The organism is Parapusillimonas granuli (genome assembly GCF_013416525.1).
GTDB lineage: Bacteria > Pseudomonadota > Gammaproteobacteria > Burkholderiales > Burkholderiaceae_B > Parapusillimonas > Parapusillimonas granuli.
The window spans coordinates 335655-449144 of record NZ_JACCEM010000004.1 but is presented as its reverse complement, the minus strand read 5'-3'; the positions used below and the strand labels follow the sequence as shown (position 1 = coordinate 449144).

The window sequence follows — 113490 nt, the reverse complement described above, 5'->3', positions numbered from 1 at the left end:
CGCTGAAAGAAGGCCGGCCGTTCATCAATTCGGATTGGAGCGGCGCCAAGGCGGGGCTGCTGGACGGCGTCAGCCGCAAGGATTTCTATTTCGCGCGCTTGTCCCATAGCCAGGCCACCGTGGACGCCGAATCGGCCAAGGCCGACCTGTCGGTCGAGGTGGAAAGCGGGCCCCGAGTGCGCATGGGCCCCTTGAAAGTGATCGGCCTGAAGCGCGTGCCGCGGGATCTCATCGAGCGCTATGTCCGGTACGAGCCGGGCGACCCCTACGACCAGGATCGGCTGGACGACTGGCAGCAGGCGCTGCAGACCACCGAGTTCTTTCGCGGCGCCTTCGTCACCCTGGATCCGGATGCCGCGACGCGCAGGGAACTGCCCGGCGAGGAAGTGGAATTGCCGCTGCGCGTCCAGGTATCGGAAGCGCCGGCGCGCCGCGTCACCACGTCCATCGGCGTGGACAGCGACCACGGCCTGCGGGTGGAAGGCCTGTACCGGCAGAACGTGGTGTTCGGCCGCGCGGTCTCGATAGAGACCGGGGCGGGCATCGACAAGGACCGGCAGCGCGCCTTCTTCGACGTGCACCTGCCGCCCACCTACAAGGGCTACAAAGACAGCGTGGGCGTGCTGTTCGAGCATTCCGACATCGAAGGGCTGGACAACCGGCGCGTGGGACTGGGCTGGAAGCGGCGCCAGGAGCGCAAGGCCGCGGGCGACAGCCGCGTCGAATACGAAACGCAATGGGGCCTCGTCGCGGCCCATGACCGCACCCGCATCAGCGGCGCGCCCGGCTTCGAAGTGCCGACGCTGGTGGGCACCTGGCAGTGGCTGCGGCGCGACGTGGACAAGAAGTATGATCCGCGTGAGGGCAATCTCGTGGACTTCGGATTGGGGGCGGGGCTCACCCTGGACAAGGGCGAGCCCTTCTACCGGACCAGCCTGCGGGCCCAGCAGTGGTGGCCGATCGGGCCGCGCGACGTGCTCACGCTGCGCGGCGAAGTGGGCAAAGTGTGGTCCCGGACCGACAGGCTGCCCCAGGATTTCGGGTATCGGACCGGGGGCGGGCGCTCCATCCGCGGCTATCGCTACCAGAGCATCGGCCTGCCGCGCGGGGACGCGGTGATCGGCGCCCCCGCGCTGGCCGTCGCGAGCGTGGAATACACGCATTACTTTACCGACATGTTTGGCATGAATGTCTTCATCGACGCCGGCGACGCGGCGGAATCGTTCGGGCGAATGAAGATGCACGTCGGCTATGGCGCCGGCCTGGCCGTGCGCACGCCCGCGGGGCCCTTCTTCGTCGACCTGGCCTATGGCCAGCGCGACAAGCGGTTGCGGCTGCATTTTTCCTTGGGCATCGCATTTTGAGCATCACGATGAAGTGGCTGCGCACACTGAGCATCTGGCTGGGACCCGTGATCATCGTGCTGCTGATGGTGGTCGGGGGCTTCCTGTATTGGGTGCTGGCGTCCACGGCGGGGACGCGCTGGGCGCTGGTCACGGCGGCCCAGCAGTTCGACGGCGAAGTGCGCGGCGTCCGCGGCTCCGTCCTGCGCGGGCTGGACGTCGATCATTTTTCCTTGTCGCTGCCCGACCTGAGCGTGTCCCTGGACGGGCTGCGGCTGCGTGCAACCTGGCAGGAACTGCTGGATCGCAGGCTGCATGTGCGGGAATTGGCGGCGGACGCGGTGAAGGTGGAGCTGGCCGGCGGCGAGGAAGAACCGTCCACCGAGCCCTTCCGGATGCCCGCGCTGCCCTTGCGCGTGGCGATAGACCGGCTCGCGCTGGGCAGTCTCGATCTGCGCCGGGACGGCGAGCCATTGCCGGTCGCCGTTGGCGATCTTGCCGTGTCGGCCTATCTGGACGGCGACGATGCGCGCCTGTTCATCGAAAGCCTGAACATCGGCCACCAGCAGCTCGAGGCGGACTTCGAGGGCGAGGTCCATGCGCTGGCGCTGCGTGATCCCTGGCCGCTGGAGGCGCGCATCGTCACGAAGGCGCGCGGCCTGATCGAGGATTCGCCGCTGTGCGCGCGCCGTTTCGTGCCGACCCTGCCGGCCGCGGAGGAGGGCGCGCCGGGGGAGCCGCCTGCGCCGGGCTGCGCGCTCGAAATAGAGACCACGGCCAAAGGCAGCCTGGACGCGCTGCACGTCGTGTTGAAGGGTTCCGGCCAGGACATGGGCCTGGATGCGGACCTGAATCTGGCGCCGCTCGCGCCTTTCCCGCTCAAGGACGCCGTGGCGCAGTTGCGGCTGGCGGACGGATCCTCCTTGCGGGGCCGGGTGGACTGGCGGACCGGTGTGGCGGATGGCGCCATCCAGGACCGGGTGGAAGGCAGCCTGGACGTCGACCGGCTGAACGTGGGCCGGCTGGTCGGGCCGGCGATCCCCGATGCGGTGCTGACCTTGGCCGCGCGTTTCGACGCCGATCTGCGCGATCACGGCGATTTGCGCGCGGCGAGCCTTGCGCTGGACGTCGGCCAGGGTTCCGTCTGGAACAAGCAGCCCTTGTCCGGCCACGTCAAGGCGCGGCTGGCGCACGCCGGTGCCGCAGCGCCGGCCGCCGGCGCTCCGGCCCAGCCTGCAGACGCATCGGCTCGGCGGGCTCCGGATGCCCCGGCCGCGGCCGGCCTGGACTGGCGGGCCTTCCTGCTGCCCGAGCTGGATGTCGACCTGCGGCTGGGCAAGAATCATGTGAAAAGCCAAGGAGCGCTGGGAGCGAACGAGTCGCGCATCGCGCTGGACGTCCAGGCGCCCGCGCTGGCGGCGTTCTGGCCCGGCCTTCCCGGCGGCGCCCAGGTCAAGGGCGAAGTGGGCGGATCGATGGAGGCGCACAAGGCCGATCTGCGCGCGCAATACACGCCCGCCGACAGCAAGCCGCGGGAAGTGGGTTCGGCGCCGGTGGACGCCCACGTCGTCCTCGAAGGCGGCTGGGGCGAGCTGAAAAGCGCGGCGGAAACGGCGGCGGAAGGCGCGGCCGAAAATCCTCCGGTCCAGGGCTGGACCGGCACGCTGCGCAGCTTGCGCATCGACCACGCGGACCTGGGCGTTCAGCTCCGGACGCCGGCGAAGGCGTCCCTGGCGCCCCAGGCGCAGGCGCCCGACTGGCAATGGCAGCTGGGCGAGACCCGGGTCGACTTCCTGCTGTCCGGCTCCACGGTCTTCACGCTGGCGCACGGCGCCTCACGCGGCCGCGGCACACACTGGGAGACGCGCGGCGACATCGGCCGCCTGGCCCTGACGCCCCGGCTCGTCACCCAGATCACCGAAAAATTCGACCTGCAGAAAAAAGAGGAAAACGACCGGGGCGGGGTGTCGCTGCGCCGGGCTCAGGCCCGCAAAGCCTCTGAGATCGTATTGGCCCTGGGCTGGGACCTGAAGTTCGACGGCGCCTTGCAGGGCCGCGCCCAGGTCCGGCGCATCTCCGGCGACGTCATGGTGCCGGCCGAGCCGCCCTTTCCCCTGGGCCTGGACGACTTGACGCTGGACCTCGCCGCCAAGCGGGAGGGCGAGGCCGTCAGCCGCATCACCGCCGACCTGAAGGTCCGGACGGAGAAAATGGGCCGTGTCGCGGCCACGGCAACGACCTTGCTGCATGCGACGCCCGGCGGCGGCATGCGGATGGAGCCGAAGGACGTCAAGCGGGTGCGCATCGATGCGGACATCGACGACCTGGGCTGGACCAGCGTCTTCCTGGGCGACGCCATGGAGCTGGGCGGGGCGGTCCAGGCGCGGGTCGATCTGGAAAGCCGGCCCGACGGCGGCTGGAACAGCAAGGGCGACATAACGGGACAGAAGCTGCGCGTGATCCGGATCGACGACGGCATCCGCCTGCTGGACGGCACCCTGAAGGCCCGCCTGGACGGCGAGCGCGTGGTGCTGGACACGCTCAGTTTCCCGGCGCTGCTGCGCGTGACGCCCAAGGAATGGCGCACCGCCGAATGGGTGAGCAGCAATCCCGGCGCCAAGGGCGGAAGCCTGGACATCAGCGGCGATTGGAACCTGCTGCAGTCGCGCGGGACGATCGAGGTGGACTTGTACCGCTATCCCATCCTGCAGCGTTCCGACCGCTACGCCATGATGAGCGGCAAGCTGGTCCTGAACGCCGAGCTGCCCAAGATCTCGATCACCGGCAAGCTCACCGCCGACGCGGGCTGGTTCGACCTGGACATGCTGGGCGGCATCCCCACCGTGGACGGCGACGTGGTGGTCATCCGGCCCGGCCAGAAGCGGCAGGAGCCCAGCGCGCCCATGGAGGTCTCCATGGACGTCGAGGTAGACCTGGGGCCGCGCTTCTACCTGACCGGATACGGCGTCAACTCCGGCCTGGTAGGCCAGCTGCGGGTCATCATGGCCGAGGGCCGGCTGAGCGGCATCGGCGCTCTGCGCACGCGCGGCGGCGCCATCGAGACCTACGGCCAGCGCCTGCAGCTGCGCCGGGGCACCATCACCTTCCAGGGCGACATCACGAGCCCGGTGCTGGACATCGAGGCCTTGCGCACCGGCCTGGCCGTCGAGGCGGGCGTCCGGGTGGCGGGCACGGCCAAGCGGCCGCGCATCGACCTGGTATCCTACCCCGCGGTCAGCGAGATCGAGAAATTGTCCTGGCTGCTCTTCGGCCACGGGCCCGACAATGGCGGCGGCGACGTGGCCCTGCTGTTCTCGGTGGGCAGTTCCTTCCTGGGCGACGGCGAGCCCTTCTATCGCAAGTTCGGCATCGACGAAGTCAGCATGCGTTCGGGCGAGCTGGGCGCGGCGGGCAGCATCCTGCCCGTCGAGAGCGTGGTCAGCGGGCTGGACAGCGGCACCAGCGACATCGAGCGCAAGTTCGTGCAGGTCAGCAAGCAGCTGTCGCGCGGCTTCACGGTCAGCATCCAGCAGGCCTTGTCCGATACGGGCACGGTGGGGCGCGTCAGCTATCAACTGGCCCGCGGCCTGACGGCCGAGCTGACGGCCGGCACGGTGAACGGCCTGGCCCTGGTGTATCGCTGGTTTTCAAGGAATTGAGCGGTTTTTATGTATCACCCCATGCACGATCACGTGGTGGCGATAAAATACGCGCCAATGTCATAAGGTAAAGGCCATGAGCATAAAGAGTGATCGTTGGATCCGGCGCACCGCCGGGGGTGGCATGATAGAGCCGTTCGAGCCGGGGCAGGTCCGCTCCGTCGACGGCAAGCGCATCGTCAGTTACGGCACCAGCAGCTACGGCTACGACGTGCGCTGCGCCGACGAGTTCAAGATTTTCACCAACATCAATTCCACCATCGTCGACCCCAAGGCCTTCGACGAAAAGTCCTTCGTGGACTTCAAGGGCGACGTCTGCATCATTCCGCCCAACTCCTTCGCGCTGGCCCGCACGGTCGAGTACTTCCGCATTCCACGCAGCATCCTGACCGTCTGCCTGGGCAAGAGCACCTACGCCCGTTGCGGCATCATCGTCAACGTCACGCCGCTCGAACCGGAATGGGAAGGCCACGTCACGCTGGAGTTTTCCAACACCACGCCGCTGCCGGCCAAGATCTATGCCGGCGAAGGCTGCGCGCAAATGCTGTTCTTCGAAAGCGACGAGGTCTGCGAGACCTCGTATCGGGACCGGGGCGGCAAATACCAGGGACAGCAGGGCGTCACCCTGCCCCGCACCTGATCTCTTGTTGACGCCGGCGGGCACCAGGCTTGCCGGCAGTCTCCGTCCGTCCGTTTCGGATGATCACGCTCCAGGGAGCACCACCCAATGAAATTTCGTTTTCCCATCGTCATCATCGATGAAGACTACCGCTCCGAGAATGCGTCGGGATTCGGTATCCGGGCGCTGGCGGCGGCGATCGAGGCCGAAGGCGTCGAAGTGCTGGGCGTCACCAGCTATGGCGACCTGAGCTCGTTCGCGCAGCAGCAAAGCCGCGCCAGCGCATTCATTCTGTCGATCGACGATGAGGAATTCGACGTCGATTCGCCCGAAGACGTGGCCAACGCCATCAAGAACCTGCGTTCCTTCATCGGCGAACTGCGCTTCCGCAACGCGGAAATCCCCATCTACCTGTACGGTGAGACGCGTACCTCGCAGCACATCCCCAACGACATCCTGCGCGAGCTGCACGGCTTCATCCACATGTTCGAGGACACGCCCGAATTCGTGGCGCGGCACATCATCCGCGAGGCGCGCGCCTACCTGGACGGCCTGGCGCCCCCGTTCTTCCGCGAGCTCGTGAAGTACGCCTCGGACGGCTCCTATTCCTGGCACTGCCCGGGGCACTCGGGCGGAGTGGCCTTCCTGAAGAGCCCGGTCGGGCAGATGTTCCACCAGTTCTTCGGCGAGAACATGCTGCGCGCCGACGTCTGCAATGCCGTCGACGAGCTGGGCCAGCTGCTGGACCACACCGGCCCGGTCGCCGAATCCGAGCTCAACGCCGCGCGCATTTTCCATGCGGACCACTGCTTTTTCGTGACCAACGGCACGTCCACGTCGAACAAGATCGTGTGGCACGCCAACGTGGCGTCCGACGACGTCGTGGTCGTGGACCGCAACTGCCACAAGTCGATTCTGCACGCCATCACCATGACGGGCGCGATCCCGGTGTTCCTGCGGCCCACCCGCAACCACCTGGGCATCATCGGCCCCATTCCGCTGGACGAATTCGACCCCGAGAACATCCGCAGGAAAATCGAGGCCAATCCTTTCGCCCGCAATGCGAAAGACAAGCGCCCCCGCATCCTGACGCTCACGCAGAGCACCTATGACGGCGTGATCTACAACGTGGAGATGATCAAGGAAAAGCTCGGTTCCGAAGTCGACACCCTGCATTTCGACGAGGCCTGGCTGCCGCACGCGGCGTTCCATGACTTCTACAAAGACATGCACGCCATCGGCGAGAACCGCCCGCGCAGCCGGGACGCCATGATTTTCGCGACGCACTCCACGCACAAGCTGCTGGCCGGGCTGTCGCAGGCATCGCAGATCACCGTGCAGGACTCCGAAACCCGCCGGCTGGACCGCAATGTGTTCAACGAAGCCTATCTCATGCACACCTCCACCTCGCCCCAGTACGCCATCATCGCGTCCTGTGACGTGGCGGCGGCGATGATGGAGCCCCCGGGCGGCACGGCGCTGGTCGAGGAAAGCATCAGCGAAGCCATGGACTTCCGCCGCGCGATGCGCAAGGTGGAATCCGAGTTCGGCAAGAACGACTGGTGGTTCAAGGTGTGGGGGCCGAACCGGCTGGTCTCCGACGGCATCGGGAACCGCGACGACTGGGTGCTGCAGTCCGGCGACGAATGGCACGGTTTTGGCGACCTGGCCGAAGACTTCAACATGCTGGACCCCATCAAGGCCACCGTGGTGACCCCGGGGCTGGACATCTCCGGCACCTTCGCCGAAACGGGGATACCCGCCGCGCTGGTGTCCAAATACCTGGCCGAGCACGGCGTCGTCATCGAAAAGACCGGCCTGTACTCGTTTTTCATCCTGTTCACCATCGGCATCACCAAGGGCCGCTGGAACACCCTGCTGACGGCCTTGCAGCAGTTCAAGGACGACTACGACCGCAACCAGCCCATGTGGCGCATCCTGCCCGATTTTTGCAAGGAGCACCCCCGCTACGAGAAAATGGGCTTGCGCACGCTGTGCCAGCAGATCCACGAGGCCTACCGCAAGTATGACCTCGCCCGGCTGACCACCGAGGTCTACCTGAGCGACATGGTGCCCGCCATGAAGCCGTCGGACGCCTACGCCAAGATGGCGCACCGCGAGGCCGAGCGCGTCAGCATCGACGAGCTGGAAGGGCGGGTCACCGGGGTGCTGCTCACGCCTTATCCCCCGGGCATCCCCTTGCTGATCCCCGGCGAGCGTTTCAACCAGCGCATCGTCAACTACCTGCAGTTCGCCCGCGAGTTCAACGCCAAGTTCCCGGGTTTCGAGACCTATGTGCACGGCCTGGCGCAGGACATCGGCCCGGACGGCAAGGAACGCTATTACGTGGACTGCATCAAGGAAGACTGAGGCGGCCGGCGCGATGTTCGACGTCGCCGTGATCGGCGCGGGAGCGGCCGGCATGATGGCGGCCGCCGTCGCGGGCCAGCGCGGCCTGCGCGTGGTGCTGGTCGACCATGCGCGCCGGCTGGCCGAAAAGATACGGATCTCGGGCGGCGGGCGCTGCAATTTCACCAATATCGGCGCCACGCCCGCCAACTTCATTTCCCAGAATCCCGACTTCTGCCGCTCGGCATTGTCGGCCTACACGCCGCGCGACTTCCTGGACCTGGTGCGCAGGCACGGCATCGCCTGGCACGAGAAGCATCGCGGCCAGCTGTTCTGCGATGAGTCCAGCGAAGCCATCATCGACATGCTGCGGCGCGAATGCGATGCCGGCCAGGTATCCTGGCGCATGCCTTGCGCTGTGCGCGAGGTCATGCGCGATGCGGACGGGTTTCGCCTGGCCACCGACCAGGGCCCCATCGCGGCGCGGCGGCTGGTCCTGGCCACGGGCGGGATGGCGATCCCGCAACTGGGGGCGACGGATTTCGCGCTGGGCGTTGCGCGCCGGTTCGGCTTGAAAGTGGTGGAGCCTCGCCCCGCGCTGGTTCCCCTGACTTTCGATCCGGCGTCCTGGGCGCCGTTCGCCGAGCTGAGCGGCGTGGCGCTGGAAGTCTCGGTGCGCTGCGCAAGCGAAGGCGGCAAGGCGGCGCCCGGCAAGCGGCGCGGCCCGGCTCCCGCCGTGTTCATCGAGGACTTGCTGTTCACCCATCGGGGCCTGTCGGGTCCGGCGATCCTGCAGATTTCCAGCTACTGGAATCCCGGTGAGGCCATACACATCGATCTGGCCCACGGGCGCGACCTGGAGCGCGGCCTGCTGGACGCCAAGCCGGGCAGCCGGCAGCAGCTGGGCACGGCGCTGGCCGGGCTGTGGCCCAAGCGGCTGGCGGAGCAGCTGCTCGCCACGCTGGACCCGGAGGCGCCCGACCTGGCTGCGCGCCGCCTGGCCGACGTGCCGGACAAGACGCTGCGCCGTCTGGCCTCGCGCATCCACGACTGGGCGCTCGTGCCCAGCGGCACGGCCGGCTACAAAAAGGCCGAGGTCATGCGCGGCGGGGTGGACACGCGCGGCCTGAATCAGAAAACCATGGAGGCGCGCGCCGTGCCGGGCCTGTACTTCATCGGCGAAGCGGTCGACGTCACCGGCTGGCTGGGGGGCTACAACTTCCAGTGGGCCTGGGCCTCGGGCGTGGCTTGCGGGCGGGCGCTAGAGGTATGATGGGCGGCCCGGCCCCGGGGCCGCCGCCGGAAGAAATCGCTTTGAATTCAGCCGCTTTCGAGTTATTCTTACGGGCTGCTGTTGTTACATGGAGCGGGAGAGCGCCTTTCCCGGCCGCCGAAGGCGCAATTCGCCCAGAATCGCTCAGGCACCCCGTACCGCTCGTGTATTGCCCCGGCCCCAGGCCAGGCATGGCAGCATTCTGGAGAGACTCAGGCCACCGCTTACCAGCCCGGCCCGGGCGCCGAAGGTGAACACCCCGTGATCAGGGGGCAACTCTCAGGCAAAAGGACAGAAGGGCGATGCCGGCCAGCGTGTTGTTGGCTTACGTCGTTTTCCCGTCACCCGGAGCCTCCATGTCTTCCACCCTTAAGCAAACCCCCCTGCACGCAGTCCACCTCGAAGCCGGCGCCAAAATGGTCGATTTCGGCGGCTGGGACATGCCCGTGGCCTATGGGTCACAGCTCGAGGAACACCACGCCGTGCGCCGGGATGCCGGCATGTTCGACGTATCCCACATGCTCAACGTCGACGTCAAGGGCGCGGGGGCCAAGGCTTATCTGCAGCGCCTGCTCGCGAACGATGTCGCCAAGCTCACGGTGCCGGGCAAGGCGCTGTATTCCTGCATGCTGAACCCGGAGGGCGGCGTCATCGACGACCTGATCGTCTATTTCTTCGGCCCGGACGACTGGCGCGTGGTGGTCAATGCCGGCACGGCCGACAAGGACGTGGCCTGGATGCAGGGCGTGGCCCAGTCGGGCGGCTTCGACGCGCAGGTGCTGCCGCGCCGCGACCTCGCCATGCTGGCGGTTCAAGGCCCGAATGCGCGTGAACGCGTATGGGCCGCGCGTCCCGCCTGGAAGGCCGCCACGGCCGGACTCCAGCCCTTCACCGGCGCGGCGATGCCGGACGGCGCGCTGGTGGCCCGCACCGGCTACACCGGCGAAGACGGATTCGAGATCGTGCTGCCCGCCGGCCAGGTCGAGGCCCTTTGGCGCGACCTCGCCGCGCTGGGCGTCCGCCCCTGCGGCCTGGGCGCGCGCGACACCTTGCGTCTGGAAGCCGGCATGAATCTGTATGGCCAGGAAATGGACGAACAGGTCGATCCGCTGGTCTCGGGCCTTGCCTGGACGGTCTCTTTCAAGGATCCGAACCGCGCTTTCATCGGGCGCGACGCGCTCGAGGCCGCCAAGGTCGACCGCTGCCTGGTCGGCCTGAAGCTGCTGGAGCGCGGCGTCATGCGCAGCCACATGAAGGTGCGCAGCGACAAGGGAGACGGCGAGCTCACCAGCGGTTCCATGTCGCCGACCATGGGCGTTTCCATAGGCATGGCGCGGGTTCCGGCGGGCGTCCAGCCCGGCGACGCCGTCCAGGTCGAGATCCGGGGCAAATGGCTGCCCGCCGAAGTGGTAAAAATGCCTTTCGTACGCAACGGCAAAGTGATTGCCTGATTCAAATCCTAAACACGCACATCCAATACCAGCGGGGTAAAACATGTCTCTTCCCACCGATCGCAAATACACTTCCTCCCACGAATGGGTCAAGCCCGAAGGCGAGCTGCTGCTCGTGGGCATCACCGACGCCGCGCAAGACCAGCTGGGCGACCTGGTGTTCGTCGGCGACGTCCACACGGGCGCGCATCTCTCGGCCGGCGAAACCGCCGGCGTCGTGGAATCGGTCAAGGCCGCGTCCGACATCTACGCACCGGTGAACGGCGAAGTCGTGGAGTTCAACGAGGCGCTGAACGACCAGCCCAACCTCATCAACGAAGCCGCCTTCGATACCTGGATCTACAAGCTCAAGCCCGAGAACATGGCCGATATCGAAGGCCTGCTCGATGCCGCCGGCTACCAGGCGCTTTCCAACGACTGATGCCGTTTATCCGCCGCGAACCCGTTTTTGCTTAGGTCGACTATGTTGCGTGAACTTGATCCCCATTCCGATTTCATCCCCAGGCATCTGGGCCCATCCCCGGCCGATCAGGCGAAAATGCTGGAGGCCATCGGCGCGCCCGATCTCCATTCCCTGATTTCCGAAGTCGTGCCGGCCAGCATCCTGAAACGGGGCGCGCTGAATCTGCCGGCCGCGCGCGGCGAGGCCGACGCGCTGGCCGAGCTCAAGGAAATCGCGGGGCGCAACCAGATGTTCCGCAACTATATCGGCCAGGGCTACTACGGCACGCACGTGCCCAACGTCGTCCTGCGCAACATCCTGGAAAACCCCGCCTGGTACACGGCGTACACGCCTTACCAGCCCGAGATCTCCCAGGGCCGGCTGGAGGCCTTGCTGAATTACCAGACCATGGTCGCCGACCTGACCGGGCTGGACATCGCCAACGCGTCTTTGCTGGACGAGGGCACGGCCGCGGCCGAAGCCATGACCTTGGCGCGGCGCGGTTCGCGTTCCAAGAGCAAGGTGTTTTTCGTATCCCGGCATTGCCATCCCCAGACCCTGGAAGTCATCCGGACGCGCGCCGGCGGGCTGGACATCGACGTCGTGGTGGGCGACGAAGCGCAAGGCCTGCCCGAGTGCTTCGGCGTGCTGCTGCAGTATCCGCACAGCCTGGGCGGCGTGGCCGACTACCGCGCGCTGGCGCAGGCCGCGCACGGCCAGGGCGCCGTCGTGGCGGTGGCCACCGACCTCCTTGCCTTGGCGCTGCTGGCGCCGCCTGGGGAATGGGGCGCCGACATCGCCGTCGGTTCGGCGCAGCGCTTCGGCGTGCCGCTCGGCTACGGCGGGCCGCACGCCGGCTTCATGGCCTGCAAGGACGCCTTCAAGCGCAACATGCCCGGCCGCCTGGTGGGCGTCTCCAAAGACAGCCAGGGCGCGCCCGCGCTGCGCCTGGCGCTGCAAACCCGCGAACAGCACATCCGCCGCGAAAAGGCCACGTCCAACATCTGCACGGCCCAGGTCCTGCTGGCCGTGATGGCCGGCATGTATGCCGTCTGGCACGGCCCCGCGGGCATCAAGCGCATCGCCGAACGCGTCGCCTACCTGACCGCCTATCTGCGCGACGCGCTGGCGGGCATGGGCGTCGCCGCCGTCAACGAACATTTCTTCGACACCCTGCTGCTGGACACCGGCGCGCATACCGCGGCCATCGTCAAGGCGGCCAGGGCGGCGTGCATCAACCTGCGCGTGGTCGGCGACACCCGGCTTGCGGTCTCGCTGGACGAAACCGTTACGGTCGCCGACCTGGACGCCCTGCTGGGCGTGTTCGCCGCCGGCGTGGGCGGCAGCTGGAACCCGCCCGCCGGTCGCAGCCTGCCGGCGGCGCACGGCATTCCCGCGGGCCTGCTGCGCCAGTCGCCCATACTTTCGCATCCGATCTTCTCGCGCATCCGTTCGGAAACCGACATGCTGCGCTATCTGCGCAGCCTGGCCGACAAGGACCTGGCGCTGGACCGCACGATGATTCCGCTGGGCTCCTGCACCATGAAGCTGAACGCCACGGCCGAAATGATCCCCATCACCTGGCCGGAATTCGGCAACATGCATCCCTACGCGCCGGCCGAGCAGGCCCGGGGCTACAAAGAACTGATCGACCGCCTGTCCGCCGCCCTGTGCGAAATCACCGGCTACGATTCCATCAGCCTGCAGCCCAATTCGGGCGCGCAGGGCGAATACGCCGGCCTGCTGGCCATACGCGGCTATCACCGCGCCAACGGCCAGCACCAGCGCGACGTCTGCCTGATTCCCGCGTCCGCGCACGGCACCAATCCCGCGTCGGCGCAGCTGGCGGGCATGGAGGTCGTCGTCGTGGCTTCCGACGATGACGGCAACGTCGACGTCGAGGACCTGAAGGCCAAGATCGCCAAGGTCGGCGACCGCCTGGCGGCCTTGATGATCACCTATCCTTCCACGCACGGCGTCTTCGAGACGGCCGTGACGGAAATCTGCGCCCTCGTCCATGATGCGGGCGGCCAGGTCTACCTGGACGGCGCCAACATGAACGCGATGGTCGGGCTGGCCCAGCCCGGCAAGTTCGGTTCGGACGTCTCGCACCTGAACCTGCACAAGACTTTCTGCATTCCGCATGGCGGCGGCGGCCCGGGCGTCGGCCCGGTTGCCGTGCGCGCCCATCTGGCGCCCTACCTGCCCGCCGTGCTGGACGAGTCCGGCCAGCTGCCGCCGGGAGCGCAAGTGGGCCCCGTGTCGGCCGCGCCCTACGGTTCGGCCAGCGTGCTGCCGATTTCCTACATGTACATCACGCTGATGGGCGCGGAAGGCCTGCTGGCCGCGACGGAAACGGCCATACTCAATGCCAACTACGTCGCCGCCCGCCTGCGGGACCACTATCCCATTCTGTACGCGGGCCCGAACGGGCGCGTGGCGCACGAGTGCATCCTGGACGTGCGCCCCATCAAGGACGCTTGCGGCATCACGGCGGAGGACATCGCCAAGCGGCTGATGGACTATGGCTTCCACGCGCCCACCATGAGCTTTCCGGTGGCGGGCACGCTGATGGTGGAGCCGACGGAATCCGAAGGCCTGGCCGAGCTGGACCGCTTCATCGATGCGATGATCGCCATCCGCGAGGAAATCGCGCAGGTGGAGCGCGGCGAGAAGGACGCGGAAGACAATGTGCTGAAGAACGCTCCGCACACGGCGCAGATGCTGTTGGTGAGCCAATGGCATCACGACTACACGCGCGAGGCGGCGGCTTATCCCGTGGCGGGCTTGCGCGACAACAAGTATTGGCCGCCGGTTGCCCGGGTGGACAATGCCTACGGGGACAGGAACCTGATGTGCTCTTGCCCGCCGGTTGGGGATTATTCGGAAAGCGAGGCGGCGAGCGAAAGCGTGGCTTGATGCCGGCCGGCGGGCTGTGCGGGGGCGGGCGCTCGGGCCAGTGGCCCGAACACGCGCCCCCGCAAGCCGCCTTTACGCCACGGTTTTCAATACCTTGTCTATCGTTTCGAAGATCTCGGCGATCTGCTGTTCTTCGATGATGAGCGGCGGCGAGACGGCGATGATGTCGCCGGTGTAGCGCACCATCACGCCCGCGTCGAAGCATTTCGCGAAGACCTCGGCCGCGCGCGCGCCCGGCGCGCCTTCGCGTGGCTGGAGCTCGATGCCGGCGACCAGGCCCAGGTTGCGGACGTCGATGACGTGGCGGGCGTTTTCCAGATTGTGGGCGGCGTCTTCGAACTTTTGCGACAGGCCGGCGGCGCGCTTGAACAACTGGTCTTTCTCGTAGATGCCCAGCGTGGCCAGGATGGCGGCCGTGGCCAGCGGGTGCGCCGAATAGGTATAGCCATGGAAGAACTCGATGCCGCTGGCCGCGGCGCCCACGATGGTGTCGTGGATTTCGCGGCGGACGGCGACGGCGCCGGCGGGCACGGCGGCGTTGCTGATGCCCTTCGCCATGGTGATCAGGTCCGGCTTCACGCCGAAGAATTCACTGGCGGTGTTGGCGCCCAGGCGGCCGAAGCCCGTGATGACTTCGTCGAAAATCAGCAGGATGCCGTGCTTTTCGGTGATGGCGCGCAGCTTTTCCAGATAGCCCTTGGGCGGGATCAGCACGCCGGTGGAGCCGGCCAGGGGCTCGACGATGACGGCGGCGATGGTGGAGGCGTCGTGCAGGGCGATGATGCTTTCCAGCTGGTCTGCGAAGTGCTCGCCCCATGCCGGCTGCCCGCGCGTATGCTTGTTCTTGGACAGGTCGTGGGTGTGCGGCAGGTGGTCGACATTGGGCAGCAGGGCGCCCGAGAACGTCTTGCGGTTGGGCGAGATTCCGCCGACGGAGATGCCGCCGAACCCCACGCCGTGGTAACCGCGCTCGCGGCCGATCAGGCGGGTGCGCTGGCCTTCGCCGCGCGCGCGGTGGTAGGCCAGGGCGATCTTCAGCGACGTATCGACGGATTCGGACCCCGAATTGGTGAAGAAAATGCGGTCCATGCCTTCCGGCATCAGGCGGGCGACCGCCGAGGCGGCGCGGAAGGAGTCGGTGTGGCCGAGCTGGAAGCTGGGCGCGTAATCGAGTTCGGCGGTTTGCCGGGCGATGGCGTCGATGATTTCCTGGCGGCCGTGGCCCGCGTTCACGCACCAGAGGCCCGCGGTGCCGTCGAGCACCGGGTGGCCGTCGGCGGCCGTGTAGTACATGCCCTTGGCCTTGGTCAGCAGGCGTGGATGCTCTTTGAACTGGCGGTTTGCGGTGAAAGGCATCCACAGATTCGACAGATCCGGGAGATTCGCGTTACTGGTCATGGTTACCTCGACAGGCGAAAACGAAGGGGGTAGGCTTGGTGTCCGCCTATTCTCGTTCGCCCCGACTTGCAAATAAATATACAGTCGACCAAAATCGATATGACTGTATTGTTTGAATGATGATAACTGTGCTGATTCTGGGGAAGCAATGCGGTTTTTCGAGCCCGTGCGTGATCGCAAGCATGCGCCCTCCTTGGTGGAGCAGGTCGTCGAGGCGCTGGAAAACGCGATCCGGCAACAACTGTTGAGGCCGGGCATGGCCATGCCCTCGGTGCGCAAGTTCGCCAAGGCGCATGGCCTGAGCACCTTCACGGTGTCGGCGGCCTACAGCCGCCTGGTTGCGCAAAACTGGCTGGTGGCGCGGCCGGGCTCCGGCTACCGGGTGGCGGCCGCGGCCCGCAGGGCGCCTGCGGGCGCCGCGCCCGCGCCCGTGTCGGCGTGGGCGCCGCCCAAGATCGGGGCGTCCTGGCTGCTGGCGGACGTCTTCGCTGACCACTCCATACCCATCAAGTCCGGCTGCGGCTGGCTGCCCGGAGAATGGCTGAACGAGGCCGGCTTGTCCCAGGCGCTGCGGCAGGTGTCGCGCACTTCCCCCAAGCAGCTTGCCGGCTATGGTCATCCTTATGGCTATTTTCCCTTGCGCGAGCATATCCGGCATGCGCTCGAACACAATGGCCTGCAGGTGGCCAGCGACCAGGTGCTGCTGACCCAGGGGGCCACCCAGGGGCTGGACATCGTGATCCGCACGCTGTTCCGGCCGGGCGATGTGGTGCTCGCCGAGTTTCCGGGCTATGCGAACCTGCTGGAAACCATGCGCCTGGCGGGCCTGCGGGTGCTCAGCGTGCCGCGCAACCAGGACGGCCTGTGCACCCGCACCCTCGAAGAACTGGCCGCCAGGCACCAGGTGAAAGCGGTGTTCGTCAACACCGTGCTGCAGAATCCCACCGGCACGAGCCTGAGCATGAACAACGCCTTTCGCATCCTGCAGCTGGCGGAGCAATACCGCTACACGGTGATCGAGGACGACGTGTCGCGCGATCTGCTGCCGGGCATCGGCCCCATGCTGGTCGCCATGGGCGGGACGGCGCGGGTCGTGTATGTGTCGGGTTTCTCCAAGAGCATCATGCCCTCGATGCGGGTGGGCTATGTGGTGGCCAACGCCGAGCTGCTGAAGGAGTTCGCCAAGACCAAGATGACGCTGGGCCTGACGACGCCGGAAATGATGGAGCGCACCGTCCACGAAGTGCTGAGGCAGGGCCGGCACCAGGCTCACCTGAGGCGCGTGCAGGAACGGCTGCGCGAGGCGCACGACGAACTGGGCGCCCTGATGGACGAGCACGGTTTCGAGGTGTACAGCAGGCCCCAGGCGGGCCTGTTCCTGTGGGCTCGGCCCGCCGGCCCGTGGCGCGAGCAGGGCTCGGCAAAACTGGCCGAACTGGCCTTGAAAGACGGGATATGGCTGGCGCCGGGATCCTACTTCGACCCCGGGCAGGCGGATACGGGGTGGATACGCTTCAATGTCGCGTACTCGCTGCACCGGGCGCTATGGGCCTTCATGCGCAAGGCGGGGGCGACCGCCTGACGGCCCCCTGCGGCCATGGGCCGCCGCTGGCTATACTGTGGCCTTGAGTCAAGGCGGAAACTACAGCATATGAAGCAATACCTCGACCTGGTCCAGAACATTTTCGACAACGGCACTTGGCAGGAAAATCGCACCGGCGTGCGCACATGCAGCATTCCCGGCGCGATGATGCGATTCGACCTGCAGGAAGGCTTTCCCGCCGTCACGACCAAGAAACTCGCCTTCAAGTCCGCCATCGGCGAACTGGTGGGCTTTCTGCGCGCCTGCCGGAACGCGGCCGACTTCAACGCCCTGGGCTGCAAGGTATGGGACCAGAACGCCAACGAGAACCGCCAGTGGCTGGCGAATCCCTACCGGCTGGAAGAGGGCGACCTGGGGCCCGTATACGGCATCCAGTGGCGGGAATGGCCGGCCTACAAGCTGATCGACACCAGCCTGCCGCACAGCGCGGCGCAGATCGACGACGCCCTGGCCCGCGGCTATGCGCAGATCGGCCTGGTCGGCAACGCGGGCGGCACGGCCAGCGCGCTGCTGTACAAGGCCGTGGACCAGCTGCGCGCCTGCCTGGACACCATCATGCGCGATCCGGGCAGCCGGCGCATACTCTTTCATGGCTGGAACTGGGCCCAGCTCGAGGAAATGGCCCTGCCTCCCTGCCACCTGCTCTACCAGTTCCTGGTCAACGTCGAGAAAAAGGAAATTTCCCTTTGCCTGTATATCCGCAGCAACGACGTCGGCCTGGGCACGCCCTTCAACCTGACCGAAGGCGCGGCGCTGCTGCACCTCGTCGGGCGCCTGACCGGCTACCAGCCGCGCTGGTTCACCTATTTCATCGGCGATGCGCACATCTATGAGAACCATGTGGACATGCTGCGCGAGCAGTTGCGGCGCGAACCCTTCCCGGCGCCGCGCCTGGCGCTGTCGGACCGCATCCCCGACTATGCCGAAACGGGCCGGTACGAACCCGAATGGCTGGAAAGAATCGAGCCCGGCGACTTCTCGCTGGAGGGCTACCGACATCACGCGCCGCTGACCGCGCCCATGGCGGTTTGACCGCCGCCCACCGACATACGGAACATATCGCCATGCCCGACGCCCGCGTCCAACTCGTCGTCGCCTATTCCGCCAACCGCGTGATCGGCCGCGACAATGCGCTGCCCTGGCGCCTGCCCTCCGACCTCAAGCATTTCAAGCGCGTCACCCTGGGCAAACCCATCATCATGGGCCGCAATACCTGGCATTCGCTGGGCCGCCCGCTGCCCGGCCGCCCCAACCTGGTGCTCAGCCGCGACCCGGGCTTCGCCGCCGAAGGCGCCACCGTGCATCCCGACCTGGAATCCGCCCTCGCGGCCTGTCGCGATGCGGAAGTCGTCTGCGTGATCGGCGGCGAACAGGTCTTCAAGGCGGCGCTGGACATCGCCGAGGAAATCATCGCCACCGAAGTGCACGCCGAGGTGGCGGGCGACACTTTCTTTCCACCCTTGCCGGCGGGCTGGACGGAAGTCGAACGCCTTGCGCAGCCGGAAGAGAACGGCCTGGCGTTCGACTTCGTCACGTATCGCAGGGGCGGCGTCAGGCTTCCAGAATCTGGATCGAATGCGTGATGTCGGCCGTCTTGGCCAGCATGGCCGAGGCGGAGCAGTATTTGTCGTGTGACATCTTCACGGCCCGTTCGACGGCGGTTTGGGACAGGCCCTTGCCGCTGACGACGAAGGCGAAATGGATCTTGGTGAATACCTTGGGATCGGTTTCGGCGCGCTCGGCGGTGAGCGTCACCCGGCAGTCGGTGACGGCCTGGCGGCTGCGCTTGAGGATCAATACGACATCGTAGGCCGCGCAGCCGCCCGTTCCGGCCAGCAGCATTTCCATGGGGCGCGGGGCGAGATTGTGCCCGCCGCCGTCGGGGGCGCCGTCCATGGCCGTTACGTGGCCGCTGCCCGTGCGGGCAACGAAGAGCATGCCGTCCGGGCCGCCCCAGTCTATCGTGCATTCCATGCTTGTTCCTGGTGTGTATCGACAATCGTGCAGACTGAATGTTGACGCATCCGCGGCCTTTGCGCAATTCGCCGCATAACTGCATCATGCGTAGGGTAATGGCGTGGCGGGCTTGGCCTCTCCGGTATCATTCCGCATAAATATCGCCTTACGATATAAGCAGCTGGAACGAAGCGTTGCAGCGGGCGGTATCCGCAATCAAGAGACGCATCCGCATGAGCACCATCACCATACTGCTGCTGACTTTCATATTGTCCGTCACCGGCTTGTTCGTTTTCATCTGGTCCCTGCGCCGGCATCTGTTCGACGCCGATCCGGCGGCCGCCAGAGTCATATTTTCCGAAGGGGAGATCGGCAAGGTCGAAGAGCCCGCCGCCACGCCGGCGCAGCATCAAGCCTTGCAGCGCGCCGTCGGCGAAGGGCCGGTTTCCGGAGCGGGCGCGCCGGTGGACAGCGTGACGCAGGCCCGCGAGCTGGCCGAGCGCGTCCGGGCGGACCGCTCGACCGCCTATGTGGCCTTCGTCTTTCTTTCCTGCGCCGTCGCCTGGCTGATACTGGCCTCGGCGGCGGGGCTGATCAGCTCGATCAAGCTGCATCAGCCCGATTTCCTCACCGACTACGCCTGGCTGACCTTCGGCCGCATCCGGACCCTGCACCTGAACATGGTGGCCTATGGCTGGGCGCCCATGGCCGCCTTCGGCATCGCGCACTGGACGCTGCCCCGCCTGCTCAAGACCGAGCTCATGGGCGGCAGGTTCGCGCTGCTGGGGGCGATGCTCTGGAATGCCGCCCTGATCGCCGGCCTGGGCAGCGTGGCGGCGGGCATCAGCGACGGGCTGGAGTGGCTGGAAATACCCTGGCAGATAGACATCTTGTTCGTGATCGGCGGGGCGCTCATCGGCCTGCCCTTGGTCTTTACGCTGCAGAACCGGAAGACCGAGCACCTGTACGTATCCATCTGGTACATGGGCGCGGCCTTGTTCTGGTTTCCGGTCCTGTTCCTGGTGGGCAATTTGCCGGGCGTGCATTTCGGCGTGGAGCAGGCCACCATGAACTGGTGGTTCGGCCACAACGTGCTGGGGCTGTTCTACACGCCTATCGCCCTGGCTTCCGTGTATTACTTCCTGCCCAAGATCATCGGCCGGCCGATACAATCGTACAACCTGTCGCTGCTGGGCTTCTGGGCGCTGGCGTTCTTCTATGGCCAGGTCGGCGGCCATCACCTGGTGGGCGGGCCGGTGCCGGGGTGGCTGATCACGCTGTCCATCGTCCAGAGCATGATGATGATCGTGCCGGTGCTGGCGTTCTCGGTCAACCAGCACTTGACGATGCGCGGTCATTTCAAGACTCTGCTGTATTCGCCCACGCTGCGGTTCATCGTGCTGGGCGGCATGATGTACACGCTCAGCTCGGTGCAGGGTTCCTTCGAGGCCTTGCGCAGCATCAACACGGTCACGCACTTCACCCACTTCACGGTGGCGCACGCCCACCTGGGGCTGTACGGGTTTTTTTCGCTGGTGATGTTCGGCGCCATCTATTTCGTCATGCCGCGCGTGATGGCGTGGGAATGGCCGTATCCGCGTCTCATCTCCCTGCACTTCTGGCTGGTGGTGCTGGGTTTCGGCGTCTATTTCGTGGGCTTGTCCATCGGCGGATGGCTGCAGGGCGTGGCCATGCTGGACGCGAGCCGAAGCTTTATGGAGTCCGTCAAGGTCACGATTCCCTATCTGGAGGCGCGTAGCGTGGGGGGCGGCCTGATGACGCTGGGCCACCTGGTGTTCGCCTTCCATTTCGGCGCCATGGCGCTGCGCTACGGGCGCAAGCGCGTGGGCCCGGCGCTCTTTCGAAACCGTGCGGATTCCCTCCCGCCCGTCGAGGTTCCCGTCGCCGCCGGCGGCGTGGTGGGAGGCTGAGCATGGAAAACGAATACAAACTGCTGGGCGGGGCGATGGTCACCCTGGCGCTGGCGACCGCGACCCTGGTCGTCGTGCCCTATGTGCAGCTGTCGGACGTCCAGCCGTCGCCGGGGCTCAAGGACTATACCTCGGCGGAGCTGCGCGGCCGCCGGCAGTACATCGAGAACGGCTGCGTGTACTGCCACACGCAGCAGCCCCGGGCCCGGGCGCAAGCGCCCGACTTCCAGAGGGGCTGGGGCAGGGCGCCGGTCGCCGGCGACTATTTCTATGACCGGCCGCATCTGCTGGGCACCATGCGCACCGGCCCCGACTTGCTGAACATAGGCGCGCGCCAGCCCAGCGCCGACTGGAACCTGGGCCACCTCTACCAGCCGCGCGCCTACACGCCGGGCAGCATCATGCCGTCCTATCCCTATCTCTTCGAAGTCAAGGACAAGGCCGAGAAGGGCGACCGGGTGGTGAACCTGCCGCCGGCATATGCGCCGCTGGGGCAGGTGGTCGTGGCCCGTCCGGAAGCGCTCGACCTGGTCGCCTACCTCCTTGCCCTGGACCGCAGCTATCCCGTCAAGCCGCCGCCCGGCCCGGACAGATAGCGGCGCGCGCCGCGCATGCCCCGCCGCGCCGCCGGACGCAATGAAGTCATTGGAGAGAACAGGATGCCGCATCGTTTCAAGAGGAAAATCGCCGCCCAGTCGCGCGAGATGCCCGAACCTTATGAGGGCAGCAGGCCCGTGCCCATGATCGTGGTGCTGATCGTGGCCTCGATATTCTTGTGGGCCGTCGGCTATATCGGCTACACCTATCAGGCGCAGCCGTCCTCGTACGGCGACTGGCGCAGCGCGGCCGACTTCCAGCGCGAAGCCGGCACGGCGCAGGTCGACGGCGCGCAGCTGTACGCCACCCACTGCGTGGCATGCCACCAAGCCACCGGCAAGGGCTTGCCGGGCGTGTTTCCGCCGCTTTCGGGATCCGAATGGCTGGAAGGAGCGCCCGATGCGGGCATACAGATCGTGCTGCACGGGGTGATGGGGCCCCTGACGGTGGGCGGAACGAAATACGATGGAAGCATGCCGACGTTCAAGGACAAGCTGAACGATGAAGAGATCGCCGCGGTGCTGACGCATATCCGCGGCAGTTTCGGCAATTCCGCCGGCGCGGTGAAGGCCGCGGAAGTAGCCGCCGCGCGCCAGGCCAGCGCGGATCGCAGCGCTCCCTGGAACGGCGACGCGGACCTTGCCGCCTTGCGGTGATCCGGCATGAGGACCGTGCTCGCCGCGGCGCTGGCCTGTGTCCTGGGGCTGGGCGCCATTTCGGCCAAGACCGACGGATTCACCGTGCTGACCAGCGAAGCGGCGCGGCGGGCGGATATCGCGCGCGAGCCCAAGGCACTGCCGGACGCCATGCTCGTGGACGAACGGGGCCTGGGGGCCGGGCTGCTGGAGCGCTTGCGCCGCGACGGCCGCGTGGCCGTCGTGAATTTCATCTATACGCGCTGCGTGTCGCTGTGCACCGCCATGGGCACGGAATACCAGCGCCTGCAATCGGAAATCCTGCAACGAGGCCTTGCGGACCGCGTGCGCTTGCTGAGCATCAGCTTCGACCCGGCGGACACGCCGGAGCGCCTGGAACGCTATGCGCGCGGCATGGGCGTGGAACCGGCCGTCTGGACGTTCGCCACGGCCGCGGACCCGGCCCAGTTGCGCGCGCTGCTGGACGCCTTCGGCATCGTGGTGATCCCCGCGCCCTTGGGCCAGTATGAGCACAATGCGGCCTACCACGTCGTTTCCGCGCAGGGCCGCCTGGAACGCATCGTCGATCTGGGCGAAACGGAGCGGCTGCTGGATGCGCTGCGGCAGCCGCCCGCGGAGCCCGCGGCATGACCGGGCCGGGCCGCGCGCGCCGCTTCCATCTTGGCGCCGCTTTGCTGCTGCTGGCGGCGGCATGGGTCCTGGATGGGTTCCTGACCCGGTCCATGGCCTGGCACATGCTGGTCCATATTCCCATGCTGATTGCCGCGGGCGCGTGGGCGGCCGCGGGCCTGGCCGGCGCCGGCTCGCCCAAGGGCGCAAGGCCGGGCTCGGCATTTGCCGCGCTCGGCAAATATAATGAGCATGGCCTGCCGGGTTTGCTGCTGTTCAGCTTCATCGGCGCCTATTGGATGATTCCCCGTTCACTGGACGACGCGGTGACGTCGGCGGCGTCCCAGGGGTTCAAGTACGCGACCCTGGTGCTGGCCGGCATGCTGCTGATTCATTCGCTGCGCCGGGCAAATGCCATCATCGTCGTGTTCTTCCTGGGCAATTTTTCCTGGATGACGGCGATCGTGGGCTTGCTGTATCAGGAATACCCCGCGCGCCTGTGCAATGTATATTTGCTGGGCGACCAGGAAATCGCGGGCCGCGGGCTGGTCGCCTGGGCGATCCTGCTGCCCTTGGCCTGGTTTATGATCGAGCGCCGCCGTCCCCGCTCATTGCTGGCCGGGGCGGACGCCCCAACCGTGAAAGGAAATACGAATGTCGACGGTCGAAAATAGTGTGAATTCCGGGGTCGGGCCCCATGCGGTGTCTGACCCCAGGCGCCTCGGCACGGTCGATAAGCTGCTCTCGGAAATCGGCCGGGCGGTGCAGATTCTGGACGGGTCCGTGCACGCGAGCCGGCCGAATCCCGCGGGCCGGCACCGGGCCGACGACCACGCCGCCGCCCTGACGTCCGAAGAGCAGCGCCATGCCGCGGGGCTGATGCGGGTAAACCATGTGGGCGAAATTTGCGCACAGGCCTTGTATCGCGGCCAGGCGATGTTTTGTCGCGACGCAGCAATCCGGGACGTCCTGTATGACGCCGCCGCCGAAGAGGTGGACCACCTGGCCTGGTGCCGGCAGCGCCTGGACGAACTGCACAGCCGTCCCAGCCTCCTGAATCCGCTTTGGTATGCCGGCTCGTTCGCGCTGGGCATGGCGGCAAGCCGGGCGGGCACCGGCAGGAACCTGGGCTTCATGGCCGAAACCGAGAGGCAGGTGGAACAGCACCTGGACGGCCATCTGGTCGATCTGCCCAAGACAGACGAGCGTTCGCGCAGTATCGTGGTGCAGATGCGCGACGACGAAATCCAGCATCGCAACACGGCCGAGACGCATGGGGCCGATGCCTTGCCGGCGCCGGTCAAGCTTGCCATGCGGTTCATGTCCAAGGTCATGACGGTCACGGCGTACCGTATTTAGCGGCCCCGGCCGGTAATTTGTAAAAGAATGGCGGCTGGGGTAAACTCTAAGTTACGGTGACGCTTTTTTATGAACGGTTTTTTGTAAAAAGACCACAAACTTAAAAAGTTACATCTTTGCAGCGGTTTTTTCTTGCAACGCACAAATAATCGCTATATACTTTAGTTATCGGATGTCGAAACGTGATTGCAAGGGTAAACCCCAGTCACGCGGTCTCGAGCAAATGCTCTGGTAGCCCGACATGCCCAGGTTGTCTCCTCCACCCTCCTCCTTTGGTGGATTTAGCCCGAGATCTCACGATCTCGGGCTTTTTTTTATGTTTTTCAGTCCCTTAGGCTCGAAGAGCCATAGCGTGACCCGCTGTTTTGTGCTTACATTTCTTGTTGCACTTTTTACGGTGCCGGAAGGCGCCCTGTTACAAATAGGGCCGATAATGTCATTGCCTCAACGTCTATAGGGATTACGTGATTTCGCTCAAGCTCTGGGAATCATTCACCTGGTTCTACATCTGTATCGTCGCCTTCATGGTCGGGGGCCTGATCGTGGCGTCCGAGCGCTGGCATGGCGTCTTTACGGGCGATTCCGACATGAAGAAGCCGCAGGCCATGCACGCGCGCGCGGCGCCGCGCGTGGGCGGTCTGGCCGTGGTCGCCGGCAGCCTGGCGGGGCTGCTCGTGCTCGGCCCCAGCAACATGACCCTGACCTGGCTGTGGCCCGTGCTGTTCGTGGCGGCCATGCCGGTTTTCGTGGCCGGGCTGCTTGAAGACATCACCAAGGACGTCGGTTCCGGCAAGCGTCTGCTGGCCGCGTTCGCGTCGGCGGCGATTGCGTGGTGGCTGCTGGGGGGCGTTTCCCGGGTGGGCTGGAGCTGGGCGGACTGGCTGCTGTCGTTCTGGCCGGTGTCGCTGGTGTTCACCATGGTGGCGGTGGGCGGCTGTACCCATGCGCTCAATATCATAGACGGCATGAACGGCCTGGCGGGCATGATCGCCACGCTCATGGCGGCGTCGCTGGCGCTCGTCGCGCTGCAGGTTCAGGACATCCCCATTTTCCTGATCGCCGCCGCCCTTGCGTCCGCCACCCTGGGTTTCCTGGTCTGGAATTTCCCCTTTGGCAGGGTTTTCCTGGGCGACGGCGGCGCGTATTTCCTGGGATTCATGCTGGCCGAGCTTGCCGTGCAGCTGGTGGTGCGCAATCCCAGCGTGTCGCCTTTCTATGCGCTGGCCGTGCTGTTCTACCCGGTTTTTGAAACCATGTTCTCGATCTGGCGCCGCCGCTTCAAGCGCGGCACGCCGGTGGACCAGCCCGATGCGCTCCATTTGCACCAGCTCGTTTTCCGGCGCCTGGTCCGGGTCACGTTCAGCCGCGATCGCCGCCACGCCGTGCCCGCCCTGTGCAACGCCATGACCTCTCCGTATCTGTGGTTCCTGGCGCTCATCGGCCTGGTGCCCGCCACCATCTGGTGGGACAACGCCTGGGTGCTGTGCGCCAGCATCGCGGCGTTCTCCCTGGCTTATCTATGGCTGTATGCGCGCCTGGTTTCCTGGCGCCGGCCTTCGTGGCTGCTGTTGCCGTCCATAGGGCGCAACGTCAGGCGCAAATAGCGCCGCAACCCCTCTCATTTCTTCGTTAAAGCGCGCAGCGCGGGAGATACAAAATTGCAGATTCAAGACGTGAAGCTTGCGGTGGTCGGCCTCGGTTACGTGGGCTTGCCCCTGGCGGTGGAATTCGGCAAGAAGCGCCCGGTACTGGGCTTCGACATCAATATGCGCCGAGTGGCCGAGCTCAAGGAAGGTCGGGACCACACGCTCGAGGTCGACCCCGGGGAACTGGCGCGGGCGACGCATCTGGAGTTCACGCACGAGGCCGAGCACCTGGCCCGGGCCAATGTGTTCATCGTGACCGTGCCCACGCCCATCGACCAATACAAGCAGCCCGATCTCACGCCGTTGATCCGCGCCAGCGAAACCATAGGAAAAGTTCTCAAGCGCGGCGACATCGTCATCTATGAGTCCACGGTGTATCCGGGCGCCACCGAGGAGGTCTGCGTGCCGGTGCTCGAGAGCATCTCGGGGCTGCGGTTCAATGAAGACTTTTTTGCCGGCTACAGCCCCGAGCGCATCAACCCCGGCGACAAGGCGCATCGCGTTTCCACCATCAAGAAGGTGACCTCCGGCTCGACGCCCGAAGTGGCCGGCCTGATCGACGAGCTCTACGGCGAGATCATCGTCGCGGGCACCCACAAGGCGCCGTCCATCCGCGTGGCCGAGGCCGCCAAAGTCATCGAGAATACCCAGCGCGATGTCAACATCGCCTTGATCAACGAGCTGGCCCTGATCTTCAACAAGCTGGGCATAGACACCCAGGCGGTGCTGGAGGCGGCGGGCACGAAGTGGAACTTCCTGCCCTTCCGGCCGGGCCTGGTGGGCGGGCATTGCATCGGCGTCGACCCCTACTACCTCACGCACAAGGCGCAGTCCATCGGCTATCACCCCGAGATCATCCTCGCCGGGCGCCGCCTGAACGATTCGATGGGCGGCTATGTGGTGTCGCAGCTGGTCAAGGCGATGACGAAGCGCTCCATACAGGTGCAGGGTTCGCGGGTGCTGGTGATGGGGCTGACTTTCAAGGAGAACTGCCCGGACCTGCGCAATACGCGCGTCGTGGACATCGTGCGCGAGCTGGGCGAATACAACATCGAGGTCGACGTCCACGACCCATGGGTGGACCCCGAGGAAGCCGTGCGCGAATACGGCATCACGCCGGTTGCGAATCCCGCCCAGGGCGCCTACGATGGAATCATCATTGCCGTCGCCCATCACCAGTTCGCCGCCATGGGCGTCGGCGCCATTCGGGCCCTGGGCAAGCCCGAGCACGTCCTGTACGACTTGAAGTATGTGCTTGCGGCCCAGGAGGCCGACATCCGCCTTTGAGGCGGGGCATCAAACGTCAGAAAGGTTTTGCCATGAGTAATCGATATCAGGAAGTCACGACGGCGCTGCGGGCCGAGCCCAAGAACTGGCTGGTCACCGGCTGCGCCGGCTTCATCGGGTCCAATCTGCTCGAAGCGCTGCTCGTCATGGGCCAGAAAGTCCGTGGCCTGGACAACTTCGCCACAGGGTATCGCCACAATCTGGACGAAGTCCAGAAGACCGTGACCCCCGAGCAATGGGCGAATTTTTCCTTCGTCGAAGGCGACATCCGCGATTTCGATACCTGCCGGAAAGCGGTGGACGGCGTGGATTTCGTCCTGCACCAGGCGGCCCTGGGTTCGGTTCCGCGTTCGCTGAAGGATCCCATCACCACCAACGCGGTCAATGTGGGCGGTTTTCTGAACATGCTCGTCGCGGCGCGCGACGCCCAGGTCCAGGCTTTCGTGTATGCGGCATCCAGCTCCACCTACGGCGACCTGGAAGAACTGCCCAAGGTCGAAGAACGCATCGGCAGGCCGCTGTCGCCATATGCCGTCACGAAGTACGTGAACGAGCTGTATGCCGACGTCTTCACCCGCTCCTACGGCTTCGGCAGCGTGGGGCTGCGCTACTTCAACGTATTCGGCAAGCGGCAGGACCCCAACGGCGCCTACGCCGCCGTGATCCCCACCTGGATCGCCGCGATGATACGCGGCGAAGACGTCGTGGTGAACGGCGACGGCGAAACCAGCCGCGATTTCTGCTTCATCGACAATGTCGTGCAGGCCAACATCCTGGCGGCGCTGGCGCAGCCCGAAGGCATCAACCAGGTCTACAACGTGGCGGTCAACGCCCGGACCAGCCTGAACGAGCTTTTCGACTACCTGGCCAAGGCGCTGGGCAACAACGGCATCGTGTACGACAGGCAGCCCGTGTACCGGGACTTCCGCGCCGGCGACGTGCGCCATTCGCAAGCCGACATCAGCAAGGCCAAGGAACTGCTGGGCTACGAGCCCATGCACAATATCGTGCAAGGGATAGAAGTCGCCATGCCCTGGTACACGCAATTCCTGCGTTGACTTGAAAACGCTCAAACAGCGCCTGTCCAGCCTGCATTCCGACCACCGGCGCATTGCCCAGGGGGCGATGCGTGTCGCCTTTTTCCTGCTGCTGGGCAAGGCCGCCGGCGCGTTCAAGGAAATGGCGGTGGCCTACCGCTACGGCATCAGCGACGCCGTGGACGCCTACCAGTTCACCATGACGATGGCCAACTGGCTGCCCATCACGCTGGTGGGCGCGCTGTCCGTGGTGTTGATCCCGGTGCTGGTGCGCGCGCGCGGCGAAGCGCGCCCCGAGCGGGCGCGCTTCCTGGGCGAGCTCCAGGGCTGGACGATCGCGGTGGGCACGGTGCTGGCGGTGGCGCTCTACGTGGCGTGGCCCTGGGTGCTGCGGTGGGCGGGGGCGGGGCTGTCGCCCCAGGCCGCGCGCATGAGCGGCGAGCTCATGCTTGCGTTCGCCCCGGCGGCCCTGCTGACCCTGATGACGGGGATCAGCGCGGCGCGCCTGCGGGCCCACGAGCGCCACATCAATACCCTGCTGGACAGCGTGCCGGCGGTCGTCATACTGATATGGGTCATGCTGGCCGGCGTGGTGACCGACGTCGGGCCCTTGCTGTGGGGCACGCTGGTGGGCTACCTGATCCAGTCGATCTGGCTGTTCCAGCTGGCATCGCGCGCCGACGGCATGCGGGGCCGGCCGGCCCTGGCGCTCCGCTCGCACCATTGGCCCGATCTGGTCAAGGCGGCGGGCGTCATGCTCATCGGCCAGGTGGCCATGAGCTTCGTCGGGCCCATCGACCAATACACGGCCGCCAATCTCGGCTCGAACGCCAACGCGACCCTGGGCTATGCGACCCGCCTGCTGTCCCTGCTGCTGGGAGTCGGCGCGGCGTCGGTCGGGCGCGCGGCCCTGCCGGTGCTGGCGGACATCCAGCAGCGCGGCGATGCCGAAAGAGCCCGCGCGACGGCGCTGAAGTGGTCGGCGCTGATGCTGCTGGCGGGCGGCGCGGTCACCCTGCTGGGCTGGGCGCTGGCGCCCTGGGGCGTGGCGCTGCTGTTCGAGCGCGGCGCCTTCGGCGCGCAGGATACGCAGGCCGTGGCGCAGGTGCTGCGCTGGGGGCTGCTGCAAATGCCGTTCTATTTCGGCGTGCTGATCCTGGTCCAGCTGCTCGCCAGCCAGAATCGCTATCGCATCATGGCCGCCATCGCCGTGGCCAATTTCGCGCTCAAGGCGGTCATGAACCCCCTCCTGGCCCCGTCGATGGGCGCCGCGGGCATCATGCTGGCCACGAGCATCATGTATGCCCTATCGTACGCCTGCTATGTGGCGGTCGCGCTGCGCCGGCCGTAGCCGCACGCCGCAGGCGCCGGGCATTCTCTTTTCATGGATACAGGTATTGTCTTGAGTAATCGATCCGTTCCCGCCCATCTGATGATCTTCATCCATTCCCTGAGCGGCGGCGGGGCTGAACGCGTTGCGGCCGACATCAGCGCATACTGGGTCGAGCTGGGCTGGCAAGTGACGGTGGTCACGCAGGCGGCCGCCGACACCGACGCCTATTCCCTGCACCCCAAGGTCAGGCGCCACGTCCTGGGCACGGCCGGGTATTCCGGCGGCGGCCTGAGCGGCGTGCTGGCCAACCTGAGGCGCGTATGGCGGTTGCGCCGCCTGATCAAGCGCCTGCGCCCCTCGGTGGTTCTGGGCATGATGACGACGGCTTCCGTGCTGGCCGTGGAGGCCGCGCGGGGCTTGAACTGCCGGGTCATCGCCACCGAGCATACGCATCCGCCGTCCCAGGAGCTGCCCGAGATCTGGCTGCGCCTGCGCCGCCGCGCCTATCCGCGGGCGGCCGCCGTGGTGGCGCTGACGGCCGGCACGGCGCAGTGGCTGCAAGAGCACGTGCCGGGCTGCCGGCTCGCGGTCATTCCCAACGCGGTCCGCTGGCCCATAGAAAGCGCGGAGCCGCGCCTGGAGCCGGCGCGGCGCAACGGCCGCTTTCGCCTGCTCGCCGTCGGGCGGCTGCACCCGCACAAGGGCTTCGACCTGCTGATATCGGCATTCCAGGAAATCGCGGACCATTTCCCCTTATGGGACCTGGTCATCCTGGGCGAAGGCGAGAGCCGCGAAGCGCTGCAGGAACAGATCGACGCCGCCGGCCTGTCCGACCGCGTGAGCATGCCGGGCCGGGCCGGCAACGTGGCCGACTGGTATTTGCAGTCCGACCTCTATGTGCTGAGTTCGCGGGTCGAGGGCCTGTCCAACACGCTAATCGAATCCATGGCCAGCGGGCTGGCGCCGGTGGCTTTCGACTGCGAAACCGGCCCGCGCGAAATCATCCGCGACGGCATAGACGGCGTGCTGGTCCGGCCGGCGGGCGATGCGGAGGCCTTGGCGGCGCATTTGTCCGATATGATGGCGCATCCGGAAAAGCGCGAAGCCTACGCACGGCGCGCCGTCGACGTGCGCGATCGTTTTTCGGTCGCCAGGGTGATGGCGCTGTGGGGAAATTTATTATGTGTGGAATCGTAGGAATCTGGGGCGATCTGCCGGGCAAGCGGCCCGTCGTCGAACGCGGCTGCGAGCGCATCAAGCATCGCGGCCCCGACAGCCAGGGGTATTGGGAAGACGCCCAGGCCGGCATCGCGCTGGGCCATGTGCGGCTCGCCATCCTGGATCTCAGCCCGGCCGGGCATCAGCCCATGGTGTCGGCCTGCGGCCGCTACGTCATGGTGCTCAACGGGGAAATCTACAATCACCTGGAACTGCGGGCGCAATTGCAGGCGCGCGGCGAGGCCCCCGCATGGCGCGGCCATTCCGATACGGAAACCGTGCTGGCGGCGTTCGCGGCCTGGGGCGTTGAACGGTCCCTGGCGGCCATGACCGGCATGTTCGCCATCGCGCTGTGGGATCGCCGGACGCGCAGCCTGAGCCTCATGCGGGACCGCATGGGCGAGAAGCCGCTGTACCTGGGTTATGCGGCGGGGAATTTCGTCTTCGGCTCGGAGCTCAAGGCCATCACGGCCATGCCGGGCTTCGACGCAAGCATAGACCGGCGCGCCCTGTCTTTGCTATTGCGCCACAACTATATTCCCGCGCCATACAGCATCTACCGCGGCATCGGCAAGCTCATGCCCGGGCACCGGCTCACGCTGACGGAAGCAGACCTGCGGACGGGCGCGCTGCCCGCCGCCACGGCGTATTGGTCGGCCGCCGGCGTCAGCGCGGCGGCGCGCGGCAACATGCTGTCCTTCGAGTCCGACGGCGCGGCGGCCGATGCGCTGGAAGAAGTCCTGTCGACGGCCGTGGGCAGGCAGATGATTTCGGACGTCGAGCTCGGCGCGTTTCTATCCGGCGGCATCGATTCTTCCACCATCGTCGCGCTGATGCGAAACCGGTCGTCCCGGCCCGTGCGCACTTTCGCCATCGGCTTCGACGATCCCGCCTACGACGAAGCACGGCATGCCAAAGAGGTCGCCCGCCACCTGGGAACGGAGCACACGGAGATGTACGTGAGCGCGGCCGACGCCCTGGCGGTCGTGCCCCGGCTTCCCGAACTGTACGACGAACCGTTTGCCGATTCCTCGCAAATCCCGACCGCGCTCGTCATGCGCATGGCGCGGCGGCACGTCACGGTGGCGCTTTCCGGCGATGGCGGCGATGAATTGTTTTCCGGCTATGCGCGCTATTTCCGGGCGGCGGACTGGTGGCGCAAGCGGCAGCGCTTGCCGCGCTTCGCCCACGGCACGCTGGCCGCCGCCGCCAGGTCGGGCGCGGCCATGATGCCGGCGGGCCGCCGCCGCGACCGCCTGGAGAAACTGTCCGAAGCCTTGGCGGCAAGCAGCCAGGGCCTGTTCTACCGGCAGTTCGTCTCGTACTGGAAGGATCCGGCGCAAGCGGTGGTGGGCGCGGAACTGCCCGAAACCTGCTTCGACGCCCGGATCGAAGGGGGCCTCCACGAAACCATGTCCCTGCTCGATATCCTGAGCTATCTGCCCGACGACATTCTGGTCAAGGTCGACCGCGCGGCCATGGCGGTCGGGCTGGAAACCCGCGTGCCGATGCTGGATCACCAGGTGGTGGAATTCTCGCGCCGCCTGCCGCTGTCCTACAAGATCCGGTCGGGGCAGGGCAAGTGGCTGCTGCGCCAGGTGCTGTACCGCCACGTGCCCCAGGCGCTGGTCGACCGCCCCAAGAAGGGTTTTTCCGTGCCTTTGGCCGCCTGGCTGCGCGGGCCGCTGAACGAGTGGGCCAATGCCTTGCTGGACCCGGCGCGGCTGAATCGCGAGGGCCTGTTCCATTCCGGCCCCATCCTGCGAAAATGGCGTGAACACCAACGGAATGAACAGGACTGGAGCACCCATTTGTGGGGCGTCCTGATGACGCAGGCATGGCTGGACTCCGTCCGGGCCGCCGATGTGAGGCCTACATGAAAATACTGTTCTTCGTCAGCTCCATGCATGCCGGCGGCGCGGAAAGAGTGGCCGCCACCCTGTCCAGCGCATGGGCGCGGCGCGGCGACAGCGTGACGCTGGTGCCCACTTATACCAGGAAAGGCACTTGCTTCTATCACCTGAATCCGGCGGTGCGCCTGGTCTGGCTGGCGGACCGCATGAGCTGGCTGGGCCGCAGGCTGCTGCCCAGCGTCAGCAAGTGGTTCGCGGTCCGGCGGCTGATCCGGGAGGTCGAACCGGACGTCATCGTATCCTTCCTGACCAACGTCAACGTAGTCGTGCTCTCGGCCACGCGCGGCATGAAAATCCCCGTCATCGTTTGCGAGCGGACCAATCCGGCATTCAGCAGCAGCGCGAGCGATACGCTCAAGCGGCTGCGCCGCTCGCTGTATCCCCGCGCGACCACCGTGGTGCTGCAGTCCCGGGACAGCGTGGACGCCTTCCGCGCCATGGTGCCCGGGCTCAAGGACATCGCCGTCGTGCCCAACCCGCTGCCGCCCGGCATCGACGAGGTCGGCCAGGCCGAAGTGGTGTCCTGGCCGCGGCGCTATCGGCTGCTGGGCATGGGCCGGCTGGTGCCCAGCAAGCGCTTCGACGCCCTCATCCAGGCGTTCTCGGCCCTGGCCGAGGCTTATCCCGATTGGGACTTGGTCATATGGGGGGAGGGGCCTGAAAGAAAGAATCTCGAGCAGCTCGTTCAAGCATCGGGCCTCGCGTCCCGGGTTTCCTTGCCGGGGCGCACCGAGCAGCCCTGGGAAGAAGTCGTCAAGGCGGACGTATTCGCCATGACGTCCGAAGTCGAGGGCTTTCCCAACGTGCTGCTCGAAGCCATGGCCCTGGGGCGGGCGTGCGTCAGCGTCGACTGCCCCAGCGGCCCGCGCGAGATCAGCGAGGGCGGCAAGTACGCCTTGCTGGCTCCGCTGGGCGACCAGCCCGCGCTGTGCAACGCCCTGGAGCAATTGATGAGCGACCCCACGCTGCGCGATGTCATGGGCCGCCGCGCGGCGGCCTCCGTGCGCGAGCGCTACGGCTTGCCGGGCATCTTGGCCCAGTGGGACGGCGTGTTCGCGCGCGCGATGCAGCCGGCCGACACGGAGCGGCCGGCATGAGCGCGGCGCAGCGTCCCGCCACGGCCATCCGCGTCGTCCATATCATTTCGGGCCTGGGCCAGGGCGGCGCCGAGACGGTTCTTCACCGCCTGGTCACGGCACCGGAGCAGGCGCAGGAACATATCGTGGTCTCGCTGGGCGACGAGGGCGTGTTCGGCGCGCGCTTGCGTGAGGCGGGCATTGCCGTGCACGCCCTGCACATGAAGCAAGGCGCCGTGAAAGGCCTGTGGCGCTTGTTCCGGCTGCTGCGCGAGCTGCGGCCCGACGTGGTGCAGACGTGGATGTATCACGCGGACCTGCTGGGGGGCGTGGCCGCCCGGCTGGCGGGAATCAAGGCGGTATCCTGGGGCATACGCAATTCCGGGGCGGACCTGAGCAAGGGCAGCCGCTCGGCCCGGGCGCTGCCCCGGGTTTGCGCCTGGCTGTCCGGCCTGGTGCCGCAGGTGATCGTCAGCTGCGCGCGGGATGCCGCGGACCGCCACCGTGGATGGGGCTACCGGTCCGACCGCCTGCTCGTCATTCCCAATGGCTATGACTTGTCGCGCTGGCGTCCGGACGCCGACGCCCGGGCGCGGGTGCGCGCGCAATGGGGCGTGGCGCGTGATGCGCCGGTGATCGGGGCCGTCGCGCGCTGGAATCCCCTGAAAGACCACGCCAATCTGATCGAAGCCTTCTCTCTTTGCCTGAAGACGCAGCCGGATTTGCGCTGCGTGCTGATCGGAGACGGCATGGACGCCGCCAATGCCGAGCTCGCGGGGCTGCTGGACCGCCATGGCGTGCGCGGCCGCACGATACTGATGGGGCGCCGCGACGACGTGCCGGCGCTCATGAACGGCCTGGATGTCCACGTGCTGTCGAGCCGCGCGGAAGGGTTTCCCAACGTGGTGGCCGAAGCCATGGCCAGCGGCGTGGCCTGCGTGGTGACGGACGTGGGCGACGCCGCCGCCATCGTCGGCGATGCCGGCTGGGTCGTGCCGCCGCGCGATCCGCGGTCGCTCGCGCAGGCCGTCGGCGCGGCGGTGCTCGACCTTTCCGCTCCCGGGCACGCCGAGCGGCTCGAACGGGGCCGCAACAGCGTGGCGGCCCGCTACAGCCTGAACGCCATGGTGCAGGCCTACCAGGCCGTCTGGCAGCGACTGGCCATGGATTTCCCACGTGCCGGCCGGCCGGCCGGAATGCCCGACGCGCCCGCGCGGCCGCGGCTGCTGTTCGTGGTGAACAATCCCGCCTTCTTCCTGTCGCATCGTTTGCCGGTGGCGCTGGGTGCGCGGCAGGCCGGGTACGAGGTGCACGTCGCAACCATGGACGGCGCCGCGGTCACCGCCATCACCGCACACGGTTTTCCGCATCACGTGATCCCCATGTCGCGCAGCGGCCGGAATCCCATCGAAGAACTCAGCAGCCTGCATGCGCTCTGGCGCCTGTTTCGCCGCCTGCGCCCGGACCTCGTGCATGCGGTGACCATCAAGCCGGTGCTCTACGGGGGCATCGCCGCCAGGCTTGCCGGGGTGCGCGCCTACGTGGCCGCGGTATCGGGGCTGGGCTTCATCTTCATGCGCAAGCCCGGCGGGTTCGATTTCCTGAGAACGGCGGCCACCTTCCTGTACAAGCTGGCATTGGGCCACGGCAACAGCCGCGTCATCTTTCAGAACGAGAGCGACCGCGGCGTGCTGATGCGGGCCGGCGTGGTCAAGGCGCGCCAGGCGGTGCTGATACGCGGATCCGGCGTGGATCTGGCCGCCTTCCCCATGAAGCCCGAGCCCGACGGCCCGGTGCGCGCCATCATGGTCGCGCGGTTATTGAAAGACAAGGGCGTGGTGGAATTCGTGCAGGCCGCCAGGCTTGCCGCGAGCGAAGCCACGGCGCTGCGCTGGGTGCTGGCCGGTTCGCCTGACCCCGGCAACCCGGCCAGCATCAGCGACGCCGAATTCGACCGCTGGAAGCAGGAAGGCGTGGTGGAATGCCTGGGCGAACGCAAGGACGTCGCCGATCTGTATGCGGGGGCCCACATCGCGGTGCTGCCTTCATATCGGGAGGGCCTGCCGAAATCCTTGGTCGAGGCGGCGGCCTGCGGGCGCGCGGTGGTGACGACGGACGTGCCGGGCTGCCGGGATGCGATCGAGCCCGGAGTCTCGGGCGTGCTGGTGCCGGCCCGGGACGCGCGCGCATTGGCGGACGCGGTATCGCGTTTGGCGGGCGATGCGCCGTTGCGCAGGCAGATGGGGGCGGCGGGGCGTGCCCTGGCGGAGGCCGAGTTCGACATCCGCAAGGTGGTCGAGGCGCATCTGGCCATTTATGCGGAGTTGTTGCCGGGGCGGGGCGCCGATGCCGGCGCCTTGGAAGCGTAGCGGCGGGGCATCGCGCCAGACCCCCGCCCGCCGCTCAAAACGGCAGCGTGATGCCGGGAGCGACGGCGACGAGAGCCGCGCGGAACTCCGCTTTGATGCGCTCCAGGTCTTCGGGGCTGTCGCCCTCGAAGCGCAGGACGACCACCGGCGTGGTGTTGGACGCGCGAGCCAGGCCGAAACCGTCCGCGTACTCGGCGCGCACGCCGTCTATGGTGCTGATGCTGCTGGCCGAAGGAAACTTGCCTTCATTTTGCAGGCGCTCGATCAAGGCATGGGGCTCGCCTTCCGACATCTCCAGCTTGATCTCGGGCGTGGAAATGTCCTGCGGAAGGTCTTCCAGGACAGCCGACGGGTTTTCATGCTCCGAAAGGATTTCCAGCAGGCGCGCGCCGGTGTAGAGGCCGTCGTCGAAACCGAACCAGCGCTCCTTGAAAAAGATGTGGCCGCTCATTTCGCCCGCCAGCGGCGCGCCCGTTTCCGCCAGCTTCGCCTTGATCATCGAATGCCCCGTTTGCCACATGACCGGCCGGCCGGAGGCCTGCTTGATGGCGCGCGCCACATGGCGGCTGCACTTTACGTCGAAGATGATGGTGGCCCCCGGCTCGCGCTTGAGGACGTCGCGCGCGTACAGGATCAACTGGCGGTCGGGCCAGATGATTTCCCCCGATTTGGTCACCACGCCCAGGCGGTCGGCGTCGCCGTCGAACGCCAGCCCGAGCTCGCAATCGCTTTCCTGCACGTGACGGATCAGGTCCTGCAGATTGTGCGGGTCGGCCGGATCGGGATGATGGTTGGGAAAGTTGCCGTCCACCTCACAAAACAGCGGGTCGACCGTGCAGCCCAGCGACTCGTACAGGCGCCGGGCAACGACGCCGCCCACGCCATTGCCGCAATCGATGGCGATCTTCATGGGGCGGGCGAGCTTGATGGTGCTGCTGATGTACTGCACATAAGCATCCAGCAGATTCAACTCCCGGCGTGTGCCCGGCGCTATGCCGTCGATGGGATCGAGGTTTTCCATGATGGCGCGCAGCTGCTGTATGCCGTCCCCGAACAGCGTCTTGCCGCCCAGCATCATTTTGAAGCCGTTGTAGGCGGGCGGATTGTGGCTGCCGGTGATGGCGACCCCGGACCCGGTGTGCTGGGTGTGCGCGGCGAAGTACACGAGGGGAGTGGGAACCATGCCCAGATCGATGGTGTCGATGCCGCCCGCCAGCAAGCCCTTCTGCAGCCCTTCCGCCAGGCCGGGACTGCTATGGCGGCCATCGTAGCCGACGACCATGGCTTCGACGCCTTCGGCCCGCGCCCGCTGGGCCAGGGCGAGCCCGAGCGCATGGGCGAAATCGGGGTTCAGTTGATCGGGCACGATGCCGCGAATGTCGTATGCTTTGAAAACCGCGGTTGGCAGGGGGGGGCTGGTGGTCACGAGCTGTCCTTGAAGAATTCATCCTGTAGATATGATTATCCCGGATTCCGCGCTGAAATGCCCGCGCGGCCGCGCCGTGCACGGCATGGGCGCGGGTCTCTGCTTTAAAATGGCCGTCACATTGAATTTCGGAAGGCGCACGATGAGTCAAATAGACGAACTGGTTCGGATCCTCGGTACGCAGCACGTGCTGGCCGGGGAAGATGCGAAGCCCTACACGGTCGACTGGCGCGGCCGCTACAGCGGCGCCGCGCTGGCCGTCGCCAAGCCCGGCACGACGGACGAAGTCGCGCAGGTGGTGCGCTGGTGCGCGGCCAACAACATTCCCATGGTGCCGCAGGGCGGCAATACGGGCTTGTGCGGCGGCGCCACGCCCGATGACAGCGGCGAGGCGGTGGTGATCTCGCTCGCAAGATTGAACCGCGTGCGCGGCATCGATACCGACAACGACACCATGGTGGCCGAAGCGGGCTGCATTCTCCAAGCCGTGCAGCAGGCGGCCCGCGAGGCGGACCGCCTCTTTCCGCTCAGCCTGGCGGCGGAAGGCAGCTGCACCATAGGCGGCAACCTGGCCACCAACGCCGGCGGCACCCAGGTGCTGCGCTACGGCAATGCCCGCGACCTGGTCCTGGGCCTGGAAGTCGTCACCGCCGAAGGCGAGGTGCTGCACGGCCTGCGGGGGCTGCGCAAGGACAACACCGGGTATGACTTGCGCAATCTGTATGTCGGAAGCGAAGGCACGCTGGGCATCATTACCGCCGCCTCCCTGAAGCTCTATCCCTTGCCGGTCGCATCATGCACGGCCTTGCTCGCGCTGGAATCCGTCAGGGACGCCGTCACGGTGCTGTCGCGGGCCCGCAAAGGCTTCGGCGCCGCACTGACCGGCTTCGAGCTCATCGCCGGCAACTGCCTGCAAGGCGTGGTCAAGTGCTATCCCCAGCAACGCATTCCATTCGAGGGCCCCTCCGCCGCCATGCCTTGGTACGCGCTGCTCGAGCTGTCCGACAGCGAGAGCGCCGACCATGCCCGCGAGCGCTTCGAGGCGGTGGTGGGCGACATGCTGGAAGCCGGCCTGGCCCGGGACGCGGTGATCGCCGAGAACATCACGCAGAGCAAGGCCTTGTGGCATCTGCGCGAAAGCATTCCATTGTCTGAAAAAGAATTCGGCAAAAGCATCAAGCACGATGTATCGATTCCGGTCTCGCTCATGGCGGATTTCGTCGAGACCACCAATGCGGCCCTGCAGAAGAAATTCCCGGGCATCCAGCACGTGATCTTCGGCCATCTGGGCGACGGGAATCTGCATTACAACGTGGCGCCGGGCGGGGTCTATACGGAAGAAGAATTGCTGTCCCGCCAGTACGACGTCTATGAACTGGTGCACGACAGCGTGCATCGTTTCCATGGTTCGATCAGTGCGGAGCATGGGGTGGGGCAACTGAAGCGCGACGTGCTGCCGCGCTACAAGGACCCGGTCGAGATGGCGCTGATGTGGCGTATCAAGCAGGCGCTGGATCCGCGCGGGTTGATGAACCCCGGCAAGGTGCTGTGATGGGCGGGCGGGGCTTGCCGCGCAATGGGCGCGCAGCCCCGCCCATCCGGATCACGCCTTGGCCGGCAGCACCATCCCCGCGCTTTCACCAAGACTGATGGTCGGGTAGCCGTCCTTCCGGCATGCCGCCCGAAGAATCACCTCGTCGTGATCCTCCAGGAAATTGCGCTCTTCGCCCCAGGGCAGCCGTACCGGGTGCTTCCCGCCGCCATTGATCTCCAGCAGCGAGCCCTCCTGCCCCTTCCCGGGCCCCGACAGCGTGCCCGTGCCCAGGAGGTCGCCCGGCTGCAGATTGCAGCCGTTGACCGTGTGGTGCGTGATCAGCTGCGCCACGTTCCAGTACGCATCCTTGAAATTGCTGCTCGACAGCGGCGCCGGCGCCGCCCCCTGCGCACGCGACTGCTCGGTGCTCAGCAAGACCTGGAGCTGGATATCGAAAGCGCCCGACGCCTGGTTTTCCGGCGAGCTGAGATACGGAAGCGGCTGGGGATCGGCCGCGTCGCGCTGGAAGGGCACGCGGAAGGGCGCCAGGGCTTCCAGCGTGACCACCCATGGCGAAATCGTGCTGGCGAAATTCTTGGCCAGGAAGGGGCCCAAGGGCTGATATTCCCAGGCTTGCAGATCGCGCGCCGACCAATCGTTCAGAATGCACAGCCCGAAAACATGGGACTCCGCCTGGCCTATCGTTATCCGGTCGCCTTGGGCGTTGCCCCGGCCCACGAAAATGCCGAGCTCCAGTTCGTAGTCCAGGCGCTGGCAGGGGCCGAAGTTGGGCTGCCCGCCTTCCGTGGACGGGCGCGTCTGGCCTACCGGGCGCGGGAACTTCTGGCCCGAGACCCCGATGCTGGACGCGCGGCCGTGGTAGCCGATGGGCACCCATTTGTAGTTGGGCAGCAGGGGGTTGTCGGGACGGAACTGCTTGCCGACCGCCGTGGCGTGATGCACCGAAATATAGAAGTCGGTGTAGTCGCCGATGCGCGCCGGCAGCGTCAGTTCGACGCCGGACAGCTTGTGCAGCAGGGGCTCCAGCCGAGTCTGCTGCGCGGAACCCGCGCGCAGCGCGCGGGACAGCTCGAGGCGCAGCGCGGACCAGTGCGCGGGATCGAGCGCCATCAGGCCGTTCAGCGTGTCCGACTGGCAGGCGTCCAGGGCCGTGGCCGCCTTGCCCGACCATGGCTGCAACCGGGCCAGCGCGGCCAGGTCCAGCACGGAATCGCCGATGGCGACGCCGGGGCGGAAGCCGTCGTTGGCGCCGGCGGGGCGGAATACGCCGAACGGCAGGTTCTGGATGGGAAAGCCGTTGTCGGCGACGTTGGCGGAAGCGACCCAGCTCTGCAGTGCCGGGTCGTGGGTTTCATTGAGGTGAGACATGTACTGGTCCTGTCGATACGTTAAGGCTTGTTTGGATTGAAGTGCTTCTTCAGACCCGACCAGGCCGCATCATAATTGCTTTGCAGAGTCTTGGACGACAGGGCCGCATCGGTCGGCCGGATGACGCGCCGAGTCTCGAACATGAAGGCCATGGTGTCGCGGATGTACGTGGGCTGGCTGAGATCGGCGGTGGACGCCTTTTCGAAGGTGCCCGCGTCCGGCCCGTGCGGAGACATGCAGTTGTGCAGGCTGGCGCCGCCGGGCGTGAAGCCTTCGGCTTTCGCATCGTATTCGCCATGGATCAGCCCCATGAATTCGCCGGCGATGTTGCGGTGGAACCATGGCGGGCGGAACGTATTTTCCATGGCCAGGATGCGCGGCGGGAAGATGGCGAAATCCATATTGGCCGCGCCCGGGGTGTCGGAAGGCGAGGTCAGGACGGTGAAGATGCAGGGATCGGGGTGGTCGTAGCTGATGGACCCGATGGCGTTGTACTTGCGCAGGTCGTACTTGTAGGGCGCATGCGTGCCATGCCAGGCGACCACGTCCAGCGGCGAATGCTGGAGCACGGTGCGCCAGAAGCCGCCGGTGAACTTGGCGATCAGCTCGTGCTCGCCTTCGACGTCTTCATACCAGGCGACCGGGATCTCGAAATCGCGGGCATTGGCCATGCCGTTCGAGCCGATGGGCCCGAGCTCCGGCAGGCGCATGGGCGCGCCGAAGTTCTCGAGCACGTAGCCGCGGGCGGCGGCGTCCGGGAGTTCGACGCGAAAGCGCACGCCGCGCGGGATGACGGCGATTTCCAGCGGGGAGACGTCCATCAGCCCGAGCTCGGTGGCCAGGCGCAGCCGCCCTTGCTGGGGCACGAACATCATCTCCGCGTCGGCGTTGTAGAAGATGCGGTTCTTCATGGACTGGTTGGCGGCATACAAATTGATGCTGACGCCGACCTGGTCGTCGCAATGCCCGTTGCCGGCCCAGGTGTGCATGCCTTGCAGGAAGTCCGTGGGCTCCGTGGGGATGTCCAGGGGGTTCCAGCGCAGGCGGTTGGGCGTGACCGGGCCGCTGCCGAACGTGTTGGTCCAGCCGGTGACGCCGGCGTAGGGTTCGAACGCGCCTTGCAGCGCCGTGGGCCGGATGCGGTACAGCCAGGAACGGCGGTTTTCGGCGCGCGCTACGGTGAACGCGGTGCCGGACAGCTGTTCCGCGTAAAGGCCGTAAGGGCAGACTTGCGGGGAATTCCGGCCTTGGGGCAGGGCGCCCGGCAATGCCTCCGTGGCGCAATGATTACCGAAACCGGACTGATATTTGAGGTCGCTCATGGCGTGGTTCCTGTAGGTGATTAGGCTTCAGGCTGTGGGCCGGACCGCGGCCCGGGCCTTGTCCAGGGCGTCGGAGATGACGTCGAGGTCGCCGATGTGATTGGAAAGCAGCAGCACCAGCGCCGCATTCATGGCATGGCTTTGTTCCGTGCTCAGATCGCGATGCGCATCGATGAGGCGCTCGTAGAAATCGTCGGGCACAGCGAAATTCGGTTGGGTGTTCAGGCGGTTGTGGATCATGGTGCGTTCCCTGGCGTGGCGTCTATGGCGCGGTTCAGCGCCTCGGCGATGGCCGGCACGGAAATCGAGCGCCAGCGCGCGGCGATGTGCTGGTCGGGGCGTATCAGGTAGCAGGCGCTGTCCAGCGCATCATAGCGGCGCGTGACGACCATTTCGTGGTCCTCGACCCAGGCCAGGCCCTTGGGCGCCCGCTGCGCCAGCGCGGGCGACAGCACCAGGACGACCTTCACGCCGACGGGGTGGTCCTGCAGCGCTTGCAGGTCTTCCAGGACGCGGGCCGTGGGCAGGTGCGTATTGCACATGACGGCCACGACGAAGCGACCGTCGAGCTGGGCCAGCCACCAGCCGCGCTCGCCGTTGGCCGTGACCGGGCCGTCGGGCGCCACTGCGCCCAGCGGCAGGCTCTTGCTGAAGGCATAGACGTCGGGCGTGTTGAGGCGCGACCAGGTATAGAACGTGGGAGTGGACAGCCTGCCGCTGTTGACCAGCGTGCGGGCGAAGGGATGCTCTTTGGCCAGCTGCAGCGTCATGTTCCGGAACAGCAGGCTGATCTCGCTCTTGGGCGTGATGAAATCGGTGGACCGGGACGAGTTCAGGATGTTTTCGTCGGCAGCGGGCTCGCGCTCGTGGCTGTAGGTGTCGATGAGGCTTTCCGGCGCCAGCCCGCGCTGCACGAGCGCCAGCTTCCAGCCGAGATTGTCCGCATCCTGCACGCCGCTGTTCGCGCCGCGCGCGCCGAAAGGCGACACCCGATGGGCCGAATCGCCGGCGAAGATCACGCGTCCATGGCGGAAGGCGTCCATGCGCTCGCAGGCGAAGGTGTAGATGCTGACCCATTCCAGCTCGAACTTGGCGTCTTTGCCCAGCAGGGCCTGGATGCGCGGCGTGACGTTCTCGGGCTTGACCTCTTCGACCGGGTCCGCGTCCCAGCCGAGCTGGAAATCGATGCGCCAGACATTGTCGGGCTGGCTGTGCAGCAGCACGGATTGGTTGGGATGGAAAGGCGGGTCGAACCAGAACCAGCGCTCGGTCGGGAAATCGGCCTCCATCTTGATGTCGGCGATCAGGAAGCGGTCGCGGAAGATCCGGCCGTGGCTTTCCTGGCCCAGCATCTTGCGCACGGGGGACCGCGCCCCATCGCAGGCGATCAGCCAGTCCGCCGTCAGCGCGTAGGAGCCGTCGGGCGTTTCGACCGTGACCGCCACGCCCGCTTCCAGCGGTTCGACCTTGGCGACCTTGTGCTTCCAGCGCAATTCGATGTTGGGATGGGCGGCAGCCGCTTCGTACAGATAGCCTTCGCAATAATATTGCTGCAGATTGATGAAGGCGGGGCGGCGATGGCCTTGCTCGGGCAGGAGATCGAACCGCCAGACCTCTTCGTCCTTGAAGAATACGCGGCCGACATTCCAGGACACGCCTTTTTGCAGCATGCGCTCGCCGACGTCCAGCCTGTCCCAGATGTCCAGCGTGCGCTTGGCGAAGCAGATCGCGCGCGAGCCCACGGACAGCTTGTTGTCGTCATCCAGCACCAGCACGGGCAGGCCGCGCCGCGCAAGGTCCAGCGCCATCGTCATGCCGACCGGGCCGGCGCCGACGACCACGACTGGCCGCCGCGCCTCCGGCTGGGCTGGAGGCGGCGCATAGGCGAGCTCCAGCGTCTGGTAGTTCGTCTCTTCCACCATTTTGTTCCTCTGTCTGTATCTTGTCGTACTTGGGCGGAGGGATCAGCCTTCGAGCTGCTTCCACATTTCGATGTCGCGCTCGGCCGTCCAGATGCGGGGATCGTCGTAGCCGGTGGCTTCGTCGTAGGCGCGCGAGACGTCGAAGGGCATGCAGTGATCGAAGATGACCCAGTCCGAATAGCGAGGCTTCATGAAGTCGTAGGTCTCGCGGTAGATGGTCTTCAGATCCTTGCCTGCGGCGACGCCGGAATTCACGCTGGAATACAGGTCGGTCAGGAAGGCGCGCGTACCCGCCAGCCCCTTGCGGACTTCTTCGGCGGATTTCAGCGCCGGCCCGCGGCCCGGCACCATTTTCTCGGCCTTGAATTCGGCCAGGGTATCGAGAGTCAGCGGCCATTCGCGGAAATAGCAGTCGCCGGCGTAGGGCGTGGACTGGTATTCGACCAGGTCGCCCGCGAAGAGGATGCGCTGCTCGGGCAGCCATGCGATGGTGTCGCCCTTGGTGTGGCCGCGGCCCACCTGCATGATGTGGACTTCCAGGTTGCCCAGGTCGACCGTCATTTCGCCGTCGAAGGTGATGGTGGGCCAGGTCAGGCCCGGCGGCACGGATTCGACGTTGCGGAACAGCCTTGGGAAACGGCCGATTTCGCTGGCCTTGTCCTGTTCGCCGCGTTCGACGATCAAGTCGTAGGTGTCGCGGCTGGCGATGATTTCCTGCGCGTTGTAGGCCGACGCCCCCAGCACGCGCACGGCGTGGTAGTGGGACAGCAGGATGTACTTGATGGGTTTGTCGGTGACTTCGCGCACGCGCTTGATGACGTCCTGGGCCATGACGGGGGTGGCCTGGGTGTCGATCACCATGACGGCGTCGTCGCCGATGATGACCCCGGTATTGGGATCGCCTTCCGCCGTGTAGGCGTAGGCGTTGTCCGACAGTTTTTCAAACGAGACGACCTTGTCTTCGAGGTCGGCGTGAGATGCGAATTGCTTGGTCATGAGAAATATAGCCTCCAGTTGGTGGACGAAATATACCGCAGCATTCGTTTATGTTCAACGTGTTTGTTATAGACGAATACAAAATCAACGGCGCTGGCAGCGCGGACAGAAGTAGGTGGCGCGCTGGCCCTGGACGATGCGGCGGATGGGCGTCGCGCATGCCGGGCACGGCTTGCCTTGCTTTTCATACACGGCGGCATGCAGCTCGAAATAGGCGCCGGGCGCGCCGGTGGCGTTCACGTAGTCGCGCAAGGTGCTGCCGCCTGACTCCAGGGCGTCGCCCAGGGTGTCGCGGATCGCTTGCGCCAGGCGGCCGCAGCGCGGCCGCGACAGCGTTCCGGCCCGGGTGCGCGGGTCTATCCCCGAACGGAACAGGGCTTCGGATGCGTAGATGTTGCCCGCCCCGACGACGATGTTTCCGGCGAGCAGGGCTTGTTTGATGGCGACGGTTTTCCCTTGCAGATGGCTGTGCAGGTAGTCGCCCGTGAAAGCGGGGTCGAAGGGTTCGATGCCGAGCCTGGCGAGCAGCGGGTGGGCGCTCACGGGGCCGTCGGCGGCCGGGTGCCATAATATGGCGCCGAAGCGGCGCGGATCGTGCAGCAGGAAGCGCGCGTCGTCGAACAGCCATTCGGCATGGTCGTGCTTGCGCCGGTCGCCGTCCAGCGGCGTGCTGCGCAAGGACCCGGACATGCCCAGGTGGACGATCTGGGTGCCATGCCGGAAATTGATCAGCAGGTACTTGCCGCGGCGTTCGCAGCTTTGCACCACGTGCCCGCTTATGGTCTGGGCGAGATGCTCCGGAACGGGCCAGCGCATGCGCGCTTCATGGACATTGAAGCGCCGGAGCACCCGTCCGGGCATAATCGTCGCAATTCCGCGACGCGTGGTTTCGACTTCTGGCAGTTCAGGCATAAGTGGGTGATAACATCTTTCAAACCGACTCTGTAATTTTGCCACCCGGCGCCCGTTCCAGGCGTAACGGCGGTGGTCCGATTGAATGAAATTTCCGATACTTCTGTTGTCTTCAGCGCTCGCGCCTATCCTGGTGTCTTGGTCCGCTCCCGCTTTTTCCGCCACGGTCCGCGAGGCAGACGACGCTATCGAACGGGCCGAGTACATACGCCTGCGGGCGGGCGACCTGCCGGCCGTCACCCTGACGGGCGACATCCTGTATAGGATACTGGCATCGGAAATCGCCGCAACCCAGGGGGAATACGAACTCGCCGGCCAGACCATGCTGGACCTTGCACGCGAAACCTCCGACCCGCGCCTGGCCAAGCGGGCATTCCAGTTTTCCATGAGCGGCCGCGACATGGCCCGGGCGTTGCGCGCCGCGCGCGAATGGGCGCTGCTCGCCCCGCGCGACCCCGAGGCCGTCGCGTCGTCCCTGGCCCTGGCCGCTTCCAGCGGGCAGACCGCCGGGCTCGCCTCGGCCTTGTCAGCGCGCATAGAAAAAGCGCAGAACAAGGAACAGGCCATCGCCCAGGCTTCCATCATCGTCGGCAAGATGGCCGACAAGCGCCTGGCGCTGGAAGTCCTGGAAAACGCCATCCCCGAATCGCTGCGCAATCTGCCCATTGCCCACCTGGCCCTGGCCGACGCGGCCTGGGCCGCCGCCGATCCGGCGCGCGCCGTGCAGGAAGCCGAGAAAGCGCTGGCCTTGCAGCCCAATTCCGACGTCGCGGCCCAGCGGGTCCTGGAATACGGCCTGAAGGTGGACCCGGACGAGGCCATCGAGCAGGCCCGGGAGTACCTGCAGAAGAATCCCGGCGACCGCAAGCTTCAGCTGCTGCTCGTCAAGCGCTTGTCGGACCGGGGCCAGTACGATCAGGCGCTGGCGCAACTGAAGGCCATGCGCGAACGCTCGCCGGAAGATTTCGACCTGCTCTACACCGAGGCCGAGGTCAACGTCCACGCCGAGCGCTACGACCGCGCCAAGGCGCTGCTGCAGGAATACATCAACGTGCAGACCCAGCGCCGCCGCTCGGTCAGCGACAAGGCCAGCAGCGCGGCCGCGGACGCATCGGACGCGCGCCTGATGCTGGTGCGCATCGCCGAAAAACAGAAGCGCTACGACGAAGCCATCGCCCAGCTCGACCTGATCGAAGACGGCGCGCTGCGCTTCCAGGCGCAAGTGCACAAGGCCGTGCTGCAGGGCCGGCAGGGCCGGCTTGCGCAGGCCACGGCGACCATCAAGGCGCTCAAGCCCCAGGATACCCACGAGCGTTCGGTGGCGGCGCTCACCCTGGCTTCCATCTTGCGTGAATCCGGGCGCACCGACGACGCGGTCGACATTCTCGTGAAAGCGGACCGTGACATCCCCGATTCCGCCGAAATCAAATACGACCTGGCCATGCTGTACGAGCGCCAAGGCAAAATCGAGGCGTTCGAGCAATTGATGCGCAAAGTCATCGAGCTCGATCCCGACAACGCCAACGCCTACAACTCGCTCGGCTATACATTCGCGGACCAGAACCGCAACCTGGACGAGGCCGAGGAATTGCTCGAACGCGCGTTGGAGCTCGAGCCGGACAATCCCTTCATCCTGGACAGCGTGGGCTGGTACCTGTACCGCACGGGCGACTTCCAGGCCGCCATCGAATACCTCGAGCGCTCCTACAGGCAGTTGCCCGCCGCCGATGTGGCGGCCCACCTGGGCGAAGTCTTCTGGGTCATCGGCCGCAAGGATGAAGCGCGCCGCGTCTGGAAGCAAGCTTACGGCGAGGATCCGCACAACGAGACCCTGATCAAGACCCTGCAACGATTCGGGGTCAAGTTCCCATGAGCATGCGATTCCTCGCGACGGGGTCCCGGGCGCTGCTCGGGGCCGGCTTGCTGGCGCTGCTGGGCGCCTGCGCCACGCCGCAGAAGATCGGCGGGTCGGAGCAGGGCACGTTCGAGCGCACGGGCCGTTTCGCGCTGACCGTCAACCATGCCGGCGGGGGACAAGAGGCGGTGCAAGGCGGCTTTGCCTGGCACGATACGGGCCGCGTCCTGACGCTCGATCTCGCCAACCCTTTGGGCAGCACGCTGGCGCGGGTGACCGTGGAGCCCGGCCGCGCCACCTTGCTGCGCAGCAACGGCGAACGCGAACAGGCGCCGGACCCGGACGCGCTGGTGGAGAAAGTCCTGGGCAGCCCCATGCCCGTCAGCGGCTTGCGCCACTGGCTGCAAGGGCGCGCCGCCCCGGGCGGCGTGGCTTCCGCCCAGAAAGACGGCGCGGGCCGGCTCGCCTCGTTCGCGCAGGACGGCTGGCGGGCGCAGCTGTCGCGCTACGACGCGCTGGGCCCGCAACTGCTGCAGCTGAACCGCAACGACGCCCAGCGCCGCATCAGCGTGCGCCTGGTGATCGACGATGGGCAGGCAAAATAGCGTGGCTTTGCACGACGTACCCGCTCCGGCCAAGATCAATCTCTTCCTGCACGTCACCGGTCGCCGTCCCGACGGCTACCATTTGCTGGAAACCGCATTCCGCTTCATCGATTTATGCGATGTGCTCAGCTTCGATTTGCGGCGCGATGGCGTCATCGAACGCGAGGGCGCGCCGCTGCCGGGGCTGGCGCAGGAAGACGACCTGGTCGTGCGCGCGGCGCGCGCGCTGCAGCGCGCGACCGGCACCTCTTTGGGCGCGCAGATCCGGTACGAGAAAGTCATTCCTTCCGGCGGCGGGCTGGGCGGGGGTTCCAGCGACGCCGCCACGACGCTCATCGCGCTCAATCGCTTGTGGAATACCGGCCTGGACAGACAGCAGTTGATGCGGCTGGCCCTGCCGCTGGGCGCCGACGTGCCGGTATTCATCTACGGCCAGGCGGCGTTCGCGACGGGCATAGGCGATGCCTTTCAGCCGCTGTCCTTGCCCGAGCGCGCCTACCTGATCGTGCAGCCGCCGCAGTCGGTGCCGACGGGGGAAATATTTTCGTCACCTGATTTGACAAGGGATTCAAAATCCATCAAAATTACGGTCTTTACTGATTGGCAACAAGAAAACGCGGCAGATGGTGGGGCGCATGGCCATTTAGGTGTGGTCCCAAGCTATTTTGGTCGCAATGATCTTGAGCCGGTGGTGTTTGCAAGCTACCCTCGTGTGGCGGCCGCGCACAAGTGGCTGAGCGGGCTGGGGTTGAATGCAAGAATGAGCGGGTCGGGTTCTTGTCTGTTCGTTGAGTTTGTAACGTTTGACCAGGCCGCCATGCAGCATCGCAAAATTATCGGTAAAATAGCAAGTCGTGAAAACGACGACGCAGCGGTAGCCAAGAATGCGTGGGTATGCCACGGATTGTCGGATCATCCGCTACGGTACTGGATAAGCAGTTGAATTGGGGAATCGCCAAGCTGGTTAAGGCACTGGATTTTGATTCCAGCATGCGAAGGTTCGAATCCTTCTTCCCCAGCCACTTTCAAGCCCTCGGGCTTGTCGTTAAATAAAGCTGTTGAGTCGGCCCCTTGCAGGTGCTGGTCAACAGTTTTTTTGTTTAACGCACAGAAAACCTACCATTCGCCATGGCAAACGACAGATTCATGATTTTTACCGGCACGGCTAACACGCGTTTAGCGGTCGATGTTGCAAATCACCTAGACATGTCGTTGGGCAAAATGACGGTAGGCCGTTTTTCAGACGGCGAAGTCATGGTGGAAATCAATGAAAACGTGCGCGGCAAAGACGTCTTCGTCCTGCAGCCGACCTGCGCGCCGACCAACGACAACCTGATGGAAATCATGGTCATGGTCGACGCCCTGCGCAGGGCGTCCGCGGGCAAGATCACCGCCGCCATCCCTTATTTCGGCTACGCCCGCCAGGATCGCCGCCCGCGTTCCGCGCGCGTCGCCATTTCGGCCAAGGTCGTGGCCAACATGCTGCAGGTGGTGGGCGTGGACCGCGTCATGACCATGGACCTGCACGCCGACCAGATCCAGGGCTTCTTCGACATCCCGGTCGACAACATCTATGCCGGCCCCATCCTGCTGGGCGACATCTGGCGCCGCAACTACAGCAATCTCGTCGTCGTTTCGCCCGACATCGGCGGCGTGGTGCGCGCCCGGGCGCTGGCCAAGCAGCTGGAAGCCGACCTGGCCATCATCGACAAGCGCCGCCCGCGCGCCAATGTGTCCGAAGTCATGAACATCATCGGCGAGGTCGACGGCCGCAACTGCATCATCATGGACGACATGGTCGACACCGCCGGCACGCTGTGCAAGGCCGCCCAGGCGCTCAAAGAGCGCGGCGCCGGCTCGGTCTACGCATACTGTACCCATCCCGTCCTGTCCGGCGGCGCGGTCGAGCGCATCGCCGACTCCGAGCTCGACGAGCTCGTCGTCACCGATACGATCCCGCTGTCCGAAAGCGCGCGCGCCTGCAAGAAAATCCGCCAGCTTTCCTGCGCGTCGCTGCTGGGCGAAACCATACTGCGGATTTCCAACGCCGAATCGGTCAGTTCGCTGTTCGCCGATTGAGCCTCTTTCATTGCCGGCCGCTGGTCGCGGCTGCCGGCGCAACGCGCGGCCCATCCGGGCCGTGTTCAACAACAAGGCAATACGCCTTTTAGCTTTTTGGAGTCTTCCATGAAATTCAACGCCACTACGCGCAGCGACAAGGGTACGAGTGCGAGCCGCCGCCTTCGCCGTGCCGGCCGTGTTCCCGCCATCGTCTATGGCGGCAATGCGGATCCGCTCAGCATCGAGCTGGATCACAACGAAATCTTCCACGCCCTGCGCAAAGAAGAATTCCACGCGTCCATCCTGGACATGCAACTGGACGGCAAGGGCCAGCAGGTATTGCTGCGCGCCGTGCAATGGCATCCCTACAAGCCGCAAGTGCTGCACGTCGACTTCCAGCGCGTGGACGCCAAGCAGGCCATCACCACCAAGGTGCCCCTGCACTTCCTGAACGGCGACATTTCCCCCGCCGTCAAGACGCACGGCCAGCTGATCAGCCACGTGATGACCGAACTCGAAGTCACCTGCCTGCCCGCCGACCTGCCCCAGGCCATTGAAGTCGACCTCAGCCAGCTGGGCGCCGGCGGCAACGTCTACCTGTCCGATATCACCCTGCCCCAGGGCGTCACGCACATCGTCCATGGCGCTGAAGGCGACCTGGTCCTGGCCGCCGCCTTGTCCAAGCCGGGCGCCGGCGCGGAAGACGCCGCCGAGGGCGCCGCGGAAGGCTCCGAGTAAGGCGTCCGGGCACGGCGTGGCGGCGCCGGCACAGCGCCGCCCGCGGTACCACGCAGCATACCCCCGCCAGGCCGAGAGGCCGGCGGGGGTTTTTATTGTGTAGACTCTCGCCATGATCCTACCCATACGCCTCATCATCGGGCTGGGCAACCCTGGGCCCGAATACGAAACCACCCGCCACAATGCCGGCTTCTGGCTGGCCGACCACATCGCCGACGACCTCAAGGCAGGCTTCAGCCTGGAAAAGGGTTTTTCCGCGATGGTGGCGAAAGCGCGCTTCGAGGGCGAGGCGGTGATCCTGGCCAAACCCATGACCTACATGAACCGCTCGGGGCAGGCGGCGGGCGCGATCATGCGCTTCTACAAACTGGTTCCCGAACAAGTCCTGGTCCTGCACGACGAGCTCGACCTCCTGCCGGGGCAGGTCAAGATCAAGCAGGGCGGCGGGCATGCCGGCCATAACGGCCTGCGCGACATCCAGGCGGCGTTCTCCAGCCCCGCATTCTGGCGCCTGCGCCTGGGCATCGGGCACCCGCGCAGCCTGGGGCTCGCGCAGCAGGTGGCCGCTTTCGTGCTGAACCCGCCGCGCCGTGAAGAGCTCGAGAAGATCGAAGGCGTGATCGATCGCTGCCGAGCCGTCGTGCCGGCGCTGCTGCGCGGCGATTTCCGCCAGGCGACCAACCAATTGCACGAGGGCAATCGTGACTGAGCGCCGCAGCGGACGCGCCGGCAAGCCGATGCGCTTTCGCGACGAGCTGCGTGATTTCTTCCGCTTCCTGCGGCGGCCCGGCTTCACGCCGCGGCTGCCGGGCCGCAAGGCCGGCGATGGATGGGTGGAAGACTGGTTTCCCGCCCTGTCGGTGGGGCGCCTGTTGAAATGGGCGCTGTTCCTGTGGCTGGTGAATCTCATCTTCCTGGGGCCCATCGCCGTGGCGGCCGCCGGGGTCGGCGGCGCGACGCACCGCCTGAGCCTGGATCATCTTCCCTGGCTGCAGGCGTTGCTGTGGGCGCCCATCGTCGAAGAGCTCGTCTTCCGTTACGGCTTGCGCCGGCTGGGGCAAGCCTGGTGGCTGGTGCCCGCCGCCGTCGCCGCCATGTTCATGGGCCCCAAATGGCCCGGCGTGCTCATGCTCGCGGGCATTGTCGCCGTGTGCTGGCTGCCGTATCTCGCCGCCCCGCCGGGCACATGCCGGCCCTTGCCCTGGCGGTATCGCCAGGCCTATCGCGGCGTGTTCCCCTGGGTGTTCCATCTTGGCTCCATGCTGTTTGCCGCGGTGCACTTGTACAACTTCAATCTGCATCAAACACCCCCCTGGCTCCTGCCCCTGCTGGTCCTGCCGCAATGGCTGACCGGCCTGGTGCTGGGCTGGCTGCGCGTCAGGCGCGGCATCGGCGCCTCCATGCTGCTGCACGCCTTGTTCAACGGCGGCCCCCTGCTCGTCGTATGGCTCGTCATCCAGGCGGCGCCGGACTTGGTCAAGTGAGCGTTTTTCAGGGGCCGCGGGTTTGCGCCTACAATAGCGTTCTTTGATTTTCATCTTTATTTTTCAGGATTCCCATGGCTCTGCAATGTGGCATCGTCGGTTTACCCAACGTCGGTAAATCCACTCTTTTCAACGCGTTGACCAAGGCTGGCATTGCGGCCGAAAACTACCCCTTCTGCACCATAGAACCCAACGTGGGCGTGGTCGAAGTGCCCGATTCGCGCCTGCAGGCGCTGGCCGAAATCGTCAAGCCCGAGCGCGTGCTTCCCGCCGTGGTGGAATTCGTCGACATCGCCGGCCTGGTGGCGGGGGCGTCCAAGGGCGAAGGGCTGGGCAACCAGTTCCTGGCCAACATCCGCGAAACCGATGCCATCGTGCACGTGGTGCGCTGCTTCGAAGACGAGAACGTCATCCACGTGGCCGGCCGCGTGGACCCGATCTCCGACATCGAAGTCATCAACACCGAACTCGCCCTGGCCGACCTGGCGTCGGCCGAAAAAGCCCTGCAGCGCCATCAAAAGACCGCGCGTTCCGGCGACAAGGAAGGCATCAAGATGGTGGCCGTCCTGGACAAAATCATCCCCGTGCTCAACGAAGCGCGGCCCATACGCTCCATCGCCCTGGACGAAGAAGAACTGGCCCTGATCAAGCAGTTCTGCTTCATCACCGCCAAGCGCTCCATGTACGTCGCCAACGTGCGCGAAGACGGGTTCCAGAACAACCCCCACCTGGACGCGGTGCGCGAATACGCCAAGGCCGAGAACGCCCCCGTCGTGGCCGTCTGCGCCGCCGTCGAGGCCGAGATCGCCGAGCTCGACGACGCAGACAAGTCGGTCTTCCTGGCCGACATGGGCATGGACGAACCCGGCCTGAACCGCGTCATCCGCGCCGCCTACAGCCTGCTCGGCCTGCAGACGTATTTCACCGCCGGCGTCAAGGAAGTCCGCGCCTGGACCATCCATATCGGCGACACCGCTCCGAAAGCGGCCGGCGTCATCCACACCGACTTCGAGCGCGGCTTCATCCGCGCACAAACCATCGCCTACGACGACTTCATCGCCTGCAAGGGCGAGCAGGGTGCCAAGGAAGCCGGCAAGATGCGGGCCGAAGGCAAGGAGTATGTGGTGAAGGATGGGGATGTGTTGAATTTTTTGTTTAACGTTTAAACGTGTGATCAACGTCTAAACCCCCAGTCTTGTCCGGCCAGTTCCGATAAGTACCGAAAAGCTCGGTTCGTCGGCCATAACATCGCCACGCACATGCTGGGTAAACGGCTCGAAGAGATTGTCCGGCATGTCTTCGACTCGGCGCGTTCGCCGGCGGTCACCCGGGAGATGATTGAGGAGTTAGTCCATGCCGTGTCGCATGGCGCCCTAGATGAGCGGGGTAGTCAGGGCAAGCTAACGGACGAGTGGATCGTGTTCGTTCAGCATCAAGGCCAAAATTACTATCTGACCCTGGCGGTCCACACGACCGAAGACCACCAGCAAACCTTCGACGAGATCGTGAGCATGGCCTACGCTGAGTTCCCATTTCTAGTCTCGCCATCCGCAACTTGCGTATCATCTACGTGATGCAAGCCGTCTTCGTCGAACTGCCCGCCTTCACTCGTTACCGCGCAGATGGGAGCAAGGCCGCGCCAAGCCCAACGCCCAGGCCGCCCTGCCCAGGCCGCCCTGCTGATTCGCTTGGTCGAGAAATTCCCCGACACGGTGGAACGGCTGGCGGAGGTATGACGGATTTTCAGAAGCGGGTATGAAAGCGGGTGCGAGGGGTGAAGAAGCACGGCGGCCCGGCCCTGCGCTTGCTGTCCATAGTGGCAAAGAACGGCATTCAGGCGATTGCCTGACCGGGTGGATGAAATTTCAGACATGGGAGACATGATGCGTCGCAGAGCCGTCCCATTTTATTTCCGGCGACGACGGTTGGCCGGCAGCCAGGAAGCCTCGCTATCTCATACCGCTGCGCGCCTAGCCTCAAAGCTAATGATCGTATCGCCTTCCTGTGGTGCGCGCCCCTGTTCATAGTTGCCCGAGACCTCCACCTCCTCAAATCCCGCCGCTCGCAGTGCCATAGCGAACTCCTCGACACCCCACCAGCGCAGCTTGAACAGGTCGAGTTCACTATGTACCAGACTACCCTCGCGCCAGTGCTCGTAACGCAGGTGGGAAAGCGTGGTCTGGGCGATGTAACGGGTTTCAACGCGCTGATCGTTCAGGGTCAGAAGGTCGCCTTCATCGGTCACCCAGCTACGCACCGATGTACAGCTCTCGAAGAAACTGCCGATTGGATCGAGATCGACGATCAAACGCCCATTGGGCGCGAGGTGATCGTGGAATCTGCGCAGCACCGCAGCGGCCGCAGCGCCATCAGTGATCAACTGAAAAGACCCCGCAGGCACAATGATGGCGGAGAATCGCTTTTCGTAGCTGAAATCCCCGAAGGCCTGTCGGCTCAGTACCGCCTCCAAGCCGCGATGCCGGCACTCAGCTTCGCAATACGCCAACATCTCGTCGGAGGCATCGAACCCCTCTATGAGCAACCCCGCTTCGAGCAGCGGAACCAGAATGCGTCCATTACCGACCGCGGGCTCCAGGATCGGGCCATCGCAGTGTTCCAGGCGGCGACGATAAAATTCAACATCCCCGAAAGAGCGGCCGACGGGCTTGTCCAGGTTGTAAACCCAGGCAGCGAGTTTTCCGTAGCGGTTGTGCATGTCATACCTTGAAAATCGAGCATCCAATGAAGAGAGTGTCTTCGCGTTCTGCACAGCCCGTGAGGCGTTCGTAGCGGGACGGAGGCCAGGACATCAACCTCATGGTGTTGCTGTGTATCCTTGAGTAATCATACAACGGCAGACCGAAGCGTCTCACCATCAAGAGGCAAGGACGATATGCACATTCATCTCATCGAGCCGATTCCCGCGCTGCGACGGTATCAGCGCCTGACAATCGCGCAAATCCACGAACGAGCGGCGCTTGCTTTTGCCGAGCTACATGCCGAAGCCAAGGCACGCGACCTCACGATCAACGGCCCGTCTGTTTTCCAGGCGCACCATCTTCCCAGCGACGCACATAGCGAGTTCGAGATGACCTTCTGCCTGCCGGTAGCCAGCGACGCAATACAGCGTTTGCCGCGCCTGCGGTGCGCCAGTCTGACATATGAAGGCCCGCTCGCCGACTTGTTCGCCAAAGGTTACCAAACGCTCCTATCAGCCATCAGCGCAGCCGGCTTGCAAACCAATGGCGAGAGCCGCGAGGTCTACCATGCCTGGCACGGCCCTCGGTCTCCGGACAACCGCATCGAGATCCAGATCGGCATAAGCGAGTGAATGTCCGGCAGTGGCTGCAGTCACGACAAAAGGAGCAAGGCGAGCCATGAACACGCCCTTGGCATATGGGGCCTGCTGCAAGACAGCCATGGTGTGGCAGCATGAACAGTATGCAGTATGCCAGTTGTGCGTTTCTCCGGCTTGTGGCATCGCTTCAATGAAGAGGCATGGCTCTGCCAACGCATTCAAGGTTTATGAACAACATGCACGAACTGTATTTTGCACATTCCACCGATGATGTTTCCAAGAAGGACTGGCAGCCCCTTCGTGATCATCTTGTCGCGGTATCGGAGCTGGCCGGCGCATTTGCCGAAGTATTCGGCGCCGGTCCATTGGGGCGGGTTGCTGGGCTATTGCATGACATTGGTAAATATACCGATGACTTTCAAGACCGTATTGCCGGCCAGGCCGTACGTGTCGATCACGCTACGCGCGGCGCGATGGTCGCTGTGGAGCGCTACGGCGGGCTCGGGTATGTGCTGGCCTATGGCATTGCCGGACATCACGCGGGGCTCGCCAATGGCGCGGAGAGCATCGAGCGCACCGCGCTGCAAGACCGTTTGAAAGGCGTAAACCTGCCTCCGTTGCGTGAGGCATGGCGCCGGGAAGTGGCGCTGCCGGAAAAACTCGCCGCCCCCAAGCTTAATGTGCACAGTAAAGACCGAAGCGGATTTCAGATGGCGTTCTTCACGCGGATGCTGTTTTCTTGCTTGGTTGACGCCGACTTTCTTGATACTGAAGCCTTTTATGATCAGGTGGAAGGCCGCGGCTCGCAGCGTGCTGCGCTCGCGCCTTCGTTGATTGAGTTGCGTGCCGAGCTCAATCGGCATCTATCCAGCCTCAAGGCGGATCGTCCGGTGGATCAGGTACGAGCGGACATTTTGGCACATGTCCGCCGGCAAGCCGGGCATTCGCCCGGCCTGTTTTCGCTTACCGTGCCCACCGGCGGCGGCAAGACGCTGACCTCGTTGGCTTTTGCGCTCGACCATGCGATTCATCATGGCCTGCGCCGCGTGATTTTCGTCATTCCCTTTACCAGCATCGTCGAACAGAACGCCGCGGTATTTCGTAACGCACTGGGTAAGTTCGGCCAGAGCGCAGTGCTGGAACACCATAGCGCCTTCGTTGCCGCCGTGCCGCCCAAGTCGGATGCTGAACGCTATCAGGCACAAGAGAAACTGCGTCTGGCCATGGAAAACTGGGACGCTCCCATCGTCGTCACCACCGCCGTGCAGTTTTTCGAAAGCCTGTTCGCCGCACGCCCGTCCCAGTGCCGAAAGCTGCATAACATCGCCGGCAGCGTGGTGATTCTCGACGAAGCCCAGACCATGCCGCTCAAATTGTTGCGTCCTGCGGTGGCTGCTATCGAAGAGCTCGCCTGCAATTATCGTAGCAGCATGGTGTTGTGCACTGCGACCCAGCCGGCGCTCGATGAGGCGCATTTGAATGGGGGGTTCAAAGCGGGGGCCGTGCGCGAGCTCGCTCCCGATCCGGCCAGCTTGTTCCGTCGGCTGGACCGGGTGCGTGTTCGCCATGTCGGCGAACTGAACGATGAAGCGCTGAGCGAGGCACTGCGCGCATGCGACCAGGTACTTTGCATCGTCAACAACCGCAGGCATGCGCGCGCTTTGTACCAATCCCTGGCCGATATGCCCGGTGCTCGCCATCTGACCACATGGATGTGCGCCAAGCATCGCAGCAAAGTGCTGGATGAGGTACGCACCCGTTTGAAGAACGGAGAGCCTTGCCGATTGATTTCCACATCGCTGATCGAAGCGGGTGTCGATATTTCATTGCCCATTGTCTATCGCGCCGAAGCCGGGCTGGATTCCATCGCCCAGGCGGCGGGGCGTTGCAACCGTCACGGCGAACGGGATGCCGCGGACAGTGAAGTCCGCGTGTTCACCAACCAGGATTGGGCCCCGCCGCCTGAATTACTCCAGTTTTCTCAGGCCGCGCGTGAAATATTACGGCAGCCGCAATATCGCGACGACCCGCTCTCGCCGCCCGCCATCGAGGCTTATTTCCGGAAACTTTACTGGCAGAAGGGTGGCGAGGAACTGGACGTTCCCGGGCTGCTGGCTCTGTGCGCAAAAAGCCATATCGACCGCTTGCCGCTCGAAACCCTGGCAAGCAAGTTCCGCATGATAGACAGCGCGCAGATGCCGGTCATTGTGCTGTTCGATGATGAGGCACGGGCGCATGTCGAGGGGCTGCGCCATGCGGAAAAGAGCGGCGGCCTTGCTCGGAAGTTGCAACCCTATCTGGTGCAACTGCCGAAACAGGCCTTCGAAGCCTTGCGCCAGACCGGCGCAATCCAGCCGGTCGAGCCGGAAAAATGGGGGGAGCAGTTCATGGTGCTGGTGAATGAGGATCTTTACGACGAAAACCACGGAGTAAGTTGGGATGATCCGACATTTGTCAATTCGGAAAAGCTGTGTTGGTGATCTGTCATTGGATGGCTAAGATGTAATCAAATGCTAAACCCAACAAAAGTTTGGGAGGGGAGCCATGAGCTACGGAATCCGCCTGCACATCTGGGGCGAAAGGGCCTGCTTTACGCGGCCTGAGATGAAAGTGGAACGCGTGAGCTACGATGTGATCACGCCTTCCGCAGCGCGCGGCATCTTGGAAGCCATTCACTGGAAGCCCGCCATTCGCTGGGTGATAGACCGAATCCACGTGCTGCGGCCAATCCGCTTCGAGTCCATTCGCCGCAACGAAGTAGGCAGCAAATTATCGCCGGCCAACGTGGTCAAGGCAATGAAGGCTGGCTCCACCGCAGGCCTGGCAAGCTATGTGGACGAAGAGCGCCAGCAGCGGGCCGCCACGATTCTGCGCGACGTGGCTTATGTCATAGAAGCGCATTTCGAACTCACCGATAAGGCCGGGCCTGACGATACGGTCGGCAAGCATCTCGACATCTTCAATCGCCGCGCCCGCAAGGGGCAGTGCTTTCATGCGCCTTGCATGGGCGTGCGCGAGTTTCCCGCTCATTTTGCCTTGATCGAAACTGACGCGGACTGGCCCGAGCCGCAACCCTTGCGGGAAGAAGACAAGGACCTCGGCTGGATGCTGCATGACATCGATTTCGCGCAGGGCATGACGCCCCGATTCTTTCGGGCGCGGCTGGTGAATGGCATGGTCGAGGTGCCTCCTTGGCGGACGGAAGAGGTCAAGGCATGATTCTGCAAGCGCTCATGCGCTACTACCAGCGGCTGATTGCGCAGAAAGCCGAAGGCGTGGCGCCATATGGGTACAGCCCCGAGAAGATCAGCTATGAAATCCTGCTGGCGCCAGACGGCTCCGCCGTGCAGGTCAATGACATTCGCGATACTTCGGGTAAAAAGCCGCAGCCCAAATTGCTGAACGTGCCCCAGGCCGAGAAGCGTACGATGGGAATCAAGCCGAACGCCTTGTGGGACAAGACCAGCTACGTCCTCGGTGTGAGCAACACCAGCAATCGCGCGGACAAGGAGCATGAAGCCTTCCGTCTGCTGCATGAGTCAATGCTGGCCGATGAGGAAGACCCGGGCCTGCAAGCTTTGTTGGCGTTCCTGCGAAGCTGGACACCCGATCAATTCGAGATGCGCGGCTTTCCCGCGGACATGGTCGATGCCAATGTGGTGTTTCGCTTGGATGGCGAACTTGCTTTCCTGCATGAGCGGCCGGCGGCGCAAGCCCTGCGGGCGCGGCTGTCGGACGGCGATGATGAGTCGCGCTCCGCAGCTACCATGTGCTTGGTGAGCGGTGAAACCCTGCCACCCGCACGCCTGCATCCTTCGATCAAAGGAGTATGGGGCGCACAGACGGCGGGGGCGGCCATTGTTTCCTTCAATTTGGACGCCTTTACCTCCTACGGCAAGAATCAAGGTGCCAATGCGCCGGTTTCCGAAGCGGCGGCCTTCGCCTATACGACCGCATTGAATTATCTGTTGCGGAAAAGCGAGCACAATCGCCAGCGTCTGCAGATTGGCGATACGTCGGTTGTATTCTGGGCCGAGGCCGATAACGACGACAAGGCTGCGGAAGCCGAAGATCTGTTTGGCAATTTCCTGAATCGCCCGCCTGACGATGCGTCTGAAGCGGAAAAAGTCCGCCTGGTGCTCGACCACGTGGCAAAAGGGCGCCCGCTTGAAGAGCTCGATCCCAGGCTGGACCCCGCTACACGCATTTATGTGCTGGGGCTGGCGCCCAATGCCTCGCGCCTGTCGGTGCGTTTCTGGCAGGCCGATACGTTGCTGGAGTTTGCTCGCCGTATCGCTGCTCATGCCGCCGACTTGCGTTTGGAACCGCGCCCGTGGCGCAGCGAACCGTCTGTGTACCGTCTTGTGCTTGCCACCGTACCGCACCGCGGCGGTACCAAACCCAAGGCGGATGATGCGATCAACAACATCATCGGCGAAATGACGCGCGCGATTCTCAGTGGTGCGCCTTATCCGCGCAGCCTGCTCACCAACACCATCATGCGGCTGCGCGCCGACGGAGACATCTCCGGGCTGCGTGTAGCCTTGTGCAAAGGCGTCCTGGCACGCGAGCGCCGCCTGGGCATCCGTACTTCCAATGAGGAGATCCCCGTGAGTCTCGACAAGCAATCCACTCAACCCGGTTACCTGCTTGGCCGGCTGTTCGCTGCGCAAGAGTATGTGCAGCGCTGTGCGCTGGGCGGGCAAGTCAATGCCACGATTCGTGATCGCTATTACGGGGCGGCCTCGGCTACGCCCGCATCGATCTTTCCGGTGCTGTTGCGCAACACGCAGAACCACATGAGCAAGTTGCGCAAGGAAAAGAAAGGTCTGGCCGTGATGCTGGAAAAGGACATCCAGGAGATTGTTGGCGAATTGCCCACGCAGTTTCCACGCGCATTGAAGATCGAAGATCAGGGTCGATTCGCTATCGGCTATTACCACCAGGCGCAGACTTATTTCACCAGCCGTGATGATGGAGTGGATGAAACTCCGGACGAGTCCGTCGATAACTGATATGCAAGGAGATCTTTGATGACCGCCATCGCCCGCCGCTACGAATTCGTTTATCTGTTCGACGTCACCAACGGCAATCCCAATGGGGATCCCGATGCAGGCAATCTGCCGCGCCTGGATCCGGAAACCAACCATGGGTTGGTGACCGACGTTGCGCTCAAACGCAAGATCCGCAACTTCGTTACCTTGGACAAGGAAGGGGAAGCCGGCTACGCCATCTACATGCAGGAGAAGGCCGTTCTCAATCTGCAGCATGAAAAGGCCTGGAAGGCTCTCGATATTTCGCCCGACGCGAAGGATGGCTATAAAAAGCTGCCCAAGGACGAAGCCAAGGCGCGCGAAATTACAGCCTGGATGTGCGGCAACTTTTTTGACGTGCGAACCTTTGGCGCGGTAATGACCACGGGTGTCAATGCAGGCCAAGTGCGCGGCCCGGTGCAACTGGGTTTTGCCTCTTCCGTGGAACCCGTGCTGCCGCTGGAAGTGTCCATCACGCGCATGGCGGTCACGACCGAGAAAGAAGCTGAAGCGCAGAGCGGCGACAACCGTACCATGGGCCGCAAGCACATCCTGCCTTACGGCTTGTATCGCGCCCATGGTTTTGTATCCGCCAAGCTGGCGGAGCGCACCGGTTTTTCGGATGTTGATCTGGATCTGCTGTGGCGCGCGCTTATCAACATGTTTGAACACGACCGTTCCGCGGCGCGTGGTGAAATGGCGGCGCGCAAATTGATCGTGTTCGAGCATGCGAGCGCAATGGGTGATGCGCCTGCGCATGTGTTGTTCGATACTGTCGCCGTCGAACGCATCAATGCGCAGGACGACGGCCCGGCGCGCAGCTTTGCGGACTACCGTGTCAGCGTGAACGTCGAAGCCTTGCCAAAGGGCGTGACTGCGCACCAAATGCTTTGATGCCGGCAAGGGGATGCCATGGATGTCGACCTCATCCCCATTTCCGCTCTGCAGCACATGCTGTATTGCCCACGCCAGTGCGCACTCATCCATCTGGAGCAGCAATGGGCGGAAAACCGTCATACCGCGGAAGGGCGCCTGTTGCATGATCGGGCGGATATCCCTGCAATAGAGCGCCGTCATGGTGTGCGTACGGTTACCGCCATGCCAATTTCCTGCATGGATTTAGGCATAGGCGGCGTGGCTGACGTAGTGGAGTTCCACGCAGGAGGGCATGGTGAACGCCCATATCCGGTAGAGTACAAACGGGGACGATCCAAAGCGCATCGGGCGGATGAGGTGCAGCTATGTGCTCAGGCGTTGTGCCTGGAAGACATGTTCAAGGTGCCGGTGGAAGAAGGGGCATTGTTTTACGGCATGCCACGTCGGCGGCAGGTGGTGATGTTCGATGAAGCATTGCGTTCACTGACGCGGCAAATCATTGAGCAAACACGCGACATGTTCATCTCGGCCCACACGCCTTTAGCGACATATGATGCCAAGCGCTGCGACAGTTGCTCGCTGCTTGATCTTTGCCAGCCTCGTCTGCTGACGCGTGCCGGCGCCGTGACGGCCTGGCTGGTACGACAGCTGCGGGATGAAAAGGAAACCTGAAAAAATGCGGCGACAACTCAACACCTTGTACGTGACGACGGACGGCGCTTGGCTAAAGAAGGACGGCGCCAATGTGGTAATGGAAGTGGAGGGAGCGGAGAAAGCCCGTTTGCCGGTGCACATGCTGGAAAGCCTGGTCTGCATGGGTCGGGTGATGGTATCGCCGCCTTTGATGGGGTTTTGCACGGAGCAAGGCATCTGCGTGAGCTTTCTGTCTTCCAACGGTAAGTTCCTGGCGCGCGTGGAAGGGCCCGTATCAGGCAATGTCTTGTTGCGGCGCGAACAGTATCGCCGTACCGACGACCCGGAACGGTGTGCTCTGATCGTGCGCAACCTGCTGCTGGGCAAAGTTCATAACCAGAGGGCAGTGCTGGGGCGTGCCTTGAGGGATCATGGTGAGGCCATGGCGGCCACCGCTCATGGCGAGCTGACGCAAGCGCATGAGCGCTTGCGCAGGATCTCGGTCCGGCTGCTGCAGGAGCGAACTCTGGACGTATTGCGCGGGTTGGAAGGTGATGCCGCGCAAACATACTTCGGTGTCTTCGATCACCTCGTCAGGGTCAAGGATGCGGCGTTGCGCTTCAAAGGACGCAGCCGACGTCCGCCGCTGGACGCTGTGAACGCCTTGTTGTCTTTCCTTTATACCTTGCTGACCCATGATTGCCGTGCCGCACTGGAAACGGTCGGGCTTGATCCCGCCGTTGGCTTTTTGCATCGGGATCGACCCGGGCGGCCCAGCTTAGCGCTGGACTTGCTGGAGGAGTTTCGACCATTTCTAGCAGACCGTCTTGCGCTGTCGCTGATCAATCGCCGGCAGTTGGGGCCACGTGATTTTATTCAGCTCGACAATGGTGCCGTGCTGTTGAAAGAAGAGTTGCGCAAAACCGTGCTGGTGGCTTATCAAGAGCGTAAGCGCGAGGAAATGCGCCATGCGTTCCTGGACGAAAAGCTTGCCGTAGGCCTATTTCCGTTGGTTCAGGCACAACTGATGGCACGTCATTTACGAGGCGATCTTGAAGCTTATCCGCCTTTCTTGTGGAAGTGAGCGGCGACTATGATGGTATTGGTCAGCTATGATGTCAGCACGCGTGATGCAGGCGGCGATCGGCGCTTGCGCAGGGTGGCCAAAGCCTGCCGCGATTATGGGCAGCGTGCGCAATATTCAGTTTTTGAGATCGAAGTTGAACCCGCGCAATGGGTGATACTCAAGCAGCGTCTGTTGGACTTGATTGATCCGGAGCTGGACAGCCTGCGGTTCTACTATCTGGGCAAGAACTGGAAGAGCCGTGTCGAGCATGTAGGCGCCAAGGCTGTGCTGGACTTAGCCGGCCCATTGGTGTTCTGAGCACGGCTCCGCGAACCGGAAGCATCCCGCCAATTCCCCATAGATTCGCGATACCTATAAGCTATTGATTTATTTGGTTTCTTATCGAGCAGTGCGTGCTTGGTAGTGATCAAGGCTCGTCTCATAGGGCGGGTTCGCGGATTTGTGAGTAATTTCTTCAAGGAATCATTGTGTTACCGTGGCACAGTCACGCCCTTCGCGGGCGTGTGGATTGAAACGTCCGACTTGAACGCAAGGCCCACGACGCGCCCGGTCACGCCCTTCGCGGGCGTGTGGATTGAAACGGATTCGGTGGGCCGTTACCCAGAACGACCAAAGAGTCACGCCCTTCGCGGGCGTGTGGATTGAAACCTGCTGTACTGCTGCATCGCCTCCGCCCTACTAGGTGTCACGCCCTTCGCGGGCGTGTGGATTGAAACACGTCGCCCGAGTGGGGTATCCGTGCAATTGCCCGAGTCACGCCCTTCGCGGGCGTGTGGATTGAAACAGTCTCTATTTCCACCTGCCGTATATCCAGACCGGGCGTCACGCCCTTCGCGGGCGTGTGGATTGAAACTTTGCGCATGTCAACCTCCTTATGCCGCCGCAACGGGTCACGCCCTTCGCGGGCGTGTGGATTGAAACGGTCGAAGATCGCCTGCACACGCTGCGCCCGCTCGTCACGCCCTTCGCGGGCGTGTGGATTGAAACCGTTACATGCCGGCAGAACCTACGTCTCAAAAATGTCACGCCCTTCGCGGGCGTGTGGATTGAAACAGGCTCACTTCCCCCATTGGGGCCACGCGGCCGGGTCACGCCCTTCGCGGGCGTGTGGATTGAAACCAGATCGCCGATGCGGCCGAGCAAGCGGTTGATGGTCACGCCCTTCGCGGGCGTGTGGATTGAAACTTCACTTATGCGCATTGCATACATCATCAACCGAGTCACGCCCTTCGCGGGCGTGTGGATTGAAACCGCCGAAGCGGAAATTAGGCCCTTGCGCAAGGGCGAGTCACGCCCTTCGCGGGCGTGTGGATTGAAACACGATTTTGGCTGCGTATGTATCAGTACCGGACATGTCACGCCCTTCGCGGGCGTGTGGATTGAAACCTCTAGACACACGATCTCTCGATATGGCTACAGAGTCACGCCCTTCGCGGGCGTGTGGATTGAAACCGCCCTGGCGAAGAGAAAGGCCAGGATCATCACGTGTCACGCCCTTCGCGGGCGTGTGGATTGAAACTTGTATTGCCCGGGAAGGCAGGTTTACTGTATAAAGTCACGCCCTTCGCGGGCGTGTGGATTGAAACATCCCATGCAGATTGCTGCCGATCTGAGGGACGTGTTACGCCCTTCGCGGGCGTGTGGATTGAAACGTCTGATCTGCCGTGTAAACACGCCCGGGCTGACGTCACGCCCTTCGCGGGCGTGTGGATTGAAACGCCCGTGCGGTTCATCTCTGCCTGGAGCCGGTTAGTCACGCCCTTCGCGGGCGTGTGGATTGAAACGTCCGTACGCGCCCCGGCAGAGGCGGTAAAACGGTAGTCACGCCCTTCGCGGGCGTGTGGATTGAAACTCTATGTGGGCCTGCCTCTGTACGTCAATCTGGTGGTCACGCCCTTCGCGGGCGTGTGGATTGAAACCTTGGTGTCGAAAACAAGCTCGACCCGCTCGAAAGTCACGCCCTTCGCAGACGTGTAGATTGAAACTTCGCTCCGCGTGCTGTGACTCTATTACCTGCTCGGCATACCCTCGGGCCATACGGACGGAAACACCTCGCGCAAACCCGTAACTGGCAACTTCCATCACGTTTCTCCCGCACGCCAGCCGGCCGAGAGAATTATTAACTCACCCTGGCGGCCCATCCACCGGCACGTCCATCCCGTACTTGACACGGTCCATTGCCACCAGGGTCTTGAACGCCTTGACGTTGTCATTGTCGTGGAACAGGGTGTGCGTCAGCGCTACGTACTGTTCCATGTCGCGCACCAGGAAGACCAGCACGAAGTCGCACTCGCCGGCTACGTAATAGCACTGCTGGACTTGCGGGCAGGCTTTGAAGCTGCGTTGCATTTCCTGCAGGAGATCCGCGCGTTCATTCTCTACTGCGACTTCGACGATGATGGTCAGGGGATAGCCCAGCGCCTTGGGGTTGAGGCGTGCGGTGTAGCGTTCTATGACGCCGGCGCCGGCAAGCAGTTTCAGGCGGCGGTTCACCGCCGCGGTGGACAGGTTGGCGCGTTCCCCGAGTTCGCTCTGCGCGGTACGGGCGTCTTGCTGTATGGCGGCGAGCAGTATGCGGTCGTAGGCATCGAGTTTTATCGTCATTCGTATTCCATGCCATGCACGGCCAGAAACTCATAAAAAATACAGCTCTATGGCGATATTTTAAGAAAACTTGCCGGTTGGTGGCGAATATTATTCCATCATTGGCTCGTTTCCGAACCGGGCGGGCCTGCGGCGGTTTCGCTCGAATGCCTGCCTGCCGCACCTGAACAGCCGCCATGTGTGCCGCAGGCAGGCGGCCGCGGGCGCCGGCGGCGCCTACGGCGGCCGCTCAGGGCGGTTCGATCCCTTCTTTCTGTCATGCAACTCTTCTCCAGAGGCTCTTATGTTGATTACCAATAAGCACGCGTTGCGTGGGACTTACCCTGCGGAGCTGCAATCTCTCATGAATGTCGAACGTGCCGAGGAAAGCCGCCGGTGGCTTTATCAATGGAAGGAAATCGCACCGGCGCCGACGCCTTTGTATGAGCTGCCCGATGTCGCCGCCGGCCTGGGGGTGGCCCGGTTCAGCGTGAAGGACGAGTCGCAGCGCTCGCCTCTGGGCAGCTTCAAGGCGCTGGGCGCGCCGGTCGCGCTGTTGCGCTGGATTTTGCGGCAGCTGCCCGGGCTGGACCCCGCTGCCGTGTTCGCGGGGCGTTATGCGGACCAGCTTCAAGGCTATACGGTGATCAGCGCCACGGACGGCAATCATGGCCGCGCTTTGGCCGCCGCGGCGCGCGATGCGGGTTGCCGCTGCGTGATCGTGCTGCATGCCAAGGTGAGCCTGGAGCGGGAAGAGGCGATATCCAGGTACGGCGCGCAAATCGTGCGCATCGAGGGCAATTATGACGAGTCGGTTGCGGAAGCGGCCCGCCTGGCCGCGGCCAATGGCTGGCAGGTCATATCCGATACGTCTTATGAGGACTATGAAGAGATTCCGCTGGACGTGATGCAGGGCTATGCAACCATCGCGGCGGAAATCGTGGCCCAGGCCGGCGTGTCTCCCGGGCAGGCGGGCCCCTACACGCATGTCTTCTTGCAGGGCGGGGTGGGCGGCATCGCGGCCGGGGTTGCCAGTTATCTGTGGGAATACCAGGGCCGGCATCGGCCGCGTTTCATCGTGGTCGAGCCGGTGCAGGCGGACTGCCTGCTGCAAAGCGCGATCCATGGGCGGCCCGCCAAAGCCACCGGCACGGTCGATTCGGTGATGGCGGGCCTGGCTTGCGGCGAGGCTTCGCCGCTGGCCTGGAAGTTCCTGGCGCCTGCCGTCGACCATTTCATGACGGTCGAAGACGGCGAGGCCATCGAGGCCATGCGCGTGCTGGCCCAAGGCAGCGAGCGCGACATGCCCATCGTCGCCGGGGAGTCGGGGGTGGTCGGGCTTGCCGCCATGCGGGCATTGCGCCGGGACGCGGCGCTGGCCGGGCAGCTCGGACTGGAAGAGCGGTCCAGCGTATTGATGATCAACACCGAAGGCGCGACCGCAGCCTCCGTCTACCAGGACTTGATCGGCGAAAGCGCGGCGTCGGTGCTGCATCGGCAGGCTCGCCGGCGTGCCGCCCGGGACGCGGCCGACATGCCATACGGTACCTGAATTGCCCTAAACGGCATTTGATAGTAGTTTAGATGCTTTGAACCCCGCCGTATTTTTTGTCATGAAAGAATTCAACTGGTCCAACCCCTATCCCACCCCGCGCGTGCCGCTGTTCGCCCGCAACGTGGTGTCCACTTCCCATCCCCTGGCCGCGCAGGCGGGGCTGCGCATGCTGCTGCGCGGCGGCAATGCGGTCGATGCCGTCATCGCGGCGGCGGCCACGATCACGCTGGTCGAGCCGGTGTCCTGCGGCATAGGCGGCGATTGTTTCGCCATATTGTGGGACGGCAAGAAGCTGCACGGCCTCAATTCCTCGGGCGTCGCGCCCGCGGCCTGGAACGTGGAATATTTCAAGCGCAAGTACGGTGTCGGTCCTGACGGCCTGGCGCAGCGGCCCATGCGCGGCTGGGACACGGTCACCGTGCCGGGGGTCGTCGCCGGCTGGGCGGCGCTGCATGGCAAGTTCGGCACCCTGCCTTTCGAGGACCTGTTCGAGCCGGCCATCGAGATCGCGGAACGCGGTTACGTCGTCCCGCCCATCGTGGCCGGGAAATGGAGCCGCGCCGCGGAAGAACTGAAAGACCAGCCGGGCTACGCGCAGGCCTTCATGCCGCAGGGGCGCGCCCCGCGCATCGGCGAACAGTTCCGCTTCAAGGATGCGGCCGACACCCTGCGCCGCATCGCGCAGTCGCATGGCCGCGATTTCTACGAAGGCGTGCTGGCCGATAAAATCGCCGCGTTCAGCAAGGAGTGCGGCGCCGCCATGACGCTCGAAGACTTGCGTGGCTACAAGCCGGAATGGGTCGAGCCCATTTCCCGCGACTATCACGGCTATACCCTGCATGAAATCCCGCCCAACGGGCAGGGCATCGCGGCCTTGATCGCGCTCGGCATCGCCGAGCGCTTCGACCTGCGCAATCTGCCCGTGGACTCGGTCGAATCGCAGCACATCCAGATCGAAGCCATGAAGCTGGCTTTCGCCGACCTGTATCGCTACGTGTCGGATCCGCGCAGCATGGGCGTGACCCCTGCGCAAATGCTGGACGACAACTACCTGGACAGCCGCGCCAAGCTGATCCGCCTGGACCGGGCCACGCACTTCCAGGCGGGCCGGCCCCATGCGGGCGGCACCATATACCTGACCGCCGCCGACGAAAAAGGCATGATGGTGTCCTTCATCCAGTCCAATTACATGGGCTTCGGGTCGGGGGTGGTGGTGCCCGGCACGGGCATCAGCCTGCAGAACAGGGGCTATGGCTTCTCGATGGATCCGGATTCGCCCAATGCCGTCGAAGGCGGGAAACGGCCTTTCCACACCATCATTCCCGGCTTCCTCACGCGCCAGGGCAGCCCGGTCATGAGCTTCGGCGTCATGGGCGGCGACATGCAGCCGCAAGGCCATCTGCAGACGGTGATCCGCATGATCGACTACGACCAGCAGCCGCAAGCGGCATGCTGCGCGCCGCGCTGGAAGGTCAACCGCGATTTCACCCTGGACCTGGAATCCACCACCCCGGCGCCGGTCGCCGAAGGCCTGCGCGCGCTGGGCCACCAGTTGCATTCGGTGGACGATCCCTACATGGATTTCGGCGCGGGCCAGTTCATCTGGCGCATGTCGGAAACCGACAACGAGCAGGGCTATGTGGCGGCCAGCGACAGCCGCCGCGATGGGCAGGCCGTGGGCTTCTGACCTCGTTTTGCGCGGGCGCCGATGGGCGCCGATTGATGTTGCGTTGCACTAATCCCTGCTTGTACGATGGGTTCAAGGGCATTTCGTCCTAAAATGGTCCACAATGAAACCTTTTTTCGTCAGCCGGGATATTCAATGACGCGCATCGTTTTGTTCGAAAATATTCACCCTAGCGCAAGGGAAGTCTTCAACGCGGCAGGCTTCGAAGACATCGTCACCCACGCCTCCTCACTGCCTCCGGATGCGCTGCGCGAAGCCTTGCGCGGCGCGCATCTCGTGGGCATCCGTTCCCGCACCCACATCGACGCCGCCTTGCTGGCCGGCGCCCCCGACCTGCGGGCCATCGGCTGCTTCTGCATAGGCACCAACCAGGTGGACCTGGAAGCCGCCATGATGCACGGCGTGCCGGTGTTCAACGCGCCGTTTTCCAACACCCGTTCGGTGGCGGAACTGGTGCTGGGCGAGGCCATTTTGTTGTTGCGCCGCATTCCCGAAAAGAACGACCGGGTGCACCACGGCCACTGGGACAAGACGGCGGAGGGCGCCTACGAGGCCCGCGGCAAGACCCTGGGCATCATCGGCTACGGCAATATCGGCTCCCAGGTCGGCACGCTGGCCGAGGCCGCCGGCATGCGGGTGATTTTCCACGACATCGAAGCCAAGCTGCCGCTGGGCAATGCGCGCGCCATGACCTCGCTGAAGAAGCTGCTGGCGCAGGCCGACGTGGTCACCCTGCACGTGCCGGGCGGCAAAGGCACGCACAACATCATCGACGCCGCCGCGCTCGCCTCGATGAAGCGCGGCTCCATCCTCATCAATGCATCGCGCGGCACGGTGGTCGACATCGACGCGCTGTGCGCGGCGCTCGACTCCGGCCATCTGTCGGGCGCGGCGCTCGACGTATTCCCCGTCGAGCCCAAGAGCGTGGACGAGCCCCTTGCCAGCCCGCTTATCGGCAAGCGCAACGTGATCCTGACGCCCCATATCGGCGGCAGCACCCAGGAATCGCAAGAGAACATCGGGCGCGAAGTGGCCGAAAAGCTCGCCCGCTTCGTGCTCAGCGGCACCACCAAGGGCGCGGTGAATTTCCCCGAAATCCCCTACCAGCCGGTGGCGGGCGCAGCGCGCATCCTGCACGTGCATCGCAACCTGCCCGGGGCGATGGGCACCCTGAGCAACATGATGGCCGAGCATGGGCTCAACATCGCCAGCCAGCAACTCCAGACGCGCGGCCAGATCGGCTACGTGATCACCGACGTCGAAGGCACGGTGGACGACACCGTCATGTCGGTGCTGCGCGCACACCCCATTACGGTGCGCTGCGATCTCGTCTAAATGACTTCGTACAACAACCCCTCCAAGAGCCCGGACGGCAACCCGACACCGGCCGATTACCGGGCCCTGGCTACTTTCCGGCTCGCGCTGCGCCGGTTCTCGGCCTTCAGTGAAGACGCGGCGATGAAGGCGGGCCTGATGCCACAGCAGCATCAGGCCCTGCTTGCCATCAAGGCGATGAGCGTGGACGGCCAGGCGCCCAGCGTGGGGGACGTCGCGGCGCAATTGCTGATCCGGCATCACAGCGCGGTGGAGCTGATCAACCGGCTGGTGCGCATGGAACTGGTGCAGCGCTACCGGGACCCGGCCGATCGGCGGCGGGTGCGCATCGCGCTGACCGCGTTGGCCGAACGCAAGCTGGCGACGCTGTCCACGGCGCACTTGAACGAGCTTCGGGCGGTGCGCCCGGAGCTCGCCAAGCTGCTGCGCTATTTCGAGCCCTGATCCACGGGGCTGAACACGTCGTTTTCAAGTTTCACGTATTGTGTCAGGGGCGCGGCGGCCGCCGGGTCCTGCGGCATGATGTCGGCCAGCGTGTATTGCTCGAAGTGGCGCATGAACTGCTGCAGCGCGCCTTGCACCACGCCGGTCAGCCCGCAGCGGTCCGCCAGTATGCAGTGGCTGCCTCCGTCCAGGCATTCCACCAGCGCGAAGTCGTTTTCCATGTCGCGCAGGATGGCGCCCAGGTTGATTTCCCGGGGCGGGCGGGCGAGCCGCATGCCGCCGTGCTTGCCGCGCACCGTCTCCAGCCAGCCGTGCTGGGCGAGCTTGTGCGTGATCTTCATGAGGTGGGGTTCGGACACGCCGTAGTACTTCGCGATCTCCGCGATGGTGCATAGGCGGTCGGGGTGCTGCGCCACGTACATCAGCATGCGCATGGCGTAGTCGGTCATGGTGGTCAGGCGCATCGGGCCGGGCCTCGTTCAACCGGCGCGGGGCTTGAGCGGCGCGGCGGGCGGCGTTGCCGCCGGCCGGGGCGGCGCCGTGTAGCGCGGCCGTATCAGCATGGGCACGAAGCGCCAGAGATACAAGGCCATGCAGGCCATCCAGCTCAGCGCGGCCGCATGCAGGAAATGCAGGGTGGCGCTCGACGGCCATAGCGCGGCCAGGCGCAGCACCACGGCCGCGATCATCAGGTAATAGCTCAGCAGCATGCTGCCGTCCAGCGCAAGAGGCCTGCCCAGGTGCCCCAACGCCGTCCGGGTCACCATGCCGATGATGAGGACGGCGAACCCGCCCATGCCGATCAGGTGTACGTGCGTGGCGCTGCGCGCCAGGACGCCGGAGCTCACGCCGCTGAACTGCGCAGCGGCGACCATCAGCCCCACGCCTATGGCCCCATAGCCCAGGTATAGAATCCACAGCATGGGCTTGCGCAGCACCGCCAGCGGCTTCCAGCGGCCCAATTGCCAGAGGCTGACGAGCCCCACCAGGAAAAGCGCGACGCCCATGGCCGCGCCTTGCCCCGCAAGACCCAGCAGGATCGCCAGGGCGCTCAGGCCCAGCTGCACGTGGCCGCTGCGCACCAGCATGGGGATCTCCAGCCCGGGAACCATGCGCATGGAGAAAAACGGGATGACGCGCCGGGCGATCAGCAGGGCGATCATGGCCATGCAGATCAGGCCGAGGTCGAAGTGGTGCAAGAGGGCCATGTAGTCGCCGCGCAGCGCCGCGCGCAGGAACAGGCCGTCGGCGACGCCCAGCGCCAGCAGCATGAAGGGCACACCGTAGTTGCGCCGGCTCTTGCCTTTGATCATGACCCGCAGCAGGCAGGCGGAGCTGATGACGAAGAAGGCGAGTTCGCTGGCGCAGGCAATATGGAAGGCGGTTTCTCCGCCGACGAGAAAGCCGGCGCGGGCAATGAGCCACAGCACGGCCAGGCCGGCCAGTGGCCAGCCTTTCAAGGGGTTGAAGCCGGTCCAGGTGGCGCTGGCGGTCAGCAGGAATGCCACGGCGATGGTGCCGATGAAGGCCCAGAGCATTTCATGGGCATGCCAGGCGACGCCGCCCAGGGGCGTGGATAGCCATCCTGGCGCGTAGATCCAGATGCCGATGGAGATCAGCGCCCACGCGCAGCCTGCGATGTACAGCGGCCGGAATCCCAGGCTGAGGAAGGCGGTGAGGTCGGGCTTGTCTTGGGGGGGCTTGCCGGGTTCGGAAATGGAAAGAAGCTCAGCCATGATGGAGTTCCGTGGGAAGGCGATTCGGGTGATTGTTGATCTGGTATCCGTACCAAAGGCTGCGGGCGATGCGCTGCGCGAATTTTTCCGCTTCCGCGGCGAAGGCGCGGTTGGGAAGTTCGCTGGTCGTTTCGTGAAAGAGCGCGAGCCAATGGCGGAACATGCCGGCGTCCAGGCTGGGCAGCGCGACATGCTTGGGCATGGGCGCGCCGCTGTAGGTGCCGGAGCCCAGGAGCAGCGAAGACCAGAAGCGCACCATGATCGCCAGGTGGTGGTCCCAGTCGTCGATGTGGGCATCGAAGACGGGGCCGAGCAGGGAGTCCGCGCGCACCTTGTCGTAGAATCTGTGAACCAGTGTGGTGATTTCTTCTTCGTTGGTCAGTTCGGAACGGTTCATGGGCGGTGGAATCCTGGCGGGCGGGTTATGCTTGCGGCGCAGCGCGCCATAAGATGAATTTAATAGTAATCTTATAAAAATTGTGTCTTCACGTCAACGGAAGCGCGCCGCACGGGCCGAAACGGAACAGCCGGGCGGGGATCTACGTTATGATCATGTGTTGTCACGTTTTGAAAATACCACACACTTGCGTGGATTTTCCGTCTGGTGCTTACGCCCATGTCCGTATCCCGTTCCCAGCCCGCCACACTGAGTTGCGTCATTCCGTGCCTCAATGAAAGCGCGAACCTCAATGTGCTGCTGCCGGCGTTGATGGCGGTCCTGCGGCCGCTGGCCGCCGACTACGAGATCATCGTCGTGGACGACGGCAGCACCGACGCCACGCCGGCGGCCATGCGGGACTGGACGCAGCGCCATCCGCAAATCGTCTACGTGCAATTGTCGCGCAATTTCGGCAAGGAAGCCGCGCTCACGGCCGGGCTCGAAGCCGCCGCGGGGCAGGTGGTGGTGTGCATGGACGCCGACCTGCAGCATCCGCCGGCCCTCATCCCCCGCATGCTGGAACGCTGGCGCGACGGCATTGAAATGGTCTATGCGGTGCGCGCTTCCCGGGCCGGCGAATCTTTCTTCAAGCGCGCAGGCACGCGCATTTTCTACAAGCTCATGCGCACGCCGGGCGGCATGCAGGTGCCCGAGAACGCGGGCGATTTCCGTCTCATGGACCGCGCGGTGGTCGACGCCCTGCTGCAGCTGCCGGAACGCAACCGTTTCATGAAAGGGCTGTTCGCATGGGTGGGCTTCCGGTCCGAGCCCATGATGTACGAGCCGCCGCAACGCCTGTATGGGCAGTCCACCTTCCGGCCCTTCAAGCTGTTCCGCTTCGCGGTCGACGGCCTGACCGCCTTCACGACCTGGCCGCTGCGGCTGCTGAGCATTTGCGGCTCTTTTCTGTCCTTGCTGTCTTTTTCATACGGGCTGTACATCGTCATCAAGCACCTGATGTACGGCGATCCGGTCCAGGGCTGGACCACGCTCATTACGGTGGTGCTTTTCTTTGCGGGCGTGCAGCTCATTTCCGTGGGCGTGCTGGGGGAATACATCGCCCGCATCTTCGGCGAGGTCAAGAACAGGCCGGTGTACCTGGTGCGCCGCCGCGAGGGCCAGGGCGTGGGGCGGCAGCAGGCCGCTCAGGCGCCGACGGCGCTGGTCAGCCCCTTGCGGCCGTCCAGGCGCGCCGACGCCATGAACGTGGTCAATGAGTAAGGCGAAACAGCAAGAAAGCGCGCATGCCGGCCACAAGCGCATCGTCCTCTGCGCCGACGATTTCGGCATGGATCCGGCGGCGGACGAAGCCATTCTGCGCCTTGCCGAATTGCGGCGCCTGAGCGCCACGAGCTGCCTGGCCCAGGGCCGCGGCTTTGCGGCGCAGGCATCCGCCCTGCGCGATTCCGGCCTGCAGCTGGGCCTGCACCTGAACTTCACCGAAGCCATCGGCGCCGCCGCGCTGCACATGCCGGTCTCGGCGCTGATCCTGAACGCTTGGCTGCGCCGCCTGCCCGCGGCGCAGGTCGGCGCGCAGATCGCCGCGCAACTCGATGCCTTCGAAGCCGCATTGGGCCGCGGGCCCGATTTCGTTGACGGGCACCAGCACGTGCATCAGTTCCCCGTCATTCGGGAAGCCTTGCTGCGCACGCTGGCGCAGCGCTATGGCGCTCGGCCGCCCTGGCTGCGCCAGACCCGGGCGGGCCGCCTGAGCGGCACGCCGATGGGCTTGCGGCTCAAGGCGCGCACCATCGAGTTCCTGGGCGCGCGCCGGTTCGCGCGCCGGGCGGGGGCCTTGGGGTTCCGCATGAACCGCCGCTTCCTGGGCGTCTATGATTTCCAGGGCGGTCGGGCCGCCTACGAGCCGTTGCTGAGGAACTGGCTGGCCATGGCCGAGGACGGCGATCTGATCATGTGCCACCCCGCCGCGCGGGCGATACCGGGCGACGGGCTGGGCGCGCAGCGCCTGGCCGAATTCAATGTGCTGAAAAGCAATGCGATGGGGGAATGGCTGGCGGCGGGCGGGCTCAGCCTGCAGGGCCGGCCTTCCGCGCCGCCGCTTTAGGGCTTGAAAACGTGCCGGACTCAGGCTTTTGGCGGCGTGCTGCTGCCCTCGCCGAGCGCGCGCTGCATGAAGACGACGTCTATCCATTGCTTGAACTTGTAGCCGGTGGCGACCTGGGTGCCGGCGTGCGCGAAGCCCAGGCTGCGGTGCAAGGCGATGGAGCCGACATTGTTCGTGCCGCCGATGACCGCGATCATCTGCCGCCATGGGCCTTGTTCGCAGCGTTCCAGCAAGGCGGCAAGCAGCGCCTTGCCCAGGCCCTTGCCGGTCTGCCCTTCGGCCAGGTAGATGGAGTCTTCGAGCGTGTACCGGTAGGCGACGCGCGGCCGGTACAGGGCCGCATAGCAATATCCCACGATCTCGCCGTTGATTTCGGCCACCAGCCAAGGGGTGCCTTGCGCCTGCACCTGCGCCAGCCTGGACCGCATTTCCTGGACGTCGGGCGGCTGCTCTTCGAAGGTGGCGGTGCTTTGCAGCACGTGGTAGGCATAAATGCGCTGCACGGCTTCCATGTCCCCGGGCGTGGCGTCGCGTATGACGATTTCCGGAGCGCCGGTCGAACGAGGGGCGGCAAGCGGCGATGCGGAAAGGGCTTGCTTGGCGGGAACGCTGGACATACTATTTTCCTCTATAGAAACATCAGTATATACATTAGGAGTCATTCATGTCCGTACCCATCCATGCGCTTACCGACGCTTTTGCGGTGGCGCCCCAGCTTGCGCCGAAAGACATGCAGGCGGTGGCCGACGCCGGCTACAAAAGCGTCATCATCAATCGTCCCGACCTGGAAGGCGGCCCCGGCCAGCCGGCGGCGGCCGACGTCATGGCGGCGGCGCGCGCGGCCGGGCTGGCGGTGGAATACCAGCCGGTGGTCAGCGGCGCAATGACCGCCGAAGACGTCGCGCGCTTTGCGCAATTGCTGGACACGCTGCCGGCGCCGGTGCTGGCCTACTGCCGGACCGGCACGCGCTGCACCCATCTTTATCATGCTGCCAAATCGCGTTGATATGAGTCAATTATCAGTGAAACCCCCTTCTGTATTTTCGGGGGAATTCCGGTTAAGCTTCCATATCTGACAACCCTGAAGGGCGCATATCATGTTCAAAAGAATACTTATTCCAACCGATGGTTCGGCATTGTCGGCGCAAGCGGCAAACAAGGGCGTTTGCTTCGCGCGTGAAATCGGCGCCGAAATCGTCGCCCTGTACGTCACGCAGCCGTTCGCCGCCACGGTGGGGTTCGACGGCATGGCGGCGGCTTACGCCATCACCGACGAAGACTATGATAAAACCGCTCAGGAACAGGCCCAAAAATACCTCAAGGCCGTGCTCGACCGCGCCGATACCGCGGGCGTGAAGGCCAGGGGCAAGGCGGTGTCCAACTTCAACGTCGCCGACGGCATCGTCCAGGCGGCTGAAGAAGAAGGCTGCGACCTCATTTTCATCGGCAGCCACGGCCGCAGCGGCCTGTCGCGCCTGCTGCTGGGCAGCGTCACCAACAAGGTGCTCAGCCTGGCCAAGACCGCCGTGCTGGTCTACCGCGTCAAGGAAGTCGAATAGCCTGCAAGCCTGAAGCGAAGGCCCGGCGCTAAGCTAAGCCTGCGCCCTCGGGCGCAGGCGTTCCTTGTTCTGCAGGATGGCGGTGCGCGCGATGTCGCTCAGGGCGGCGCCGGCGGCCTTGCCGTCGGGGCTGCTTTCCAGGAAGTTCAGCAACGCGGCGCGCATGCGCGGCTCCCAGAATTTCTGTATGTGGTTGGCGATGCCTTCCAGGCCTTCGGCGCGGTCCGGCATGGCCTCGAAGAACGCGCCTATCCGGTTCGCCAATCGGATGAGATGTTCAATGTTGTTCAAGGCAGTCTCCCTGTGCCGGTGTCGTCGAGTATTTCGGGGTGGCTGTATACGGTAAAGCCTTCGTTGCGGGCAAACCCGGCCAGCATGACATTCAATTCCTCGGCCACGTCTATCGCATAGCTGGTGGGGGCCGATATCGCCACCAGGGCGCGCAGCCCTGCGGCGGCGGCTTTCTGCACCATTTCGAAGCTGGCCCGGCTGGTGATGGCGGCGATGCCCGGCTCATCGAGCAGGCCGTTCCGCAGCAAATGGCCGATCAGCTTGTCCAGCGCATTGTGGCGGCCCACGTCTTCACGGACATGGTCCAGCCTGCCTTCCCAGTCGGCCCAGGCGGCGGCGTGGCTGGCGCCGGTCAGTATGCGCAGCGGCTGCCGGCTTTGCAGTTGCGTCACGGCCGCATTCACGGCCTGCGTGGTCAATGGGACGGCGGGGCGGGCGAGCGGGGCGAGCTCGCGGCGGACTTCGCCCAGGCTTTCTATGCCGCACAGGCCGCAGCCGGTGCGCCCGGCGAGGTTCCGGCGCCTTTGCTTGAGCGCATGCAGGCGCGCGCTGGCGATCTCCAGCTGCACCACGATGCCTTCGGGCCGGGCGCTGATCTCCAGGTCGTAGATGTCGGCGGCGCGCGTGATCACCCCTTCCGTGAGCGAGAAGCCGTAGGCGAAGTCTTCGAGATCCGCCGGCGATGCCAGCACCGTGGCGTGGCTGATGCCGTTGTATTCGAGCGCGACCGGCACTTCGGTGGCGATCTGGTCGGTTTCGGCCACCGCGGGGCCGTCGACCGAGCCGCGCAGGACCCGATACGCGCGGTATGCCTCGGCAGCGGCGTCGTGCGCGGCTTCGGGGGCGGAAGTGCGTTCGCAATGCATGCCGGGCTCATTCCTGCGCGACGGGCATGGGCGCCGCATGCGGCGCCGGAGCGGGCGGCGTTGCGGCCGCCGGCGCGTCCAGGCCTGGCCCGCCGTCCAGCAGCCGGCGCTGCGTTTCGTCGAAGCGCGTCCAGCCCCGCTGCCACCGGGACGGCTCGGCCACTTTCCGCGCCTGCACGGCGGTCACTTTGTATTCCGGGCAGTCGGTGGCCCAGTCGGTGCTGTCGGTGGTCACGACGTTGGCGCCCGATTCGGGGAAATGGAAGGTGGTGTAGAGCACCCCTGGCTGGACCCTTTCGGTGACCTCGGCGCGCAGCGCCGTTTCGCCGGCGCGGCTCTGGACGGCCACGAGGTCGCCGCTGCGGATGCCGCGGTCCTCGGCATCCTGCGGATGGATTTCCAGCAGGTCCTCGCCATGCCACAGCACATTGGGCGTGCGGCGCGTCTGGGCGCCGACGTTGTACTGCGACAGGATGCGCCCGGTCGTGAGCAGCAGGGGGTACTTGCGCGTGCTGCGTTCATCGCTGGGCACGTATTTCGTGATCATGAAGCGCCCTTTGCCGCGCACGAATTCATCCACGTGCATGGTGGGAGTGCCGTCCGGCGCGTCGGCGTTGCACGGCCATTGGACGCTGCCGCCGAGCTCGTCGATCTTGCGGAACGAAACACCGGCGAAGGTCGGCGTCAGCCTGGCGATCTCGTCCATGATCTCGCCGGGGTGCGCGTAGTTCATGGGATAGCCCAGGGCGTTGGACAGCGCGCAGGTGACTTCCCAGTCGGCCATGCCGGCCTTGGGCGCCATGACCCGGCGCACGCGCGAGATGCGCCTTTCCGCATTGGTGAAGGTGCCGTCCTTTTCCAGGAAAGAGGAGCCGGGCAGGAAGACGTGGGCGTACTTGGCGGTTTCGTTCAGGAAGATGTCTTGCACGATCACGCATTCCATGGCCGCCAGCGCCGCGGCGACGTGCTGGGTGTTGGGGTCGGACTGGACGATGTCCTCGCCCTGGCAGTACAGGCCCTTGAAAGACCCGCCGAGCGCGGCGTCGAACATGTTGGGCAGGCGCAGCCCGGGCTCGGGCTGCAGGCGCACGCCCCAGGCCTGGTCGAACTGCGCCCGGACGGCGTCGTCGGAAATATGGCGGTAGCCCGGCAGTTCGTGCGGGAAGGAGCCCATGTCGCAGGACCCTTGCACATTGTTCTGCCCGCGCAAGGGGTTCACGCCCACGCCTTCGCGGCCGATGTTGCCGGTGGCCATGGCCAGGTTGGCGATGGCCATGACGGTGGTGGAGCCCTGGCTGTGCTCGGTGACGCCCAGACCATAGTAGATGGCGCCGTTGCCCTGGGTGGCGAACAGGCGGGCGGCGCCGCGCACGTCGTGCGCCGGCACGCCGGTGACCGCCTCCATGGCCTCCGGGGAGTTCTCGGCCAGCGACACGAAATCGCGCCACTGCTGGAAGGCCTGGGTTTCGCACCGCTGCGCGACGAAGGCTGCGTCGACCAGGCCTTCGGTGGCGATGACGTGCGCCATGGACGTAAGCAGGGCGGTGTTGGTGCCCGGCCGCACGGGCAGGTGGAAGTCGGCCTTGATGTGGGGCGAGTCCACCAGTTCGATGCGGCGCGGGTCGATGACGATGAGTTTCGCGCCTTGCCGCAGCCTGCGCTTGAGCCGCGAGGCGAACACGGGATGGGCGGCGCTGGGATTGGCGCCCATGACGATCACCACGTCGGTGTGCATGACCGAGTCGAAGGTTTGGGTGCCGGCCGATTCACCCAAGGTGGTCTTGAGGCCGTAGCCGGTGGGCGAATGGCAGACGCGGGCGCAAGTGTCGACGTTGTTGGTGCCGAAGGCGGCGCGCACGAGCTTCTGCACCAGATAGGTTTCTTCGTTCGTGCAGCGGGACGAGGTGATCCCGCCCACCGAGTCGCGGCCGTAGGCGCCCTGTATGCGGCGGATTTCCGACGCGGCGTAGGCGATGGCCTCGTCCCAGCTCACTTCGCGCCATGGGTCGGAGATGCGCTTGCGTATCATGGGCTTGAGCATGCGGTCCTGGTGCGTGGCATAGCCCCAGGCGAAGCGGCCCTTGACGCAGGAATGGCCGCGGTTGGCCTTGCCGTCTTTCCAGGGCACCATGCGCACGACTTCCTCGCCTTTCATTTCCGCCTTGAAGGCGCAGCCCACGCCGCAGTAGGCGCAGGTGGTGATGACGGCGTGCTCGGCCTGGCCCATTTCGATCACGGACTTCTCGATGAGCGAGGACGTGGGGCAGGCCTGTACGCAGGCGCCGCAAGACACGCAGTCGCTGGACATGAAGTCCTGTTCCTGGCCAGCCGCCATGCGCGAGCCGAACCCGCGTCCGGCGATGGTCAGGGCGAAGGTGCCCTGGACCTCGTCGCAGGCGCGGGCGCAGCGGCTGCAGACGATGCACTTGGAGGGGTCGTAGGCGAAATAGGGATTGGAGTCGTCGACGGCGTCGTTGAGATGATTGGCGCCGTCCTGGCCATAGCGCACGTTGCGCAGGCCGACCACGCCGGCCATGTCCTGGAGCTCGCAGTCGCCGTTGGCCGGGCAGGTGAGGCAGTCGAGCGGGTGGTCGGAGATATACAGTTCCATGACGCCGCGCCGCAGCTCGCGCAGCTTGGGGGTTTCCGTCCAGACCACCATGCCGTCTTCCACGGGCGTGGTACAGGACGCGGGATACCCTCGCCGGCCTTCGATCTGCACCAGGCAAAGGCGGCAGGAGCCGAAGGCTTCGAGGTTGTCGGACGCGCACAGCTTGGGAATGTTGATGCCGGCCTCGGCGGCGGCGCGCATGACCGATGTGCCCTGGGGGACCTCCAGTTCGTGGCCGTCCAGGACGATGCGCACCAGCCGGGTGTGTGGCGACGGCGGTGTGCCGAGGTCGCGTTCGCGTTTCAAGATGGTTTCCAGCATGGGGTTCTCCGTCAGGCGGGCTGCGCCGTTGCGCCCGCGGACGCGGGCAGGCCGAAGTCTTCGGGAAAATGGTCCAGGGCGGACAGGACCGGGTAGGGTGTCATGCCGCCCAGGGCGCAGAGCGAGCCCGCCAGCATGGTGTCGCAGAGATCGCGCAGGAGCTCGACCTGGTCGGCGCGCCCTTCGTTGTCGCGTATGCGATGGATGACTTCCACGCCGCGTGTCGAGCCGATGCGGCATGGCGTGCACTTGCCGCAGGATTCGATGGCGCAAAATTCCATGGCGTATTCCGCCATGGCGGCCATGTCCACCGTATCGTCGAACGCCACGATGCCGCCGTGGCCCACCATGGCGGAGACCGCCGCATAGCTTTCGTAATCCAGCGGCGCATCCCACAGGGATTCGGGCAGATAGGCGCCCAGCGGGCCGCCCACCTGCACGGCCCGCAAGGGCCGGCCGCTTGCGCTGCCGCCGCCGTAGTCGTGCAGGAGTTCGCGCAGCGTGACGCCGAAGGCTTTTTCGACCAAGCCCCCGCGCCGGATGTTGCCGGCCAGTTGAAAGGGCAGCGTGCCCCGCGAACGGCCCATGCCGAAATCGCGATAGTGGCCGGCGCCGCGCGCCAGGACGAGCGGCACGGTGGCCAGGGAGATGACGTTGTTGACGACGGTGGGCCGGCCGAACAGCCCCGCGACGGCGGGCAGCGGCGGCTTGGCGCGGACCAGGCCGCGCTTGCCCTCTATGCTTTCGAGCAGCGAGGTTTCCTCGCCGCAGATATAGGCGCCCGCGCCGCAGCGCACTTCGAGGTCGAAGCCGCGCCCCGAGCCCTGGATGTCGGCGCCCAGCCAGCCTGCCTGCCGCGCTCGCTGGATGGCGGTTTCGAGCACCGATATGGCGACGGGATATTCGGAGCGCACGTAGATGTAGCCATACGTGGCCTGTACCGCCAGGCCGGCGATGGTCATGCCCTCGATGAGTGAGTAGGGGTCGCCTTCCATCAGCATGCGGTCGGAAAACGTGCCGGAATCGCCTTCATCGGCATTGCAGACGACGTATTTCCTGGGGGCCGCCGTTTCCAGCACGGTTTTCCATTTGACGCCCGTGGGAAAAGCCGCGCCGCCGCGGCCGCGCAGCCCCGAATCGGCCACTTCGGCGACGATGGCCTCCGGCGGCAGGGCGAGCGCCTTCCGCAGGCCTTCATAGCCGCCCAGCGCGCGGTAGTCGTCCAGGGACAAGGGGTCGATGACGCCCACGCGGGCGAAGGTGAGGCGCTCCTGGTTCTTCAGGTAGGGAATGTCTTCGGTCGGGCCGTGCGCCAGGGCATGGCCGCCTCCGTGCAGCCAGCCCGCGTCGAACAGGCCGGGAACGTCGTCGGGTTCGACCGGGCCGTAGGCCATGCGGCCCTGGGGCGTTGCGACTTCCACCAAGGGTTCCAGCCACAGCAGGCCGCGCGAACCATTGCGCACCAGCGCGATGCCCAGCCCGCGCCGGTCGGCTTCGGCCTGGATGGCGCGGGCGACGTCGTTGGCGCCCACCGCGACGGCGGCGGTGTCCATGGGAACGTAGACGGTGATGGGTGGGGTCATGATCCGCATCCTTGCGCCTGCAGCAGGCGGTCGAGTTTCTGAGGGGTGACCCGGGCATGGGGCTGCCCGTTGACCATGACGGCCGGCGACTGCGCGCACAGGCCCAGGCAGTAGACGGGTTCCAGCGTAACCTTGCCGTCGGGCGAGGTTTCGTGGAAATCACAGGCCAGATGCCGGCGCGCGTGGTCGGCCAGCGCATTGGCGCCCATGGCCTGACAGGATTCCGCCCGGCAGATCTCGAGCCTGACCGGCCCGGCCGGGCGCTGCCGGAAATGGGGATAGAAGCGGATCACGCCATGGATTTCCGCCCGGGACAGCTGCAGGGCCTGGGCCAGCACCGGAACGGCGCCAGCCGGAATACAGCCCAGGGCGTGCTGGATGGCGTGCAGTATGGGCAGCAGGTTTCCTTGCATGCCCGCGTGGCGCGCAATGGCTTGCCGGGTGACGGTTTCCACGGCCGGAGCCGAAGGCTCGAATTCGTCCGCGTGGGTCGGCGTATGCATAGTGGACTTCCTTGGTCTGGCGGCGGGCGCAGGCGCCGGCCGCCTCGTGGCGTTCACAGGCCTCGGGCCTGCCTATATGTTTTAATTTTCATATGCTGATTGGCAATTTCATGTAATCTACACAGCAAATCAAAGCTGTTCAATAGGAAATAAATGACATATTGGAAGGCCGACGGTGCCCAACCGGCCGGAAGGCCGTGTTGGCAAGGGGGATGAGCGGGCATGGCGCATAAATTCAGGGCGCGTCTGAATTCGGAATGGATGCTGGAGCGGCCGGACGGCAGCCTGCTGCCATTGAGCGAAGTGCTGCGGCTGCTGTCGGCCATCGACACCACCGGGCATATTTCGGGCGCGTGCAAGGCTTGCGGGCTGTCCTACCGGCATGCATGGGGCATTTTGCGCAAGGCCGAACAGGAATTCGAGACCGCGCTCATCGAAACGTCGCGGCGGCAGGGCACCAAGCTCACGTCCTTCGGCCGGCATCTCGTATGGGCCAATCGGCGCGTCGATGCCAGGCTGATGCCCACGCTCGACAGCATGGCGTCCGAGCTCCAGGAAGAGCTGGAGCGGCTGTTTCCCGAAAGCCAGCCGCGGCTGCGCCTGCATGCCAGCCACGGTTTCGCCGTCGAAGGGCTGATGCAGATGGCCAACGGCATGGACATGGCGCCGCTGGAATTGCGCTACCGCACGGCGATCGAGGCGCTGGCGTCGCTGGACAGCGGCGATTGCGACCTGGCGGGCTTCCAAGTGCCGCAAGGCGAGTTCGAGCTGCCCATACTGCTGCGCTATGCGCCGTGGCTGGATCCGGACAAGCACCGCCTGGTGCACCTGGCGGTGCGCAATACCGGCATGTTCCTGCACCCCGACAATCCCAAGAACATACGCTCGATCGCTGACTTGGTGAATCCCGACGTGCGTTTCGTCAATCGCCAGATCGGTTCCAGCACGCGCTTCCTGATCAGCCTGATGCTGGAACGCCTGAACATCGACACGGCGCGGGTCCAGGGCTTCGAAACCAGCGAATTCACGCACATGGCGATCGCGGCCCACATCGCCAGCGGCATGGCCGACGCCGGCATCGGCGTCGAGACCGCCGCATGGCGCTGCGGCCTCGCCTTCCTGCCGCTGGTCCAGGAGCGCTATTTTTTTGCGGTGCATCGCGACACGCTGGCGACCGCGCGGATGCAGCGCTTGTTAAACTTGATGAATAGCGAGCAGTACCAGGCCTACGTCAGGCAACTGACGGGCTACGATGCCCGGCACATGGGCCGGGTACAGACGGTCGAGGAAGCTTTCGGTCCCGCAGTCACGGCCGCGCTTCGGCCATGACGCATGGAACGCTTGAAGAGTCAGACATGAGCAAAGTCATTTTTCACAGCGAGGCCGCCGGTTCCGGGCCCGATCAAGAAGGGCGGCGCGGCGGCCCGCTGCTGGATACGCATCGCCGTCCCTTGCGCGACCTGCGCATATCGGTCACCGACCGCTGCAATTTCCGCTGCACCTACTGCATGCCCCGCGAGGTGTTCGGCGCCGACCATGTCTTCATGCGCCATTCCGAGCTGCTCAGCTTCGAGGAAATCGCAAGAGTCGCGGCCGTGGCCGTGCGCCTGGGGGTGCGCAAGATCCGACTCACCGGGGGCGAGCCCCTGCTGCGCAAAGACATCGAGGCCCTGGTCGAAATGCTGGCGGTCCTGCACACGCCCGAGGGCGACCCCGTCGAACTGACGCTGACCACCAACGGCACGCTCCTGAAGAAGAAAGCGCGCGCTCTGAAGGACGCCGGCTTGCGCCGGGTGACGGTCAGCCTGGATGCGCTGGACGACGCCAAGTTCGAAAGCATGAGCGACAGCGGCGTCGGGGTCGCCACCGTGCTGGAAGGCATAGAAGAGGCGGGCCGCGTCGGGCTTGCGCCGGTCAAGGTCAATATGGTCGTGCGCAAAGGCCTGAACGACGACCAGATACTGCCCATGGCCAGGCGCTTCCGCCATTCGGGGCACGTGCTGCGCTTCATCGAGTTCATGGACGTCGGCACCACCAACGGCTGGAACATGGCCGAGGTCCTCACCGGCGCCGAGATCCTGGCCCAGTTGCGCCGCGAATTCACCCTGGAGCCCGCGCGCGCCAACTATCGCGGCGAAGTCGCCGCCCGCTGGCGCTATACCGACGGCGCCGGTGAAATCGGCTTGATCACCAGTGTTTCCCAGCCCTTCTGCGGCGACTGTACGCGGGCGCGCCTGTCCCCCGAAGGCCGTTTGTTCCTGTGCCTGTTCGCCAACCAGGGCCACGATCTGCGCGGCCTGATCCGCCGGGGCGGCAGCGACGAGCAGCTTGCCGCCGCCCTGGCCGGCATCTGGTCCGCGCGCGACGACCGCTATTCCGAACTGCGCGGGGCAGAGACCGCGCGGCGGGGCAAGATCGAAATGAGCTACATAGGCGGATGACGGACCAGCCGCCCGCCACCGCGGCCGGCGTGGCCGCGCCCCTGGGACGGGAGTCCGTCACCGGCCTGATCCTGGCCGGCGGCCAGGCGCGCCGCATGCGCGAAGCGGCGGAGCGCGGCGCCGGCGGGCCGCCCATGCTGCCGGACTGCCTGGCCGATTGGCAAGGATGGGACAAAGGCCTGGTGCTGCTGGACGGCCAGCCGCTGCTGTGGCATGCGCAGCGCTTCCTGGCTCCGCAGGTCGCGCGCCTGCTGATCAGCGCGAACCGCTATCTCGAGCTCTATGGCCGGTATGGGGAGGCATTCGGCGACGATCCGACGCTGGGTGACGCCCAGGGCCCGCTGGCCGGGATCGCCACCGCGCTGGCGCGCATCCACACCCCTTGGCTGGCCGTCCTGCCCGTCGACGTCCCGCATCCTCCCGCGGACCTGTTCGTGCGGCTGGCGGCCGCCCTGCACGAAGACGGCCGTGCGCGGGTGGCTTTCGCATCGATCCGGGACGGCGACACGGAACGGGACCAGCCTTTGTGCATGTTGCTGCACAGCAGCCTGCAAGAGGACATTCGCGCGTTTCTATTCGCGGGTGAAAGAAGGGTGCGGTCGTGGTTGGGCAGGGTGGGGGCGCTGCGGGTTCATTTCCAGGGCGGCGAAGGAGTGTTCGGGAATATCAATACGCCGCAGGACCTGGCGATGATGGCCGGTCCCGTACCCCGAGCGCCCCGCGCCCCTCACCGCAGCCAATGCCGCAAGTCGTAGAACGCGACCGTATCGCCGTCATGCACTTCGGTATTCGCCGCAACCCGCGCCAAAGCGCCGGCCCAAGGCAGTGAACTGATGATCCCCGACCCCTGTTGGGGATGCGGCGTGAGCGTCACCCCCCTGGACGAATAGGCCACCCGCACTCGCAAGAACTCATCCCGATTCTCCTTGAACCGGCGGTCGGAGGACAAGCAACCGTACTGAACCGCGGGAATCACCTGGGTACGGCCCTGCATCGTCCGCAGCAACGGCGTCACCAGCAGGCTGAAGACCACGAAGGCCGACACCGGATTGCCCGGCAGGCACACCACCGGCTTGCCCTGGACCTGCGCCAGCGCCACCGGCTTGCCGGGCTTCATGCAGACCCGCCAGAGATCCAGCGTGCCGCCCAGCGCTTCTATCGTGGGCTTGACCAGGTCTTTTTCGCCGACCGAGACACCGCCGACCGTCAGCACCAGGTCGCAATCGGCGAGCAGGACGGTGAATGCCTCGCGCAGCGATTCCGCCGTGTCCTGGGCGTGCAGGCAATGCACCACGCTGGCGCCCATGTCCTGGCAAAGGGCGGTGAGCATGGGGCCGTTGGAGTTGTAGATCTGGGCGTCGCCACGGGGCTGGCCGGGGTTCAGGAGTTCGTCGCCCGTGGTCAGCACGCCGATCTTCAGCCGCGCATACACGCTGATTTCGGCATAGCCCTGCGAAGCCAGCAGGGCGATTTCGCCCGGGCCGATGAGGCGGCCTTTGGCGAGCAGCTGATTCCCCTTGAGCACGTCTTCCCCGCGCCGCCGCAGGTGCGCGCCTTGCACCGGGGGATGCAGGATTTCGAAGCCGTCGTCGTTCTCGTTGCCGTCTTCCTGCATGACCACGGTATCGGCGCCTTCCGGTATGAGGCTGCCGGTGAACAGGCGGATGGCCTTGCCGGCGTGCAGCGGCTGCGGGGTTTCGCCCGCGAAGCAGCGTTGCTGGATGGGCAGGCGCTTGCCAGGGGCGTAGTCGGCATGGCGGATGGCGTAGCCGTCCATTGCGCTGTTGTCCGCCGGCGGCAGGTCGCAGGTGGCGAAGACGGTCTGGGCCAGGACGCGGCCGCGGGCTTCGGCCAGCGGGCATACTTCCGCGATGCTGGGCGGGTTCCCGGCCGCGGCCAGGCGGGATTGTGCGGCGTCGAATTCAAGCATGGTAAAGGCTGCCGAAATTGCAGGGGCGATGCGTGCTGTCCAGTTGTTCCCGGATGATGCCTTCCCAGGCGGTCTTGCAGGCGCCGGTCGAACCGGGCATGCAGAAGATCAGGGTGTTGTTCGCCGACCCCGCGAAGGCGTCGGACTGCAGCATGGAGCTGCCGATCTCCTGGAAGGAAAGATGGCGAAAGAGTTCGCCGAAGCCGGTGATGGCCTGGTCGAGCAGCGGCAGGATGGCCGCCGCCGTGGATTTGTCGTGGGAAAAGCCGGTGCCGCCGTTGGTCAGGATCACCTGGATGCCGTCATCGGCGATCCAGTCGCTGATGACCTTGCGAATCTGGTAGAGGTTGCCGGCGCAGATGTCGCGCCGCACGCAGGCGTGCCCGGCTTCGGCCAGGCTTTGCGACAGGTAGTCGCCCGAGGTGTCATTGCCGGCGTTGCGCGTATCGGAGATGGTCAGCACGGCGCATTTCAGGGAAACGGGGGGCTTGCTGGGATCGGCTTTGCTCATTTATCGCCTGCCTGTTCTGAGGTTGAGGGCGGATTCCATTGCTCGGTTTTTTCGTGGTCGGACTGGCGCTGTTCCACCCAGAATTTCTTTCCGTCGGCCAGCGTCTCGCGCTTCCAGAAGGGCGCGCGGGTCTTCAGGGCGTCGATCAGGTATTCGCAGGCCCGGAAGGCTTCCCCGCGATGGGCGCTGGCAACGGCGACGAACACGATCTGTTCGGCGTTCGCCAGCTCGCCGACGCGGTGCACGACCAGGCAGTCGTCGATGTCCCAGCGTGATTTCGCGTGGGCGCATAGCGCTTCGATCTCGCGCTCGCACATGCCTGGATAGTGCTCCAGGAAAAGGCTGTGCGTGGAGGCGTCGGAGGCATAGTCGCGCACATAGCCGGTGAAGGTGACGATGGCGCCGGCCCGGGTGGCCGTGCGCCGCCGAAGCTGCTGCTGCAGGGCGGCCGCGTCGAAATCGGCCTCTTGCACGACGACCATGTCAGCCTCCGGTCACGGGTTCGAAGACGGCCACTTCGTCGCCCGGCCGGATCAGGGCGTCGAGCGGGGCATGTTCCTGGTTGATGGCCAGCTTGAGGCGCTTGCCGGGCGCGAGCTCGGGGTAGCGCGCGATCAGGGATTCGAGCCACTGGGCGCCGCTGACGGGGGCGTCGAGCGGCCAGTCTTCCTGGCGGGTCTTGGTGAGCTCCGCCACTTGGGCGAAATACAGGACTTTAATCATTGCTCCATTCTCCGCTTTTGCCGCCCGACTTGTGGCGCAGCCTGATCTCTTCGAGCACGATGCCCTTGTCGGCGGCCTTGCACATATCGTAGATGGTCAGGGCGGCGACGCTGCACGCCGTCATGGCTTCCATCTCGACGCCGGTCTTGTAGTCGGTGCGGCAGGTGGCGCGCACGGTGATGGACGAGGCGCCGTCGTCGGGGAAGAATTCGATGCCCACGAAACTGAGCGGCAGGCTGTGGCACAGCGGGATCAGTTCGGCGCAGCGCTTGGACGCCAGCACGCCCGCGATCCTGGCCGTATTGAGGACCTCGCCCTTGGCGTTTTCCTGGGCGGACAGCAAACGGTATGCCTCGGGGCTCATGCGCACGCGGCCTTCGGCCACGGCGCTGCGTTGCGTGGATGCCTTCCCGCTGACGTCGACCATCCGGACCTGGCCCGATTCGTCGAGGTGGCTGAGTGCCGGTCCGGCGTTGGAAGAAGAGCTCATGGCGGCGGTGTCTTGTGTGGTTGGGACGATGGTGGTGGATCCACCAATCATATACGCATTTGCGGGACAAGGGTCGGGCCGCCGCCCCAGGCTTGGAGGTCCGCTCGATAGCGGCGTATGATGTTGCTTTTCTGAATCGCTCGCGGAGTATCCTATGTCCATAAAAATTGGCGATCGCGTGCCCGACGGCACCCTGGGTGAGTTTATCGAGACGCCTACCGAAGGCTGCGCGCTGGGGCCCAACAACTTCCAGGTGGCCGACATGGTCAAGGGCAAGAAAATCGCCCTCTTCGCCCTGCCGGGCGCCTTCACCCCGACCTGCTCGGCCAAGCACCTGCCCGGCTACCTCGAACACTACGACCAGTTCATGTCCAAGGGCATCGATGAAATCTGGTGCGTGTCGGTCAACGATCCCTTCGTCATGGGCGCATGGGGCCGCGATTGCCAGGTGAACGGCCGCGTGCGCATGCTGGCCGACGGCAGCGCCGGCTGGACGCGGGCGATGGGCCTGGACCAGGACCTGTCCGCGCGCGGCATGGGCGTGCGCTCCAAGCGGTATTCCGCCCTGATCGAAGACGGCGTGGTCACCCAGCTCAATGTGGAAGAGGGCGGCGCGTTCGAAGTCAGCGACGCCGCCACGCTGCTCAAGCAGATCGGCTAGCCCCCGCCGCCTCGTTTTTTTGCATCCACCGCCCCACATGCCGCAGGTTCAATGGTTCAGACGGTAGCCGCTTTTTTTTCGCTCTATCTCGCAACCCTATTGTTGCTGGTCGGTTCGGGGCTCTTCAATACCTATCTCGGTCTGCGCCTGACGGCGCAGAACGTGTCCGAGCTATGGGTCGGCGGCCTGATCGCCGTCTACTATCTGGGCCTGGTGTTCGGCGCGCGCATCGGCCACAAGATCATCATCCGCGTGGGCCACATCCGCGCGTATGCGGCCACCGCCGCCATCGTCACGGTGACCATGCTGGCGCTGATCCTGCTCGACAATCTCTGGATCTGGCTGGGTTTCCGCTTCCTCGCGGGCATCGCCATGGTCACCCAGTTCATGGTCCTGGAAAGCTGGCTGAACGAGCAGACCGAGAACCGCCAGCGCGGTCGGGTGTTCGCGTTCTACATGGTGTTTTCCAGCGTGGGCACGGTGCTGGGGCAGTTGTCGCTGTCGATGTTCAAGCAGCTCGACTACGAGCCGCTGGTCTTTGCGGCCGTCTGTTCGGCGCTGTGCCTGGTCCCGGTGGCGCTGACCCGCCGCCTGCACCCCGCCCTGCAATTGCCGGCGCCCCTGCACGCGAAGTATTACGTCGCGCGCGTGCCCATATCCCTGACCGTGCTGTTCGTCGCCGGCCTGCTCATCGGCGCGTTCTACGGCCTTGCGCCCGTGTATGCGCTCAAGCAGGGGCTGAGCAACAGCCAGGTCGCCGTGTTCCTGGCGGTGTCGGTGGCAACGGGGGTGGTCGCCCAGTGGCCGCTGGGCTGGCTCGCCGACCGCATGCCGCGGGTGGGGCTGATACGCATCAACGCCATGGTGCTTGCCGCCCTGGCCATCCCGCTGTGGGGCTGGTGGACTTTCCCGTACTGGGCGCTGCTGGCGTTTTCCTGTGCGTTCGGCATTCTGCAGTTCACGCTGTATCCGCTGGGCGCGGCCTTCGCCAACGACAACGTCGATCCCGATCGGCGCGTGGGGCTGAGCGCCATCCTGTACATGGTCTATGGGCTGGGCGCCTGTGGCGGGCCTTTGATCGTCGGTTTCCTGATGCGCGAACTCCATCCGGGGACGTATTTCGTCTTCGTGTCGGCCTGCGCCCTGGTGCTGGTCGCGGCGGTCAGGCCGCAGCGCGTCACGGGCGCCAATCTCAGCGAGGACGCCCCCACGCAGTTCGTCCCCATGGGCGACAGCCTGGAGAGCTCCAACGTGGTGGCTGTGCTGGATCCGCGCGTGCATCCCGAAAGCGATGTGTCGCACCAGCCGGTCGAGCCCGCGGTGGAGCCCTCAGCGGGGGATGAGGATGACGATGGCGGCGATGGCAAGGGCGATGCCAAGCGCGTTGACCCAGCGTAGCTTTTCCTTGAAGAAGCCGGCGCCCACCAGGGTGCCCGCGGAAATCACGCCGATGTTCATGGCCGAAAACACCAGGGTGGGGTTTTCCGGAAACACCTGGTGCGCCCGGATGTAGAAATAGATGTTGCTGAAGTTCAGCAGCCCCAATATGACCCCGGCGACGACGTTGCGCCGGGTCCAGACGCTGCGCCGGGCGATCAGGTAGCCGAAGATCAGGATCCCCGCCAGCACGAAGGACGCGAACAGGCTGCTCGAGAACGCCGCGCCGCTCTTGGCCATCTGCTTGAAGAGGATGTCTATCGTCCCGTAGCCCACCCAGACGGCGAGCAGGAAGAAAATGGTTTTGCCGGTCTCGCCGCTGCCCGCTTTGCCGCCCGGCCGATACAGCAGGCAGGCCAGGGCGACCAGGGCGACGGCGATGCCGCCCAGCTTGGCGCCCGACAGCGTCTCGTTGAAAATCAAGAACGACGCGATCAGGGGAAGAAAGAGCGAAAGCCGTTGCGCGGCGTCGCTCAGCACGATGCCCGCATGGCGGACCGCGCCGGCCATGGCCAGGAAAATAGTGGGCAGCAGCACGCCCAGGGCCGCCAACACCCACCACGACGTGCCGGAAGCCAGCAGGGCGGCGGGCTGCGGCCGCAAGAGCAGCAGGCAAAGGCTTGCCGCCACGACGTAGTTGACGGCGATGGCCTGGTCCACTTGCAGGTCGTGCTTGCGCGCGAGCTTGAGCAATACGGAGACGGCGACGCTGGAAGCGATGCTGAGGATGAGGGTGTACATCTTGCGGTCAGGCTCCTGTCGTGAGGCCCAGGCGCTCGAAAAGGCCGGCGTCGCGGGCGGTTTGCGGATTAGGGGTGGTCAAGAGCTGGTCGCCATGGAAGATGGAGTTGGCGCCCGCCAGGAAACAGAGGGCCTGCATGGTGTCGTCCATGGCTTCGCGCCCGGCGGACAGCCGGACGGCGGCGCGGGGCATGGTGATGCGGGCGACGGCGACGGTGCGCACGAACTCGAAGGCGTCGATGTCCGGCGCGCCGTCCAGCGGCGTGCCCGGCACCTTGACGAGCTGGTTGATGGGCACGGATTCAGGGTAGGGCGAAAGATTGGCCAGCTGGGCGATGAGGCCGGCGCGGTCGCGCCGCGACTCGCCCATGCCCAGGATGCCGCCGCAGCATACTTTCAGGCCGGCCGCCTGGACGCGGCCCAGGGTGTCCAGCCGGTCCTGGTAGCGCCGTGTCGTGATGACGTTGCCGTAGAACTCGGGCGAGGTGTCCAGGTTGTGGTTGTAGTAGTCCAGCCCCGCGTCGCGCAGCTGTTCGGCCTGGCCCGGCTTGAGCATGCCGAGCGTCACGCAGGTTTCCAGGCCCAGGGCCTTGACTTCCGCGACCAGGCGGGCAACGGAATCGAGCTGCCGGGCGGTGGGCGAGCGCCAGGCCGCCCCCATGCAGAAGCGGCGGGCGCCGTCGGCCTTGGCCTTGCGCGCCGCGGCGAGCACTTCCTGGACCGGCATCAGGTTCTCGCTTTCCAGCTCCGTATCGTGCCGCGACGACTGCGGGCAATAGGCGCAGTCCTCCGGACAGCCGCCCGTCTTGATCGACAACAGGCTGGCGAGCTCGATGCGATTCGGGTCATGATGCAGGCGATGCGTCTGCTGCGCCTGGTGCATCAAGTCCATGAAGGGCAGGGCGTACAGGTCCAGGACCGCCGCAATGGTCCAGGCGGGCTGGCGGGTGTCCGCGGCGGGCGCCGCACGGGCCAATTCTTCGATCACCATGGCTGTTTGTTCAAGGGTTCAGGAGCCGCCCATGGTAGGCAGGGCGCCGCGCACGGGCAACCAGGGCTGCCATCATGTATCAAGATGTTAAGCGGAATTTGATCGCTGTTTTTATGAATTTGCGGGAATTTCAGGCAATGCTCTTTCGCCGTGGCGGTAGCGGCGCCGCACAATATTTGGCAACCGATTGTTTCAGCCGCCGTTTGCCTTGCGTCAGGGCAGGGGATAGGACGCCGTCTGGCGGCAGACCTGGTGCAGCGCCCGGCCGAACATGGCTTCCGCTTCCCGCTTCCTGCCTTCGGCCCGGCTGAACAGGGCGACGGGCGGCAGGGACCACGAGAACCGATAGGGCACGATGGCGACGCCCGCCACGCGCACCAGTTCGTCGGCGATGTCGGCCGGCACGATGGACACCGCCGAATCGCTGTCGACGATCATTTCGCCGATGAGCTTGCTGGAATGGCTTTCCACGATGGGGGCGGGGGGCGTCAGGCCGGCCCCCAGGAACAGGGCGCTGACCTGGTCGCGGATGGAGGTCTGGGGCGCGCCGAGTATCCAGTCCAGATCGTTCAGCCTGCGCCAGTCCAGCTTGTGGCGCGTCAGCTGGGCCGCCAGGCGGCGGCTGGCGATCAGGCGCGGCTGCTGGCTGTACAGCACTTCGAACGCCAGCTCCCGGGTGTCGGCCTCCGCTGACGCCTGCCCCACCACCAGGTCCAGGGTGTGGTCGCGCAGCTGCTGCAGCAGCTGGTCGCTGGGGCCTTCGTGTATGGTCACGGTGAGCCGCTTGCCCCCTTCGGGAAAGCTGCGCCGGATGGCGGCCGACAGCAGCTTGCCGGACACGAAGGGCACGACGCCGATGTGAAGATGGGCGGCATAGCCGCTGAGGCCGGCTTCCATGTCGCGCGCCAGATGCTCTAGGTCGTGGATGATGGCCTCGGCGCGCGCGATGGCCAGCCGCCCCAGCGCCGTGGGCGCCATGCCTCGCACCGAGCGTTCGAACAGCTGGGCGCCGAAGATGTCTTCGAGTTCGAGCAGGGCTTTCGTGACCGCCGGCTGGCTGGTGGCCATGGCTTCGGCCACCCGGGTCAGCGAGCCGTATTCCTGGATGCGCAGCAGCAGGGCCAGATGGCGGATGCGCAGCCTGGAAGTCAGCCTGCGCGCGACCTGTTCGGCGTCGAAGCGTTTCATGATGCGGCATCCATATTGAAACGGTTATGTAATCATATTTATTAAGAATGGTCTAGTTATGTTTACTGCGTAGAATGGGCTGCAGGCTCGAAAGCGCGGACAATGCGCCCAACTTATAAAGAGGACAAGACATGAGCATGACGGACAGGGAAGCGGCGCTCCGCTATCACGAATTCCCCACCCCCGGAAAAATTTCCGTGAACGCCAGCAAGCCGCTGGTCACGCAACGGGATCTGGGGCTGGCGTACACGCCCGGCGTTGCGGCCGCGTGCGAAGAAATCGTCGACGACCCGATGAACGCCTTCCGCTACACGGCGCGCGGCAACCTGGTGGGCGTCATCACCAACGGCACGGCGGTGCTGGGGCTGGGCAATATCGGCGCGCTGGCGTCCAAGCCCGTCATGGAAGGCAAGGGCGTGCTCTTCAAGAAGTTCGCCGGCATCGACGTCTTCGACATCGAAATCAACGAAACCGACCCGGACAAGCTGGTGGACATCATCGCCGGGCTGGAACCCACTTTCGGCGGCATCAACCTCGAAGACATCAAGTCGCCCGAATGCTTCCAGGTCGAAAGCAAGCTGCGCGAACGCATGAAGATCCCGGTGTTCCACGACGACCAGCACGGCACGGCCATCTGCGTATCGGCCGCCTTCATCAACGGCCTGAAAGTGGCCGGCAAGGACATCGCTCAGGTCAAGGTCGCGGTGTCGGGGGCGGGCGCGGCGGCCTTGTCGTGCCTGGACCTCATGGTGGACCTGGGCCTGCCCTTGGAAAACATTTGGGTCTCCGACATCGAAGGCGTGGTCTACCATGGCCGCAAGAAGCTGATGGATCCGAAAAAGGAACGCTACGCGCAAAAGACCAAGCTCCGGACGCTGGCCGAAATCATCGACGGGGCCGACGTCTTCCTGGGGCTGTCCGCCGGCGGCGTCCTGAAGCCCGAAATGGTCGCCCGCATGGCGCCCCGCCCCCTGATCCTCGCCCTGGCCAATCCGGTGCCGGAAATCCTGCCCGAGGCCGCGCATGCGGTGCGCGACGACGTCATCATGGCCACGGGGCGGTCCGACTATCCCAACCAGGTCAACAACGTGCTGTGCTTCCCCTACATCTTCCGGGGTGCGCTGGACGTCGGCGCCACCACCATCACGCGTGAAATGGAGCTGGCGGCGGTGCACGCCATCGCCGGGCTGGCCGAAGAAGAACAGAACGAGGTGGTCGCGGCGGCCTATGGCACCTACGACCTGGCGTTCGGGCCTTTGTATCTGATCCCCAAGCCTTTCGACCCGCGCCTCATCGTGCGCATCGCGCCCGCGGTGGCCAAGGCCGCCATGGACAGCGGCGTGGCCGCGCGGCCGCTGGCCGACCTGGCCTCCTACGCGGAACAGCTCGAACATTTCGTCTACCATTCGGGCGCCTTCATGAAGCCGCTGTTCTCCATGGCGCGCCAGCAGGTGCGCGACGGCGGCAAGACCCGCATCGTCTTCACCGAAGGGGAAGACGAGCGCGTGCTGCGCGCGGTGCAGGTGGTGGTGGACGAAAAACTGGCGCACCCCATCCTGGTCGGCCGTCCGCAAGTGCTGATGTCCCGCATCGAGAAATACGGCCTGCGCCTGCGCCTGGGCGAGGACGTCGAAGTCACCAACCCCGAGAACGACGTCCGTTTCCACCAGTACTGGACGGCGTACTGGGAACTCATGTGCCGCAACGGCATCACGAAGGAAATGGCGCGCGTGGAAATGCGGCGCCGGCTGACCCTGATCGGGGCCATGATGGTCAAGCTAGGCGACGCCGACGGCATGATTTGCGGCACCGTGGGCAGCTACCACGAGCACCTGCGCTTCATCGACCAGGTCATCGGGCTGAAGCCGGGCGCCAGGACCTACGCGGCCATGAACATCCTGCTGCTGGACGAGCGCACCGTGGCGCTGGTCGATACGCACGTCAACGACGACCCCACCGCGGAACAGATCGCCGAATTCACCATCGCGGCCGCGGAGCAGATGAAGTGGCTGAACCTGGTGCCCAAGGTGGCCTTGCTGTCGCGCTCCAACTTCGGGTCGGGCAGTTCCGCCTCGGGCGCCAAGATGCGCCGGGCGCTGGAACTCGTGCTGGCCAAGGCGCCCGGGCTTGAAATCGACGGCGAAATGCACGGCGACTGCGCGCTGGACGAAGCGCTGCGGCTGCGCATCCTGCCGTCTTCCCGGCTGAAAGGCGCGGCCAACCTGCTGGTCTGCCCCAACGTCGATTCCGGCAACATCGCGTACAACCTCTTGAAGACGGCGGCGGGCAGCAACGTGGCCGTCGGCCCCTTCCTGCTGGGCGCCAACGCGCCGGTGCACATCCTCACCTCCAGCTCCACCGTGCGGCGCATCGTCAACATGGCGGCCCTGACGGTCATCGACGCCAACGCCAATGCGGAGGCCGCGGCGTCCGATCCCGCCGTCGAGGCCCTGGTCCAGGGCCTGGCGGCGCAGCAGCTGGTGAACGTCTGAACGGGCGGGCGGCGCCGGCCGGCCGGTGCCGCCCGCCTTTTGACGTTAATAGGCCCTGGCCGGCGGCGCCCCGGCGTTCGCGTCTTCGCCGGGCGCGCCCTCGTGGTCGGTCCAGCGCTCCTTGATCTTCAGGATCTCGGGCAGGCAGCCGATGAAGCGCTCGACCAGATCCGGGTCGAAGTGCCGGCCGCTCTCGCTGCGGATGAGCTCGATGGCGGCCTCGACCGTCCACGCCGGCTTGTAGGGCCGCACGCTGGTCAGCGCGTCGAACACGTCGGCGATGGCCACGATGCGGGCCACGTGGGGTATGTCCTCTCCCGTGTAGCCGTTGGGGTAGCCGCTGCCGTCCCACTTTTCATGGTGATTCAGCGCGATGACCCGGGCCATGGCCAGCAGGCCGTCCGCATGCTTGCCGATGATCTTGCCGCCGATCTCGGTGTGCCCCTGCATGGTCGCCCACTCCGCCGGCGTCAGTTTGCCGGGCTTCTGCAGAATGGCGTCGGGGATGCCGATCTTGCCGACGTCGTGCATGGGCGCCGCGTGCAGCAGGTCTTCGGCGGCCTCGGCGCTGTAGCCCGCGGCCAGGGCCAGCACGCGCGCATAATGGCTCATGCGGATCACGTGCATGCCGGTTTCGTTGTCCTTGTACTCGGCCGCCATGCCCAGGCACTGGACGATCTGCAGCCGGGTGCGGCGCAAGGTTTCGGCCTGCACCAGCGACAGATGCGTGCGGACCCGGGCTTTCACGATCAGGGGGCTGAAAGGCTTGGTGATGTAGTCGACGGCGCCGAGATCGAAGCCGGTCTGCTCGTCGGCGGCCTCGGACAGCGCGGTGACGAAAATCACCGGAATGGGGGCGGTGGCGGCATTGCGCTTCAGCCTTCGGCACGCTTCGTAGCCGGACATGCCCGGCATCATGATGTCCAGCAGGATCAGGTCGGGGCTTTCGGCGCCGGCGATGTCCAGCGCCTTCAGGCCGTCTTTGGCGAAGAGCAGGCGGTAGTCGTCCTGCAAGGTGTGGCGAAGAATCTGCAAATTGGTGGGTTCGTCGTCCACCAGCAGTATCGTCCGGCGATTGCCTTTCATGCTTTCCATATGATGCGCTTCACTTGTCGGAGGGGCGCGCCTGCAGGACGGACGCGGCTTCGCGCAGCAAGGTCCGGGCGCGGTCGAAGTCGAAGGAATCCAGCGCTTCGCTCAGCTGGGCGTGCAACCGCGCCGCCCCATGGGCGCGCAGGCTCGCGAAAATGGGCTGCAGCGACGCGTCGTCGATTTCATGGCGCTCCAGCTGGGCGAGGGCGTGCTCGATGTGCGCGGCGGCCGCGGGCGGGAGGCCGGCCGCCGAGGCCGAATCGGCTTGCGGCGGCTCCTGCGGCCCCGCGGCCCGGCGCTCGCGCAGCTCTTGCGACGCCATGGCGAGCATCCGCTTGAGCCGGGCGATCCTGGGCGCCAGGTCGTCCACGAGGCCGGCGCGCAAGGCTTCTTCCAGGGCGGCCGCGTGCCGGGCGATGCCGGGCATGGACAGATTGCCGGCGGCGCCGCGTATGCCGTGCAGACTGTCCCGGACGGACGGCCAGTCCGCGATGGGCGCGGAGCCGTCCGGCAAGGGGTGCCGCTGGTCCACCGCGGCCAGGAAGCCCGTGGCCGCGTCCATCAAGCGCTGCTCGCCGCCCCAGAGCGCGACGCCGGCGGCCCAGTCGATCTGCGCATCCGGCAAGTCTTCGTCGCTTTCCGGGCCGGCCGCCGCTTCGGGCGGGGCCAGCTTCAGCACCCGTGCGATTTCCGCGGTCAGCTGGACCGCATCCAGCGGCTTGACGGCGAAGCCGTCCATGCCGGCGGCGCGCGCCGCGTGGCGGTCGGCGTCCATTACGCTGGCCGTCAGGGCGATGATGGGCGTGGCCGGCAGATCCTGCAGGCGCTCCAGCTCGCGTATGCGCCGCGTCGCCGTCAGCCCGTCCACGCGCGGCATGTGTATGTCGATGAGGGCCACGTCATAGCGCCCTTGCTGGAATTTGCGCAGGACTTCTTCCCCGTCCCGGGCCGAGGTCACGTCGTGGCCGCTCTTGAGCAGGATGAGCGTCAGCAGCTCCAGGTTCTGCTCGACGTCGTCCGCGATCAGGATGTTCAGGGGCGGCAGCGCAAGCGCGCTTGCGTTGGGCGCGACGGGATCCGGGCGGCGCCCGGTCGGCAGGGGCAGGCGAATATGGAAGGTGCTGCCTTGCCCGGGCGCGCTGTCCACATGGATGGTGCCCTGCATCAGCTTCACCAATTGGCGCGAGATGGTCGTGCCCAGCCCCGTGCCGCCGAAGCGCCGGCTGATCGAGACGTCGGCCTGGGTGAAGGGGTCGAAAATGCTTTCCACCTGCTCGGGGCTCATGCCTATGCCGGTGTCCTTGACGGCGATGTGGACCACACCCGCTTCATGGCTGAACTCCACGGTCACGGCGCCCTGCTCGGTGAACTTGATGGCGTTTCCGATCAGGTTGGTCAGCACCTGCTGGATGCGCAAGGGGTCGCCGACGAAATACTCGCCCATGTCGTCGGGGTAATGGAAGCTCAGCAGCAGGCCTTTCGCCGACGCGTTCAGGCTGAGGGAGTTGATGATCTGGACCGCCAGTTCCTTCAGCGAAAAATCTATGCTTTCCACCTTGACCGCGGCTTTTTCCAGCTTGATGGTGTCCAGGATGTTATTGAGCAGGCCCAGCAGCGAATGCGAGGACTTGCGCACGATGTTCAGGTAGCCGCGCTGCTCGGGCGTGAGCTGGTCCTTGAGCAGCAGCTCGGTGAAACCGATGATGGAGTTCATCGGCGTGCGGATCTCATGGCTCATGTTGGCCAGGAAGGCGGTCTTGGCGGACGCCGCCTGCTCGGCGCGTTCCGCCGCTTCCCTCAGCGAGGACTCGAGCTCGCGCTGCGCCGTGATGTCGGTCACGAAGCCCACGAACAGCGGCGCGCCCGGCAGGTTGACCTGCCCCACCGCCAGCCGCATGGGCATCAGGCTGCCGTCCTTGCGCAGGCCGGTGACCTCGCGGCCCGAGCCGATGATCTTGGGTTTGCCCGAGCTCATGTAGTTGTGCAGGTAGCCGTCGTGCTCGGACTGATACGGCTCCGGCATCAGCATCTTGATGTTGCGGCCGATCACCTCGGACTCCTTCCAGCCGAACAGCCGTTCCGCCGACTGGTTGAAGGCGCGGATCAAGCCGTGGTGATTGATGGTGATGATGCCGTCCACCGCCGTGTCGACGATGGCCCGTATGCTCGATTCGCTGTCTTCCATCTTGCGATAGAGCTGGCGATAGCGGATCAGCCCGTTGACGGAGGTGACCAGCACGGTCACCGTGATGGTGAAGGTCGACAGCCACAGCGAGACGAAGGTATTGTTGATCAGCACCGCGTTCAGCGCGTCTTCGGGCGTTCCGATGAAGCGCGCCGCCGCCATGCCCGTGTAGTGCATGCCCGAAATCGCGGCGCCCATCACGGTTCCGCTCAGCACGAGCCGCGGCAGGGGCCGCAGCCGGGCCAGGCGCAGGCCGAAATGCACCCACAGGGCCAATATGGCCAGCGCGATCGCCAGCACGACCGACAGCGAGAACACCAGCGGGTCGTAGCGCAGGATGGGCGTCATCCGCATGGCCGCCATCCCGTTGTAGTGCATGGTCACGATGCCCAGCCCGACCAGCACGCCGCCCAGCACCAGTGGCCAGCCGCGCACGTCCTTGCGCGACAGTATCTGCAAGGCGACCCAGGAAGCGGCCAGGCTGGGCAGCACCGACAGCATGGTGACGGTCGGGTCGTAGCTGACGGCGGCGCACAGCTCGAAGGACAGCATGCCGATGAAATGCATGGTCCAGATGCCGCCGCCCAGCGCGATGGCGCCGGTGCCTATGGCGATCTGGCGATGCAGGGTGAGATCCGAGCCGCGCGCGATCCGGGCCGTCAGCAAGGACATGACGGAGCAGAACACGGCCACGAGCACCGACAGCGTGACCAGCCCAAGGTTGTGGCTTCCGTCTATGTATGGAAGATCCAGGGATGGATCTATGAACATCTTCCCGATTTCCCACATGTTGATTCGGTCTCGATTGGCGGTGAACAGGATCGATTGCGATATCGGCCGTCGATTAGATTGATAACGGCATTGGGTGTGGGGAATTTAGTGCTTGGTTTCGTTCCAATGCTTTGGCATATGCAATGTCATCGAGCTTTTAGCTCGATGGAGACAAGACGAGCCGCTTGCTCTTGAAGACCGGTTCCCCGACATCTCCGACACACCCGCCGTGCCGGAGGATGTCCTGTGAGCGGTTACCTGCTGGACGCCAGCATCATCAGTGCGCTTCTGCGCGACCCGGATGGCCCCGCTGGTCATCACATCGAGCGGGTCGGCCCTCAAGGGATCTGCACCAGCATCATCGTCGCGGCCGAACTGCGCTATGGCTGCGCAAAGAAGGGCTCCGCAAAGCTGTCGGCCCGGGTTGAAAGCCTCTTGCAGGCAATTCCCATTCTGCCTTTGGATATTCCGGCCGACGCCGAATACGGCCGCATTCGCGCCGAACTGGAGGCGGCTGGCAACCCTATCGGCGCGAATGATCTGCTGATCGGCGCCCAGGCTTATTCGCTCGGCATGACCCTCGTGACGGGGAACTCCGGGGAATTCGAGCGGATTCGCGGGCTGGTCGTGGAAAACTGGCTGTCATAGGCGCCGTCACCACGCGGTCGCGCAGCGCTGGCAAGCTATGCCTCTCAGGACGTCCGCTTCTTTCTGGACGGCGGGTGTCGCCGGGTAGCCATGCCAAGACCTTGCTCACGCAACCGCTGATGGTGGTGGTAGGCGAGCAGGTCGGAGCCTGTGGCGCCTACCGCGACGGCTGCGAAATCATCGGCCGCGCTGCTTCCCGGAAGAAGGAACTGGTGGTCGTCGAAGGCTGCTCGCACTACGACCTGTACGACCAGCCGGAGCCGGTCGGCCAGGCGCTCGCCAGGCTGATTCCTTTCTATCAAGAGAACCTGTAACGGCTGGGTGGGGGGGCGCAATTTGCCGGCAGGTCCCAGGACCGAGATTTATCAGTAAACTTATTGGCGTTGTAGTGCTCGTATCGGTCGTGAAGCAAAACCAAGCAAGGTGATGATGCCACTGGCAAAACCCATCACGACAAAGAGCCAGCGGATACCGATGACTTCGCCCAATGGAGACGCCGTGGCAAGGCCAACGGGCGCGGCCACCGCCATCGCCGTGGTCAGCAACGACAAGACGCGACCTTGCAGATGATTCGGCACCGTTGTCTGGATTAGCGCCGTCATCGGCGCACTGCCAAGGATATAGGCGGTGCCACTTAGCGACCAGAAAACGACCGCGATCCACAGCATGTTGGAAGGCGCGAATCCAACCGTCCCCAAAAGGAAGCTGGAAATAGCGAAGCTTCCGAGTATCCAGAGGACCTTGTTCTTTGCCGCGATGACGGCGGCCAAAACACCTCCCGCCAACATACCGACACCTGCCAGTCCCTCCATCAAAGCAACCTCCGAGGCACCTCCTCCGAAATGCTCTTTCACAAGCAAAGGAACGAGCGTGAAGGAAGGCATGACGCACATGACTACGACAGCCATTAGGGCATAAAGACGCAGAAGCCCCGGGTTACACCATACCACGTCGAAGCCGTCCCGGATGTCTGCCCAGAAGCTCGTGATCTGAGCGTCTGCTGCCCGAGCCTGTGGGATCTTGAACACCAACAGAGGAACGACGCCCAGGAGAGCGGTGACGACATCGATGGCTAGCGCATATCCGATCGGCATGGCAGACAGCGCCAACGCCCCGAGCGGCGCGGCGGCCACTAGCATGACACCTTGAAGCGATTGGTTTAGGCCCGCGGCACGGGGTATGAAGGCCCGCGGAACTAGCATGGCCGTGCTGGCTGCTGCGGCGGGTGCCTGGAACGCCTGCATGGCACTGCGGACAAGCATCATCGTATAGACGTGCCAGAGTTCTACATTATCCGTCAGGAACAGAATGATCAACACTGCCATGCAAAGGGCGCTAACGGTATCACTCGAAATCATGATGAACCGGCGGCTGTAACAGTCGGCCAGCGCTCCGCCGATTGGGCCTAGCAAGGCCTGAGGAAGAAGAACCACAAGCCCCGCCATGGCCAGCGCGCTGACGCTACCCGTGGTATCAGTGATCCACCATAGCAAAATGAACTGCGTCAGCGCCGAGCCGACGAGAGATAGAGCTTGACCGCAGAATACGGACCAGAACCGTATTTGCCAACGCGGGCCGGTATCACAAAGCTCTGGGTATGGAGTCATAAATATCAACCTATGGATTTTCGGCTGCCGATGGTTTGTTCTCAGCCTCTTGCCTGAATGTGTATATCCATATAGTATAGTTTCAATAAATACGTATGTATTTAAATAGGACGGACTATGGGGCGAAAAAAGAACATAGATCGCGAAATGCTTCTTGACCTGGCGGAAGACATCGTGCGGACAAAGGGTGCTGCTTCCCTGACGATCGAGGCGCTGGCGCGAACGGCTGGAATCACGAAAGGCGGGGTGCAATACACCTTTGCGAGCAAGGCGGCGCTGATCGAGTCGATCGGCACGCGGTGGCTGAGCCGCTATGAGGAGCTGTTAGAGCACCATGTCGGACCAGCCCCAACGCCTGTCGAGCGGGTGAAAGGGCACGTTGCGGCAACCTTCGAGGACGAAAACAGTGCCGACGGCAAGGCTGCTGGCGTTATGACCATGCTCATGCAAACGCCGGAATTCCTGCAAGGCACGCGTGAATGGTATAGAGATAAGTTGGAGAACGTCGACACCACCACATCCGAAGGCCGGATGGCTCGCCTCGCATTTCTTGCAGCGGAGGGCGCATTTTACCTGCGCTTTCTTAGGCTCATGGAGATAGATGACGCCCAATGGGCAGCTATCTACCAGGATATCAACGTCCAACTTCTGGAACGCTGAAAAGGTCAACGACTTAGTGGTATCGTTTTATAGACGAAATGAACTGCCAGCAAGACAGACAGGGTTGAATAGATAGTTCTATCAGCCACAAGAGCGAATCGTTTTAGTTCCCGCAACAGGTCTCGGTAACGTTTCGAGGCCGGATCCATATCTGCCTTGCTGGTCCTTTCCGTCTTGTTCTGAAAGCAGTGGATCACATGGATGGCGTCTGCGGCGCTTGGCAATGTAGATGGCCCTGAAGGCGCCGGCGTTCAAGGATGCCAGACAGGGTCGGAAATAAGTCGGGCAAAAAAAAGCACTTACATCATGTAAGTGCTTTTCTATTGAATTCTTTGGCGGAGCGGACGGGACTCGAACCCGTGACCCCCGGCGTGACAGGCCAGTTACAGAAGTCAATGTTTATGCGGGTTTCCAGCCAATTCGTATTCCAAAAACGTATAAGTTTGATGTCCATTCTATGCGATTTTGCGCACTTTCATTCCAAAGGAACTGAAGCCGTCAGGCAGGTTCAAGCACGCGCATTTCAATATGCAGCCCGGCAGCAGCCGCCATATTTACCAGTGCATCAAGACCAAAAACGTTGACTTTTCCGCGCATCAGATCAGAAACACGGGGCTGGGTCACACCAAAAAGTTTGGCGGCTTCGGCCTGGCTCATCTTGGCATGAACTATGTGTTGCTTCAGTGCTGTCATGAGGACTGAACGAAGCTTCATGTTTTCTGCTTCTTCCTTCGTGTCCTCGATGGCATCCCAGACACTGGCAAATCGTTGGTTGCTCATTTACTTAACTCCTGCAATAGATTCCGATAACGTTTCGAGGCCAGATCTATGTCTGCCTTGCTGGTTTTCGCCGACTTCTTCTGAAAGCAGTGAATGACATAAACGGCATCGGCGAACCTGGCAACATAGATGACCCTGAAGGCGCCGGCACTGTCGCGAATGCGGATTTCTTTGACACCCTGGCCAACTGTGTTCATGGGCTTCCAGCCATCCGGATCCAAACCGTTCTGAACCTGATCGATCTGGTGACCAGCTTCGCGCTTGGCAGAAAGCGGGAAGGCACGAAGATCTTCAAGCGAACTTCCGAGGAACTCGACAGGCTTAAGTGTGGACATGCGGAACTTATACAATATTTTGTATGTTCCTGGCAAGCCTGATATCCCCGTTTATGGGGTAGGGCCGGGCTTTGAAGTAAGCTCTTAATTTTGGAATATAAATTAGGCGAAAAAAAAGCGCTTACGTCGTGTAAGCGCTTGATTTTACTGAATTCTTTGGCGGAGCGGACGGGACTCGAACCCGCGACCCCCGGCGTGACAGGCCGGTATTCTAACCAACTGAACTACCGCTCCGCAGCGGTGTACTATCTTGCCAGATCGACTGGCGTCCCCTAGGGGATTCGAACCCCTGTACCCACCGTGAAAGGGTGGTGTCCTAGGCCTCTAGACGAAGGGGACAGGACAAACAAGCTGCGCATTGTAGCATATTCCAATACGCGTTGCCTTGCGGCGTTTTCTTCGTTAGGTGGTGGAGGTAAGCGGGATCGAACCGCTGACCTCTTGCATGCCATGCAAGCGCTCTCCCAGCTGAGCTATACCCCCGTCGTGTGTTGCTTAACGAAGAAGCGAGATTATGCATGAATTTTTTCTTGTGTGCAAGTCGCGTTGTTTTTTTATGAGCTCGGACATGGGTTCAGGCCGCCTGCGGAGCCCGCCCCCTCCTGAAAAGCGCCAGCGCGATGAGCAGCAGGCTGAAGGCCAGTATGGGCCCGTTGCCCCATTTCACATAGGGGGTGGCGCCCGTCATTCCTTGCACTTCGACGTCCAGCACGCCGATGCGTTGCGGTTCCAGCATCGCGCGCACCCGTCCGGTGGGATCGATGGCGGCGGTCATGCCGGTGTTGGTGGATCGGATCATGGGGCGGCCGGTTTCCAGGGCGCGCATGCGGGAAATCTGCAAATGCTGGCGCAAGGACCAGGAGTCGCCGAACCAGGCGAGGTTGCTCAGGTTGACCAATATGGTCGCGCCGGGGCCGTGCACGTCGTCGTCCCGCACCGAGCGGATGATTTCTTCACCGAAAACGTCTTCGTAGCAGATGTCGGGCGCGATGCGCTGGGCGCCGATCTGGAAGACCGGCTGGCGCACGGCGCCGCGATCGAAGTCGCCCAGAGGGATGCTCATGGCGTCGACGAACCATCGGAAGCCGGGCGGGATGAATTCGCCGAAAGGCACCAGGTGGTGCTTGTCGTAGCGCTGGGGCGGCGCGGCCTGGACCAGGGCGGACAGCGGGGTGGAGGCGTCGAAGGCGATGGCGCTGTTGGTGTGGCGCGCCGCGCCGCCGCGCTGGTCGCGCAGGGGCACGCCCATGAGAATGCCGGCGTTGCGCAGGGCCGCGACGTCGAGCCATCGCTGCCAGGTCGCGGGGGCGATGCTGTCCTGGAACAGCGGCATGACGGTTTCAGGCAGGACGATGAGGGCGGGGGCGCCTTCGGGCGTCTTGGGCGGCAGGGCGGCCAGCTCCAGATAGGCGGCAATGCCTTGCGCCATCCGCGCGGGGTCGAATTTCTCCGACTGGGGAATATTGCCTTGCACCAGCCTGATGATCAGGGGGGCGTCTTGCGCCTTGGTCCATGCGACATGGCCAAGACCGATGCCGGCCAGGCCGGAGACGACGGCAAGGCCCACGCCGACCGCCGCTTTGGCGTCGTTCTTCGTGTCCTTGGCGCAGGCCAGCAGCGCGATCGCCGCGGCGGCGAAGGCGGCAAGCCAGGCGACGCCATAGACGCCCACGATCGGCGCCCAGGGAGCCAGCACGCCTTCGATGTGCGCATAGCCGATGTTCAGCCAGGGAAAGCCGGTGAAGAGCGTGCCCCGCAGCCATTCCAGCAGCGTCCAGCCCGACGCCCATGCGGCGGCGGTGAGCACCTGTCGCCCGGCGCCGTGGCCGGCCGCCGTCTGCCTGCCCGCCAGCCAGCGCCCGAGCGCCGTGGCGCCGGCGGAATACAGCGCCAGCGCGAGCGCGAGCAGCACGACCGCGCTGATTGCCAGGGGCAGCGCCATGCCGCCATAGAAATGCATGCTGATGTACAGCCAGTACAGGCCGCAGGCGAAATTGCCGAAACCGAAGGCGAAGCCGTCTCTGGCCGCCGCGCCCACGGACGGCGCGCGCAGCGCGTGGTAGGCCAGGATGGCGAGGGAGAAAATCTGTACGTAGGGCAGGGCCCAGGGCGGCAGGGGGCCTGGGGCGAAGGACAGCGCATGCGCGGCGCCGAGCAGTGCCAGCCCCGCCAGCCTGCCGTCGAGTGCGGGGCGCAGGTTCAAAGTCATTCCGCGCCGGAAGGAGCGGCCGGTTCGGTGTTGTCGCGCTGGATGTGGAGCCAGAGCGCGCGCTTGGCGTCGGCGCCGACCACGGTGATGTTCAGCCCTTGATGGCTGATGCTGTCGCCGCGGCGGGGGATGCGCCCCAGTTCGGCCGCCAGCCAGCCGCCGATGGTGTCGTAGTCGTCGTCGGGCAGGTCGGTGTGGAAGCTTTCGTTGAAGGTTTCGATTTCCGTGATGCCCATTGCGCGCCAGCTGTTGGTGCCCGTCTGGAAAATGGTTTTTTCGGCTTCTTCATCGTATTCGTCTTCGATGTCGCCGACGATTTGCTCCAGGACGTCTTCCATGGTGACCAGCCCGGAAATGCCGCCGTGTTCGTCCACGACGATGGCCAGATGGTTGCGGCTGCTGCGGAAGTCGTGCAGGAGGACGTTCAGCCTTTTGGTTTCGGGGATGAAGACCGCCGGGCGGACCAGCGGGCGCAGGTCGATGGCGGGATTGGTGATGGTCAGAAGCAGGTCTTTGGCGAGCAGGATGCCGACGATGTTGTCGCGGTCGTCTTCGTATACCGGGAAGCGCGAATGGCCGGTTTCGATGATTTCCGGCAGGAGGCCGTCCAGCGGCTTGCTGATGTCGAGCATGTCCATCTTGGAGCGGGGCACCATGATGTCGGCGACGGTCTGGTTGGCGACTTCCAGGGCGCCGGAGATCATGGCGTAGGCTTCGCCGTCTAGGACTTGCCGGTCGTGGGCGGCTTCCAGGACGGCTTTGATGTCTTCGCGGTCTTCGGGCTCCGAGGGCCGCATGAACGCGGTCAGGCGTTCAAACAAAGATTTTGAAGAATGTTTAGCCGGGCGAGGCTCGGCATCGGGTGAGCTAGGTTCTGACATTGTCCCATGGACTGAATACAAGGAGTTTTAGCATAACCGAAATTGCCGCCACGGGTATCGACCGATGTCAACCCCCGTACGGATCGGCGATGCCCATTTTGCTCAGTATATGGGCCTCGAGCGCTTCCATTTCAAGGGCCTCGCCGGCATCGACGTGATCGTAGCCCAGCGCGTGCAGGACGCCGTGCACGACCAGGTGCGCGGCATGGTGCAGCAGCTCCTTGCCTTGCTCGGCCGCCTCGCGGCGCAACACGGGAACGCAAAGGACGATGTCGCCGGCGGCCGTGCCGCCGGGATCGGTGCCGTATGCGAAGGTCAGGACGTTGGTGGCGTAGTCCTTGCCGCGAAATGAGCGGTTCAGGTCGCGGCCTTCTTCGGCATCGACCAGCCGCAAGGTAAGCGCCACGGCGCCCGGTTTTTCGGAACCCTTCCGGGCCTGGGCGACGCCCTCCAGGGCGCGCAGGACCCAGCGGCGGAGCTTCCAGCGCGGGAGCTCGGGCGCCGGGGACTCGTACTGGACGGCCAGCGAGAGTTCAGGCGACATGGTCGCCGGCTTTTTCATAGGCATCGACGATGCGCGCAACGAGAGGATGCCGCACGACGTCGCGGCTGGTGAAGCGGGTGGTGGCGATGCCTTGCACCGACTCCAGGATGTCGACGGCATGGAGCAGGCCGCTGGCCTGGCCGCGCGGCAGATCCACTTGCGAGGGGTCGCCGTTGATGACCGCCTTGCTGCCGAAGCCGATGCGGGTCAGGAACATTTTCATTTGTTCCGGCGTGGTGTTCTGCGCCTCGTCGAGAATGACGAAGGCATGGTTCAGCGTGCGCCCGCGCATGTAGGCGAGCGGCGCGATCTCTATCGTCTGTTTCTCGAACAGGCGCTGCACGCGTTCTATGCCCATCAGGTCATACAGCGCGTCGTAGAGCGGGCGCAGATAGGGGTCGACTTTCTGGACGAGATCGCCGGGCAGGAAGCCCAGGCGCTCGCCGGCTTCGACGGCGGGGCGCGTCAGGACCAGGCGCTGGACGGTTTCCCGTTCCAGCGCGTCGATGGCGCAGGCGACGGCCAGCCAGGTCTTGCCCGTGCCGGCGGGCCCGATGCCGAAGGTGATGTCGTGGCGCAGGATGCTGTTCAGGTAATCGCGCTGGCGCGGCGTGCGGGGGCGCAGGTCGGACTTGCGCGTGCGCAGGCTCAGGCTCTGGTCGTCGACGGGGGGAAGGTCGGGCAGGGCGGCCGGTTCGGGCGCCGCTTGGTTTTCCGCGGGCTCCCGGCCGACGCCCAGCTCGACCATGCCCAGCTGTATGTCGTCGACCGAGAGCGCCTTGTGCGTGGCGCGGCGGTGGAACCATTGCAGCGCCTTGCCGGCGGCCTTGGCCTGTTCGCCCGTGATGGTCACGTGCTCGCCGCGCCGGTTCAGGCTGACGTTCCAGCCGTCGGCGATCTGCCTGAGATTTTCGTCGAGCGGGCCGCAAAGGTTGGCGAGATGCATGTTGTCGCCTTCCAGTTTCACGGTCACGGGTTTGGCCGTTCTTGTCGGTCGTGTCATGCGCGCAGCGTGTCCAGGGTTTCGTTGATGACGATTTCGCCTTTCAGGGAATTGGTCAGGTTCTGGGTGATGCGCACGTCCACCATCTGGCCGATCAGGCGCGGATTGCCGATGAAATTCACCATCCGGTTGTTTTCGCTGCGGCCCGAGAGCTCGTTGGGGTCGCGCCTGGATGGCTTTTCGACCAGGATGCGCTGCACGCTGCCGACCATGGCGCGGCTGATTTCGGCCGCCTGCTCGTTGACCTGGGCCTGCAGCCTGTGCAGGCGGTCGAGCTTTTCTTCCTTGCCGGTGTTGTCTTCGAGGTCGGCGGCGGGCGTGCCCGGCCGGCGCGAATACACGAAGGAAAAGGACTGGTCGAAACCGACGTCCCGTATCAGGGACAGGGTTTTCTGGAAGTCGTCCTCGGTTTCGCCCGGGAAGCCGACGATGAAGTCCGAGGACAGCGTGATGTCGGGCCTGGCGGCGCGCAGGCGGCGCACGATGGACTTGAATTCCAGCGAGGTGTAGCCGCGCTTCATGGCGGCCAGGACCCGGTCGCTGCCCGCCTGCACGGGCAGGTGCAGGAAAGGCACGAGCTTGGGCAGGGCGCCGTGCGCCTCGATGAGGCGGGTGGTCATTTCCTTGGGGTGCGAGGTCGTGTACCGGATGCGTTCGATGCCGGGGATCTCGTGCACGTATTCGAGCAGCATGGCGAAGTCGGCGATCTCGCCGGCGGCGCCCATGGGGCCGCGATAGGCGTTCACGTTCTGGCCGAGCAGCGTGACTTCCTTGACGCCCTGGTCGGCCAGGTCGGCGATCTCGACCAGGACGTCGTCGAAGGGGCGCGAGACTTCCGCGCCCCGGGTATAGGGCACGACACAGAAGCTGCAGTATTTGCTGCAGCCTTCCATGATGGACACGAAGGCCGTCGGCCCCTCGACGCGGGCGGGCGGCAGGGCGTCGAATTTTTCGATCTCGGGGAAGCTGATGTCCACCTGGGCGCGGCCGGATACCCGGCGCCTGGCGATCAGCTCCGGCAGGCGGTGCAGGGTCTGCGGGCCGAAGACGACGTCCACATAGGAGGCGCGCTTGACGATGGCCTCCCCTTCCTGGCTGGCCACGCAGCCGCCGACGCCGATGATGAGGTCGGGCTTGTTCTGTTTCAGGTGCTGGATGCGACCCAGGTCCGAAAACACTTTTTCCTGCGCTTTTTCGCGCACCGAACAGGTGTTGAAGAGAATGATGTCGGCCTCTTCGGGATCTTGCGTCAGTTCGACGCCCTGGTCGTCGTGGAGGACGTCGGCCATCTTGGCCGAGTCGTATTCGTTCATCTGGCAGCCGAAAGTGCGGATGAACAGCTTGCGGGCGGGAGGGGTGGGGTCTTGCATGGCGATCGCCGTGGCGGGTTTATATCCCGGGGGCTGAAATGGAAAGCGGGTATTGTACTGCCAACCGTTCAAAACTACTTAAGCTACGATTGATGCATATCAATATATCTATAATGCATATAATGTAGTCGGCTTTCCTGGCCGATGCAGATCGCAGCCGGGCCCCGATGGCCGGGCATTACTTGAAAAGAAGGAGACAACAATGACACAGACGAGAGAACTCGGCAGCCCCTCCCGGCGCCGCATGCTGGCGTCCACCGGCGGCGTCGTCGCTCTGGCCGGGCTGGGGGGCATGAACCGGGCCACCGCCGCGGGCGCGCAGGCCACCGCCGCGGCGCCCGCCGCCAAGCCCTTGCCCGAGTACGCCAAATGGAAGAACGCGGACGCCCTCATCGTCCACAGCGCCAATACCATCGAAACCAAGCGCGGCGCATTCGGTTCGAGCGTCATCACGCCTTCCGAACACCTGTTCGTTCGCAACAACATCGCTCCGCCGTCGCTCGACATCGTCAAGGATCCCGACGCCTGGACGCTCGAAGTCGCCGGCGTTGCGCGGCCCCGCAGCTTCACCGTGGCGGAACTCAAGACCATGGGGCTGGCGGCCCTGCCCATGGTGCTGCAGTGCTCGGGCAACGGCCGGGCCTGGTTCCCCAGCAAGCCCAGCGGCACGCAATGGACGGTGGGCGCCGCCGGCTGCGTGATCTTCACCGGGGTTCCGGTCAAGGCGGTGCTGGAAGCGGTCGGCGGCATGTCCGAGGGCATGGTCTACATGACCAGCACCGGCGGCGAAGACATGCCCGCCGGACTCGACCCGAAGGACGTCATGGTGGAGCGCTCTGTGCCCGTCTCGGCGCTCGAAGACGCCATACTCGCCTGGGAACTCAATGGCCAGCCCTTGTCTCTGGCGCATGGCGGGCCGCTGCGCATCGTCGTGCCCGGCTATACCGGCGTGAATTCGGTCAAGTACATCAAGCGGCTGGCCTTCACCAAGGAGCAGTCGCCCGCCAAGATACAGCAAACCGGCTATCGCTTGGCGCCCGTGGGCGCCAAGGGCGAATCGACCCAGGCATCGATCTGGGAAATGCCGCCCAAGTCCTGGATCAACACCCCTTCAGATCCCGCTCAGCCCGTCAAGGCGGGGCGGGTGGTGATCAGCGGGGTGGCCATGGGCGGCATGACGGCCGCAAAAACCATCGAGGTGTCGATCAACGGCGGCAAGGACTGGCAGCCGGCGCAATTCGTCGGTCCCGACCTGGGCCGCTACGCCTGGCGCGAATTCGCCCTGGCCGTCCAGCTCGAACCGGGAACCTACCAGCTGGCCAGCCGCAGCACGAACGCGGCGGGCGAGTCCCAGCCGGAAGAGCGGATGGAAAACAATCGCGGCTATCTGAACAACAGCTGGCGTGATCACATGGTAACGATCAAGGTTGCATGAGGACGTTTCGATGAGCCGTTTTGTACTATGTGGTCTGCTGGGCCTGTCTTTGTTGTCGGCGGGCCCGGCGCTCGCCGCGGAGCCTGATGCCGCCATGCTGGAAAAGGGCAAGGCTCTGTTCATGAAGGACGCGGTCCCGGCCTGTGCGGTGTGCCATACGCTGCAGGATGCCGGGGCCGCCGGCCCCATCGGCCCGGATCTGGACGAGCTTAAACCGACTCTGGAGCAGGTCAAAAAAGTGTTGGTGGAGGGGGCGGGCACCATGCCGTCGTTCGCTGAAACGCTGGACGAAGCGTCCAGGGAGGCGGTGGCGGCGTATGTGGTCCATGCCACGGGCGGGGGGAAGTAGCTTCGCCCGTTTCTCTGGTTCTCGCGCGGCCGGCCGCCGGCCGCCGCGCCGTTCCGGACACCCTCGGCGCCCGGCCGGGGCCGGTTGCTACCCCATCAGCTCCGCGCTCGGGTCGTCCTTCTTGACCGGCTTGACCAGATCCTCCCGCTTGATGCCCAGCCACATCGCAATGGCCGCCGCGACGAACACCGAGGAATAGATGCCGAACCAGATGCCGATCGTCAACGCGAGCGAGAAGTTATGCAGCGTGGGCCCGCCGAAGAAGAACATCGACATCACCATCATCTGCGTCGATCCGTGCGTGATGATGGTCCGTGAAATGTTCTGCGTGATGGAAAGATCGATGATCTCCGACACGGGCATCTTGCGCTGCTTCCGGAAATTTTCGCGGATACGGTCCATGACCACCACCGACTCGTTCACCGAATAGCCCAGCACCGCCAGCACCCCCGCCAGCACCGACAGCGAGAACTCCCACTGGAACAGGGCGAAAAAGCCCAGAATGATCACCACGTCGTGCAAGTTGGCGATCGCGCAGGCCAGCGCGAGCTTCCATTCGAAGCGGAACCCCAGATAGATCAGGATGCCGCAGACCACGAACAGCAGCGCCATCAACCCGTTGTGCAAGAGCTCCTGCCCCACTTGCGGGCCCACGAACTCTACCCGGCGCAGTTCGGCGTCGGCGTGCGCCTGCTGCAGCGCCTGCATGACTTTTTCGCTTTGCTGGCCGGCGTCCTCGCCCTCGCGCGAGGGCAGGCGGATCATGATGTCTTGCGAGGTGCCGAAATTTTGCACCTGGAAATCGGTATAGCCCAGGCCTTGTATCGAATTGCGGACGTCGTCCACCTGCACGGCCTGCTGGTAGTGCACCTCCATTACCGTGCCGCCGGTGAACTCGATGGAGAGGTGGAAACCCCGCACAATGATGAACACCACCGCCGCAACAAACGTGATCAGGCTGATCAGGTTGAGCACCAGCGCATGCCGCATGAACGGGATGGTGCGATGAATACGAAAGAATTCCATGTTGCTATGCCTGTAGTAGGATTGCGCCGGCGCCCGAGGGCGCCGGCTGCCGCATTATTTTTCTTCGGGTTTCCAGATCTGGCCGATGGAAATGCTTTGCAGGCGGCGCCGGTTGCCGTAGAAAAGATTGACCAGCGCGCGCACCCCGACGACCGAGGAGAACATGGACGTCAGGATGCCGATGCAGTGCACCACGGC

At 64.8% G+C, this 113490-nt stretch carries 102 protein-coding genes, 5 tRNA genes, 1 pseudogene, 1 CRISPR repeat array and 2 riboswitches (2 of these 111 running past the window's edge); of the genes and pseudogenes, 64 read left to right on the top strand and 44 right to left on the bottom strand.

The annotated features are described in order from the left end of the window. From H0A72_RS09740 to gcvP, 8 genes are all read left to right on the top strand, one after another. Nucleotides 1-1364, top strand: partial view of an autotransporter assembly complex protein TamA gene (locus H0A72_RS09740; RefSeq protein ID WP_180154872.1) — the 3' portion only. 409 nt of this gene lie to the left of the window's left edge; 1364 of the gene's 1773 nt are visible here — the last part of the coding sequence; its start codon lies off the left edge, out of view; the stop codon is at nt 1362-1364. A gap of 8 nt (nt 1365-1372) precedes the next feature. Then, entirely contained in the window at nt 1373-5002 is a 3630-nt protein-coding gene (locus H0A72_RS09735) for a translocation/assembly module TamB domain-containing protein (RefSeq protein WP_180154871.1), read from the top strand. Nucleotides 5003-5078: 76 nt separating this feature from the next. Continuing rightward, on the top strand, nt 5079-5642 hold the full coding sequence (dcd, locus tag H0A72_RS09730) for a dCTP deaminase (RefSeq protein WP_180154870.1): 564 nt from the start codon (nt 5079-5081) through the stop codon (nt 5640-5642). 87 nt (nt 5643-5729) lie between these two features. Continuing rightward, a complete protein-coding gene (locus H0A72_RS09725) occupies nt 5730-7991 on the top strand; it encodes an arginine/lysine/ornithine decarboxylase (protein WP_180154869.1) in 2262 nt (753 codons plus the stop codon). Between the two features lie 13 nt (nt 7992-8004). Continuing rightward, complete coding sequence (locus H0A72_RS09720) at nt 8005-9243, top strand: BaiN/RdsA family NAD(P)/FAD-dependent oxidoreductase (protein ID WP_180154868.1); 1239 nt, start codon at nt 8005-8007, stop codon at nt 9241-9243. A gap of 84 nt (nt 9244-9327) precedes the next feature. Next, nucleotides 9328-9414: riboswitch (glycine riboswitch) on the top strand. Nucleotides 9415-9435: 21 nt separating this feature from the next. Next, nucleotides 9436-9548: riboswitch (glycine riboswitch) on the top strand. Nucleotides 9549-9599: 51 nt separating this feature from the next. Then, a complete protein-coding gene (gene gcvT, locus H0A72_RS09715; RefSeq protein WP_180154867.1) occupies nt 9600-10694 on the top strand; it encodes a glycine cleavage system aminomethyltransferase GcvT in 1095 nt (364 codons plus the stop codon). Between the two features lie 43 nt (nt 10695-10737). Beyond that, nucleotides 10738-11115, top strand: coding sequence for a glycine cleavage system protein GcvH (gene gcvH, locus H0A72_RS09710; RefSeq protein WP_180154866.1), 378 nt, complete (start codon nt 10738-10740; stop codon nt 11113-11115). Between the two features lie 42 nt (nt 11116-11157). Next, nucleotides 11158-14055: an aminomethyl-transferring glycine dehydrogenase gene (gene gcvP, locus H0A72_RS09705; protein WP_180154865.1), complete on the top strand. Its 2898-nt coding sequence runs from the start codon at nt 11158-11160 to the stop codon at nt 14053-14055. A 72-nt stretch (nt 14056-14127) separates the two neighbouring features. Here gcvP and aptA read toward each other — a convergent pair whose 3' ends face one another. Beyond that, entirely contained in the window at nt 14128-15453 is a 1326-nt protein-coding gene (gene aptA / locus H0A72_RS09700) for an omega-aminotransferase AptA (RefSeq protein ID WP_180154864.1), read from the bottom strand. Between the two features lie 148 nt (nt 15454-15601). Here aptA and H0A72_RS09695 point away from each other — a divergent pair, with 148 nt between their 5' ends. The 3 genes from H0A72_RS09695 (at nt 15602) to H0A72_RS09685 (ending at nt 18639) form a co-directional block, all read left to right on the top strand. Beyond that, nucleotides 15602-17035: an aminotransferase-like domain-containing protein gene (locus tag H0A72_RS09695; protein WP_180154863.1), complete on the top strand. Its 1434-nt coding sequence runs from the start codon at nt 15602-15604 to the stop codon at nt 17033-17035. Between the two features lie 69 nt (nt 17036-17104). Next, entirely contained in the window at nt 17105-18088 is a 984-nt protein-coding gene (locus tag H0A72_RS09690) for a thymidylate synthase (protein WP_180154862.1), read from the top strand. Nucleotides 18089-18120: 32 nt separating this feature from the next. After that, a complete protein-coding gene (locus tag H0A72_RS09685; protein ID WP_180154861.1) occupies nt 18121-18639 on the top strand; it encodes a dihydrofolate reductase in 519 nt (172 codons plus the stop codon). Here H0A72_RS09685 and H0A72_RS09680 read toward each other — a convergent pair. After that, the gene (locus tag H0A72_RS09680) at nt 18608-19030 is read right to left on the bottom strand and encodes an OsmC family protein (protein WP_180154860.1); all 423 of its coding nucleotides are present in this window, start codon (nt 19028-19030) and stop codon (nt 18608-18610) included. The genes H0A72_RS09685 and H0A72_RS09680 overlap by 32 nt on opposite strands. A 215-nt stretch (nt 19031-19245) precedes the next feature. Between H0A72_RS09680 and H0A72_RS09675 the strand changes: the two genes are divergently transcribed. The 15 genes and pseudogenes from H0A72_RS09675 (at nt 19246) to H0A72_RS22425 (ending at nt 36043) form a co-directional block, all read left to right on the top strand. Continuing rightward, nucleotides 19246-20943, top strand: coding sequence for a cbb3-type cytochrome c oxidase subunit I (locus tag H0A72_RS09675; RefSeq protein WP_180154859.1), 1698 nt, complete (start codon nt 19246-19248; stop codon nt 20941-20943). A 2-nt stretch (nt 20944-20945) separates the two neighbouring features. Next, complete coding sequence (locus H0A72_RS09670; protein WP_180154858.1) at nt 20946-21539, top strand: cbb3-type cytochrome c oxidase subunit II; 594 nt, start codon at nt 20946-20948, stop codon at nt 21537-21539. Nucleotides 21540-21602: 63 nt separating this feature from the next. Beyond that, complete coding sequence (locus H0A72_RS09665; RefSeq protein WP_180154857.1) at nt 21603-22196, top strand: c-type cytochrome; 594 nt, start codon at nt 21603-21605, stop codon at nt 22194-22196. A gap of 6 nt (nt 22197-22202) precedes the next feature. Continuing rightward, nucleotides 22203-22826, top strand: a complete 624-nt coding sequence (locus H0A72_RS09660) for an SCO family protein (RefSeq protein WP_180154856.1) — start codon at nt 22203-22205, stop codon at nt 22824-22826. Beyond that, nucleotides 22823-23479: a hypothetical protein gene (locus tag H0A72_RS09655; protein WP_246436912.1), complete on the top strand. Its 657-nt coding sequence runs from the start codon at nt 22823-22825 to the stop codon at nt 23477-23479. Before H0A72_RS09660 ends, H0A72_RS09655 begins: the two co-directional genes overlap by 4 nt. Continuing rightward, on the top strand, nt 23460-24164 hold the full coding sequence (coq7, locus tag H0A72_RS09650) for a 2-polyprenyl-3-methyl-6-methoxy-1,4-benzoquinone monooxygenase (protein ID WP_180154855.1): 705 nt from the start codon (nt 23460-23462) through the stop codon (nt 24162-24164). The genes H0A72_RS09655 and coq7 overlap by 20 nt, the downstream gene beginning before the upstream one ends. A 524-nt stretch (nt 24165-24688) precedes the next feature. Further along, nucleotides 24689-25768, top strand: coding sequence for an MraY family glycosyltransferase (locus H0A72_RS09645; RefSeq protein ID WP_180154929.1), 1080 nt, complete (start codon nt 24689-24691; stop codon nt 25766-25768). 54 nt (nt 25769-25822) lie between these two features. Then, a complete protein-coding gene (gene tviB / locus H0A72_RS09640) occupies nt 25823-27097 on the top strand; it encodes a Vi polysaccharide biosynthesis UDP-N-acetylglucosamine C-6 dehydrogenase TviB (RefSeq protein ID WP_180154854.1) in 1275 nt (424 codons plus the stop codon). Between the two features lie 32 nt (nt 27098-27129). Further along, nucleotides 27130-28155 carry an SDR family oxidoreductase gene (locus H0A72_RS09635; RefSeq protein ID WP_180154853.1) on the top strand — a complete coding sequence of 342 codons (1026 nt, stop codon included), beginning with the start codon at nt 27130-27132 and terminating at the stop codon, nt 28153-28155. Between the two features lies 1 nt (nt 28156). Continuing rightward, a complete protein-coding gene (murJ, locus tag H0A72_RS09630; protein WP_180154852.1) occupies nt 28157-29485 on the top strand; it encodes a murein biosynthesis integral membrane protein MurJ in 1329 nt (442 codons plus the stop codon). 81 nt (nt 29486-29566) lie between these two features. Further along, on the top strand, nt 29567-30664 hold the full coding sequence (locus tag H0A72_RS09625) for a glycosyltransferase family 4 protein (protein ID WP_180154928.1): 1098 nt from the start codon (nt 29567-29569) through the stop codon (nt 30662-30664). Then, the gene (asnB, locus tag H0A72_RS09620) at nt 30649-32565 is read left to right on the top strand and encodes an asparagine synthase (glutamine-hydrolyzing) (protein WP_180154851.1); all 1917 of its coding nucleotides are present in this window, start codon (nt 30649-30651) and stop codon (nt 32563-32565) included. Before H0A72_RS09625 ends, asnB begins: the two co-directional genes overlap by 16 nt. Further along, nucleotides 32562-33695 carry a glycosyltransferase family 4 protein gene (locus H0A72_RS09615; protein WP_180154850.1) on the top strand — a complete coding sequence of 378 codons (1134 nt, stop codon included), beginning with the start codon at nt 32562-32564 and terminating at the stop codon, nt 33693-33695. The genes asnB and H0A72_RS09615 overlap by 4 nt, the downstream gene beginning before the upstream one ends. After that, nucleotides 33692-34705 (top strand): annotated as a pseudogene (locus tag H0A72_RS22430) (glycosyltransferase); the annotation flags it as partial. The gene H0A72_RS09615 and the pseudogene H0A72_RS22430, both read left to right, overlap by 4 nt. A 165-nt stretch (nt 34706-34870) precedes the next feature. Next, on the top strand, nt 34871-36043 hold the full coding sequence (locus H0A72_RS22425; protein ID WP_343060169.1) for a glycosyltransferase family 4 protein: 1173 nt from the start codon (nt 34871-34873) through the stop codon (nt 36041-36043). Nucleotides 36044-36077: 34 nt separating this feature from the next. Here the strand turns inward: H0A72_RS22425 and H0A72_RS09605 are convergent, their stop codons facing one another. After that, a complete protein-coding gene (locus H0A72_RS09605; protein WP_180154848.1) occupies nt 36078-37469 on the bottom strand; it encodes a phosphohexomutase domain-containing protein in 1392 nt (463 codons plus the stop codon). A gap of 142 nt (nt 37470-37611) precedes the next feature. On the opposite strand from H0A72_RS09605, the gene H0A72_RS09600 reads away from it, so the two are divergent. Next, nucleotides 37612-39021 (top strand): FAD-binding oxidoreductase, encoded by a 1410-nt coding sequence (locus H0A72_RS09600; protein WP_180154847.1) that lies wholly within the window; start codon nt 37612-37614, stop codon nt 39019-39021. A gap of 51 nt (nt 39022-39072) precedes the next feature. On the opposite strand, the gene fahA is transcribed toward H0A72_RS09600, so the two are convergent. From fahA to mutM, 6 genes are all read right to left on the bottom strand, one after another. Then, on the bottom strand, nt 39073-40392 hold the full coding sequence (gene fahA, locus H0A72_RS09595; RefSeq protein ID WP_180154846.1) for a fumarylacetoacetase: 1320 nt from the start codon (nt 40390-40392) through the stop codon (nt 39073-39075). A 20-nt stretch (nt 40393-40412) separates the two neighbouring features. Continuing rightward, on the bottom strand, nt 40413-41714 hold the full coding sequence (hmgA, locus tag H0A72_RS09590) for a homogentisate 1,2-dioxygenase (RefSeq protein WP_180154845.1): 1302 nt from the start codon (nt 41712-41714) through the stop codon (nt 40413-40415). A gap of 27 nt (nt 41715-41741) precedes the next feature. Continuing rightward, complete coding sequence (locus H0A72_RS09585; RefSeq protein WP_180154844.1) at nt 41742-41954, bottom strand: DUF2783 domain-containing protein; 213 nt, start codon at nt 41952-41954, stop codon at nt 41742-41744. Then, complete coding sequence (locus tag H0A72_RS09580; RefSeq protein ID WP_343060168.1) at nt 41951-43633, bottom strand: FAD-dependent oxidoreductase; 1683 nt, start codon at nt 43631-43633, stop codon at nt 41951-41953. Before H0A72_RS09580 ends, H0A72_RS09585 begins: the two co-directional genes overlap by 4 nt. A gap of 45 nt (nt 43634-43678) precedes the next feature. Beyond that, nucleotides 43679-44632, bottom strand: a complete 954-nt coding sequence (locus H0A72_RS09575; protein WP_180154842.1) for an MBL fold metallo-hydrolase — start codon at nt 44630-44632, stop codon at nt 43679-43681. Between the two features lie 84 nt (nt 44633-44716). After that, nucleotides 44717-45544 carry a bifunctional DNA-formamidopyrimidine glycosylase/DNA-(apurinic or apyrimidinic site) lyase gene (gene mutM, locus H0A72_RS09570; protein WP_180154841.1) on the bottom strand — a complete coding sequence of 276 codons (828 nt, stop codon included), beginning with the start codon at nt 45542-45544 and terminating at the stop codon, nt 44717-44719. Between the two features lie 85 nt (nt 45545-45629). Here mutM and H0A72_RS09565 point away from each other — a divergent pair, with 85 nt between their 5' ends. The 10 genes from H0A72_RS09565 to H0A72_RS09520 all read left to right on the top strand — a co-directional run bounded on the left by H0A72_RS09565 (nt 45630) and on the right by H0A72_RS09520 (nt 53861). Further along, entirely contained in the window at nt 45630-47417 is a 1788-nt protein-coding gene (locus H0A72_RS09565; RefSeq protein WP_180154840.1) for a tetratricopeptide repeat protein, read from the top strand. Beyond that, entirely contained in the window at nt 47414-48004 is a 591-nt protein-coding gene (gene lolB / locus H0A72_RS09560) for a lipoprotein insertase outer membrane protein LolB (RefSeq protein ID WP_180154839.1), read from the top strand. Before H0A72_RS09565 ends, lolB begins: the two co-directional genes overlap by 4 nt. Before the next feature lies 1 nt (nt 48005). Further along, nucleotides 48006-48947, top strand: coding sequence for a 4-(cytidine 5'-diphospho)-2-C-methyl-D-erythritol kinase (gene ispE, locus H0A72_RS09555; protein WP_180154838.1), 942 nt, complete (start codon nt 48006-48008; stop codon nt 48945-48947). 2 nt (nt 48948-48949) lie between these two features. Beyond that, a tRNA-Gln gene (locus tag H0A72_RS09550) sits at nt 48950-49026 on the top strand. A 106-nt stretch (nt 49027-49132) separates the two neighbouring features. After that, nucleotides 49133-50083, top strand: a complete 951-nt coding sequence (locus tag H0A72_RS09545) for a ribose-phosphate pyrophosphokinase (protein WP_180154837.1) — start codon at nt 49133-49135, stop codon at nt 50081-50083. A gap of 108 nt (nt 50084-50191) precedes the next feature. Next, a complete protein-coding gene (locus H0A72_RS09540) occupies nt 50192-50803 on the top strand; it encodes a 50S ribosomal protein L25/general stress protein Ctc (protein ID WP_180154836.1) in 612 nt (203 codons plus the stop codon). Nucleotides 50804-50915: 112 nt separating this feature from the next. Next, complete coding sequence (gene pth, locus H0A72_RS09535) at nt 50916-51512, top strand: aminoacyl-tRNA hydrolase (RefSeq protein ID WP_180154835.1); 597 nt, start codon at nt 50916-50918, stop codon at nt 51510-51512. Between the two features lie 28 nt (nt 51513-51540). Next, nucleotides 51541-52287 carry a CPBP family glutamic-type intramembrane protease gene (locus H0A72_RS09530; protein WP_180154927.1) on the top strand — a complete coding sequence of 249 codons (747 nt, stop codon included), beginning with the start codon at nt 51541-51543 and terminating at the stop codon, nt 52285-52287. A gap of 74 nt (nt 52288-52361) precedes the next feature. Continuing rightward, nucleotides 52362-53453, top strand: a complete 1092-nt coding sequence (gene ychF, locus H0A72_RS09525; RefSeq protein ID WP_180154834.1) for a redox-regulated ATPase YchF — start codon at nt 52362-52364, stop codon at nt 53451-53453. Nucleotides 53454-53546: 93 nt separating this feature from the next. Beyond that, complete coding sequence (locus H0A72_RS09520; protein ID WP_180154833.1) at nt 53547-53861, top strand: hypothetical protein; 315 nt, start codon at nt 53547-53549, stop codon at nt 53859-53861. 380 nt (nt 53862-54241) lie between these two features. On the opposite strand, the gene H0A72_RS09515 is transcribed toward H0A72_RS09520, so the two are convergent. Next, nucleotides 54242-55003, bottom strand: a complete 762-nt coding sequence (locus H0A72_RS09515; protein ID WP_180154832.1) for a class I SAM-dependent methyltransferase — start codon at nt 55001-55003, stop codon at nt 54242-54244. Nucleotides 55004-55180: 177 nt separating this feature from the next. Between H0A72_RS09515 and H0A72_RS09510 the strand changes: the two genes are divergently transcribed. From H0A72_RS09510 to cas2, 8 genes are all read left to right on the top strand, one after another. Beyond that, entirely contained in the window at nt 55181-55618 is a 438-nt protein-coding gene (locus H0A72_RS09510; RefSeq protein ID WP_180154831.1) for a GyrI-like domain-containing protein, read from the top strand. A gap of 194 nt (nt 55619-55812) precedes the next feature. Further along, nucleotides 55813-58065, top strand: a complete 2253-nt coding sequence (gene cas3 / locus H0A72_RS09505) for a CRISPR-associated helicase Cas3' (protein WP_343060162.1) — start codon at nt 55813-55815, stop codon at nt 58063-58065. A gap of 64 nt (nt 58066-58129) precedes the next feature. After that, complete coding sequence (gene cas5c / locus H0A72_RS09500; protein WP_180154830.1) at nt 58130-58804, top strand: type I-C CRISPR-associated protein Cas5c; 675 nt, start codon at nt 58130-58132, stop codon at nt 58802-58804. Next, entirely contained in the window at nt 58801-60600 is a 1800-nt protein-coding gene (gene cas8c, locus H0A72_RS09495) for a type I-C CRISPR-associated protein Cas8c/Csd1 (RefSeq protein ID WP_180154829.1), read from the top strand. Before cas5c ends, cas8c begins: the two co-directional genes overlap by 4 nt. Nucleotides 60601-60618: 18 nt before the next feature. Then, entirely contained in the window at nt 60619-61512 is an 894-nt protein-coding gene (cas7c, locus tag H0A72_RS09490) for a type I-C CRISPR-associated protein Cas7/Csd2 (RefSeq protein ID WP_180154828.1), read from the top strand. Between the two features lie 18 nt (nt 61513-61530). Then, the gene (gene cas4, locus H0A72_RS09485; protein WP_180154827.1) at nt 61531-62166 is read left to right on the top strand and encodes a CRISPR-associated protein Cas4; all 636 of its coding nucleotides are present in this window, start codon (nt 61531-61533) and stop codon (nt 62164-62166) included. A 4-nt stretch (nt 62167-62170) separates the two neighbouring features. Then, the gene (gene cas1c / locus H0A72_RS09480; protein WP_180154826.1) at nt 62171-63211 is read left to right on the top strand and encodes a type I-C CRISPR-associated endonuclease Cas1c; all 1041 of its coding nucleotides are present in this window, start codon (nt 62171-62173) and stop codon (nt 63209-63211) included. A gap of 9 nt (nt 63212-63220) precedes the next feature. After that, the gene (gene cas2, locus H0A72_RS09475; protein ID WP_180154825.1) at nt 63221-63511 is read left to right on the top strand and encodes a CRISPR-associated endonuclease Cas2; all 291 of its coding nucleotides are present in this window, start codon (nt 63221-63223) and stop codon (nt 63509-63511) included. A gap of 186 nt (nt 63512-63697) precedes the next feature. After that, a CRISPR array of direct repeats spans nt 63698-65199; the repeat unit is 32 nt; unit sequence GTCACGCCCTTCGCGGGCGTGTGGATTGAAAC. Nucleotides 65200-65338: 139 nt separating this feature from the next. On the opposite strand, the gene H0A72_RS09470 is transcribed toward cas2, so the two are convergent. Continuing rightward, a complete protein-coding gene (locus tag H0A72_RS09470) occupies nt 65339-65818 on the bottom strand; it encodes an Lrp/AsnC family transcriptional regulator (RefSeq protein WP_180154824.1) in 480 nt (159 codons plus the stop codon). 283 nt (nt 65819-66101) lie between these two features. Between H0A72_RS09470 and H0A72_RS09465 the strand changes: the two genes are divergently transcribed. The 4 genes from H0A72_RS09465 (at nt 66102) to H0A72_RS09450 (ending at nt 70818) form a co-directional block, all read left to right on the top strand. Further along, nucleotides 66102-67349, top strand: a complete 1248-nt coding sequence (locus tag H0A72_RS09465) for a diaminopropionate ammonia-lyase (protein ID WP_180154823.1) — start codon at nt 66102-66104, stop codon at nt 67347-67349. A 61-nt stretch (nt 67350-67410) separates the two neighbouring features. Further along, a complete protein-coding gene (locus tag H0A72_RS09460) occupies nt 67411-69039 on the top strand; it encodes a gamma-glutamyltransferase family protein (protein ID WP_180154822.1) in 1629 nt (542 codons plus the stop codon). A 135-nt stretch (nt 69040-69174) separates the two neighbouring features. Then, nucleotides 69175-70374 (top strand): phosphoglycerate dehydrogenase, encoded by a 1200-nt coding sequence (serA, locus tag H0A72_RS09455; protein ID WP_180154821.1) that lies wholly within the window; start codon nt 69175-69177, stop codon nt 70372-70374. Continuing rightward, nucleotides 70375-70818: a MarR family winged helix-turn-helix transcriptional regulator gene (locus H0A72_RS09450; protein ID WP_180154820.1), complete on the top strand. Its 444-nt coding sequence runs from the start codon at nt 70375-70377 to the stop codon at nt 70816-70818. Here the strand turns inward: H0A72_RS09450 and H0A72_RS09445 are convergent. From H0A72_RS09445 to H0A72_RS09435, 3 genes are read right to left on the bottom strand one after another with little or no spacing between them, the layout of a single operon-like run. Beyond that, nucleotides 70803-71282, bottom strand: a complete 480-nt coding sequence (locus H0A72_RS09445; protein WP_180154819.1) for an RrF2 family transcriptional regulator — start codon at nt 71280-71282, stop codon at nt 70803-70805. The genes H0A72_RS09450 and H0A72_RS09445 overlap by 16 nt on opposite strands. A gap of 15 nt (nt 71283-71297) precedes the next feature. Continuing rightward, a complete protein-coding gene (locus tag H0A72_RS09440; protein WP_180154818.1) occupies nt 71298-72554 on the bottom strand; it encodes an NnrS family protein in 1257 nt (418 codons plus the stop codon). After that, a complete protein-coding gene (locus tag H0A72_RS09435; RefSeq protein ID WP_180154817.1) occupies nt 72547-72951 on the bottom strand; it encodes a group III truncated hemoglobin in 405 nt (134 codons plus the stop codon). Before H0A72_RS09435 ends, H0A72_RS09440 begins: the two co-directional genes overlap by 8 nt. Nucleotides 72952-73170: 219 nt before the next feature. Here H0A72_RS09435 and H0A72_RS09430 point away from each other — a divergent pair, with 219 nt between their 5' ends. Together H0A72_RS09430 and H0A72_RS09425 are read left to right on the top strand one after the other, a co-directional pair. Then, on the top strand, nt 73171-74214 hold the full coding sequence (locus H0A72_RS09430; protein WP_180154816.1) for a glycosyltransferase family 2 protein: 1044 nt from the start codon (nt 73171-73173) through the stop codon (nt 74212-74214). Beyond that, on the top strand, nt 74207-75058 hold the full coding sequence (locus H0A72_RS09425) for a ChbG/HpnK family deacetylase (protein WP_180154815.1): 852 nt from the start codon (nt 74207-74209) through the stop codon (nt 75056-75058). Before H0A72_RS09430 ends, H0A72_RS09425 begins: the two co-directional genes overlap by 8 nt. Nucleotides 75059-75078: 20 nt before the next feature. Here the strand turns inward: H0A72_RS09425 and H0A72_RS09420 are convergent, their stop codons facing one another. Further along, nucleotides 75079-75675 (bottom strand): GNAT family N-acetyltransferase, encoded by a 597-nt coding sequence (locus H0A72_RS09420; RefSeq protein ID WP_180154814.1) that lies wholly within the window; start codon nt 75673-75675, stop codon nt 75079-75081. Nucleotides 75676-75722: 47 nt separating this feature from the next. Here H0A72_RS09420 and H0A72_RS09415 point away from each other — a divergent pair, with 47 nt between their 5' ends. Beyond that, complete coding sequence (locus tag H0A72_RS09415; protein ID WP_180154813.1) at nt 75723-76064, top strand: protein tyrosine phosphatase family protein; 342 nt, start codon at nt 75723-75725, stop codon at nt 76062-76064. A gap of 91 nt (nt 76065-76155) precedes the next feature. Next, nucleotides 76156-76617, top strand: coding sequence for a universal stress protein (locus tag H0A72_RS09410; RefSeq protein ID WP_180154812.1), 462 nt, complete (start codon nt 76156-76158; stop codon nt 76615-76617). 33 nt (nt 76618-76650) lie between these two features. Here the strand turns inward: H0A72_RS09410 and H0A72_RS09405 are convergent, their stop codons facing one another. Genes H0A72_RS09405 through H0A72_RS09385 form a run of 5 tightly spaced genes read right to left on the bottom strand, consistent with a single transcriptional unit; the run spans nt 76651 to nt 82792 of the window. Beyond that, on the bottom strand, nt 76651-76908 hold the full coding sequence (locus tag H0A72_RS09405; protein ID WP_180154811.1) for a formate dehydrogenase subunit delta: 258 nt from the start codon (nt 76906-76908) through the stop codon (nt 76651-76653). After that, nucleotides 76905-77774, bottom strand: a complete 870-nt coding sequence (gene fdhD, locus H0A72_RS09400) for a formate dehydrogenase accessory sulfurtransferase FdhD (protein WP_180154810.1) — start codon at nt 77772-77774, stop codon at nt 76905-76907. The genes H0A72_RS09405 and fdhD overlap by 4 nt, the downstream gene beginning before the upstream one ends. Nucleotides 77775-77781: 7 nt before the next feature. Then, a complete protein-coding gene (gene fdhF, locus H0A72_RS09395) occupies nt 77782-80706 on the bottom strand; it encodes a formate dehydrogenase subunit alpha (RefSeq protein WP_180154809.1) in 2925 nt (974 codons plus the stop codon). An 11-nt stretch (nt 80707-80717) separates the two neighbouring features. Further along, complete coding sequence (locus H0A72_RS09390) at nt 80718-82289, bottom strand: formate dehydrogenase beta subunit (RefSeq protein ID WP_180154808.1); 1572 nt, start codon at nt 82287-82289, stop codon at nt 80718-80720. Next, nucleotides 82286-82792: a formate dehydrogenase subunit gamma gene (locus H0A72_RS09385; protein ID WP_180154807.1), complete on the bottom strand. Its 507-nt coding sequence runs from the start codon at nt 82790-82792 to the stop codon at nt 82286-82288. The genes H0A72_RS09390 and H0A72_RS09385 overlap by 4 nt, the downstream gene beginning before the upstream one ends. Nucleotides 82793-83014: 222 nt before the next feature. Here H0A72_RS09385 and H0A72_RS09380 point away from each other — a divergent pair, with 222 nt between their 5' ends. The 3 genes from H0A72_RS09380 to mobA are packed head-to-tail and all read left to right on the top strand — an operon-like array spanning nt 83015 to nt 85988. Then, entirely contained in the window at nt 83015-84121 is a 1107-nt protein-coding gene (locus H0A72_RS09380; protein ID WP_180154806.1) for a substrate-binding domain-containing protein, read from the top strand. Between the two features lie 26 nt (nt 84122-84147). Next, on the top strand, nt 84148-85233 hold the full coding sequence (gene moaA / locus H0A72_RS09375) for a GTP 3',8-cyclase MoaA (RefSeq protein ID WP_180154805.1): 1086 nt from the start codon (nt 84148-84150) through the stop codon (nt 85231-85233). Continuing rightward, nucleotides 85230-85988 carry a molybdenum cofactor guanylyltransferase gene (gene mobA / locus H0A72_RS09370; RefSeq protein ID WP_180154804.1) on the top strand — a complete coding sequence of 253 codons (759 nt, stop codon included), beginning with the start codon at nt 85230-85232 and terminating at the stop codon, nt 85986-85988. The genes moaA and mobA overlap by 4 nt, the downstream gene beginning before the upstream one ends. Here mobA and H0A72_RS09365 read toward each other — a convergent pair. Genes H0A72_RS09365 through moaC form a run of 5 tightly spaced genes read right to left on the bottom strand, consistent with a single transcriptional unit; the run spans nt 85961 to nt 88887 of the window. Continuing rightward, nucleotides 85961-87163 (bottom strand): molybdopterin molybdotransferase MoeA, encoded by a 1203-nt coding sequence (locus H0A72_RS09365; RefSeq protein ID WP_180154803.1) that lies wholly within the window; start codon nt 87161-87163, stop codon nt 85961-85963. The genes mobA and H0A72_RS09365 overlap by 28 nt on opposite strands. Continuing rightward, complete coding sequence (gene moaB, locus H0A72_RS09360) at nt 87156-87674, bottom strand: molybdenum cofactor biosynthesis protein B (RefSeq protein WP_180154802.1); 519 nt, start codon at nt 87672-87674, stop codon at nt 87156-87158. The genes H0A72_RS09365 and moaB overlap by 8 nt, the downstream gene beginning before the upstream one ends. Beyond that, the gene (locus H0A72_RS09355) at nt 87671-88156 is read right to left on the bottom strand and encodes a molybdenum cofactor biosynthesis protein MoaE (protein WP_180154801.1); all 486 of its coding nucleotides are present in this window, start codon (nt 88154-88156) and stop codon (nt 87671-87673) included. The genes moaB and H0A72_RS09355 overlap by 4 nt, the downstream gene beginning before the upstream one ends. Before the next feature lies 1 nt (nt 88157). Continuing rightward, nucleotides 88158-88397: a MoaD/ThiS family protein gene (locus H0A72_RS09350; RefSeq protein WP_180154800.1), complete on the bottom strand. Its 240-nt coding sequence runs from the start codon at nt 88395-88397 to the stop codon at nt 88158-88160. Next, a complete protein-coding gene (gene moaC / locus H0A72_RS09345) occupies nt 88390-88887 on the bottom strand; it encodes a cyclic pyranopterin monophosphate synthase MoaC (RefSeq protein WP_180154799.1) in 498 nt (165 codons plus the stop codon). The genes H0A72_RS09350 and moaC overlap by 8 nt, the downstream gene beginning before the upstream one ends. Nucleotides 88888-89041: 154 nt before the next feature. Here moaC and H0A72_RS09340 point away from each other — a divergent pair, with 154 nt between their 5' ends. Further along, nucleotides 89042-89548: a peroxiredoxin gene (locus H0A72_RS09340; RefSeq protein WP_180154798.1), complete on the top strand. Its 507-nt coding sequence runs from the start codon at nt 89042-89044 to the stop codon at nt 89546-89548. 51 nt (nt 89549-89599) lie between these two features. Then, complete coding sequence (locus H0A72_RS09335; protein ID WP_180154797.1) at nt 89600-90946, top strand: MFS transporter; 1347 nt, start codon at nt 89600-89602, stop codon at nt 90944-90946. On the opposite strand, the gene H0A72_RS09330 is transcribed toward H0A72_RS09335, so the two are convergent. The 3 genes from H0A72_RS09330 to H0A72_RS09320 all read right to left on the bottom strand — a co-directional run bounded on the left by H0A72_RS09330 (nt 90878) and on the right by H0A72_RS09320 (nt 93905). Further along, complete coding sequence (locus H0A72_RS09330) at nt 90878-91726, bottom strand: EamA/RhaT family transporter (RefSeq protein ID WP_180154796.1); 849 nt, start codon at nt 91724-91726, stop codon at nt 90878-90880. The genes H0A72_RS09335 and H0A72_RS09330 overlap by 69 nt on opposite strands. Before the next feature lie 7 nt (nt 91727-91733). Then, entirely contained in the window at nt 91734-92717 is a 984-nt protein-coding gene (bioB, locus tag H0A72_RS09325; protein WP_180154795.1) for a biotin synthase BioB, read from the bottom strand. A 213-nt stretch (nt 92718-92930) separates the two neighbouring features. After that, nucleotides 92931-93905, bottom strand: a complete 975-nt coding sequence (locus H0A72_RS09320; RefSeq protein WP_180154794.1) for a LysR substrate-binding domain-containing protein — start codon at nt 93903-93905, stop codon at nt 92931-92933. 131 nt (nt 93906-94036) lie between these two features. Here H0A72_RS09320 and H0A72_RS09315 point away from each other — a divergent pair, with 131 nt between their 5' ends. Continuing rightward, entirely contained in the window at nt 94037-96397 is a 2361-nt protein-coding gene (locus tag H0A72_RS09315) for an NADP-dependent malic enzyme (RefSeq protein ID WP_180154793.1), read from the top strand. A 45-nt stretch (nt 96398-96442) separates the two neighbouring features. Here the strand turns inward: H0A72_RS09315 and H0A72_RS09310 are convergent, their stop codons facing one another. Both H0A72_RS09310 and H0A72_RS09305 read right to left on the bottom strand, forming a co-directional pair. Continuing rightward, nucleotides 96443-97492: an HD-GYP domain-containing protein gene (locus tag H0A72_RS09310; protein ID WP_180154792.1), complete on the bottom strand. Its 1050-nt coding sequence runs from the start codon at nt 97490-97492 to the stop codon at nt 96443-96445. Between the two features lie 10 nt (nt 97493-97502). After that, the gene (locus H0A72_RS09305; protein WP_246436911.1) at nt 97503-100445 is read right to left on the bottom strand and encodes an MHYT domain-containing protein; all 2943 of its coding nucleotides are present in this window, start codon (nt 100443-100445) and stop codon (nt 97503-97505) included. 246 nt (nt 100446-100691) lie between these two features. Between H0A72_RS09305 and H0A72_RS09300 the strand changes: the two genes are divergently transcribed. Both H0A72_RS09300 and H0A72_RS09295 read left to right on the top strand, forming a co-directional pair. Beyond that, a complete protein-coding gene (locus H0A72_RS09300) occupies nt 100692-101093 on the top strand; it encodes a PIN domain-containing protein (RefSeq protein ID WP_180154790.1) in 402 nt (133 codons plus the stop codon). A 74-nt stretch (nt 101094-101167) separates the two neighbouring features. Continuing rightward, nucleotides 101168-101407 (top strand): alpha/beta hydrolase family protein, encoded by a 240-nt coding sequence (locus H0A72_RS09295; RefSeq protein WP_246814993.1) that lies wholly within the window; start codon nt 101168-101170, stop codon nt 101405-101407. Nucleotides 101408-101467: 60 nt separating this feature from the next. Here the strand turns inward: H0A72_RS09295 and H0A72_RS09290 are convergent, their stop codons facing one another. Then, on the bottom strand, nt 101468-102700 hold the full coding sequence (locus H0A72_RS09290; RefSeq protein WP_180154789.1) for an MFS transporter: 1233 nt from the start codon (nt 102698-102700) through the stop codon (nt 101468-101470). A gap of 147 nt (nt 102701-102847) precedes the next feature. Between H0A72_RS09290 and H0A72_RS09285 the strand changes: the two genes are divergently transcribed. Further along, a complete protein-coding gene (locus H0A72_RS09285; RefSeq protein WP_218953237.1) occupies nt 102848-103360 on the top strand; it encodes a TetR/AcrR family transcriptional regulator in 513 nt (170 codons plus the stop codon). A 333-nt stretch (nt 103361-103693) separates the two neighbouring features. On the opposite strand, the gene H0A72_RS09280 is transcribed toward H0A72_RS09285, so the two are convergent. The 11 genes from H0A72_RS09280 to miaB form a co-directional block, all read right to left on the bottom strand. Continuing rightward, nucleotides 103694-103789 (bottom strand) — tRNA-Asp (locus H0A72_RS09280). A 69-nt stretch (nt 103790-103858) separates the two neighbouring features. Beyond that, on the bottom strand, nt 103859-104140 hold the full coding sequence (locus H0A72_RS09275; protein WP_180154787.1) for a helix-turn-helix domain-containing protein: 282 nt from the start codon (nt 104138-104140) through the stop codon (nt 103859-103861). Next, on the bottom strand, nt 104137-104475 hold the full coding sequence (locus H0A72_RS09270; RefSeq protein WP_180154786.1) for a type II toxin-antitoxin system RelE/ParE family toxin: 339 nt from the start codon (nt 104473-104475) through the stop codon (nt 104137-104139). Before H0A72_RS09270 ends, H0A72_RS09275 begins: the two co-directional genes overlap by 4 nt. A 157-nt stretch (nt 104476-104632) precedes the next feature. Further along, nucleotides 104633-104709: transfer RNA gene (locus tag H0A72_RS09265), tRNA-Asp, on the bottom strand. 29 nt (nt 104710-104738) lie between these two features. Then, nucleotides 104739-104814, bottom strand: a tRNA-Glu gene (locus H0A72_RS09260). 68 nt (nt 104815-104882) lie between these two features. Continuing rightward, a tRNA-Ala gene (locus H0A72_RS09255) sits at nt 104883-104958 on the bottom strand. A 91-nt stretch (nt 104959-105049) separates the two neighbouring features. Further along, nucleotides 105050-106684 carry an apolipoprotein N-acyltransferase gene (lnt, locus tag H0A72_RS09250; protein ID WP_180154785.1) on the bottom strand — a complete coding sequence of 545 codons (1635 nt, stop codon included), beginning with the start codon at nt 106682-106684 and terminating at the stop codon, nt 105050-105052. Further along, nucleotides 106681-107565: a CorC family transporter gene (locus H0A72_RS09245; RefSeq protein WP_180154784.1), complete on the bottom strand. Its 885-nt coding sequence runs from the start codon at nt 107563-107565 to the stop codon at nt 106681-106683. Before H0A72_RS09245 ends, lnt begins: the two co-directional genes overlap by 4 nt. 67 nt (nt 107566-107632) lie before the next feature. Next, nucleotides 107633-108109: an rRNA maturation RNase YbeY gene (ybeY, locus tag H0A72_RS09240; protein WP_180154783.1), complete on the bottom strand. Its 477-nt coding sequence runs from the start codon at nt 108107-108109 to the stop codon at nt 107633-107635. After that, nucleotides 108099-109112 (bottom strand): PhoH family protein, encoded by a 1014-nt coding sequence (locus H0A72_RS09235; protein ID WP_180154782.1) that lies wholly within the window; start codon nt 109110-109112, stop codon nt 108099-108101. Before H0A72_RS09235 ends, ybeY begins: the two co-directional genes overlap by 11 nt. Further along, complete coding sequence (gene miaB / locus H0A72_RS09230) at nt 109109-110482, bottom strand: tRNA (N6-isopentenyl adenosine(37)-C2)-methylthiotransferase MiaB (RefSeq protein WP_180154781.1); 1374 nt, start codon at nt 110480-110482, stop codon at nt 109109-109111. Before miaB ends, H0A72_RS09235 begins: the two co-directional genes overlap by 4 nt. A 202-nt stretch (nt 110483-110684) precedes the next feature. Between miaB and sorT the strand changes: the two genes are divergently transcribed. Beyond that, the gene (gene sorT / locus H0A72_RS09225; protein WP_246436909.1) at nt 110685-111917 is read left to right on the top strand and encodes a SorT family sulfite dehydrogenase catalytic subunit; all 1233 of its coding nucleotides are present in this window, start codon (nt 110685-110687) and stop codon (nt 111915-111917) included. 10 nt (nt 111918-111927) lie between these two features. Next, nucleotides 111928-112266, top strand: a complete 339-nt coding sequence (sorU, locus tag H0A72_RS09220; RefSeq protein ID WP_180154780.1) for a SorU family sulfite dehydrogenase c-type cytochrome subunit — start codon at nt 111928-111930, stop codon at nt 112264-112266. Nucleotides 112267-112353: 87 nt separating this feature from the next. Here the strand turns inward: sorU and secF are convergent, their stop codons facing one another. After that, nucleotides 112354-113292 (bottom strand): protein translocase subunit SecF, encoded by a 939-nt coding sequence (gene secF, locus H0A72_RS09215; protein WP_180154779.1) that lies wholly within the window; start codon nt 113290-113292, stop codon nt 112354-112356. A 54-nt stretch (nt 113293-113346) separates the two neighbouring features. Beyond that, nucleotides 113347-113490: the 3' end of a protein translocase subunit SecD gene (secD, locus tag H0A72_RS09210; protein ID WP_180154778.1), read on the bottom strand. The gene runs 1731 nt beyond the window's last position; the window shows 144 of its 1875 coding nt (coding positions 1732-1875); the start codon falls outside the window, past its right edge — the gene reads right to left on this strand; the stop codon is at nt 113347-113349.

Bases quoted from the DNA above. Each gene is read 5' to 3' on its own strand.
- H0A72_RS09735 (WP_180154871.1), top strand. From the start codon at position 1,373: ATGAAGTGGCTGCGCACACTGAGCATCTGGCTGGGACCCGTGATCATC.
- dcd (WP_180154870.1), top strand. From the start codon at position 5,079: ATGAGCATAAAGAGTGATCGTTGGATCCGGCGCACCGCCGGGGGTGGC.
- H0A72_RS09725 (WP_180154869.1), top strand. From the start codon at position 5,730: ATGAAATTTCGTTTTCCCATCGTCATCATCGATGAAGACTACCGCTCC.
- H0A72_RS09720 (WP_180154868.1), top strand. From the start codon at position 8,005: ATGTTCGACGTCGCCGTGATCGGCGCGGGAGCGGCCGGCATGATGGCG.
- gcvT (WP_180154867.1), top strand. From the start codon at position 9,600: ATGTCTTCCACCCTTAAGCAAACCCCCCTGCACGCAGTCCACCTCGAA.
- gcvH (WP_180154866.1), top strand. From the start codon at position 10,738: ATGTCTCTTCCCACCGATCGCAAATACACTTCCTCCCACGAATGGGTC.
- gcvP (WP_180154865.1), top strand. From the start codon at position 11,158: ATGTTGCGTGAACTTGATCCCCATTCCGATTTCATCCCCAGGCATCTG.
- aptA (WP_180154864.1), bottom strand. From the start codon at position 15,453: ATGACCAGTAACGCGAATCTCCCGGATCTGTCGAATCTGTGGATGCCT.
- H0A72_RS09695 (WP_180154863.1), top strand. From the start codon at position 15,602: ATGCGGTTTTTCGAGCCCGTGCGTGATCGCAAGCATGCGCCCTCCTTG.
- H0A72_RS09690 (WP_180154862.1), top strand. From the start codon at position 17,105: ATGAAGCAATACCTCGACCTGGTCCAGAACATTTTCGACAACGGCACT.
- H0A72_RS09685 (WP_180154861.1), top strand. From the start codon at position 18,121: ATGCCCGACGCCCGCGTCCAACTCGTCGTCGCCTATTCCGCCAACCGC.
- H0A72_RS09680 (WP_180154860.1), bottom strand. From the start codon at position 19,030: ATGGAATGCACGATAGACTGGGGCGGCCCGGACGGCATGCTCTTCGTT.
- H0A72_RS09675 (WP_180154859.1), top strand. From the start codon at position 19,246: ATGAGCACCATCACCATACTGCTGCTGACTTTCATATTGTCCGTCACC.
- H0A72_RS09670 (WP_180154858.1), top strand. From the start codon at position 20,946: ATGGAAAACGAATACAAACTGCTGGGCGGGGCGATGGTCACCCTGGCG.
- H0A72_RS09665 (WP_180154857.1), top strand. From the start codon at position 21,603: ATGCCGCATCGTTTCAAGAGGAAAATCGCCGCCCAGTCGCGCGAGATG.
- H0A72_RS09660 (WP_180154856.1), top strand. From the start codon at position 22,203: ATGAGGACCGTGCTCGCCGCGGCGCTGGCCTGTGTCCTGGGGCTGGGC.
- H0A72_RS09655 (WP_246436912.1), top strand. From the start codon at position 22,823: ATGACCGGGCCGGGCCGCGCGCGCCGCTTCCATCTTGGCGCCGCTTTG.
- coq7 (WP_180154855.1), top strand. From the start codon at position 23,460: ATGTCGACGGTCGAAAATAGTGTGAATTCCGGGGTCGGGCCCCATGCG.
- H0A72_RS09645 (WP_180154929.1), top strand. From the start codon at position 24,689: ATGGTCGGGGGCCTGATCGTGGCGTCCGAGCGCTGGCATGGCGTCTTT.
- H0A72_RS09635 (WP_180154853.1), top strand. From the start codon at position 27,130: ATGAGTAATCGATATCAGGAAGTCACGACGGCGCTGCGGGCCGAGCCC.
- H0A72_RS09625 (WP_180154928.1), top strand. From the start codon at position 29,567: ATGATCTTCATCCATTCCCTGAGCGGCGGCGGGGCTGAACGCGTTGCG.
- asnB (WP_180154851.1), top strand. From the start codon at position 30,649: ATGTGTGGAATCGTAGGAATCTGGGGCGATCTGCCGGGCAAGCGGCCC.
- H0A72_RS09615 (WP_180154850.1), top strand. From the start codon at position 32,562: ATGAAAATACTGTTCTTCGTCAGCTCCATGCATGCCGGCGGCGCGGAA.
- H0A72_RS22425 (WP_343060169.1), top strand. From the start codon at position 34,871: ATGCCCGACGCGCCCGCGCGGCCGCGGCTGCTGTTCGTGGTGAACAAT.
- H0A72_RS09600 (WP_180154847.1), top strand. From the start codon at position 37,612: ATGAGTCAAATAGACGAACTGGTTCGGATCCTCGGTACGCAGCACGTG.
- fahA (WP_180154846.1), bottom strand. From the start codon at position 40,392: ATGTCTCACCTCAATGAAACCCACGACCCGGCACTGCAGAGCTGGGTC.
- hmgA (WP_180154845.1), bottom strand. From the start codon at position 41,714: ATGAGCGACCTCAAATATCAGTCCGGTTTCGGTAATCATTGCGCCACG.
- H0A72_RS09585 (WP_180154844.1), bottom strand. From the start codon at position 41,954: ATGATCCACAACCGCCTGAACACCCAACCGAATTTCGCTGTGCCCGAC.
- H0A72_RS09575 (WP_180154842.1), bottom strand. From the start codon at position 44,632: ATGACCAAGCAATTCGCATCTCACGCCGACCTCGAAGACAAGGTCGTC.
- mutM (WP_180154841.1), bottom strand. From the start codon at position 45,544: ATGCCTGAACTGCCAGAAGTCGAAACCACGCGTCGCGGAATTGCGACG.
- H0A72_RS09565 (WP_180154840.1), top strand. From the start codon at position 45,630: ATGAAATTTCCGATACTTCTGTTGTCTTCAGCGCTCGCGCCTATCCTG.
- lolB (WP_180154839.1), top strand. From the start codon at position 47,414: ATGAGCATGCGATTCCTCGCGACGGGGTCCCGGGCGCTGCTCGGGGCC.
- H0A72_RS09545 (WP_180154837.1), top strand. From the start codon at position 49,133: ATGGCAAACGACAGATTCATGATTTTTACCGGCACGGCTAACACGCGT.
- H0A72_RS09540 (WP_180154836.1), top strand. From the start codon at position 50,192: ATGAAATTCAACGCCACTACGCGCAGCGACAAGGGTACGAGTGCGAGC.
- pth (WP_180154835.1), top strand. From the start codon at position 50,916: ATGATCCTACCCATACGCCTCATCATCGGGCTGGGCAACCCTGGGCCC.
- H0A72_RS09530 (WP_180154927.1), top strand. From the start codon at position 51,541: ATGCGCTTTCGCGACGAGCTGCGTGATTTCTTCCGCTTCCTGCGGCGG.
- ychF (WP_180154834.1), top strand. From the start codon at position 52,362: ATGGCTCTGCAATGTGGCATCGTCGGTTTACCCAACGTCGGTAAATCC.
- H0A72_RS09520 (WP_180154833.1), top strand. From the start codon at position 53,547: ATGCTGGGTAAACGGCTCGAAGAGATTGTCCGGCATGTCTTCGACTCG.
- H0A72_RS09515 (WP_180154832.1), bottom strand. From the start codon at position 55,003: ATGCACAACCGCTACGGAAAACTCGCTGCCTGGGTTTACAACCTGGAC.
- H0A72_RS09510 (WP_180154831.1), top strand. From the start codon at position 55,181: ATGCACATTCATCTCATCGAGCCGATTCCCGCGCTGCGACGGTATCAG.
- cas3 (WP_343060162.1), top strand. From the start codon at position 55,813: ATGAACAACATGCACGAACTGTATTTTGCACATTCCACCGATGATGTT.
- cas5c (WP_180154830.1), top strand. From the start codon at position 58,130: ATGAGCTACGGAATCCGCCTGCACATCTGGGGCGAAAGGGCCTGCTTT.
- cas8c (WP_180154829.1), top strand. From the start codon at position 58,801: ATGATTCTGCAAGCGCTCATGCGCTACTACCAGCGGCTGATTGCGCAG.
- cas7c (WP_180154828.1), top strand. From the start codon at position 60,619: ATGACCGCCATCGCCCGCCGCTACGAATTCGTTTATCTGTTCGACGTC.
- cas4 (WP_180154827.1), top strand. From the start codon at position 61,531: ATGGATGTCGACCTCATCCCCATTTCCGCTCTGCAGCACATGCTGTAT.
- cas1c (WP_180154826.1), top strand. From the start codon at position 62,171: ATGCGGCGACAACTCAACACCTTGTACGTGACGACGGACGGCGCTTGG.
- cas2 (WP_180154825.1), top strand. From the start codon at position 63,221: ATGATGGTATTGGTCAGCTATGATGTCAGCACGCGTGATGCAGGCGGC.
- H0A72_RS09470 (WP_180154824.1), bottom strand. From the start codon at position 65,818: ATGACGATAAAACTCGATGCCTACGACCGCATACTGCTCGCCGCCATA.
- H0A72_RS09465 (WP_180154823.1), top strand. From the start codon at position 66,102: ATGTTGATTACCAATAAGCACGCGTTGCGTGGGACTTACCCTGCGGAG.
- H0A72_RS09460 (WP_180154822.1), top strand. From the start codon at position 67,411: ATGAAAGAATTCAACTGGTCCAACCCCTATCCCACCCCGCGCGTGCCG.
- serA (WP_180154821.1), top strand. From the start codon at position 69,175: ATGACGCGCATCGTTTTGTTCGAAAATATTCACCCTAGCGCAAGGGAA.
- H0A72_RS09450 (WP_180154820.1), top strand. From the start codon at position 70,375: ATGACTTCGTACAACAACCCCTCCAAGAGCCCGGACGGCAACCCGACA.
- H0A72_RS09445 (WP_180154819.1), bottom strand. From the start codon at position 71,282: ATGCGCCTGACCACCATGACCGACTACGCCATGCGCATGCTGATGTAC.
- H0A72_RS09440 (WP_180154818.1), bottom strand. From the start codon at position 72,554: ATGGCTGAGCTTCTTTCCATTTCCGAACCCGGCAAGCCCCCCCAAGAC.
- H0A72_RS09435 (WP_180154817.1), bottom strand. From the start codon at position 72,951: ATGAACCGTTCCGAACTGACCAACGAAGAAGAAATCACCACACTGGTT.
- H0A72_RS09430 (WP_180154816.1), top strand. From the start codon at position 73,171: ATGTCCGTATCCCGTTCCCAGCCCGCCACACTGAGTTGCGTCATTCCG.
- H0A72_RS09425 (WP_180154815.1), top strand. From the start codon at position 74,207: ATGAGTAAGGCGAAACAGCAAGAAAGCGCGCATGCCGGCCACAAGCGC.
- H0A72_RS09420 (WP_180154814.1), bottom strand. From the start codon at position 75,675: ATGTCCAGCGTTCCCGCCAAGCAAGCCCTTTCCGCATCGCCGCTTGCC.
- H0A72_RS09415 (WP_180154813.1), top strand. From the start codon at position 75,723: ATGTCCGTACCCATCCATGCGCTTACCGACGCTTTTGCGGTGGCGCCC.
- H0A72_RS09410 (WP_180154812.1), top strand. From the start codon at position 76,156: ATGTTCAAAAGAATACTTATTCCAACCGATGGTTCGGCATTGTCGGCG.
- fdhD (WP_180154810.1), bottom strand. From the start codon at position 77,774: ATGCATTGCGAACGCACTTCCGCCCCCGAAGCCGCGCACGACGCCGCT.
- fdhF (WP_180154809.1), bottom strand. From the start codon at position 80,706: ATGCTGGAAACCATCTTGAAACGCGAACGCGACCTCGGCACACCGCCG.
- H0A72_RS09390 (WP_180154808.1), bottom strand. From the start codon at position 82,289: ATGACCCCACCCATCACCGTCTACGTTCCCATGGACACCGCCGCCGTC.
- H0A72_RS09385 (WP_180154807.1), bottom strand. From the start codon at position 82,792: ATGCATACGCCGACCCACGCGGACGAATTCGAGCCTTCGGCTCCGGCC.
- H0A72_RS09380 (WP_180154806.1), top strand. From the start codon at position 83,015: ATGGCGCATAAATTCAGGGCGCGTCTGAATTCGGAATGGATGCTGGAG.
- moaA (WP_180154805.1), top strand. From the start codon at position 84,148: ATGAGCAAAGTCATTTTTCACAGCGAGGCCGCCGGTTCCGGGCCCGAT.
- mobA (WP_180154804.1), top strand. From the start codon at position 85,230: ATGACGGACCAGCCGCCCGCCACCGCGGCCGGCGTGGCCGCGCCCCTG.
- H0A72_RS09365 (WP_180154803.1), bottom strand. From the start codon at position 87,163: ATGCTTGAATTCGACGCCGCACAATCCCGCCTGGCCGCGGCCGGGAAC.
- moaB (WP_180154802.1), bottom strand. From the start codon at position 87,674: ATGAGCAAAGCCGATCCCAGCAAGCCCCCCGTTTCCCTGAAATGCGCC.
- H0A72_RS09355 (WP_180154801.1), bottom strand. From the start codon at position 88,156: ATGGTCGTCGTGCAAGAGGCCGATTTCGACGCGGCCGCCCTGCAGCAG.
- H0A72_RS09350 (WP_180154800.1), bottom strand. From the start codon at position 88,397: ATGATTAAAGTCCTGTATTTCGCCCAAGTGGCGGAGCTCACCAAGACC.
- moaC (WP_180154799.1), bottom strand. From the start codon at position 88,887: ATGAGCTCTTCTTCCAACGCCGGACCGGCACTCAGCCACCTCGACGAA.
- H0A72_RS09340 (WP_180154798.1), top strand. From the start codon at position 89,042: ATGTCCATAAAAATTGGCGATCGCGTGCCCGACGGCACCCTGGGTGAG.
- H0A72_RS09335 (WP_180154797.1), top strand. From the start codon at position 89,600: ATGGTTCAGACGGTAGCCGCTTTTTTTTCGCTCTATCTCGCAACCCTA.
- H0A72_RS09330 (WP_180154796.1), bottom strand. From the start codon at position 91,726: ATGTACACCCTCATCCTCAGCATCGCTTCCAGCGTCGCCGTCTCCGTA.
- bioB (WP_180154795.1), bottom strand. From the start codon at position 92,717: ATGGTGATCGAAGAATTGGCCCGTGCGGCGCCCGCCGCGGACACCCGC.
- H0A72_RS09320 (WP_180154794.1), bottom strand. From the start codon at position 93,905: ATGAAACGCTTCGACGCCGAACAGGTCGCGCGCAGGCTGACTTCCAGG.
- H0A72_RS09315 (WP_180154793.1), top strand. From the start codon at position 94,037: ATGAGCATGACGGACAGGGAAGCGGCGCTCCGCTATCACGAATTCCCC.
- H0A72_RS09310 (WP_180154792.1), bottom strand. From the start codon at position 97,492: ATGGAAAGCATGAAAGGCAATCGCCGGACGATACTGCTGGTGGACGAC.
- H0A72_RS09305 (WP_246436911.1), bottom strand. From the start codon at position 100,445: ATGTTCATAGATCCATCCCTGGATCTTCCATACATAGACGGAAGCCAC.
- H0A72_RS09290 (WP_180154789.1), bottom strand. From the start codon at position 102,700: ATGACTCCATACCCAGAGCTTTGTGATACCGGCCCGCGTTGGCAAATA.
- H0A72_RS09285 (WP_218953237.1), top strand. From the start codon at position 102,848: ATGCTTCTTGACCTGGCGGAAGACATCGTGCGGACAAAGGGTGCTGCT.
- H0A72_RS09275 (WP_180154787.1), bottom strand. From the start codon at position 104,140: ATGAGCAACCAACGATTTGCCAGTGTCTGGGATGCCATCGAGGACACG.
- H0A72_RS09270 (WP_180154786.1), bottom strand. From the start codon at position 104,475: ATGTCCACACTTAAGCCTGTCGAGTTCCTCGGAAGTTCGCTTGAAGAT.
- lnt (WP_180154785.1), bottom strand. From the start codon at position 106,684: ATGACTTTGAACCTGCGCCCCGCACTCGACGGCAGGCTGGCGGGGCTG.
- H0A72_RS09245 (WP_180154784.1), bottom strand. From the start codon at position 107,565: ATGTCAGAACCTAGCTCACCCGATGCCGAGCCTCGCCCGGCTAAACAT.
- ybeY (WP_180154783.1), bottom strand. From the start codon at position 108,109: ATGTCGCCTGAACTCTCGCTGGCCGTCCAGTACGAGTCCCCGGCGCCC.
- H0A72_RS09235 (WP_180154782.1), bottom strand. From the start codon at position 109,112: ATGACACGACCGACAAGAACGGCCAAACCCGTGACCGTGAAACTGGAA.
- miaB (WP_180154781.1), bottom strand. From the start codon at position 110,482: ATGCAAGACCCCACCCCTCCCGCCCGCAAGCTGTTCATCCGCACTTTC.
- sorT (WP_246436909.1), top strand. From the start codon at position 110,685: ATGACACAGACGAGAGAACTCGGCAGCCCCTCCCGGCGCCGCATGCTG.
- sorU (WP_180154780.1), top strand. From the start codon at position 111,928: ATGAGCCGTTTTGTACTATGTGGTCTGCTGGGCCTGTCTTTGTTGTCG.
- secF (WP_180154779.1), bottom strand. From the start codon at position 113,292: ATGGAATTCTTTCGTATTCATCGCACCATCCCGTTCATGCGGCATGCG.